General features: G+C 70.9%; 105 protein-coding genes, 3 tRNA genes and 1 pseudogene (1 of these 109 only partly in view). 58 read left to right on the top strand and 51 right to left on the bottom strand.

Features of this window, described 5'->3' with window-relative positions:
* From ACFCZF_RS12695 to ACFCZF_RS12675, 5 genes are all read left to right on the top strand, one after another.
* Nucleotides 1-1096: the 3' portion of a cytochrome ubiquinol oxidase subunit I gene (locus tag ACFCZF_RS12695; RefSeq protein ID WP_376671664.1), read on the top strand. The gene continues 410 nt to the left of window position 1, outside the view; 1096 of the gene's 1506 nt are visible here — the last part of the coding sequence; its start codon lies off the left edge, out of view; it ends in the stop codon at nucleotides 1094-1096.
* Nucleotides 1097-1116: 20 nt separating this feature from the next.
* The gene (cydB, locus tag ACFCZF_RS12690) at nucleotides 1117-2121 is read left to right on the top strand and encodes a cytochrome d ubiquinol oxidase subunit II (protein ID WP_376671663.1); all 1005 of its coding nucleotides are present in this window, start codon (nucleotides 1117-1119) and stop codon (nucleotides 2119-2121) included.
* A 72-nt stretch (nucleotides 2122-2193) separates the two neighbouring features.
* Nucleotides 2194-5694 (top strand): thiol reductant ABC exporter subunit CydD, encoded by a 3501-nt coding sequence (cydD, locus tag ACFCZF_RS12685; protein ID WP_376671662.1) that lies wholly within the window; start codon nucleotides 2194-2196, stop codon nucleotides 5692-5694.
* An 82-nt stretch (nucleotides 5695-5776) separates the two neighbouring features.
* On the top strand, nucleotides 5777-7459 hold the full coding sequence (locus ACFCZF_RS12680) for a GAF domain-containing sensor histidine kinase (RefSeq protein ID WP_376671661.1): 1683 nt from the start codon (nucleotides 5777-5779) through the stop codon (nucleotides 7457-7459).
* A 122-nt stretch (nucleotides 7460-7581) separates the two neighbouring features.
* Nucleotides 7582-8631 (top strand): peptidoglycan DD-metalloendopeptidase family protein, encoded by a 1050-nt coding sequence (locus ACFCZF_RS12675; RefSeq protein ID WP_376671660.1) that lies wholly within the window; start codon nucleotides 7582-7584, stop codon nucleotides 8629-8631.
* Between the two features lie 44 nt (nucleotides 8632-8675).
* Here the strand turns inward: ACFCZF_RS12675 and ACFCZF_RS12670 are convergent, their stop codons facing one another.
* The 6 genes from ACFCZF_RS12670 to ACFCZF_RS12645 all read right to left on the bottom strand — a co-directional run bounded on the left by ACFCZF_RS12670 (nucleotide 8676) and on the right by ACFCZF_RS12645 (nucleotide 14317).
* Nucleotides 8676-9563 carry an HAD family hydrolase gene (locus ACFCZF_RS12670; protein ID WP_376671659.1) on the bottom strand — a complete coding sequence of 296 codons (888 nt, stop codon included), beginning with the start codon at nucleotides 9561-9563 and terminating at the stop codon, nucleotides 8676-8678.
* A gap of 48 nt (nucleotides 9564-9611) precedes the next feature.
* Nucleotides 9612-10517 carry an LLM class flavin-dependent oxidoreductase gene (locus ACFCZF_RS12665; protein WP_376671658.1) on the bottom strand — a complete coding sequence of 302 codons (906 nt, stop codon included), beginning with the start codon at nucleotides 10515-10517 and terminating at the stop codon, nucleotides 9612-9614.
* A gap of 52 nt (nucleotides 10518-10569) precedes the next feature.
* Nucleotides 10570-11028 (bottom strand): hypothetical protein, encoded by a 459-nt coding sequence (locus tag ACFCZF_RS12660; RefSeq protein ID WP_376671657.1) that lies wholly within the window; start codon nucleotides 11026-11028, stop codon nucleotides 10570-10572.
* Nucleotides 11029-11034: 6 nt separating this feature from the next.
* A complete protein-coding gene (locus ACFCZF_RS12655; protein ID WP_376671673.1) occupies nucleotides 11035-11583 on the bottom strand; it encodes an RNA 2'-phosphotransferase in 549 nt (182 codons plus the stop codon).
* 125 nt (nucleotides 11584-11708) lie between these two features.
* A complete protein-coding gene (locus ACFCZF_RS12650; RefSeq protein ID WP_376671656.1) occupies nucleotides 11709-13466 on the bottom strand; it encodes an SDR family oxidoreductase in 1758 nt (585 codons plus the stop codon).
* Nucleotides 13463-14317, bottom strand: a complete 855-nt coding sequence (locus ACFCZF_RS12645) for a M24 family metallopeptidase (protein WP_376671655.1) — start codon at nucleotides 14315-14317, stop codon at nucleotides 13463-13465. Before ACFCZF_RS12645 ends, ACFCZF_RS12650 begins: the two co-directional genes overlap by 4 nt.
* Before the next feature lie 300 nt (nucleotides 14318-14617).
* Between ACFCZF_RS12645 and ACFCZF_RS12640 the strand changes: the two genes are divergently transcribed.
* The 5 genes from ACFCZF_RS12640 to ACFCZF_RS12620 all read left to right on the top strand — a co-directional run bounded on the left by ACFCZF_RS12640 (nucleotide 14618) and on the right by ACFCZF_RS12620 (nucleotide 18512).
* Nucleotides 14618-15580: an ABC transporter ATP-binding protein gene (locus tag ACFCZF_RS12640; RefSeq protein WP_310875818.1), complete on the top strand. Its 963-nt coding sequence runs from the start codon at nucleotides 14618-14620 to the stop codon at nucleotides 15578-15580.
* Nucleotides 15570-16478, top strand: a complete 909-nt coding sequence (locus ACFCZF_RS12635) for an ABC transporter permease (protein WP_310872441.1) — start codon at nucleotides 15570-15572, stop codon at nucleotides 16476-16478. The genes ACFCZF_RS12640 and ACFCZF_RS12635 overlap by 11 nt, the downstream gene beginning before the upstream one ends.
* A complete protein-coding gene (locus ACFCZF_RS12630; protein WP_375906304.1) occupies nucleotides 16475-17386 on the top strand; it encodes an ABC transporter ATP-binding protein in 912 nt (303 codons plus the stop codon). Before ACFCZF_RS12635 ends, ACFCZF_RS12630 begins: the two co-directional genes overlap by 4 nt.
* A gap of 11 nt (nucleotides 17387-17397) precedes the next feature.
* Nucleotides 17398-18117, top strand: coding sequence for an ABC transporter permease (locus tag ACFCZF_RS12625; RefSeq protein WP_310872442.1), 720 nt, complete (start codon nucleotides 17398-17400; stop codon nucleotides 18115-18117).
* 104 nt (nucleotides 18118-18221) lie between these two features.
* Nucleotides 18222-18512 carry a hypothetical protein gene (locus ACFCZF_RS12620; protein ID WP_376671654.1) on the top strand — a complete coding sequence of 97 codons (291 nt, stop codon included), beginning with the start codon at nucleotides 18222-18224 and terminating at the stop codon, nucleotides 18510-18512.
* A 241-nt stretch (nucleotides 18513-18753) separates the two neighbouring features.
* Here ACFCZF_RS12620 and ACFCZF_RS12615 read toward each other — a convergent pair whose 3' ends face one another.
* From ACFCZF_RS12615 to ACFCZF_RS12575, 9 genes are all read right to left on the bottom strand, one after another.
* Entirely contained in the window at nucleotides 18754-19596 is an 843-nt protein-coding gene (locus tag ACFCZF_RS12615; protein ID WP_376671653.1) for an HAD family hydrolase, read from the bottom strand.
* Nucleotides 19593-20870, bottom strand: coding sequence for a serine--tRNA ligase (gene serS, locus ACFCZF_RS12610; RefSeq protein ID WP_376671652.1), 1278 nt, complete (start codon nucleotides 20868-20870; stop codon nucleotides 19593-19595). The genes ACFCZF_RS12615 and serS overlap by 4 nt, the downstream gene beginning before the upstream one ends.
* Nucleotides 20871-21473: 603 nt before the next feature.
* Complete coding sequence (gene pheA, locus ACFCZF_RS12605) at nucleotides 21474-22406, bottom strand: prephenate dehydratase (RefSeq protein ID WP_375906290.1); 933 nt, start codon at nucleotides 22404-22406, stop codon at nucleotides 21474-21476.
* Nucleotides 22407-22486: 80 nt separating this feature from the next.
* The gene (gene efeB, locus ACFCZF_RS12600; protein WP_376671651.1) at nucleotides 22487-23809 is read right to left on the bottom strand and encodes an iron uptake transporter deferrochelatase/peroxidase subunit; all 1323 of its coding nucleotides are present in this window, start codon (nucleotides 23807-23809) and stop codon (nucleotides 22487-22489) included.
* Between the two features lie 8 nt (nucleotides 23810-23817).
* Nucleotides 23818-25869, bottom strand: a complete 2052-nt coding sequence (locus tag ACFCZF_RS12595; protein WP_376671650.1) for a copper resistance CopC/CopD family protein — start codon at nucleotides 25867-25869, stop codon at nucleotides 23818-23820.
* Between the two features lie 13 nt (nucleotides 25870-25882).
* Nucleotides 25883-26335, bottom strand: coding sequence for a copper chaperone PCu(A)C (locus tag ACFCZF_RS12590; RefSeq protein WP_376671672.1), 453 nt, complete (start codon nucleotides 26333-26335; stop codon nucleotides 25883-25885).
* A gap of 29 nt (nucleotides 26336-26364) precedes the next feature.
* Entirely contained in the window at nucleotides 26365-27015 is a 651-nt protein-coding gene (locus tag ACFCZF_RS12585; RefSeq protein WP_375906278.1) for an SCO family protein, read from the bottom strand.
* A 130-nt stretch (nucleotides 27016-27145) separates the two neighbouring features.
* Nucleotides 27146-27910, bottom strand: a complete 765-nt coding sequence (locus ACFCZF_RS12580) for a YcnI family protein (RefSeq protein ID WP_376671649.1) — start codon at nucleotides 27908-27910, stop codon at nucleotides 27146-27148.
* Nucleotides 27911-28056: 146 nt separating this feature from the next.
* A complete protein-coding gene (locus ACFCZF_RS12575) occupies nucleotides 28057-28914 on the bottom strand; it encodes a hypothetical protein (RefSeq protein WP_376671648.1) in 858 nt (285 codons plus the stop codon).
* A 233-nt stretch (nucleotides 28915-29147) separates the two neighbouring features.
* On the opposite strand from ACFCZF_RS12575, the gene ACFCZF_RS12570 reads away from it, so the two are divergent.
* Entirely contained in the window at nucleotides 29148-29612 is a 465-nt protein-coding gene (locus ACFCZF_RS12570) for an ATP-binding protein (RefSeq protein WP_376671647.1), read from the top strand.
* 120 nt (nucleotides 29613-29732) lie between these two features.
* Here the strand turns inward: ACFCZF_RS12570 and ACFCZF_RS12565 are convergent, their stop codons facing one another.
* The 3 genes from ACFCZF_RS12565 to ACFCZF_RS12555 form a co-directional block, all read right to left on the bottom strand.
* Nucleotides 29733-31154 carry a PLP-dependent aminotransferase family protein gene (locus tag ACFCZF_RS12565; protein ID WP_376671671.1) on the bottom strand — a complete coding sequence of 474 codons (1422 nt, stop codon included), beginning with the start codon at nucleotides 31152-31154 and terminating at the stop codon, nucleotides 29733-29735.
* Nucleotides 31155-31291: 137 nt separating this feature from the next.
* A complete protein-coding gene (locus ACFCZF_RS12560; protein WP_376671646.1) occupies nucleotides 31292-32794 on the bottom strand; it encodes an aminopeptidase P family protein in 1503 nt (500 codons plus the stop codon).
* Nucleotides 32795-33122: 328 nt separating this feature from the next.
* Nucleotides 33123-34682, bottom strand: a complete 1560-nt coding sequence (locus ACFCZF_RS12555) for a PP2C family protein-serine/threonine phosphatase (protein WP_376671645.1) — start codon at nucleotides 34680-34682, stop codon at nucleotides 33123-33125.
* A gap of 637 nt (nucleotides 34683-35319) precedes the next feature.
* Here ACFCZF_RS12555 and ACFCZF_RS12550 point away from each other — a divergent pair.
* Nucleotides 35320-35985, top strand: a complete 666-nt coding sequence (locus tag ACFCZF_RS12550) for a bifunctional DNA primase/polymerase (RefSeq protein ID WP_375911409.1) — start codon at nucleotides 35320-35322, stop codon at nucleotides 35983-35985.
* Between the two features lie 56 nt (nucleotides 35986-36041).
* On the top strand, nucleotides 36042-36872 hold the full coding sequence (locus tag ACFCZF_RS12545) for a hypothetical protein (protein ID WP_376671644.1): 831 nt from the start codon (nucleotides 36042-36044) through the stop codon (nucleotides 36870-36872).
* 244 nt (nucleotides 36873-37116) lie between these two features.
* On the opposite strand, the gene ACFCZF_RS12540 is transcribed toward ACFCZF_RS12545, so the two are convergent.
* The 3 genes from ACFCZF_RS12540 to ACFCZF_RS12530 form a co-directional block, all read right to left on the bottom strand.
* Entirely contained in the window at nucleotides 37117-38088 is a 972-nt protein-coding gene (locus tag ACFCZF_RS12540; RefSeq protein WP_376671670.1) for a DUF5926 family protein, read from the bottom strand.
* 261 nt (nucleotides 38089-38349) lie between these two features.
* Nucleotides 38350-38901 carry an ATP-binding protein gene (locus tag ACFCZF_RS12535; protein ID WP_375911412.1) on the bottom strand — a complete coding sequence of 184 codons (552 nt, stop codon included), beginning with the start codon at nucleotides 38899-38901 and terminating at the stop codon, nucleotides 38350-38352.
* Between the two features lie 214 nt (nucleotides 38902-39115).
* A complete protein-coding gene (locus ACFCZF_RS12530; protein WP_376671643.1) occupies nucleotides 39116-39943 on the bottom strand; it encodes a glycerophosphodiester phosphodiesterase in 828 nt (275 codons plus the stop codon).
* A gap of 261 nt (nucleotides 39944-40204) precedes the next feature.
* Here ACFCZF_RS12530 and ACFCZF_RS12525 point away from each other — a divergent pair, with 261 nt between their 5' ends.
* Together ACFCZF_RS12525 and ACFCZF_RS12520 are read left to right on the top strand one after the other, a co-directional pair.
* Nucleotides 40205-41710, top strand: coding sequence for a S1C family serine protease (locus tag ACFCZF_RS12525; RefSeq protein ID WP_376671642.1), 1506 nt, complete (start codon nucleotides 40205-40207; stop codon nucleotides 41708-41710).
* A gap of 62 nt (nucleotides 41711-41772) precedes the next feature.
* A tRNA-Ser gene (locus ACFCZF_RS12520) sits at nucleotides 41773-41860 on the top strand.
* Between the two features lie 134 nt (nucleotides 41861-41994).
* Here the strand turns inward: ACFCZF_RS12520 and ACFCZF_RS12515 are convergent.
* The 13 genes from ACFCZF_RS12515 to ACFCZF_RS12455 all read right to left on the bottom strand — a co-directional run bounded on the left by ACFCZF_RS12515 (nucleotide 41995) and on the right by ACFCZF_RS12455 (nucleotide 52012).
* A complete protein-coding gene (locus tag ACFCZF_RS12515) occupies nucleotides 41995-43371 on the bottom strand; it encodes a tyrosine-type recombinase/integrase (protein WP_376671641.1) in 1377 nt (458 codons plus the stop codon).
* A gap of 60 nt (nucleotides 43372-43431) precedes the next feature.
* On the bottom strand, nucleotides 43432-43617 hold the full coding sequence (locus tag ACFCZF_RS12510) for a helix-turn-helix domain-containing protein (RefSeq protein ID WP_361855279.1): 186 nt from the start codon (nucleotides 43615-43617) through the stop codon (nucleotides 43432-43434).
* Between the two features lie 436 nt (nucleotides 43618-44053).
* Nucleotides 44054-45529 (bottom strand): ATP-binding protein, encoded by a 1476-nt coding sequence (locus tag ACFCZF_RS12505; protein ID WP_376671640.1) that lies wholly within the window; start codon nucleotides 45527-45529, stop codon nucleotides 44054-44056.
* 2 nt (nucleotides 45530-45531) lie between these two features.
* Entirely contained in the window at nucleotides 45532-46383 is an 852-nt protein-coding gene (locus tag ACFCZF_RS12500) for a bifunctional DNA primase/polymerase (RefSeq protein WP_376671639.1), read from the bottom strand.
* Nucleotides 46384-46472: 89 nt separating this feature from the next.
* Entirely contained in the window at nucleotides 46473-46937 is a 465-nt protein-coding gene (locus tag ACFCZF_RS12495) for a hypothetical protein (RefSeq protein ID WP_376671638.1), read from the bottom strand.
* A 203-nt stretch (nucleotides 46938-47140) separates the two neighbouring features.
* Nucleotides 47141-49270: an FtsK/SpoIIIE domain-containing protein gene (locus ACFCZF_RS12490; RefSeq protein ID WP_376671637.1), complete on the bottom strand. Its 2130-nt coding sequence runs from the start codon at nucleotides 49268-49270 to the stop codon at nucleotides 47141-47143.
* 105 nt (nucleotides 49271-49375) lie between these two features.
* Nucleotides 49376-49561 carry a hypothetical protein gene (locus ACFCZF_RS12485; protein WP_337304292.1) on the bottom strand — a complete coding sequence of 62 codons (186 nt, stop codon included), beginning with the start codon at nucleotides 49559-49561 and terminating at the stop codon, nucleotides 49376-49378.
* 2 nt (nucleotides 49562-49563) lie between these two features.
* A complete protein-coding gene (locus ACFCZF_RS12480; protein ID WP_337304291.1) occupies nucleotides 49564-49734 on the bottom strand; it encodes a pRL2-8 in 171 nt (56 codons plus the stop codon).
* 2 nt (nucleotides 49735-49736) lie between these two features.
* The gene (locus ACFCZF_RS12475; protein ID WP_376671636.1) at nucleotides 49737-50054 is read right to left on the bottom strand and encodes a hypothetical protein; all 318 of its coding nucleotides are present in this window, start codon (nucleotides 50052-50054) and stop codon (nucleotides 49737-49739) included.
* Between the two features lie 2 nt (nucleotides 50055-50056).
* On the bottom strand, nucleotides 50057-50404 hold the full coding sequence (locus ACFCZF_RS12470) for an RRQRL motif-containing zinc-binding protein (protein ID WP_376671635.1): 348 nt from the start codon (nucleotides 50402-50404) through the stop codon (nucleotides 50057-50059).
* Nucleotides 50404-51303 carry a DUF2637 domain-containing protein gene (locus ACFCZF_RS12465; RefSeq protein ID WP_376671634.1) on the bottom strand — a complete coding sequence of 300 codons (900 nt, stop codon included), beginning with the start codon at nucleotides 51301-51303 and terminating at the stop codon, nucleotides 50404-50406. The genes ACFCZF_RS12470 and ACFCZF_RS12465 overlap by 1 nt, the downstream gene beginning before the upstream one ends.
* Entirely contained in the window at nucleotides 51300-51746 is a 447-nt protein-coding gene (locus ACFCZF_RS12460; protein WP_376671633.1) for a Pycsar system effector family protein, read from the bottom strand. The genes ACFCZF_RS12465 and ACFCZF_RS12460 overlap by 4 nt, the downstream gene beginning before the upstream one ends.
* Nucleotides 51743-52012, bottom strand: coding sequence for a DUF6284 family protein (locus ACFCZF_RS12455; RefSeq protein ID WP_376671632.1), 270 nt, complete (start codon nucleotides 52010-52012; stop codon nucleotides 51743-51745). Before ACFCZF_RS12455 ends, ACFCZF_RS12460 begins: the two co-directional genes overlap by 4 nt.
* Nucleotides 52013-52455: 443 nt before the next feature.
* Here ACFCZF_RS12455 and ACFCZF_RS12450 point away from each other — a divergent pair, with 443 nt between their 5' ends.
* Both ACFCZF_RS12450 and ACFCZF_RS12445 read left to right on the top strand, forming a co-directional pair.
* On the top strand, nucleotides 52456-53217 hold the full coding sequence (locus tag ACFCZF_RS12450) for a GntR family transcriptional regulator (RefSeq protein WP_376671631.1): 762 nt from the start codon (nucleotides 52456-52458) through the stop codon (nucleotides 53215-53217).
* A gap of 217 nt (nucleotides 53218-53434) precedes the next feature.
* Nucleotides 53435-53911, top strand: a complete 477-nt coding sequence (locus ACFCZF_RS12445) for a histone deacetylase (protein WP_376671630.1) — start codon at nucleotides 53435-53437, stop codon at nucleotides 53909-53911.
* Between the two features lie 323 nt (nucleotides 53912-54234).
* Here the strand turns inward: ACFCZF_RS12445 and ACFCZF_RS12440 are convergent, their stop codons facing one another.
* Nucleotides 54235-54993: a GntR family transcriptional regulator gene (locus tag ACFCZF_RS12440; RefSeq protein WP_355098431.1), complete on the bottom strand. Its 759-nt coding sequence runs from the start codon at nucleotides 54991-54993 to the stop codon at nucleotides 54235-54237.
* 79 nt (nucleotides 54994-55072) lie between these two features.
* On the opposite strand from ACFCZF_RS12440, the gene ACFCZF_RS12435 reads away from it, so the two are divergent.
* The 5 genes from ACFCZF_RS12435 to ACFCZF_RS12415 all read left to right on the top strand — a co-directional run bounded on the left by ACFCZF_RS12435 (nucleotide 55073) and on the right by ACFCZF_RS12415 (nucleotide 57138).
* Nucleotides 55073-55351, top strand: coding sequence for a hypothetical protein (locus ACFCZF_RS12435; RefSeq protein WP_376671629.1), 279 nt, complete (start codon nucleotides 55073-55075; stop codon nucleotides 55349-55351).
* A 159-nt stretch (nucleotides 55352-55510) separates the two neighbouring features.
* Complete coding sequence (locus ACFCZF_RS12430; RefSeq protein ID WP_376671628.1) at nucleotides 55511-55675, top strand: hypothetical protein; 165 nt, start codon at nucleotides 55511-55513, stop codon at nucleotides 55673-55675.
* Between the two features lie 199 nt (nucleotides 55676-55874).
* Nucleotides 55875-56099, top strand: coding sequence for a hypothetical protein (locus ACFCZF_RS12425; RefSeq protein ID WP_376671627.1), 225 nt, complete (start codon nucleotides 55875-55877; stop codon nucleotides 56097-56099).
* A gap of 8 nt (nucleotides 56100-56107) precedes the next feature.
* A complete protein-coding gene (locus tag ACFCZF_RS12420) occupies nucleotides 56108-56839 on the top strand; it encodes a GntR family transcriptional regulator (protein WP_376671669.1) in 732 nt (243 codons plus the stop codon).
* Nucleotides 56836-57138 (top strand): hypothetical protein, encoded by a 303-nt coding sequence (locus ACFCZF_RS12415; protein ID WP_376671626.1) that lies wholly within the window; start codon nucleotides 56836-56838, stop codon nucleotides 57136-57138. The genes ACFCZF_RS12420 and ACFCZF_RS12415 overlap by 4 nt, the downstream gene beginning before the upstream one ends.
* A gap of 1023 nt (nucleotides 57139-58161) precedes the next feature.
* On the opposite strand, the gene ACFCZF_RS12410 is transcribed toward ACFCZF_RS12415, so the two are convergent.
* Nucleotides 58162-58626, bottom strand: a complete 465-nt coding sequence (locus tag ACFCZF_RS12410; RefSeq protein WP_376671625.1) for an NUDIX hydrolase — start codon at nucleotides 58624-58626, stop codon at nucleotides 58162-58164.
* An 18-nt stretch (nucleotides 58627-58644) separates the two neighbouring features.
* Here ACFCZF_RS12410 and ACFCZF_RS12405 point away from each other — a divergent pair, with 18 nt between their 5' ends.
* The 12 genes and pseudogenes from ACFCZF_RS12405 (at nucleotide 58645) to ACFCZF_RS12350 (ending at nucleotide 67632) form a co-directional block, all read left to right on the top strand.
* Nucleotides 58645-59424, top strand: a complete 780-nt coding sequence (locus ACFCZF_RS12405) for a GntR family transcriptional regulator (RefSeq protein WP_352373856.1) — start codon at nucleotides 58645-58647, stop codon at nucleotides 59422-59424.
* A gap of 139 nt (nucleotides 59425-59563) precedes the next feature.
* A complete protein-coding gene (locus ACFCZF_RS12400) occupies nucleotides 59564-59920 on the top strand; it encodes a hypothetical protein (protein WP_376671624.1) in 357 nt (118 codons plus the stop codon).
* A gap of 3 nt (nucleotides 59921-59923) precedes the next feature.
* Nucleotides 59924-61279: an FtsK/SpoIIIE domain-containing protein gene (locus tag ACFCZF_RS12395; protein WP_376671623.1), complete on the top strand. Its 1356-nt coding sequence runs from the start codon at nucleotides 59924-59926 to the stop codon at nucleotides 61277-61279.
* Nucleotides 61280-61360: 81 nt separating this feature from the next.
* Nucleotides 61361-62014 carry a DUF2637 domain-containing protein gene (locus ACFCZF_RS12390; protein WP_376671622.1) on the top strand — a complete coding sequence of 218 codons (654 nt, stop codon included), beginning with the start codon at nucleotides 61361-61363 and terminating at the stop codon, nucleotides 62012-62014.
* 32 nt (nucleotides 62015-62046) lie between these two features.
* On the top strand, nucleotides 62047-62238 hold the full coding sequence (locus tag ACFCZF_RS12385) for a mobile element transfer protein (protein ID WP_007388789.1): 192 nt from the start codon (nucleotides 62047-62049) through the stop codon (nucleotides 62236-62238).
* An 11-nt stretch (nucleotides 62239-62249) separates the two neighbouring features.
* On the top strand, nucleotides 62250-62405 hold the full coding sequence (locus ACFCZF_RS12380) for a hypothetical protein (protein WP_234956348.1): 156 nt from the start codon (nucleotides 62250-62252) through the stop codon (nucleotides 62403-62405).
* A gap of 23 nt (nucleotides 62406-62428) precedes the next feature.
* A complete protein-coding gene (locus tag ACFCZF_RS12375) occupies nucleotides 62429-62746 on the top strand; it encodes a SpdD-like protein (protein WP_376671621.1) in 318 nt (105 codons plus the stop codon).
* Between the two features lie 121 nt (nucleotides 62747-62867).
* Entirely contained in the window at nucleotides 62868-64232 is a 1365-nt protein-coding gene (gene repSA / locus ACFCZF_RS12370) for a replication initiator protein RepSA (RefSeq protein ID WP_376671668.1), read from the top strand.
* 2 nt (nucleotides 64233-64234) lie between these two features.
* Complete coding sequence (locus tag ACFCZF_RS12365; protein ID WP_011029367.1) at nucleotides 64235-64444, top strand: helix-turn-helix domain-containing protein; 210 nt, start codon at nucleotides 64235-64237, stop codon at nucleotides 64442-64444.
* Nucleotides 64444-65550 (top strand): tyrosine-type recombinase/integrase, encoded by a 1107-nt coding sequence (locus tag ACFCZF_RS12360; protein WP_376671620.1) that lies wholly within the window; start codon nucleotides 64444-64446, stop codon nucleotides 65548-65550. The genes ACFCZF_RS12365 and ACFCZF_RS12360 overlap by 1 nt, the downstream gene beginning before the upstream one ends.
* A 476-nt stretch (nucleotides 65551-66026) precedes the next feature.
* A pseudogene (locus ACFCZF_RS12355) lies at nucleotides 66027-66433 on the top strand (hypothetical protein).
* A 431-nt stretch (nucleotides 66434-66864) separates the two neighbouring features.
* Nucleotides 66865-67632, top strand: a complete 768-nt coding sequence (locus ACFCZF_RS12350; RefSeq protein WP_376671619.1) for a DUF4232 domain-containing protein — start codon at nucleotides 66865-66867, stop codon at nucleotides 67630-67632.
* On the opposite strand, the gene ACFCZF_RS12345 is transcribed toward ACFCZF_RS12350, so the two are convergent.
* Nucleotides 67629-68087 carry a hypothetical protein gene (locus ACFCZF_RS12345; protein WP_376671618.1) on the bottom strand — a complete coding sequence of 153 codons (459 nt, stop codon included), beginning with the start codon at nucleotides 68085-68087 and terminating at the stop codon, nucleotides 67629-67631. The genes ACFCZF_RS12350 and ACFCZF_RS12345 overlap by 4 nt on opposite strands.
* A gap of 144 nt (nucleotides 68088-68231) precedes the next feature.
* On the bottom strand, nucleotides 68232-69098 hold the full coding sequence (locus ACFCZF_RS12340; protein ID WP_376671617.1) for a bifunctional DNA primase/polymerase: 867 nt from the start codon (nucleotides 69096-69098) through the stop codon (nucleotides 68232-68234).
* 407 nt (nucleotides 69099-69505) lie between these two features.
* Here ACFCZF_RS12340 and ACFCZF_RS12335 point away from each other — a divergent pair, with 407 nt between their 5' ends.
* The 3 genes from ACFCZF_RS12335 (at nucleotide 69506) to ACFCZF_RS12325 (ending at nucleotide 72732) form a co-directional block, all read left to right on the top strand.
* Complete coding sequence (locus ACFCZF_RS12335; protein ID WP_376671616.1) at nucleotides 69506-69832, top strand: hypothetical protein; 327 nt, start codon at nucleotides 69506-69508, stop codon at nucleotides 69830-69832.
* A 477-nt stretch (nucleotides 69833-70309) separates the two neighbouring features.
* Nucleotides 70310-70915 carry a SigE family RNA polymerase sigma factor gene (locus ACFCZF_RS12330; RefSeq protein ID WP_376671615.1) on the top strand — a complete coding sequence of 202 codons (606 nt, stop codon included), beginning with the start codon at nucleotides 70310-70312 and terminating at the stop codon, nucleotides 70913-70915.
* A gap of 140 nt (nucleotides 70916-71055) precedes the next feature.
* Nucleotides 71056-72732 (top strand): long-chain fatty acid--CoA ligase, encoded by a 1677-nt coding sequence (locus tag ACFCZF_RS12325; protein ID WP_376671614.1) that lies wholly within the window; start codon nucleotides 71056-71058, stop codon nucleotides 72730-72732.
* 219 nt (nucleotides 72733-72951) lie between these two features.
* On the opposite strand, the gene ACFCZF_RS12320 is transcribed toward ACFCZF_RS12325, so the two are convergent.
* On the bottom strand, nucleotides 72952-74178 hold the full coding sequence (locus ACFCZF_RS12320; protein ID WP_376671613.1) for an MFS transporter: 1227 nt from the start codon (nucleotides 74176-74178) through the stop codon (nucleotides 72952-72954).
* Nucleotides 74179-74316: 138 nt separating this feature from the next.
* On the opposite strand from ACFCZF_RS12320, the gene ACFCZF_RS12315 reads away from it, so the two are divergent.
* Nucleotides 74317-74904: a TetR family transcriptional regulator gene (locus tag ACFCZF_RS12315; protein WP_376671612.1), complete on the top strand. Its 588-nt coding sequence runs from the start codon at nucleotides 74317-74319 to the stop codon at nucleotides 74902-74904.
* 94 nt (nucleotides 74905-74998) lie between these two features.
* Here the strand turns inward: ACFCZF_RS12315 and ACFCZF_RS12310 are convergent, their stop codons facing one another.
* Together ACFCZF_RS12310 and ACFCZF_RS12305 are read right to left on the bottom strand one after the other, a co-directional pair.
* The gene (locus ACFCZF_RS12310; RefSeq protein ID WP_376671611.1) at nucleotides 74999-79708 is read right to left on the bottom strand and encodes a PAS domain-containing protein; all 4710 of its coding nucleotides are present in this window, start codon (nucleotides 79706-79708) and stop codon (nucleotides 74999-75001) included.
* Between the two features lie 285 nt (nucleotides 79709-79993).
* The gene (locus tag ACFCZF_RS12305) at nucleotides 79994-80464 is read right to left on the bottom strand and encodes an SSI family serine proteinase inhibitor (RefSeq protein ID WP_376671610.1); all 471 of its coding nucleotides are present in this window, start codon (nucleotides 80462-80464) and stop codon (nucleotides 79994-79996) included.
* Between the two features lie 168 nt (nucleotides 80465-80632).
* On the opposite strand from ACFCZF_RS12305, the gene ACFCZF_RS12300 reads away from it, so the two are divergent.
* The 3 genes from ACFCZF_RS12300 (at nucleotide 80633) to ACFCZF_RS12290 (ending at nucleotide 82126) form a co-directional block, all read left to right on the top strand.
* Nucleotides 80633-80723, top strand: a tRNA-Ser gene (locus tag ACFCZF_RS12300).
* 208 nt (nucleotides 80724-80931) lie between these two features.
* Nucleotides 80932-81004: transfer RNA gene (locus ACFCZF_RS12295), tRNA-Arg, on the top strand.
* 363 nt (nucleotides 81005-81367) lie between these two features.
* Entirely contained in the window at nucleotides 81368-82126 is a 759-nt protein-coding gene (locus tag ACFCZF_RS12290) for a PASTA domain-containing protein (RefSeq protein ID WP_376671609.1), read from the top strand.
* Nucleotides 82127-82698: 572 nt separating this feature from the next.
* Here ACFCZF_RS12290 and ACFCZF_RS12285 read toward each other — a convergent pair.
* The 3 genes from ACFCZF_RS12285 to ACFCZF_RS12275 all read right to left on the bottom strand — a co-directional run bounded on the left by ACFCZF_RS12285 (nucleotide 82699) and on the right by ACFCZF_RS12275 (nucleotide 84619).
* On the bottom strand, nucleotides 82699-83640 hold the full coding sequence (locus ACFCZF_RS12285) for a protein kinase (RefSeq protein WP_376671608.1): 942 nt from the start codon (nucleotides 83638-83640) through the stop codon (nucleotides 82699-82701).
* A gap of 73 nt (nucleotides 83641-83713) precedes the next feature.
* On the bottom strand, nucleotides 83714-84157 hold the full coding sequence (locus tag ACFCZF_RS12280; RefSeq protein ID WP_376671607.1) for a glycine-rich domain-containing protein: 444 nt from the start codon (nucleotides 84155-84157) through the stop codon (nucleotides 83714-83716).
* Nucleotides 84158-84388: 231 nt separating this feature from the next.
* Nucleotides 84389-84619, bottom strand: a complete 231-nt coding sequence (locus ACFCZF_RS12275; protein WP_376671606.1) for a hypothetical protein — start codon at nucleotides 84617-84619, stop codon at nucleotides 84389-84391.
* A 119-nt stretch (nucleotides 84620-84738) separates the two neighbouring features.
* On the opposite strand from ACFCZF_RS12275, the gene ACFCZF_RS12270 reads away from it, so the two are divergent.
* From ACFCZF_RS12270 to ACFCZF_RS12255, 4 genes are all read left to right on the top strand, one after another.
* Nucleotides 84739-85482: a helix-turn-helix domain-containing protein gene (locus ACFCZF_RS12270; protein ID WP_376671605.1), complete on the top strand. Its 744-nt coding sequence runs from the start codon at nucleotides 84739-84741 to the stop codon at nucleotides 85480-85482.
* A gap of 2 nt (nucleotides 85483-85484) precedes the next feature.
* Nucleotides 85485-85955 carry an NUDIX domain-containing protein gene (locus ACFCZF_RS12265; RefSeq protein WP_376671604.1) on the top strand — a complete coding sequence of 157 codons (471 nt, stop codon included), beginning with the start codon at nucleotides 85485-85487 and terminating at the stop codon, nucleotides 85953-85955.
* A 482-nt stretch (nucleotides 85956-86437) separates the two neighbouring features.
* A protein-coding gene (locus ACFCZF_RS12260; RefSeq protein WP_376671667.1) for an IS5 family transposase occupies nucleotides 86438-87249 on the top strand; the annotation gives its coding sequence in 2 pieces (ribosomal slippage) (nucleotides 86438-86777 and nucleotides 86777-87249; 813 coding nt in all).
* A 41-nt stretch (nucleotides 87250-87290) separates the two neighbouring features.
* Nucleotides 87291-87884 (top strand): DUF4291 domain-containing protein, encoded by a 594-nt coding sequence (locus tag ACFCZF_RS12255; RefSeq protein ID WP_376671603.1) that lies wholly within the window; start codon nucleotides 87291-87293, stop codon nucleotides 87882-87884.
* 175 nt (nucleotides 87885-88059) lie between these two features.
* Here the strand turns inward: ACFCZF_RS12255 and ACFCZF_RS12250 are convergent, their stop codons facing one another.
* Nucleotides 88060-91656: an NACHT domain-containing protein gene (locus tag ACFCZF_RS12250; RefSeq protein WP_376671602.1), complete on the bottom strand. Its 3597-nt coding sequence runs from the start codon at nucleotides 91654-91656 to the stop codon at nucleotides 88060-88062.
* Between the two features lie 124 nt (nucleotides 91657-91780).
* Here ACFCZF_RS12250 and ACFCZF_RS12245 point away from each other — a divergent pair, with 124 nt between their 5' ends.
* Entirely contained in the window at nucleotides 91781-92053 is a 273-nt protein-coding gene (locus ACFCZF_RS12245; RefSeq protein ID WP_376671601.1) for a hypothetical protein, read from the top strand.
* Between the two features lie 157 nt (nucleotides 92054-92210).
* Entirely contained in the window at nucleotides 92211-93698 is a 1488-nt protein-coding gene (locus ACFCZF_RS12240) for a peptidoglycan D,D-transpeptidase FtsI family protein (RefSeq protein WP_376671600.1), read from the top strand.
* 18 nt (nucleotides 93699-93716) lie between these two features.
* Here ACFCZF_RS12240 and ACFCZF_RS12235 read toward each other — a convergent pair whose 3' ends face one another.
* On the bottom strand, nucleotides 93717-94076 hold the full coding sequence (locus ACFCZF_RS12235; protein WP_345631279.1) for a helix-turn-helix domain-containing protein: 360 nt from the start codon (nucleotides 94074-94076) through the stop codon (nucleotides 93717-93719).
* Between the two features lie 46 nt (nucleotides 94077-94122).
* Here ACFCZF_RS12235 and ACFCZF_RS12230 point away from each other — a divergent pair, with 46 nt between their 5' ends.
* The 8 genes from ACFCZF_RS12230 to ACFCZF_RS12195 all read left to right on the top strand — a co-directional run bounded on the left by ACFCZF_RS12230 (nucleotide 94123) and on the right by ACFCZF_RS12195 (nucleotide 104493).
* Nucleotides 94123-95004 (top strand): DUF2797 domain-containing protein, encoded by an 882-nt coding sequence (locus ACFCZF_RS12230; RefSeq protein WP_375919321.1) that lies wholly within the window; start codon nucleotides 94123-94125, stop codon nucleotides 95002-95004.
* A gap of 116 nt (nucleotides 95005-95120) precedes the next feature.
* Nucleotides 95121-96011, top strand: a complete 891-nt coding sequence (locus tag ACFCZF_RS12225) for an amidohydrolase family protein (RefSeq protein WP_376671599.1) — start codon at nucleotides 95121-95123, stop codon at nucleotides 96009-96011.
* A gap of 101 nt (nucleotides 96012-96112) precedes the next feature.
* Entirely contained in the window at nucleotides 96113-96850 is a 738-nt protein-coding gene (locus ACFCZF_RS12220; RefSeq protein ID WP_376671598.1) for a response regulator transcription factor, read from the top strand.
* Entirely contained in the window at nucleotides 96847-98418 is a 1572-nt protein-coding gene (locus ACFCZF_RS12215; protein WP_376671597.1) for an ATP-binding protein, read from the top strand. The genes ACFCZF_RS12220 and ACFCZF_RS12215 overlap by 4 nt, the downstream gene beginning before the upstream one ends.
* A gap of 14 nt (nucleotides 98419-98432) precedes the next feature.
* A complete protein-coding gene (locus tag ACFCZF_RS12210) occupies nucleotides 98433-99815 on the top strand; it encodes a glycosyltransferase (protein WP_376671596.1) in 1383 nt (460 codons plus the stop codon).
* A complete protein-coding gene (locus ACFCZF_RS12205) occupies nucleotides 99812-102037 on the top strand; it encodes a glycosyltransferase family 39 protein (protein ID WP_376671595.1) in 2226 nt (741 codons plus the stop codon). Before ACFCZF_RS12210 ends, ACFCZF_RS12205 begins: the two co-directional genes overlap by 4 nt.
* Nucleotides 102038-102102: 65 nt before the next feature.
* Entirely contained in the window at nucleotides 102103-103593 is a 1491-nt protein-coding gene (locus tag ACFCZF_RS12200) for an MFS transporter (RefSeq protein ID WP_376671594.1), read from the top strand.
* A 144-nt stretch (nucleotides 103594-103737) separates the two neighbouring features.
* Nucleotides 103738-104493, top strand: a complete 756-nt coding sequence (locus ACFCZF_RS12195) for a TetR/AcrR family transcriptional regulator (RefSeq protein ID WP_376671593.1) — start codon at nucleotides 103738-103740, stop codon at nucleotides 104491-104493.
* An 86-nt stretch (nucleotides 104494-104579) separates the two neighbouring features.
* Here the strand turns inward: ACFCZF_RS12195 and ACFCZF_RS12190 are convergent, their stop codons facing one another.
* Complete coding sequence (locus ACFCZF_RS12190) at nucleotides 104580-105050, bottom strand: PPOX class F420-dependent oxidoreductase (protein ID WP_376671592.1); 471 nt, start codon at nucleotides 105048-105050, stop codon at nucleotides 104580-104582.
* A gap of 9 nt (nucleotides 105051-105059) precedes the next feature.
* Complete coding sequence (locus ACFCZF_RS12185) at nucleotides 105060-105476, bottom strand: STAS domain-containing protein (RefSeq protein WP_376671591.1); 417 nt, start codon at nucleotides 105474-105476, stop codon at nucleotides 105060-105062.
* A 217-nt stretch (nucleotides 105477-105693) separates the two neighbouring features.
* On the opposite strand from ACFCZF_RS12185, the gene ACFCZF_RS12180 reads away from it, so the two are divergent.
* Both ACFCZF_RS12180 and ACFCZF_RS12175 read left to right on the top strand, forming a co-directional pair.
* A complete protein-coding gene (locus ACFCZF_RS12180) occupies nucleotides 105694-106443 on the top strand; it encodes an ANTAR domain-containing protein (protein ID WP_376671590.1) in 750 nt (249 codons plus the stop codon).
* Nucleotides 106444-106461: 18 nt separating this feature from the next.
* Nucleotides 106462-107184 carry a GAF and ANTAR domain-containing protein gene (locus ACFCZF_RS12175; RefSeq protein ID WP_376671589.1) on the top strand — a complete coding sequence of 241 codons (723 nt, stop codon included), beginning with the start codon at nucleotides 106462-106464 and terminating at the stop codon, nucleotides 107182-107184.
* 1 nt (nucleotide 107185) lies between these two features.
* Here ACFCZF_RS12175 and ACFCZF_RS12170 read toward each other — a convergent pair whose 3' ends face one another.
* The 3 genes from ACFCZF_RS12170 to ACFCZF_RS12160 all read right to left on the bottom strand — a co-directional run bounded on the left by ACFCZF_RS12170 (nucleotide 107186) and on the right by ACFCZF_RS12160 (nucleotide 111277).
* Nucleotides 107186-108007: a YceI family protein gene (locus ACFCZF_RS12170; RefSeq protein WP_375919289.1), complete on the bottom strand. Its 822-nt coding sequence runs from the start codon at nucleotides 108005-108007 to the stop codon at nucleotides 107186-107188.
* A 143-nt stretch (nucleotides 108008-108150) separates the two neighbouring features.
* The gene (locus ACFCZF_RS12165) at nucleotides 108151-110763 is read right to left on the bottom strand and encodes an MFS transporter (protein ID WP_376671588.1); all 2613 of its coding nucleotides are present in this window, start codon (nucleotides 110761-110763) and stop codon (nucleotides 108151-108153) included.
* 13 nt (nucleotides 110764-110776) lie between these two features.
* Nucleotides 110777-111277, bottom strand: coding sequence for a MarR family winged helix-turn-helix transcriptional regulator (locus tag ACFCZF_RS12160; RefSeq protein ID WP_375919283.1), 501 nt, complete (start codon nucleotides 111275-111277; stop codon nucleotides 110777-110779).
* A gap of 207 nt (nucleotides 111278-111484) precedes the next feature.
* On the opposite strand from ACFCZF_RS12160, the gene ACFCZF_RS12155 reads away from it, so the two are divergent.
* Nucleotides 111485-111682 carry a hypothetical protein gene (locus ACFCZF_RS12155; protein WP_310872499.1) on the top strand — a complete coding sequence of 66 codons (198 nt, stop codon included), beginning with the start codon at nucleotides 111485-111487 and terminating at the stop codon, nucleotides 111680-111682.
* Nucleotides 111683-111848 lie beyond the last annotated feature (166 nt).

The raw sequence follows: 111848 nt of genomic DNA, 5'->3' as shown, positions 1-111848 counted from the left end.
GATCGGCACCCTGCTGTCGGCGTACTTCATCCTGGCCGCCAACTCCTGGATGCAGCACCCCGTCGGCTACCGCATCAACGAGGAGAAGGGCCGCGCCGAGCTCACCGACTTCTGGGCCGTCCTGACCCAGAACACCACGCTCAACCAGGTCTTCCACAGCTTCTCGGCGGCCTTCCTGACGGGCGGCGCCTTCATGGTCGGCATCGCTGCCTTCCACCTGATGCGCAAGAAGCACATCCCGGTGATGCGGACGTCGCTCCGGCTCGGCCTGGTCACCCTCGCGGTCGGCGGCGTGCTCACCGCGGTCAGTGGCGACACCCTCGGCAAGGTCATGTACGAGCAGCAGCCGATGAAGATGGCCGCCGCCGAGGCCCTGTGGGACGGCGAGGAACCGGCACCCTTCTCCGTCTTCGCCTACGGAGACGTCGACAAGGGCCACAACACGGTCGCCCTGGAGATTCCCGGACTGCTGTCCTTCCTCGCCCACAGCGACTTCGACTCGTACGTGCCCGGTATCAACGACACCAACAAGGCGCTGCAGGAGAAGTTCGGCCCCGGTGACTACAAGCCCATCGTCCCCGTCGCCTACTGGGGCTTCCGGTGGATGATCGGTTTCGGCATGGCGTCCTTCTCCCTCGGCCTGCTGGGCCTGTGGCTGACGCGGAAGAAGTTCCTGCTGCCGGCCGCGGTGCGGACCGGGGAGGACGAGGTGCCGCACCTGGTGCTGCTGCGCAAGCCGCTGGGCAGCAGACTCACCCGCCTGTACTGGCTCCTCGCCCTCTGGACGATGGCGTTCCCGCTGATCGCCAACTCCTGGGGCTGGATCTTCACGGAGATGGGCCGGCAGCCCTGGGTCGTCTACGGCGTGATGCAGACCCGCGACGCGGTCTCCCCCGGTGTCTCCCAGGCGGAGGTCATCATCTCGATGGTCGTCTTCACCACGCTCTACGCCATCCTCGCCGTCATCGAGGTCAGGCTGCTCGCCAAGTACGTCAAGGCGGGCCCGCCCGAGCTCACCGAGGCCGACCTCAACCCGCCCACGAAGATCGGCGGCGACCTCCGTGACGCCGACAAGCCGATGGCCTTCTCGTACTAGGCCGAGGGAGCTGCACAGTCATGGAACTGCACGACGTCTGGTTCGTTCTCATCGCCGTCCTGTGGACGGGCTACTTCTTCCTGGAGGGCTTCGACTTCGGGGTCGGCGTGCTCACCAAGCTGCTCGCCCGGAACCGGGCCGAGAAGCGGGTTCTGATCAACACCATCGGGCCCGTGTGGGACGGCAACGAGGTATGGCTGCTCACGGCCGGCGGTGCGACCTTCGCCGCCTTTCCCGAGTGGTACGCCACTCTCTTCTCCGGCTTCTACCTGCCTCTGCTCGTCATCCTGGTCTGCCTGATCGTCCGGGGTGTCGCCTTCGAGTACCGGGTGAAGCGGCCGGAGGAGCGCTGGCAGCGCAACTGGGAGACCGCGATCTTCTGGACCTCGCTGATCCCGGCGTTCCTGTGGGGCGTGGCCTTCGGCAACATCGTCCACGGCGTGAAGATCGACCGGGACCTGGAGTACGTCGGCTCCGTCTGGGACCTGCTCAATCCGTACGCGCTCCTCGGCGGCCTGGTCACGCTGGCGCTGTTCACCTTCCACGGGACGGTGTTCACGGCGCTCAAGACCGTCGGTGAGATCCGCGAAAGGGCACGGACCCTGGCGACGCGCGTCGGCCTCGTCACGGCCGTGCTGGCTCTGGCCTTCCTGGTCTGGACGCAGGTCGACAGCGGGGACGGCAAGAGCCTGGTCGCCCTCGTGGTGGCCGTCGCCGCCCTGGTCGTCGCCCTGATGGCCAACCAGGCCGGTCGCGAGGGCTGGTCGTTCGCACTGTCCGGCGTCACCATCGTGGCCGCCGTGGCGATGCTCTTCCTGACGCTCTTCCCGAACGTCATGCCGTCCACGCTCAACGCGGACTGGAGCCTCACCGTCACCAACGCTTCGTCCAGCCCCTACACCCTGAAGATCATGACCTGGTTGGCCGCGGTCGCCACGCCGGTCGTCCTGCTCTACCAGGGCTGGACGTACTGGGTGTTCCGCAAGCGGATCGGCACCCAGCACATCGCCGAACCCGCGCACTGAGTCCGGCAGGGTGTGTTTCACGCGGCTCGTTTCACGTGAAACACACCCTCTGGACGGGAGGGTACGTTTCACGTGAAACCCATCGATCCACGTCTTCTGCGGTACGCCCGCGCCACCCGGTTCTTTCTGACGGCGGTCGTCGTCCTGGGCGCCGTCGGGGCTGGGTTGCTCGTCGCGCAGGCGATGCTCATCGCCGAGGTGGTGGTGGGCGCCTTCCAGCACGGCATGGCAACCAGTGAACTCCGTACCCCCCTCCTGCTGTTGGTGGCTGTCGCCTGCGGCCGTGCGCTGGTCGGCTGGCTCACCGAGCTGGCCGCGCACCGGGCGAGCGCGGCAGTGAAGTCGGAGCTGCGGGGCCGGCTGCTGGAACGGGCCACCGCGCTCGGTCCCGGCTGGCTGGGCGGGCAGCGGACCGGGTCGCTGGTAGCGCTGGCCACCCGTGGAGTCGACGCCCTCGACGACTATTTCTCGCGCTATCTGCCCCAGTTGGGCCTCGCGGTGGTCGTACCCGTGGCGGTGCTGGCCCGCATCGTCACCGAGGACTGGGTCTCGGCGGTCATCATCGTCGGCACCCTGCCCCTCATCCCGATCTTCATGGTGCTGATCGGCTGGGCCACACAGTCCCGGATGGACCGCCAGTGGCGGCTCCTGTCCCGGCTGTCCGGGCACTTCCTGGACGTGGTCGCCGGGCTGCCGACGCTGAAGGTCTTCGGGCGGGCCAAGGCGCAGGCCGAATCGATCAAACGCATCACCGGCGAATACCGGCAGGCGACCATGCGGACGCTGCGGATCGCCTTCCTGTCGTCCTTCGCGCTGGAACTGCTCGCCACGCTCTCCGTGGCGCTCGTCGCCGTCACCATCGGCATGCGGCTCGTCCACGGCGACATGGCCCTGTACGACGGCCTGGTGGTACTCGTGCTGGCGCCCGAGGCCTATCTGCCGCTGCGGCAGGTGGGGGCGCAGTACCACGCTGCGGCGGAAGGGCTTGCCGCCGCCGAGGAGATTTTCGAGGTGCTGGAGCGGCCCGTACCGGCCTCGGGGACCGGTCCCCTGCCGGCGGGCGGTGCCCTGTCCTTCGAGGGCGTGACCGTCCGCTACCCCGGACGCGCCGCGGCCGCCGTGACGGACGTGAGCTTCACCGTCGAGTCCGGCGAGACGGTCGCGCTCGTCGGTCCGAGCGGTGCGGGCAAGTCGACGCTCATCAACGCCCTCCTCGGATTCGTGCCCCCGGCCGGCGGACGAGTCCGCATCGGGGGAGCCGATCTCGCCTCCCTCGACCTGGCGCAGTGGCACGCCCGCGTCGCCTGGGTGCCGCAGCACCCGCACCTGTACGCCGGCACCATCGCCGAGAACGTACGGCTGGCCCGGCCCGACGCCGACGACACCGCCGTACGGCAGGCGCTGCGGGACGCGGGCGCGCTGGAGTTCGTGGACGCGCTGCCCGAGGGGACGGGGACCGTGCTCGGGGAGGACGGTGCTGGGCTGTCCGCCGGGCAGCGGCAACGGCTGGCGCTGGCCCGGGCATTCCTCGCGGACCGGCCGGTACTGCTGCTCGACGAGCCGACGGCCGCCCTGGACGGGGCCACCGAGGCCGAGGTCGTGGCCGCCGTGCGAAGGCTGGCGGAGGGGCGGACGGTATTGCTGGTGGTGCACCGCCCGGCGCTGCTGGAGGTGGCCGACCGGGTGGTGCGACTGGAGGAGCCGGCGCCCGTCGCCGCGGCCGACGGTACATCCGTGGCGCCCGCTGCCCGCCCCCTCGACGAGTCCGTTGGAGCCGTTGCTCCGGTTACCCCCGAGGGTCCGGCTCCCTCGACGGAGGCCGCGGGCGGCGTCCTCGCCAGGGTGCGGGCGATGTCCGGCGCCCGGCGTGGACGGCTCGTCCTCGCGCTGCTGCTCGGCAGCCTGGCGCTCGGCAGCGCCGTCGGTCTGATGGCCACGTCCGGGTACCTCATCTCGCGGGCCTCCGAGCAGCCGCCGGTGCTGTATCTGATGATGGCCGTGACGGCGACGCGCGCCTTCGGGATCGGGCGGGCCGTGTTCCGCTACGCCGAGCGGCTCGTGTCGCACGACGCCGTGCTGCGGATGCTGGCCGACACCCGGGTCGCCGTGTACCGGCGCCTCGAGCGGCTGTCACCCTCTGGGCTTCGCCACAGCCGCCGGGGCGACCTGCTGTCCAGGCTCGTCGCCGACGTCGACGCCCTGCAGGACTACTGGCTGCGGTGGCTACTGCCCGCCGCGTCCGCGGTCGTGGTCTCGGCCGCGTCGGTCGGCTTCACGGCCTGGCTGCTGCCGGAGGCCGGCCTCGTGCTCGCGGTCGGTCTGCTGGCGGCCGGAGTCGGGGTCCCGCTGGTCACCGGCGCCGTGGCACGGCGGGCCGAGCGCAGGCTCGCCCCCGCCCGCGGCGTGCTCGCCACCAGGGTGACCGATCTGTTCACCGGCACCGCCGAGCTGACCGTCGCCGGCGCTCTGCCCGCGCGGGCCGCCGAGGCGCGCCGGGCCGACGGCACGCTCACCCGGATCGCCTCGCGGGCCGCCACCGCCACCGCGCTGGGCGACGGACTCACCGCGCTGATCTCCGGCCTGACCGTAGCCGGGGCCGCCCTCGTCGGGATCCAGGCGGTCGCCGACGGCCGGCTCGCCGGCGTGGCCATGGCCGTCGTCGTGCTCACCCCGCTGGCCGCCTTCGAGGCCGTACTCGGACTGCCGCTGGCCGTGCAGTACCGGCAGCGCGTGCACAGGAGCGCCGAGCGGGTGTACGAGGTACTCGACGCCCCCGAGCCCGTACGCGAGCCGGAGACGCCCCGACAGGCGCCGGCATCGCCCTTCCCCGTCGTTCTCAAGGGGCTGGCCGCGCGCCACGCCGGGCAGGACCGGGACGCCCTGGCGGGGCTGGACCTGACTCTGGCGGAGGGTCGCCGTATCGCCGTGGTCGGGCCCTCCGGGTCGGGCAAGACGACGCTGGCCCAGGTGCTGCTGCGGTTCCTGGACGCGGACGCGGGCTCCTACACGCTGGCCGGCGTGGACGCCTACGCGCTGGCCGGAGACGACGTACGGCGCCTCGTCGGGCTGTGCGCCCAGGACGCGCACCTCTTCGACAGCTCGGTGCGCGAGAACCTGCTCCTGGCCAGGAAGGACGCCACCGAGAACGAGCTGCGCGACGCGCTGGCCCGGGCCCGGCTGCTGGACTGGGCCGACAGCCTGCCCGACGGCCTGGACACGTTGGTCGGTGAGCACGGGGCACGGTTGTCGGGCGGACAGCGGCAGCGGCTCGCACTCGCCCGGGCGCTGCTCGCCGACTTCCCCGTCCTCGTGCTCGACGAGCCCGCGGAGCACCTCGACCTGCCGACCGCCGACGCGCTCACCGGCGATCTGCTGGCCGCCACCGAGGGCCGTACCACCCTGTTGATCACGCACAGGCTGGCGGGCCTGGCGGCCGTGGACGAGGTGATCGTCCTGGGCGAGGGCCGGGTCGCGCAGCGGGGGACGTACGCGGAGCTGGTCGCGGTGCCGGGGCCGCTGCGGGCGATGGCGGAGCGGGAGGCCGCGTCGGAACTGCTGGTGGGAGCCCGGTGACCGGCGGAACCGGGCCGAGGTCCTGCAAGATTCTCAGCGAATCCGACTTTCCTGAACAAAAGGGTCTCATTAGGCTCGGGTCATGCCCCCAGCACCGCTTCCCGGCCCCCCGTCGCACCGCGAGGGGGCCTCGGCCGAGCTTCTGGCACGGGTACCGAAACTGCTGGACGCGATGCGGTCCGTCGGCAGTGGACTGGAGCTGCACTCCACGCTGAACCGGATCTGCGAGACGGCGGCCGACCTGGCGAACGCCCGGTACGCGGCCATCGGCGTCGTGGGCGAGGACGGCGAGGGGCTCGCCGACTTCGTGCACCACGGCGTCGACGAGGCGACCGTCCGACGCATCTGCCACCTGCCCGACGGCCGCAAAGGCGTGCTGGGTGCCCTCATCCGCGACCCGGAGCCGGTCCGGCTCACGGACCTGAGCGAGGACCCGCGCTCGTGCGGTTTCCCCGAGCACCACCCGCCGATGCGCAGCTTCCTCGGTGTCCCCATCCGCGTCCAGGGCGAGATCTTCGGCAACCTCTACCTGACGGACAAACACGCGGTCGAGCCGTTCAACGACTACGACCTCGCCATGGTCCGCGTCCTGGCCACGGAGGCCGGTATCGCCATCGGCAACGCGCGTCTGTACGAGGCCGCCCGGCAGCGGGAGCGCTGGATCGACGGGTCGGTCGCCGTGACCACCGCGCTGCTGTCCGGCGGCGACATCGACGACGCCCTCCAGGTCGTCGCCGATCAGGCCCGTCGGCTCTCCGGAGCGGCCGCCGGAATCGTGCTGCTGCCGGCCGACGGGGGTGGCCTGGAGATCGCGGCCGTGGCAGCGGAGCATCCCACGAACGAGCTGGGCAGGGTCATCCCGCCGGAGAACGGCATCGTCGCCGAACTGCTCGCAGGACGGTCCGTGTTCGTGGACGACGCCGCCACCGACCCGCGTCTGGAGGCCGGACCGGTGCGCGCGTACGGACCGATCATGCTGCTGCCCCTGTGCCGGGACGGGCGGGTCCTGGGGAGCCTCGTCATGCCCCGTGCCAGGGGGGATCGCCCGTTCACCCGGACGGAACGCGCACTCGGCGACCGGTTCGCCTCGCAGGCCGCGCTGGCGCTGATGATGGCCGACGCCCAGCGGGACCGGGAGCGGCTCGCGGTGTACGAGGACCGCGATCGCATCGCCCGGGACCTGCACGACCTCGTCATCCAGCGGCTGTTCGCCACGGGGATGATGCTGGAGAGCGCACAGCGCAGGTCGGCCGTCCCCGAGGTGCGCGACGGGGTGGGCGGGGCCGTCGACGAACTGGACGTCACCATCCAGGAGATCCGCTCGGCGATCTTCGCGCTGCGGCAGCCGGCCGAGGCCCCTGCGGCGCTGCGCACCCGTGTGCTGCGTGAGATCACCATGGCCGCGGTCCCGCTCGGGTTCACGCCCTCGCACCGCTTCGTCGGCCCGGTGGACGTTGCCGTCGGTGAGCTGACCGGCAAGAACCTGATCGCCGCGCTGCGCGAGTCCCTGTCCAACGCCTTCCGGCACGCCCACGCCACCCGGATCGACGTGGTCGTCGACGCGACGGCGACTCTGGCGGACGGCCGACGGGGCGTGCGGCTGACCGTCGCGGACGACGGCGTCGGCATCCCCGAGGGCGGTCGGCGCAGCGGCCTGCACAACCTCGAGCGCCGAGCCGAGACCGTCGGCGGCGCCAGTCGGCTCACGCCGGGCATCGGGGCGGACGGCGCCGGCACGACGGTGCTGTGGGAGGCACCGTACTGAGGGCTGCCGACGCCGTGTTGCCCCATGTGCAGCAGCCGCACTGAGCCGAGTGCAGCAATCGGTCCCCCGCTCGTACGACCTGGACAAGACCGTGTGCCCCCGTTCGGTCCACGATCGCTGACATGCGCTCACCTCGCCGCCATCCGCTGCTCGTACCGGTGTTGCTGTGCGCGCTCGCCGTGCTCGCGGCCCGCCCCACCGACGCCATGGACGAGGACGGCGGCTCCGGCTCCGCTCTCGGCGCTCAGGTGACGCGGCTGTACGAGGAGGCGGGCAAGGCCACCCAGCAGTACGAGGACGGGCGGCGCGAGGCCGAGGCGCAGCGGTCGAAGGCGCTCGAGTACGAGAAGCGGCTCGACCGGCAGCGGCAGAAGATCGACGGCATGCACGAAGACCTGGGCCGGATCGCCCGCGCCCAGTACCGCAGCGGCGGCGGGCTCCCGCTCACCGCTCGGATGATCCTCGCGGAGGACCCCGACGAACTGATGCGAGGTCAGCGAGCGCTGTCACGCGCGGACCTGGCCGTCAACAACGCCATCGGGAAGAGCCTGCGGGCCGAGGCCCGCCTCGCCGCCGACGAGGCCAGGGCACAGGCGGCCTGGCAGGCGTTGGAGGAGCGCAACGCCGGTCTGGCGGAGCTGAAGAGGAAGATCGAGGGCAAGCTGGAGGCGGCGCGGTCGCGGCTGGAGGGGCAGGCGGACGCCTCTGTCGCAGCCGGTTCGTGTCCCGGCGCGGTCCGCCTCGACCAGCCGGGCGGACGCTCGAGCCGGTCCTGGGTGGCCCCGGTGGAGACGTACGAGCTGTCGGCGTCCTTCGGCAGCGGCGGGACGCGGTGGGCGAACCGGCACACCGGCCAGGACTTCGCGGTGCCGGTCGGGACACCGGTGCGGTCGGTCGGCACGGGCCGGGTGGTGAAGGTGTCGTGCGGCGGCGCCTTCGGCATCCAGGTCGTGGTCCAGCACGCGGGCGGCTACTACACGCAGTACGCCCATCTCGCCGCTGTCGCCGTGGACCAGGGCGACCGGGTCCGTCCCGGCCAGTGGGTCGGGCAGTCGGGCAGCACCGGCAACTCCACCGGACCGCATCTGCACTTCGAGGTGCGGGTCACCCCGGAGATGGGATCGGGGCTGGACCCGGTGCCGTGGCTGTCACAACGTGGTGTGCCGCTCTGACGGGACCTGACGTGCTGCCGGGCCGGGGGCCGCGGGACCGGCCGCTAGGGAAGGTCCGTCAGCATCCGCTCGATCACGACCGCCACCCCGTCGTCGTTGTTGGCGACCGTCCGCCCCGACGCGGCGGCGATCACGTCCGGGTGCGCGTTGCCCATGGCGTACGACTGTCCTGCCCAGGTGAGCATCTCCACGTCGTTCGGCATGTCACCGAAGGCGACGACCTCCTCGTGCGAGATGCCGCGCTCGGCGCAGCACAGGGCGAGCGTGCTGGCCTTGGAGACCTCCGGCCCGCTGATCTCCAGCAGGGCGCTGGGGCTGGACCGGGTGACGTTGGCGCGGTCGCCGATGGCGAGGCGGGCCAGCGTGAGGAAGCCGTCGGGGTCCAGCTCGGGATGGAAGGCAAGGATCTTGAGGACCGGCTCGGCGGCGGCGCGACCACCCGGCGCCAGGATCTCCTCGGCGGGCAGGAGGTCGTCGGGGACCTCCACGTGCATCTTCGGATACGCCGGCTCCTGGTGGAAGCCGTACGTCTGCTCGACCGCGTACACCGTGCCGGGCGCCGCCTCACGCAGCAGCCGTACGGCGTCCAGCGCGTTGTCCCGGGCCAGCTCCCGGACCTTCACGAACCGGTGGGCGCCGGGGCCGCCGTGCAGGTCGACCACGGCGGCGCCGTTGCCGCAGATGGCGAGGCCGTGACCGTGGACGTGGGCACTGACGACGTCCATCCAGCGGGCGGGGCGGCCGGTGACGAAGAAGACCTCGATGCCCGCCTGCTCGGCGGCGGCCAGCGCGGCGACCGTGCGCGGTGAAACCGACTTGTCGTCGCGCAGCAGTGTGCCGTCGAGGTCGGTGGCGATGAGCCGCGGGCGGGTGGCGGCGGCCGGGGGCTCGGGCTGTCGGGTCGCTGAGGTCACCGGGTCATTGTCACGCATATGCCTGCACGATCGTGCGCGAGTCCGCACATCTGTGAGCTACGGCTCTCATTCCTTCAGCTGTGCCAGTGCCTCCATGGCGATCCGCTCGAAGATCTTCTCGTCCGCCGTGAAGTCCGAGTGGGGGATCGGCCAGTGGACGACGAGCTCGGTGAAGCCCAGATCGCGGTGCCGGCCCGCGAAGTCCACGAACGCGTTCACGGACTCCAGCGGCCGACTGCGGTCGGGTGTGAAGCCGGTGAGCAGGACCCTGTCCAGCTCACTCACCTCGCGGCCGATCGCGGCGCAGGCGTCGGCCAGCTTGTCGCTCTGCTCCCGCAGTGCCCGGTCGGACTGTTCGGGGGTGCCGTTCTCGTACAGCTTCGGGTCGCCGGTGGTCACCCATGCCTGCCCGTACCGCGCGGCGAGCCGCAGCCCGCGCGGACCGGTCGCGGCGACCGCGAACGGCAGCCGGGGGCGCTGCACACATCCCGGGATGTTGCGCGCCTCGTGCGCCGAGTAGAAGTCGCCCTCGTACGACACGGCGTCCTCGGTCAGCAGCCGGTCGAGCAGCGGGAGGAACTCGGCGAGCCGGTCGGCCCGCTCCCGGGGAGTCCACGGTTCCTGGCCGAGCGCGGTGGCGTCGAAGCCGGTGCCGCCCGCTCCTATGCCGAGCGTGACCCGGCCGCCGGAGATGTCGTCGAGGGAGATCAGCTCCTTGGCGAGCGTCACCGGGTGCCGGAAGTTCGGCGAGGTCACCAGGGTGCCCAGGCGAAGCCGCTCGGTGACGGCCGCGGCAGCGGTGAGCGTCGGCACGGCACCGAACCACGGGCCGTCCCGGAAGCTCCGCCAGGACAGGTGGTCGTAGGTGTACGCGGTGTGGAAACCGAGCTGCTCGGCACGCGTCCAGGTCGAACGGCCGCCCTCGTGCCAGCGGCGGTACGGGAGGATCACGGTACTCAGACGCAGACTCATGCCTCCGAGCCTATGCGGCCGACCCCGGTTTCACGTGAAACAGCCACCGGCATCACCGTACGCGACTGCTCAGCCACGGGGTGAGGAGGATCATCGTCACGAACTCCTTGTGCGTGCGGTCGCCCGGCAGCGGCACGATCAGGCGGTAGCCGGGCGGAAAGCGGCGCCCCTTGACGAAGGCGAGACCGCCGAAGACGGAGCGCAGGAAGGCGGGGACGTCGTCGCGCGGGATGTCCGTGCACTCCACGTTCTCGACGGTGATCAGGGCGTCGCCCTCGGGAAAGAGCCGGACGCTCACCCGGGGCACTCCGCCGAACTCGACGAATGCCTCGTGGGGGAGGGAGCCGTCGGCGTCGGTGGTCACTCCCACGCCCGCGGCGCTGCGGCGGGAGGTCTGGTCGGCGCCGATGTCGTCGGTGACGTCGATGTCCAGCGCGTAATCCGCTGCGATGGCCCGGAGGGCGGTGACTGCGGCTTGAGTGGTGGGCAACTGCTCCATGCCACCGATCATGTGGGATCAGTGCCGAGCGGGAAAGCGCACATACCGCGGTGGCACGTTCTTCGTCAGCCAGACCCCGTTGGCGCTGACGTGGAAGACATGGCCGTCGCGGTGCATGGCGGCGGCGTCCACCGACAGCACGACCGGCCGGCCGCGGCGGGCACCGACTCGGGTCGCGGTCTCGCGGTCCGGCGAGAGGTGCACGTCGTGCCGGTTCATCGGCCTCAGCCCCTCGGCACGGATCGCGTCCAGGTGCCGGGCCACGGTCCCGTGGTAGAGGTACGGCGGCGGGGTCGCCGCGGGCAGGGCGAGGTCCACGTCGATGGTGTGGCCCTGGCTGGCGCGGATACGGGTGCCCTCGATCGCGAACCGCCGCTTGTCGTTGGTGGCGACCACGTGGTCGAGTTCCTGGCGGGTGAAGCGGAAACCGTGCGCCACGGCGGCGGCGATCAGCGTGTCGATCTCGACCCAGCCGGCCTCGTCGAGCGCGAGCCCGATTCTCTCCGGCTGGTGGCGCAGATGCTTCGACAGATACTTGGACACCTTCACGGTGCGTCTGTCGTCCATGTGTTCCTGTTTCATGGAATCAGCGTGCCGAGAGAGACACGCGTCACGCGATCGATTTAGCGGCCGATGTTTGATCCACAGCCAAGTGCGGTTATCCACAGGCTGGTTGGAACAGTCTGTGGAAACTACAGTGGCGGCTTCACACGCGCGAGACGCCTCAACGCTCCTGGAACGAACCGGGACATGAGATGGACGCCACGCGCCTCCGGCGTCACCGGGACCACGGCCCTGTTGCGCACGACCGCCTCCAGGACGGCGTCGGCCACCTTCTCCGGCGGGTAGTTGCGCAGCCCGTACAACCGCGCCGTGCGCCGCTGCCGCCGCTTCTCCTCGTCGGCGTCGACGCCCGCGAAGTGCGCCGTGGAGGTGATGTCGGTGTTGACGAGGCCGGGGCAGACCGCCGTGACGCCGATCCCCTGTCCGGCCAGTTCGGCGCGCAGGCACTCGCTCAACATCAGCACGGCCGCCTTGGAGGTGCTGTAGGCGGGCAGCGCCCTGGAGGGCTGGAAGGCCGCCGCCGACGTGGTGTTGACGATGTGGCCGCCCTGCCCGCGTTCGGCCATCTGCCTGCCGAAGAGGCGGCAGCCGTGGATCACGCCCCACAGATTGACGTCGAGGACCTTCTTCCAGTCCTCAGGCGTGGTGTCGAAGAAGGAGCCCGACATGCCGATCCCGGCGTTGTTCACCAGGACGTCCACCACGCCGTACTCGGCGGCGACCTTCTCCGCGAGCTTCTCCATGGCCTGCTCGTCGGAGACGTCGACGGTCTCCGCCCAGGCCGCCCGCGCACCGATCAGCCGGGACAGCTCCGCGGTGCGGGCGGCGGCCTCGGCGTCCCGGTCGACGGCCACGACGCGTGCGCCGGCCTCGGCGAAGGCGAACGCCGTGGCCCGCCCGATGCCGTTGCCCGCGCCGGTGACCAGCACCAGCTGCCCGCCGAAGCGGTCGGCGTGCTTCCCGCTCGCCGCGACCTCGGGCCGACCGCCGTCGACGGCGGTGACGAACTCCGTGATCCAGTCCGCCAGCCGGTCCGGACGGGTCCGCGGCACCCAGTGCTTGGCGGGCAGCGTGCGGCGGGTCAGCCGCGGCGCCCACAGCTCCAGTTCGTCGTAGAGACGCTCCGACAGGAACGCGTCGCCGAGGGGCGTGATGAGCTGCACGGGCGCGTGCGCGTAGGCGTCGTCGCGCGGGCGGCGCAGCCGGGGCCGGACGTTGTCCCGGTACAGCCACGCCCCGTGCGCCGCGTCCGACGGCAGGGACGGGGTCGGGTAGTCGCCGCCGGGCACCTTCTCGACGCGTCGCAGGATGCCCGGCCAGCGCTTGCCGAGGGGGCCGCGCCAGGCCAGTTCGGGCAGTACGGGCGTGTGCAGCAGGTAGACGTACCAGGACTTGGCGCCCTGGCCGAGGAGCTGTCCGATCCGGCGCGGGGTAGGGCGCTTGAGACGTTTGTTGATCCAGTGCCCGAAGTGGTCGAGGGACGGTCCGGACATCGAGGTGAAGGAGGCGATGCGGCCCTCGGTGCGCCTGACCGTCACGAACTCCCAGGACTGCACCGAGCCCCAGTCGTGGCCCACCAGGTGCACGGGCCGGCCGGGACTGACGGCGTCCGCCACGGCCAGGAAGTCGTCCGTCAGCTTCTCCAGCGTGAACCCGCCGCGCAGCGGGCTCGGGGCGGTGGACCGGCCGTGGCCCCGGACGTCGTAGAGGACCACGTGGAAGCGGTCGGCGAGGCGGGCGGCGACCTCGGACCAGACCTCCTTGCTGTCCGGGTACCCGTGCACCAGGACGACCGTGGGCTGGTGCGGGTCGCCCAGTTCGGCCACGCACAGCTCGACCCCGCCCGTGCGCACCCAGCGCTCCCGCGCACCGTCCAGCACTGTCATCGCTCCTCCGCCCAGCGCCGCACGTGCGGCAGATCGTCGTCCAGCCAGAAGGCGCTCTGCTCGGGATCCGCGGAGTCGGTGACGATCAGGATCTCCTCGAACTTCGCGCCCGTGCCCCGGAAACCGAGGTGGGGTTCGACCGCCCACAGCCCCGGCCGGGGCGGGTGGTCGGAGAAGCGGTACGGCGACCACAACGGGGACCAGCCCTCGCGGTGGCCGTGCAGCGCGTCGCTCGCCAGGCCCTTGAGCGACTGCGTGCCGAAGCCGAACAGGCGCGGGGACAGGCGCCGTTCCCGTACCCGGTCCACCTTGTGGGCGATCACGCCGAAGGGGTAGGCGCGGTGCCGGTTGGCATAGCCCTGGCGGACCATGAGCCGGTCCACGTCCTCGTAGATCTCCCGCAACGGGCGGCGTTCGCGCACCTCGCGCAGGATCAGCGCGCGGTGCGCCTCCAGGTCGGCCATCAGCCGCTGCTGCACGGGATTGGGGCCGAGCGAGCCGGAGTAGCCGATGTCGGCGGTGAAACCCCCGTACACCGGGGCCATGTCCAGGATGAAGGGCATGCCCGGCTCCAGCCGGCGCCCAGTCGGGAAGAACTGCAGCGGAACGCGGAAGTCCGTGAACGCCGTGCGGTCGCCGAACCAGGCGAAGGGCAGGTGGAACCAGTCCCGCACGCCCCGCTCCCGCAGCCTCTCGCGCTGCATGCGGGCCGCCTCCCGCTCGGTCACCCCCGGCTCCAGCCGGGCCGCCACGGCCTCGGCGCACTCGTAGGCGAGGCGCTGCACCTGCCGGAATCCGCGCAGCTCCGTGCGGAACTCCGTGCCCGGTCCTGATGTCACTGCCGTCGTCATGCCACCCCGTCCCACCCGTCGGCCCGTCGGCCCGTCGGCCCGTCCACCCGCCCCACGCGCCGGGCGCGGTCCGTGCCGACCGAGCTACTCGCGCGTAACGTGACGTCGCCGAATCTCCCAGCTGTTAGACCTCGCGTCAATAGCGCGGGACGAAGGGCGGACACACGGCCCCGGAAGACCGCTCCGTAGCTCTCAGGCACGGCATCCCCTACGGGCCCGTACTACTCGAGTCTGACTCCAAGACGGCTCTCCGGTCTGACGACCTCAGTGGCGCGCGTCACTACTGTCGTGGATGTGACTGTGATCGCGACCGAAAGCCTGAGCAAGCGGTACCCACGGGTGACCGCGCTCGACCGGCTCTCCGTGGACGTCGGACCCGGTGTGACCGGACTCGTCGGTGCCAACGGCGCCGGTAAGTCCACCCTGATCAAGATCCTGCTGGGTCTGTCTCCCGCCACCGAGGGCCGGGCCGAAGTGCTCGGACTCGATGTCGCGACCAAGGGCGCCGACATCCGCGAGCGAGTCGGCTACATGCCGGAACACGACTGCCTGCCGCCCGACGTCTCGGCCACCGAGTTCGTCGTCCACATGGCACGCATGTCCGGCCTGCCCCCCACCGCCGCCCGCGAACGCACGGCCGACACCCTGCGCCACGTCGGCCTGTACGAGGAGCGCTACCGGCCCATAGGCGGCTACTCGACCGGCATGAAGCAGCGCGTGAAGCTCGCGCAGGCCCTCGTCCACGACCCCCAGCTGGTCTTCCTCGACGAGCCCACCAACGGCCTCGACCCGGTCGGCCGCGACGAGATGCTCGGCCTCATCCGCCGCATCCACACCGACTTCGGCATCTCCGTCCTGGTCACCTCGCACCTGCTGGGCGAACTGGAACGCACCTGCGACCACGTCGTCGTCGTGGACGGCGGCAAGCTGCTGCGCTCCAGCTCCACCACGGACTTCACCCAGACCACGACGACACTCGCGATCGAGGTCACCGACACCGACGAGCACCCCGACGGCACCCGCGCGGTGCGCGACGCGCTCGACGCGCGCGGGGTGACCGTCCAGGACGGCAGCGGCCTGCCCGGCGCCGGCCACGTCCTGCTGCTCACCGCGGCGGGCGAGGAGACCTACGACCTGGTCAGAGACGTCATCGCCGACCTCGGCCTGGGCCTGGTGCGCATGGAGCAGCGCCGGCACCACATCTCGGAGGTCTTCCAGGACAGCGACGCAGAACGGAAGGAGGCGGTCGGCCATGGCAGCTGAACAGCCCACAGCCACGGTGCCGGGTGACCAGACCCGCATCCACAACATCGGCTACCGCAGCTACGACGGCCCCCGCCTCGGCCGCGCCTACGCCCGCCGTTCGCTGTACTCGCAGTCCCTGCGCGGCGCCTACGGCCTCGGCCGCTCGGCCAAGTCCAAGGTGCTGCCCATGCTGCTCTTCGTGGTGATGTGCCTGCCCGCCGCCATCATGGTCGCCGTCGCCGTCGCCACCAAGGCCAACGACCTGCCCCTGGACTACACGCGCTACGCGATCGTCCTCCAGGCCGTCATCAGCCTCTACGTCGCCTCGCAGGCCCCCCAGTCCGTCTCGCGCGACCTGCGCTTCAAGACCGTGCCGCTGTACTTCTCGCGGCCGATCGAGACCGCCGACTACGTCCGGGCCAAGTACGCGTCGCTGGCCTCGGCCCTGTTCATCCTCACCGCCGCCCCCCTGCTCGTGCTCTATGTGGGCGCGCTGCTCGCCAAACTCGACTTCGCGGACCAGACCAAGGGGTTCGCACAGGGACTCGTCTCCGTGGCACTGCTCTCGCTGCTCTTCGCCGGCCTCGGCCTGGTGGTCGCGTCGGTCACCCCGCGCCGCGGCTTCGGTATCGCGGCCGTCATCGCCGTCCTGACCATCACCTACGGCGCGGTCTCCACGCTCCAGGCCATCGCGGACGTCCAGGGCAGCTCCGGGTCCGTCGCCTGGATCGGCCTGTTCTCGCCGATCACCCTCATCGACGGTGTGCAGTCCGCCTTCCTGGGCGCCACCTCGGCCTTCCCCGGCGGGGTCGGCCCGAGCAACGGCGAGGGCGCGGTCTACGTCCTCGTCACCCTGGGCCTGATCGCCGGCGCCTACGGCCTGCTGATGCGCCGCTACCAGAAGGTGGGACTGTGACCACGCTGAACATCGACCACGTCTCCCGCTGGTTCGGCAACGTGGTCGCCGTCAACGACATCACCATGACGATCGGCCCCGGCGTCACCGGCCTGCTCGGCCCCAACGGCGCGGGAAAGTCCACCCTCATCAACATGATGGGCGGCTTCCTCGCCCCCTCCACCGGCACCGTCACCCTCGACGGACAGCCGACCTGGCGCAACGAGGCCATCTACCAGCACATCGGCATCGTCCCCGAGCGTGAGGCGATGTACGACTTCCTCACCGGCCGCGAGTTCGTCCTCGCCAACGCCGAACTGCACGGCCTCGGCGCCAAGGCGGCCCACGAAGCGCTCGCCACGGTACAGATGGAGTACGCGCAGGACCGGAAGATCGCCACGTACTCCAAGGGCATGCGGCAGCGCGTGAAGATGGCGAGCGCCCTCGTCCACAACCCCTCGCTGCTCCTGCTGGACGAGCCCTTCAACGGCATGGACCCGCGCCAGCGCATGCAACTGATGGACCTGCTGCGCCGCATGGGCGACGAGGGCCGCACGGTGCTGTTCTCCTCGCACATCCTCGAAGAGGTCGAACAACTCGCCTGGCACATCGAGGTCATCGTCGCCGGACGGCACGCGGCCAGCGGCGACTTCCGCAAGATCCGCCGCCTGATGACCGACCGGCCGCACCGCTACCTGGTGCGTTCCAGCGACGACCGGGCCCTCGCGGCGGCGCTGATCGCCGACCCGTCGACGTCCGGCATCGAGGTCGACCTCGCCGAGGGCGCGCTGCGCGTCCAGGCCGTCGACTTCGGCCGGTTCACGGCCCTGCTGCCCAAGGTCGCCCGCGACCACGGCATCCGGCTGCTCACGGTCTCGCCGTCCGACGAGTCCCTCGAGTCCGTCTTCTCGTATCTCGTCGCGGCGTAGGAGGCCGAAGAATGTACGACCCCACAGTCGCCAGGCTCACCTACCGAGCCCTGCTCGGCCGCCGCCGGGCCCTCATCCTGGGTGTACTGCCCCTGCTGCTGCTCGTCATCGCCGTGGCGGTGCGCGCGCTCGCCGGAGCCGACGACCAGACCGCGGCCGACGTGCTGGGCGGATTCGCCCTCGCCACCATGGTGCCGATCATCGGTGTCATCGCCGGTACCGGAGCCATCGGCCCCGAGATCGACGACGGCTCGGTGGTGTACCTGCTGTCCAAGCCGATCAAGCGACCGACGATCATCTTCACCAAGCTGATCGTCGCCATCGCCGTGACGATGGTCTTCTCCGCCGTGCCGACCCTGCTCGCCGGCCTGATCCTCAACGGCAACGGCCAGCAGGTCGCCGTTGCCTACACCATCGCCGCGCTGGTCGCCTCCATCGCCTACGCCGCGCTGTTCCTGCTGCTGGGCACGGTGTCCCGGCACGCGGTCGTCTTCGGGCTCGTCTACGCCCTCGTCTGGGAGGCCCTGTTCGGCTCCCTGGTGCCCGGCGCCCGGACCCTGAGCGTCCAGCAGTGGTCACTGGCGGTGGCCCAGAAGGTCGCCGACGGGAACCTGGTGACGTCCGACGTCGGCCTGCCGACCGCGACGGTGCTGCTGGCCGGGGTCACCGTGCTCGCGACCTGGTACGCGGGCCAGAAGCTGCGGACGCTGAAGCTCGCCGGGGAGGAGTGACCGGGCGGCCCCGGTCCTGACGGGGCCTTCACCCCGGCCTGGGCACACTGGGCCGAGGAACGTACGGAGGAGACACGGGGGACGCAGGGCTGGGAGGAACCGGGATGGCGGGCCAGACACCTCAGCAGGGCGGCCGCGGACAGCCGGAGGACGGTGCCGGTAGCGCCTCCGGGCGCGGCATCACGGACGGCACCGGTGACGACACCTGGGACGGCCTCGTCCTGGACGAGGAGTTCGTACGCGACGCCGGTACCTCCGAGCCGTCGGCCCGCGCCCGGATGCTCGCCGCCCGTTGGCGCCGCGAGAAACCGGAGCCGCAGCCGTGGCGCTCCGACGAGCCGCCCGCCGGATGGTTCTTCAGCAAGGCCCGCCGTCGCAGGTGGCGCCGACGATAATGCGGTGTACGTCCGCTTTTATTCGGTGGCGCCCGGCTTTCCGTACCGGCACAGTGATGAATGCACGAGGCCGGACGGCGCCGGCGAATCGGGCGGCCGCTTCGAGCACGCGAGACGCCTCGCGTGGGCCGACCGACGGGGACGCCGGCGCCGTCCGGACCGTGCGGCCGGGAGCCCCTGGTCTCAGAGACCCGGGGTGTTGGGGCCCGGGGTGTTGAGGGCCGGGGTGTTGAGGGCCGGGTCAGGCCGCCAGCCGCTCCAGTACCACCGCGATACCGTCCTCGTCGTTCGAGGACGTCACCTCGTCGGCCACCGCTTTCAGCTCCTCGTGGGCGTTGGCCATCGCCACACCCCGGGCGGCCCAGCCGAACATCGGGACGTCGTTGGGCATGTCGCCGAACGCGATCGTGTCCGCGGCCTTCAGACCCAGTCGGCGGGCCGCCAGCGACAGCCCGGTGGCCTTGGACAGGCCTAGGGGGAGCAGCTCGACGACGCCCGCGCCCGCCATGGTCACCGTGACGAAGCCGCCCGCGGTGCGCCGGGCAGCCTCGGCCAGCTCGTCGTCCGACAGGGTCGGATGCTGGATGTAGATCTTGTTCAGCGGCGCCGACCACAGATCCGAGGCGTCGGTGAACGGCACTGCGGGCAGGTCGCCCCCGACCGCGTAACCCGGGCCGACCAGGACGTCGCCGTCCAGGCCGTCACGGCTCGCGGCCAGGTACAGCGGGCCGGTCTCCGCCTCGATCTTGGCCAGCGCCACCCCGGCCAGCTGACGGTCCAGCGTGACCGAGGTCAGCAGCCGGTGCTCCCCGGCGTGGTAGACCTGCGCGCCCTGGCCGCAGACGGCCAGCCCGTCGTACCCGAGGTCGTCGAGGATGTGCCGGGTCCACGGGACCGCGCGGCCGGTGACCACGATGTGGGCCGCGCCCGCCGCGGTGGCCGCGGCGAGCGCGTCACGGGTGCGCTGCGAGATCGTGTCGTCGCCGCGCAGCAGCGTGCCGTCGAGGTCGGTCGCGACCAGCCGGTACGGGAAGCTCGCGCCGGGGCCGGCGTCGGGGACCGTGGCGGAGGCGGTGTCAGTCACTTGGCCACCGGCTCCAGGACCTCCCGGCCGCCCAGGTACGGGCGCAGCACCTCGGGCACGCGCACCGAACCGTCGGCCTGCTGATGGTTCTCCAGGATCGCCACGATCGTGCGCGGTACGGCGCAGAGCGTGCCGTTGAGCGTGGCCAGCGGGCGCACCTTCTTGTCCTCGCGGACCCGGATCGACAGCCGGCGCGACTGGTACTCGGTGCAGTCCGAGGTCGAGGTCAGCTCGCGGTACTTGCCCTGGGTCGGGATCCACGCCTCGCAGTCGTACTTGCGCGCGGCCGAGGAACCCAGGTCGGCCGAGGCGACGTCGATGACCCGGAACGGCAGCTCCAGCGACGTCAGCCACTGCTTCTCCCACTCCAGCAGGCGCTGGTGCTCGGCCTGCGAGTCCTCGGGGAGGACGTAGGAGAACATCTCGACCTTGTCGAACTGGTGCACCCGGAAGATGCCCCGGGTGTCCTTGCCGTGCGAGCCCGCCTCGCGGCGGAAGCAGGGCGAGAAGCCGGCGTAGCGCAGCGGCAGGCGGTCGGCGTCGAGGATCTCGTCCATGTGGTACGCGGCGAGCGGCACCTCGGACGTGCCGACCAGGTACAGGTCGTCCTTGTCGAGGTGGTAGACGTCCTGGGCGGCCTGGCCGAGGAAGCCGGTGCCCGCCATGGACTGCGGGCGCACCAGCGCCGGGGTCAGCATCGGCGTGAAGCCGGCCGCCGTGGCCTGCGCGATCGCCGCGTTGACCAGGGCGAGCTCCAGGAGGGCGCCGACGCCGGTCAGGAAGTAGAAACGCGAGCCGGAGACCTTGGCGCCGCGCTCGACGTCGATGGCGCCGAGCAGCTGGCCCAGCTGCAGATGGTCCCTGGGCTCGAAGCCCTCGGCCGCGAAGTCGCGGTGGGTGCCGTGCGTCTCCAGCGTGACGAAGTCCTCTTCGCCGCCGACGGGCACGTCGGGGTGGACGAGGTTGCTGAGCCGCTGGAGCAGCTCCTGGGTCTCGGCGTCGGCGGTGTCGCGCTCGGCGTCGGCGGCCTTGACGTCGGTCTTCAGCTGCTCGGCGCGCTTGAGCAGCTCGGCCTTCTCGTCTCCGGAGGCCTTGCCGATGAGCTTGCCGAGGCCCTTCTGCTCGGCGCGCAGCTCGTCGAAGCGGACGCCGGACGACCTGCGCCGTTCGTCGGCGGACAGGAGGGAGTCGACGAGCGCGACATCCTCTCCACGGGCGCGCTGCGAGGCGCGCACACGGTCGGGGTCCTCACGGAGCAGGCGAAGGTCAATCACGCGGTCAAGGCTACCGGTGTGCGGTCACGGGTCTCGACTCACTATTGCCGAACGCGGGACTCGCGTTCCGTTATGCGGGAATTGCGGCATATGTGGTTCTTGTTCGTACGTGCTTCTCGCGTGCTTCTCGCGTGCTTCGCGGGCGTCAATGAAAGGCGCCGCATTCCCCGGAACGAGGCGGCCGACGAGTGGCGGGTTGACCGGATTTTCTTGTGGAGAACGGGACTTGAGGCCGCCCGTGGGCTCGTCTGTCCACAGGAATCCCCAGTCGGGAAAAGTTATCCACAGGCTGTGCGAAAGATCTGTGGACTCTCGGAGGTGATCATTCCCAATTCTCGTGGTGAGCCACCCAAACCCGCCACGCCCCCACTTTCGAGTGGAAACAGGGCACTCGGTGTCGCTCCGGAGGATGGCGGGCGAGAAGCGGGTGGACGAAGGGTGACCTGGGCGCCTGTGGACGAAGTGGGGGCTGTAGGGGGATTTGTCGACTGAGTCCCACTTCGTTGTCGACTTGTCCCCAGGTCGAGAAGCGGACCTGTGGATAACTCGAAGTGCTCCTGTGGACAACGAAAATCAGCAGGTAGGACTGGCCGGTTCCGGCCGTCAGAAACGGCCGTCCTGGCAGCGCGCCACCCAGTCCGCCGCTGCCACGAAGTCCTCGTCGGAGGTGCCCCGCCGCAGCGCGTCCACGTCCGCCGGCTCGACCTCCGCCCGCGGGTACGACCCGAGGTAGCGCACCTGGAGACAGGTCCGCTTCAGGCCCATCAGGGCATCGGCCACCCGGCGGTCGGAGATGTGCCCCTCGGCGTCGATGCAGAAGCAGTAGTTGCCGATGCCGGCACCGGTGGGCCGGGACTGCAGCAGCATCAGGTTGACGCCCCGGGTGGCGAACTCGCCCAGCAGGTCGCGCAGCCCGCCGGGGTGGTCGTCGCGCTGCCAGAGCACGACGGACGTCTTGTCCGCGCCGGTCGGTGCCGCGGGCCTGGCGGGCCGGCCGACCAGCACGAAGCGCGTCTGGGCGTTCTCCGCGTCGTGGATGTCGGCCTCCAGGACCTCCAGGCCGTAGCGGGCCGCGGCGAACTCGCCGGCGAACGCCGCGTCGTAACGGCCCTCCTGCACCAGGCGGGCGCCGTCGGCGTTGGAGGCGGCCGACTCCCAGGCGACGTCCGGGAGGTGCGACTTGATCCAGTTGCGTACCTGGGGCTGGGCCGCCGGGTGGGCGCTGACCGTCTTGATGTCCGACAGCTTGGTGCCGGGGCGGACCAGCAGCGCGAAGGTGATGGACAGCAGCACCTCGCGGTAGATCATCAGCGGCTGGCCGGCGACCAGTTCGTCGAGGGTGGTGGTGATGCCGCCTTCCACGGAGTTCTCGATCGGCACGAACGCGGCCTCGGCCTCGCCGGTGCGGACCGCGTCGAGCGCGGACTGGACGGAGACGTAGGGGACCAGCTCCCGGGTCGCCGTCTCCGGAAGTGTGCGCAGAGCGACTTCGGTGAAGGTGCCTTCGGGGCCGAGATACGCGTAACTGGCTGGCATGTCCTCACCCTAATAGGCCCCGGGAGACCGGGCTGACGCGTCTCGGGCAAGCCGCTCGTCGGGGTGGCTCCCGGCCGGTTTCACCCCTCCAGCAGCCGCTGTCCCACGTACTCTCCCTCCGCCGCCCCGCCCGGCACCGCGAACAGACCGCTCGCCTCGTGCCGGACGAACCGCGAGAGCGCGTCACCCCGGTCCAGCTTGCGCTGCACCGGCACGAAGCCGCGCAGCGGATCGGCCTGCCAGCAGACGAAGAGCAGTCCGGCGTCGGGGACGCCGTCCGCGTCGAAACCGTCGTGGTACGAGAAGGGCCGACGGACCATGGCCGCGCCGCCGTTCTGGTCGGGGCGGGTGATGCGGGCGTGGGCGTTGATCGGGACGATCAGGTTCCCGGCCTTGTCCGTCTTCTCCAGGTCCATCTCGGTCGTCTCGCTGCCCCCGGACAGCGGGGCCCCGTCGGACTTGCGGCGCCCGATGACGTCCTCCTGGGCCTTGACCGAGAGCTTCTCCCAGTCGTCGAGGATCATGCGGATGCGGCGTACGACGGCGTAGGAGCCGTTCGCCATCCATGCCTGCTCGCTCTTCCCGGGCTTCTCCGGGACGAAGATCCGCTGGTCGAAGTCGGCGTCGGCGGGCTTCGGGTTGCGGGTGCCGTCGACCTGGCCCATGAGGTTGCGGGCGGTCATGGGGTGGGCGGTGGCGCCCGGCGAGCGGTTGAAGCCGTTCATCTGCCAGCGGACGCGGGCGGCCGATCCGGCGTCCTGCTGGATCGCGCGCAGGGCGTGGAAGGCGACCAGGGCGTCGTCGGCGCCGATCTGCACCCACAGGTCGCCGTTGCTGCGGTTCTTGTCGAGGTGATCGGAGGAGAAGTCGGGCAGCGGGTCGAGGGCTACCGGGCGCTGCTTGTCCAGGCCGGTCCGGCCGAAGAAGCTGTGCCCGAATCCGAAGGTGACGGTCAGCGAGGAGGGACCCGCGTCCCGGGCCACGCTCGTGTCACGGGCCCCGGCAGGCTCCCCCGCCATCAGCCGCCGTGCGGTGTCGGACCAGCGGCGCAGCAGCGCGGCGGCCTCCCTGCGGCCGGCGCCCGCCGCCAGGTCGAACGCGACGAGGTGCCCGCAGGCCTGCATCGGGGTGGTGATGCCGGGCTGATGTTTCCCGTGAAACATCACCTGCTCGTCACCCAGCGAGGTGAGCGGCGTGGCCGCGGAGGAGGGCGCGGCGGCGTAGCCCGCGGCGCCACCGGCCGCGCCGAGTACGAGCCCGGTGGCGCCGGCGGTGCCGAGCAGCCGTCGCCGCGAGACGCCCTGGCGCGTGGTGGTGTTCTCGGAGTCGAGCGGCCCGGGTCCGCCGGGCGCCCCGCGGGTCGCCTCGGGGGTGCGGGCCTCCGGGATGGACTGGTCAGCCATGGTGCGGTTCAGCCGATCTGCGCGTTCTTGGAGACGGTCACCTGGTCGATGTCGGAGGTCCGTACGGTCACGGCGACCTCCCAGTCGCCGGCCATCGGGATCTGCACCCCGCTCGCCGACCAGTGCCCGGTGGTGATGTGGTCGGGGACGACGGGGAGCGGCCCGATGTCCTTGGCCTCCTGGGTGAAGGCGACCTTCACCTCGGGGATGTCGAAGGCCTCGCCGTTCGGGCGCTCGACGTAGAGGTGCATGTCGTTGGCGCCCACTCGCGCGGGGTCGAGCTCGACCCGTACGACTCCCTTGCCGTTCTGGCCGCCGGTGTCGAAGGGCATGTCCAGGGTGACCGCACCGGAGGAGGGGCCGGTCGCGGCGGCGGAGGACGGGTTGGCGGCCTTGGCCTCCTCCTCGGTCCGGCCGGGCTCGGTCTGGGTCAGGACGGTGGTGACGGCGAGCAGGACGACGGCGATGCCCGCCTCGGCGAGCACGGAGCGGCGCAGTCCGAAGCGGTGGGGGTCGGCGTCGCGTTGCCGTTTCTGCCGGGCGGCGTCCACGGCCGCGCGCTGCCGGGCGAGCTGGGCGGCGCGCTGAGTGGCGCCGGAACCCTTCGACGCACCGGAGGAGCCCTGCCCGGAAGTCTTCGCTGCCCCGGCTCCCTTCGCTGCCCCGGCCCCCTTCGCCGCCCCGGACACCTTCTCGGCGGCCTTCGCCTTCTCGGTGGAGCGCGCCTTCGCGGTGGCCTTCGCCTTCTCGGCGGAGCTCGCCGTCTCGGTCTTACGGCCGTCGGACGCCCCGACCTGTTCCTTGTCCCGCTGACGGGCGATGGCCGGCACCGCCTCCGCCAGCTGTGCCGTCCACCGGCGCGAGAGGTAGGCGATGCCCACCAGCACCGCCACGAGCCCGATCTTGACGAGGAGCAGCTGCCCGTACCGGGTGTCGGTGAAGGCCGTCCAGGAGCCGAGCTGGCGCCAGGACTGGTAGGTGCCGGTCACCACCAGCGCGACCACGCTGCCGAAGGCGAGCCGCGAGAACCGCCGTACGGCGGAGGCGGCGACGGGCGTGTCCGCGGGCGCCCGGTACAGGGCGACGAGCAGGGCGGTCAGCCCACCGAGCCAGGCGGCGACGGCGAGCAGATGAACGATGTCGACGGGCATGGCGAGACCGGCCTGGATGCCGACCGAGGCGTGCTCGGACATCGCCCAGGTCGCCGCGAGCCCGGCCGCCACCACGGCTCCACCGACCGCGAGCCCGAAGGTGAGGTCCCGTTTCTCCTCGTCCTCCCGCTTGTCGTAGGCGCCGAAGAGTACGGCGACGAAGAGCGCGGCCGCCGCGAGCAGCAGCAGCCGGGAGACCAGCGCGGCGCCGGTCTTGGTCTGCAGTGCCTCGCCGAGCAGGTTCAGGTCGAAGACGTCGCCGAGCTTCCCGGAGCCGGTGTAGGAGCCGCGCAACAGGAGCAGCCCGAGAGTGGCGGCGGTCAGCGCGAGCCACCCGGAGACGACGAGCCGCTGCACGGCCCGGACGCCGGAGCCGCGCGACCAGCAGGCGAGGACGAAGACGGCGCCGCCCACCAGCACGGTGAACCCGGCGTACGACACGTACCGTCCGAGGCCGTACAGCCAGCCGACGACCCCGCCGCCCGCCTCCGCGTCGTAGACGGAGACGGAGGTCTCGGACGGGGCGCCGATGGAGAAGGTGTAGGCGCCGGCGACGGGATGGCTGTCGGCGGAGACGACCTGGTAGGTCACCGTGTACGTGCCGTCGGGCAGCCCCGCGTGCAGTTTCACGGCGTACTTCGTGCCGCTCGTGCCGGACGGCCTGCCGTCGTCGACGCGCTCGCCCTTGGGGTCGAGGACGCGCAGCGAGTCGTCGTCCACGGAGACCGACTCGGAGAAGGTGAGCGACACCTGGGCCGGAGCCTTGTCGACCACCGTCCCCTGCCGGGGGTCGCTGCCGGTCAGCGCGGCGTGCGCGGAGGCCGGCCCGGCGCCGGCGAGCAGCGCGCAGGCCGCGGCCAGGAGCAGCAGCACCAGGGTCCGGACGCGCGGGGCGATGGTCTGCGTCAAGGTGGTCCCTCCCTCAGTGTCCGGAGTGTCCGGTGGTGGGCTGGTAGGTGGCGGCCTTCACGGGCAGCTTGACCGTGACGGGGCCGGAGTGGGCGAAGTGCAGTTCGACGGAGACCGTCTGTCCCTGCTTGGGCTGCTGCTTCAGCTTCTCGAACATCAGGTGGTTGCCGCCGCTCTTGAACACGAGTTGACCGTGGGCGGGGATCGGGAGGCGGTCGACCTCCTTCATCGTCCCGTCGACGGTTTCGTGCACGGTGACGTCACCGGCCTCGCTGGTGACGGAGGTCAGTTCGTCCTCGGCGTCGCCCTTGTTGGTGATGGTGAGGAAGCCCGCCGCCATCGAGTCGGAGACCGGCTGCGGTATGTAGGCGGCGCCGACGGAGAGTTCGGCACGGGCGGGCGAGGAGCCGGAGTCGGAGCCGGAGTCCGAGTCGCCGCAGCCCGCGAGGACCAGGGCGCCGATCATCGTCACGGCGGCGAGAACGGGACGGCCTCTCACGGGTTCTCCCCCTTGACGAGCTTGGGGAGGTCCTTGGTGTAGTCCTCGACGGTGGCGTCCTCGCCGTAGAGGACGTAACCCGCGTCGGACTTCGGGGAGAAGGCGACGACCTGGGTGCCGTGCGTCGAGACGATCTTGCCGTTCTTGTCCTTGGTCGGCGGGTCGATGGAGATGCCGAGGGTGCGGGCGCCGGCCTGGACGGTGTCGAAGTCGCCGGTCAGTCCGACGATCTGCGGGTCGATGCCCTTGAGCCACTTGCCGAGCGCGGCCGGGGTGTCGCGCTCCGGGTCGGTGGTGACGAACACGATCCGGAGCTTGTCCTGCTCGGCCTGGGACAGCTGCTTCTTGGCCACGGCGATGTTGTTCATGGTCAGGGGGCAGACGTCGGGGCAGTGGGTGTAGCCGAAGTAGATCAGGGTGGGTTTGCCGGCGGTCCGCTCGCGGAGGTCGTACTTCTTGCCCTGGGTGTCGGTGAGGACCAGGTCGGGCTTCTCGAACGGCTTGTCGAGCACGGTGGCGGCCTGCTGGCCGGTGTCCTCGGAGACCACGGTGACGGGCTTGTCGCTGTCGGCGCCGCTGCCGCAGGCGGACAGGGTCAGGGAGGCGGCGGCGAGCAGTGCGGCCGCGGCGAACGTCTTCTTGCGCATAGAAAAATGTCCCAGATGTGAGGTGCTCCGGTGCGCGCCGGGGTCCGTCGGACCGACGGAGGGTGCCCGGCGCGCACCGGACGAGAGGATGCGGCGGCGTCGTTACGCCGACGCACCGGCGCGGGCGTGGTTACGCCGACGCACCGGAGTCGCGCCGACGTCCGGCCAGCACGCCGTAGGCGACGCCCGCGGCGCCGACGACGATGCCGACGATGCCGAGGACGCGGGCCGTGGTGTCGCTGCTGTCACCGGAGCCGGAGCCGGAGTCGGAGGAGGCGGAGGTGTCCGCGGCGGTGTTCCGCGCCGCCGCCTCGGTGTCGTCCTCGGCCTTCGCACCCGACGACCCGTGGGCGTCGTCCTCGGCGGCGGCCAGCTTCAGCACGGGTGCCGGGCTCTCGGGCTCCTCCTGGCCCTCCTGCGGCACCTCGATCCAGCGCACGACCTCCTTGTTGTCGTAGGTCTGGATCGCCTTGAACACCAGCTCGTCGGCGTCCTCGGGCAGAGCGCCGAGGGAGACCGGGAACTTCTGGAAGTAGCCGGGCTCGATCCCCTTGCCGTCGGCGGTCCAGGTCACCTTGCTGACGACCTCGGTGATCTTCTTCCCGTGCGACTCCAGCGGCTTGGCCGGCTTGGACTTGGTGACCACTGCCTTCCAGCCGGGGACCGGCTGCGGCATCACGGACGCCAGTGGGTGGTCGGTGGGGAAGTTGACCTCCAGCTTGGTGGTGGAGGCGTTGTCGCGTTCGTTGGGGACCTTGAAGCCGACGACCGCGTAGCCGCCCTTGGCGGCCGTGCCCTCCGGCTGCACGCTGACGTGCGCGAAGGCGGGCGCGGACAGGGCGAGGACGGCGATGCCGGAGACGGCGCCGACGGCGGCGATACGAGAAATGTTCATGGACGGAGCACTCCGCTTCGAGTGGGCCACCGGTACTGAGCCGGTGACGGGTGACGGGAGGGATGCGCGCACGCGCGCGTGCCGCACGACGGCGGCCCCTCCGCACGGCGGCCGATGGGCCGGAGCGGGGTGGTGGTCGCGTCGTGTCAGGCGGCGAGGGCGAACGCGTCGCTCGGCGGGCCGCGCCTGATCACCGTGTGCTGGAGTGCGGTGGTGCGGGGCCGCGGCGGCGCCAACCGAGCGGTGTGCGGCAGACGCGGGCCCGTTCCGGGAACGCCGGCGAGCCCGGCGTGCAGGGCGTGGACCAGGGAGAGCGCCGCGCGCAGGGCGCGTACGAACGCGGCCTCGGCCACCGACTGGGCCGAGTGTGCCGAGAGTTCGACGAGCCGGGCCAGGGCCAGATCGCCGCGCCGCAGCAGCCAGCCGGCGGCCAAAGCCGCGAGGACGTGGCCGAGCAGCATCGGCAGGGACGGCAGCAGCGAGGCCGAGGAACCGCCGGTGGACAGGGCGTCGGCCGGGTGGTGCGCCGTGCCGGCCCCGACGTCCGGGGCGATCCGCGCGTCGGTGAGGATCCGCTGGGCCTGGGCCGGGCTGATCGCCGCCGCGGTGGTCCCGCACACCAGCCGTGCCGCCTGCTGGACCAGTGACGCGTCGGACAGCGCGCCCGCCCCGCCGGTGGACGCGGCGGTCGTACCGGACGCCGTGACCGCCGTGACCGCCGTGGCACCGTGCTGGCCGAGTCCGAACAGGGTGTGCAGCGCGGTCTGCCCGACGGTGAGCAGCACCGCTATGCCGGGCAGCGAGCGTTCGCGTCCGGCGAGGGGCGCGGCGACCACGACCGCCCCGAGGAATCCCGCGCCCAGCGACCACAGCGGAACACCGGCGCAGGAGGCGAGGGTGTGCCCCGCCGCGGCCAGCACGACGCAGACCGCGGCGAACACCGCGGCCCGCAGGATCCGGAGATCGTTCCCGGAGCGCGCCGTAGGCGGGTGGGGGGCAGTCATGGCGGCCTCATCATCGCACTGGCGCCCCCCACGCCGTACGGCAGGTCCACAAGATGACGTACGACCGGAAGAGCACCGGAAGATCACTCTCTGGTGCGAGCCGCCCCACATACACCGATCGGCGGCATGGACACATCCGCCATATGGGCGGTCTCACGCGGAGTCCGCGCTTACGCACGGCCACGGGGGGCAATACGTAACGGTATGTCGAGCCGCGGCCGGGAGGCTGGAGCATGAGCATCTGGTGGTCACTCCATTTGCGGCGCGAGGCCGCGAGCGTGCCCCTGGCCCGCCGCCTGCTGATCGGCACCATGGAGACCGCGGGCGTCGACCCCGACGTCTCCTTCGACCTCTCCGTCGCGCTGAGCGAGGCCTGCGCCAACGCCGTGGAGCACGGTGGGGACGACGCACCCGACGGCTCCTCGGAGGCGTACCGCGTCACGGCCTACCTCGACGGCGAGTTGTGCCGCATCGAGGTCGCCGACACGGGTCCGGGATTTCCCGCGTCCGCTCCGGGCCGGCCGGGGGGAGCGGCCCGCCCGGTGCCCGACGACGCCGAGGACGGCCGCGGGCTGTGTCTCATCCGGGAACTCGCCGACCACGTCCACATCGGCAGTACGCCGGGCCGGTCCGGGGCCGTGGTGAGCTTCGACAAGATCCTCAAGTGGCGTGAGGGCACTCCGCTGCTGGCGGTCTGACGGCACCTCGGTGGGCTCCGTCGCCCTCGGCTCCGTCGCCCTCGGCTCCGTCGCCCTCGGCTCCGGTGTCCCCGTAGGCTCCCGCTCACCCTTGGGTCCACGACCGCCCGTCGGCCCGCCTCACGGCGCCGCGTCCAGCACCCTCCCCAGCACCTCCAGCGCCTCGGGGTACGCCCGTTCCCGGGGCGTCCCGTACCCCACGACCAGCCCCTGCGGCCGATCGGACCCGCCCGGGGACGATGACGATGACGGGGCCGGGGACGATGACGGGGCCGGGGACGGGAACTGCCAGTGGTCACCGAGTCGGCCGACCGCGAGGCCCTCCGTCTCCGCCCGCGCCAGGACCTCGGCCTCGTCGTCGACCTCCACCAGCGCGTGCAGCCCGGCCGCGATCCCGTGCACCCGCCGGCGTCTGCCGAGCCGGTCCACGAGTTGGTCGCGCCGGCGCCGGTAACGCAGCCGGGACGCGCGTACGTGCCGGTCGTAGGCGTGCGTGCCGATCAGTTCGGCGAGTGCGAGCTGGCCGAGGGACTCGGTGTGGTGGTCGCTGTGCAGCTTGGCGTCGGCGACCGCGTCGACCAGGTGGGGCGGCAGCACCATCCAGCCCAGCCGCAGCGCGGGCCCGAGCGTCTTGGACACGGTGCCCAGATAGGCGACGTGACCCGGCGCCATGCCCTGGAGCGCGCCGACGGGCTGCCGGTCGTAGCGGAACTCCCCGTCGTAGTCGTCCTCGACGATCAGGCCACCACGCGCGCGTGCCCAGTCGGTGAGCGCCCGCCGCCGCTCCGGATGCAGTGTCACGCCCGTCGGGTACTGGTGCGCGGGCGTGACGACCACGGCAGCGGCGTCCCCCAGGTCGTCGGCACGAACTCCCCGCTCGTCGACCCGCACTGGCAGCACGCTCCCGCCGGCCCGCCGTACGACCTCACGGTGGAAGGGCAGCCCGGGGTCCTCCATGGCCACCTCGGTGCCGTCCAGTACGCGGGTGAGGAGCGCGAGGCCCTGCACATAGCCCGAGGTGATCACGATGCGCTCCGGCGGCGCGATCACCCCGCGTGCCCGGCCCAGGTAGCCCGACAGCGCCGTACGCAGCTCGACGCGCCCGCGTGGGTCCCCGTAGTCGTACGCCGGCAGCGGCGCCGTGGCTACCGCGCGGCGCAGTGCCCGCAGCCAGGCCGCCGCGGGGAACGCGCCGACGTCCGGGCTGCCGGGCCGCAGGTCGAAACGTGGCGCACGCGCGCGTGCCGCTCCCCCGGGCGGCTCCGTGTCGACGGAGGGCAGCTGCGCCACGCGGGTGCCCGAGCCCTGCCGCGCTGTCAGATAGCCCTCGGCGACCAACTGGTCGTACGCCGCCTTCGCCGTGCCCCGCGAGACGCCTAGCTGGTCGGCCAGCCGTCGGGTCGCCGGCAGCTGCGACCCCGGAGCCAGCCTGCCGTCCCGTACGGCGTCCCGCAGCGCCCGTTCGAGCCCGGAACGGCGCCCCTGCCCGGCGTCCGGCTCCAGATGCAGGTCCACACCGATGCCGGACCAGAAGTCGTCCACGTCCACGAAAATGCCTCCCCCTGGGCGCCTGGGCGCGTCGAAAAACCCAGGGAGCCTTCCCGCGGACCCTTTCCGCGAACCCCTGGGCACGTCGATGGCCGGGTACCCCGTGCGGTACCCGGCCATCGAACCGTGGATCAGCCCTTCAGCGCCGCCATCCACTCCTCGACCTCGTCCGACCGGCGCGGCAGCCCGGCGGACAGGTTCCGGTTGCCGTCCGCGGTGACGAGGATGTCGTCCTCGATGCGGACGCCGATGCCCCGGTACTCCTCGGGCACGGTCAGGTCGTCGGCCTGGAAGTACAGGCCCGGCTCGACGGTGAGCACCATGCCGGGCTCCAGCGTGCCGTCGACGTACGACTCCACGCGCGCGGCGGCGCAGTCGTGGACGTCCATGCCGAGCATGTGGCCGGTGCCGTGCAGCGTCCAGCGGCGCTGCAGGCCCAGCTCCAGCACCCGCTCGACAGGGCCCTCGACCAGGCCCCACTCGACGAGCCGCTCGGCCAGCACGCGCTGGGACGCGTCGTGGAAGTCGCGGTACTTGGCGCCCGGCTTCACCGCCGCGATCCCGGCCTCCTGGGCGTCGTACACGGCGTCGTAGATCTTCTTCTGCAGCTCGCTGTAGCGGCCGTTGATCGGCAGCGTGCGCGTCACGTCCGCGGTGTAGTACGTGTGCGTCTCCACGCCCGCGTCGAGCAGCAGCAGGTCGCCGGAGCGGACCGGGCCGTCGTTGCGTACCCAGTGCAGGGTGCAGGCGTGCGGTCCTGCGGCGCAGATGGAGCCGTAGCCGACGTCGTTGCCCTCCACGCGCGCGCGGAGGAAGAAGGTGCCCTCGATGTAGCGCTCACTCGTCGCCTCGGCCTTGTCGAGGACCTTCACGACGTCCTCGAAGCCGCGCACGGTGGAGTCGACGGCCTTCTGCAGCTCACCGATCTCGAACTCGTCCTTGACCAGGCGGGCCTCGGAGAGGAAGACACGCAGTTCCTCGTCGCGCTCGGCGGTGACCTTGTCGGTCAGGGCCGTCTCGATGCCGGCGTCGAAGCCGCGCACGACGCGCACCGGGCCGGTGGCCTCGCGCAGGCTGTCGGCCAGCTCGCGCACGTCGGAGGCGGGGATGCCGTAGCGCTTCTCGGCCTCGGTGAGGGAGTGGCGGCGGCCGACCCACAGCTCGCCCTGGCCGTCGAGCCAGAACTCGCCGTTCTCACGGTCGGAGCGCGGCAGGAGGTAGATCGTCGCGGTGTGGCCGTCGCCCTTGGGCTCCAGGACCAGGACGCCGTCCTCCGTCTGGTTGCCGGTGAGGTAGGCGTACTCGACCGAGGCGCGGAAGGAGTACTCCGTGTCGTTCGAGCGGGTCTTCAGGTTGCCCGCGGGGATCACCAGGCGCTCGCCCGGGAAGCGGGCGGACAGCGCGGCGCGGCGGGCGGCGGTCTCGGCGGCCTGGGCGACGGGCTCCAGGTCGCGCAGCTCCGTGTCGGCCCAGCCGGACTTCATGTTCTCGGCAAGCTCGTCGGACACGCCCGGGTACAGGCCGTTCTTGCGCTGCTTGATCGGCTCTTCGGACTCTTCCGGGTTCTCCGGGTTCTCCGGGTTCTCCGAGATCTCCGGGTTCTCCGGGTTCTCCGAGGTGAGCTCCTCCGCCACGGTCATCCTCCTTGATACGGCACTGGACCACCCCCCATCGTACGGTCGTACGGAAGGGGGCCCAGGGTCGAAGGGCCTGTTACACGGAGGCGCTACCGTCCGTTATGCGGGACGTGCGGGGTGTCAGTGCCCGATATTCGGATCGGCCCGATATCGGATCGGGGGCGGGTGGGGCGGGTGGGGCGGGTTTCGGAGCAGCCGGGACCGTTGTTCTGGCCGGGCTCTCGGGCTGGGTCCGTCATTCGGGCTGGGCCCGTCATTCGGGTTGGGTCCGTCATTCGGTCCGGGCTCGTCATTAGGGCTGGGCCCGTCATTCGGTCCGGGCTCGTTATTCGAACCGGACGGCCAGCAGGACTACGTCCTCCTCGGAGTCGGCCTCGGCCTTCCCGTCGGGCAGCACCGTGCGCAGGACGTGCTGGACGACGGCGTCCGGGTCGTGGCGCTCGGCCCGGGGTACGCCGGCCGCCGCCGCGTGCAGCCGGGCGAAGGCCCGGTCGGCCGGGTCGCCGGTTCGGTGCAACAGTCCGTCGGTGTACAGCAGAACCGTCTCTCCGGGTTCGGCCTGGAGCTCCACGCTCGGCGCCTCCCAGCAGGCGAGCATGCCGAGCGGCGCGGAGACGGAGGTCTCGACGAACTCCGTGCGCCGCTCCCCGATCAGCAGCGGCGGGCTGTGCCCGGCGCCGGCCAGCGTGATCCTGCGCAGCGCGGGCTCGCAGTAGCCGAAGAGGGCGGTGGCCGAGCGGGCGGGCTCGGTGAGGCGCAGCAGCAGCTCCAGGTCGGACAGGACGGCTACGGGGTCCTCGCCCTCCATCACGGCGTACGCCCGCAGGGAGGCGCGCAGCCGGCCCATCGCGGCGACCGCGCTGGGTCCGGACCCGGTGACGGACCCGACGGCGAGACCGAGCGCGGCGTCGGGCAGCGGCAGGGCGTCGTACCAATCGCCGCCCCCGCGCGGACCGGTGCGGTGCCGGGCGGCGATCTGCACGCCGGGCACCCGCGGCAGGCGGGAGGGCAGCAGTTCCTCGGCCATCGTCGCCATGCACGCGCGCGTGCGCTCGACTTCCAGCAGGCGGGCCAGGTGCTGGGCGGCGTACCGGGCGTAGCGGCCGGCGAGATGGCGTTGCCGCTCGTCCGGTTCGGCGGGCTCGTCGTAGAGCCATACGGCGGCGCCCAGGCGGCCGGTGGCCGCGGCGGGCGTGTTGGCCACGGTGGCCCCAGTGGACCTGTTGGTCCCGGTGGCCCCGGTGGCCCCGTTGGACCTGTTGATCCCGGTGGTCACGGCGTCCCCGGCGTCCCCGGCATCTCCGGTGTCCTCGGCGGACAGGGGGAGCGCGTAGCTGGCGGCGTAGCCGAGGCGGGCGGCGACCTCGCGGTGGCGGGGGTCGAGATTCTTCTCGGCGAACAGGTCGGGCTCGGCGACCCCGTCCGTACTGACCGGCAGTCCGTCCAGAATCCGCCCGTAGGACAGGGCACTTCGGGGGACGGTCTCCATATGGCCGAGGTCGGCGCGGGTCAGCCCGAGGCCGACGGCGGTGTCCGGGCCGAGTCCGTCGGCCGGTTCCAGGACGACGAGACCGCGCCGGGCGCCCACCAGGGCGGCTCCGGCGCGCAGTACTTCCTGGAGGCCTTCGGAGAGGGAGTCCGTACGGACCAGGCGCTCGGTCAGCTCGTGCAGGGTCGTCAGGTCCGACACCCAGCCGGCCAGCCGGTCCTGGAGCAGGGCGCCGGGGGCGCAGGGGGCTCCCGACGCGGCCGTGACGTCCGCGGCGTCCGTGGCGTTCGGGGCGGTGGCCGGGGAGACGCCCGGGGCGGCGGACGCGACAGTGTGTGCGGGGGACGGAACCGTTGAATCGATTCCGGCCACTTTCGCAGGGTGCGGGGCGTTCATGGCGTCCGGCCTTCCGACCGGCGCTTACTGCTCAAAAGCATCGCAAACCCCCATGTCATTCTGCGCCGCCAGCAGTGTCTCCACATGTACACGCACTCGTAAGGAGATGTCCAGCATTGTCCTGCTGGGATTCCTGGTGTCCGTGAGGTGCGAGTGACCTCCTTCCCGACCTCTTGCGGAAATGCGAAATTGGCTTGAAACTGCCCCAGGGGACGCCTTGTTGCGGTCGACTGGGGGTGCTTTACGGAGCGTCACAGCGGTCGTGATGGGTACGTACTCGGAGAAGGCCAGGGGTGGTTGGGGGCCACCTGGAACCTGGCGGCGGACCCGGGCGTCCTATCCACCGACGACCGTGCCCCATCCTCCCGTGGCGGAGGCGGAGAGAAATACGCGGGACGGTAAACGCCAGACTTCGCCACCCCTGCGCCACGCCCATGCTTTTGATAGACGCAGTGTGGACGGAACCGCCGCGGACGCAGTCAGTGCTCGACCCACAGGGGTTTCCCTTGCCCTTGGCAGTGATGTCCTTCTCGGCAGGGGTGTGATGCGCCACCAGCTACGCACAGCGAAGAGATCGACACATGGTGTGATGTGACCACGGTGTTGCCAGGCGTGCAACGGAAAGGAACGAGCGCTCATGCGCGAGATCCTCGGAAGGCGACGCAGGCTCTTGTCCCAGCACGACGACGGACGGCCTGAGCTGATCGGCGCGGCCCTGACCTACGCGACGCAATGGCAGTGGCCCGTACTCCCGGGCGTGGCGGCGGACCCGCGGGCGCGATCGCGCTGCGGCTGCCCCGACCCGGAGTGCACGGTGCCCGGCGCGCACCCCTTCGACCCCGGCCTCCTCGCCGCCACCACCGACGGGCGCATGGTGCGCTGGTGGTGGACCAACCGCCCCACCGCGCCGATCGTCCTGGCCACCGGGGGCATCGCCCCGTGCGCTGTCTCCCTGCCCGCCCTGCCGGCCGCCCACGCCCTTGCCGCGCTCGACCGCGCGGGTCTGCGGCTCGGCCCGGTCGTCGCCTCGCCCACCCGCTGGTCGCTGCTGGTCAAGCCGTACTCGATGGAGCAGCTGGGCGAGCTGCTCTACGCCAAGGACTTCGTCCCCGGCTCACTGCGCTTCCACGGCGAGGGCGGCTATCTCGCGCTGCCCCCGTCCGAGACCGGTGGAGGCACCGTCCGCTGGGAGCGGGCGCCGCTGCCCGGCTCCGCCTCACCCTGGGTGCCCGACGTGGAGGCCGTGGTGGACGCCGTGGTCGACGCCCTCACTCGTACGGGTGTGAGCGCGCCCGAGTTGTAGGGGTGTCCGGCGTGCGCGGAAGTCCTCGCACGCCTGTGGTCGTTATCGTCCGCCCCATGCCGCTTCATGCTGGGGAGCACCGCGCCGCCGGGCCGCACCGTGCCGCCGGGCCGGACCGTGCCGCCAGGGCGCACCGCGCCGCCGGGCCGGACCGTGCAGGGCCGCGCCGCGGCGGGCCGGACCGCCGACGAGTCCGTCTGTACGGGCTCGTCGGTGTCGTGGTGTGCGCGGTCGTGCTGCCGTTCGCCGTGGCGTTCGCGGGGCCCCCGGGTGACGGGGCGGAGAAGAAGCCTCCGGCCGTCCGTCTCCTCTCGCAGGGCGGGGACAGAAAGGCGCCCGCAGGAGCCGATCGTGCCCCGGCCGCGGCCGCCCGTTCGCCGCTGCCTCCCGGCCCGGCCACCGCCGTGCGCTGTGGCCCAGAACTCACCTCGCCCGAGGGGGTCGAGGCGCAGACCTGTGTCGTGACGCAGGGGACGGAGACCTGGGCGCGGACCTACTACCGCAACGCGACCGGTGACCCGCTCGAATCCGTGCTGAGCTTCATGGGGCCCGACGGGCGCAGCGTGCGGACGCGCTGCGCGGTGGGCGCCGAGGACGCACCGGGCACCTGCGAGACGCCCAGGGAACGCGTCCGGGGCGGGCCGACGGCGTACACCGCGGTCGCGGAGTTCGCGGCGCGGGCCGGGTACGGGCCGCTGCTGCTGCGTACCGGTAGCAACCGCAGCGACGGGGGCGACGGGGGCGACGAGCGTGACTGGGGCGACGGGCTCGACGGGAGCGGCGGGAGCGGCGGGAGCAGTGGCGGCAACGGAGGCGCCGGGAGCGGTGGGGAGGCTGGGCGCGGCGGAGTCGGCGCGGGCAACTCACCTGCGGAAACGGCGAGTTGACGAACGACTGCGGTGCGTGTGCGACCGGGCGCATGGAAAGACCCGGTTGCTGGCGACGGGGGATGCACCAGCAACCGGGCTACTCGAACGGTAACAAGAGATCGGCGGTTAGCAAATTCGATCTCTTGTTTTCCGGTCACCGACTGGCCCGTCTACGCCGGGAGTTGTGACCGGAGTCACGCGTTCCCGGAGCGGAGCCCCGGCTGACCGGTCGGTCAGCCGGGCCGGTCCCCGCGGCTGTGCGTCAGCTGAGGGTTACCTGTCGGTTGGTCAGGCCGCCGCGTGCCCGGCGCTCGTCGGGGGCGAGCGGGGCGTCGGTGGCCAGGGCCTCGGCGAGGCGCTCGGCGAACTCGGCCGCCGGCTTCTCGATGTCCTGCGCGGTGACCTCGCTCGGCAGGTCCCACACCGGGACGGTGAGCCCGTGCGCGCGGAAGGAGCCGACCAGGCGGGTGCCCTCGCCGAGAGACGACCGGCCCGCGGCGTGCAGCCGGGCGAGAGCGTCCAGAAGCCGCTCCTCCTCGTGCGGCATGACCCAGCGCAGGTGGTTCTTGTCCGGCGTCTCGCACCAGTAGGCGGCGTCCACGCCCTGGAGCCGGACGGTCGGGATGGCCGCGGCGTTGGCACGCTCCAGGGAGGCGGACACCTCCGGCGTGGCGTTCTCCGGGTCCGGGACCCAGAACTCGAAGCCTTCGTGCACGGCCGGCTCGAACGCCCCCTCGGGCGCGAGCAGGTCCTGCAGCCGGGGGCCGTCGGCCGGCGCGCGGCGGCCCTGCACCGGAGTACCCGGTTCGGCGGTCAGCGCACGCTGGAGGGTGTCGGCGAGGTCGCGGCTGATGTCGCCCGACGCCGTGTCGTTCTGCAGGCCGAGCAGGACCGAGCCGTCGTCGCGGCGCAGGGCCGGCCAGGCCATCGGCAGCACCGTGGCCAGGGTGACGGAGGGAACGCCGTCGGGCAGGCCGTCCTTCAGGGTCAGCCCGACCGTGGCCGCCGGCACCAGCTCGCGCAGGGCCACCCAGTCGCACTCGCCGGGCAGCCCCTCGAACGGGCGCTGCACGAGCTCGGTCGTGGCCTGCGCGGCGGCCCGGCCGTGGCAGGCCTTGTAGCGGCGGCCGCTGCCGCAGGGGCAGGGCTCGCGGGCGCCGACGACCGGGAAGTTCCCGTCAGCGCCGGTGGGCTGCGGGCGCTTGGCCTTCGTCTGGGGTCGCTTCTTGGCCATCGTGGGTGTCTCCCGGTTGCGGCTCATCTCGTACGGCGCGAGCCTAGCCGTTCACAACCTGGCCGACGGGACCCTGTGGACAACCGGCCTCCCGTGGACGACTCGCCCCGGGGTCTCCCCTCGGTTTCCCTTCGCTGCCCCTGGGCTTCCCCGCGCGCCGGCCCGCCTGGTCGGCTTGCCAGGGTCCGCCGGGGGAGCGTGCGCGGGTCCGCCCCGTCAGAGTGCGCGAGCCCGCCCGGTCAGCCCAGGTCCTGGAAACGGTCAGCCCAGGTCCTCGAAGGCGTCCGCGAAGTCCAGTCCGGGGATCTCCGACACCGCCGGTGCCGTGATCCGGGTGGCGAAGTCGTCGCGCCGGTGCCCGGCGTCCGGGTCGTGCACGTCGTCGTGGACGACGACCCACACCGTGACCTCACCGCGCGCGTCGTCCCGTACGCCCCAGTCGTCGGCGAGCGCGGTGATGATGTTCAGCCCGCGGCCGCCGTGCGCGGTGACCGAAGGGGTCGCCGGGGCCGGGCGGGTCGGTCCGCCGCCGTCCGTGACCTCCACGACGAGCCGGCCGCCCGGGTCCACCTGCCACGCGGCGCGCACGTCGCCGTCACCGGCCAGGGCGTCGCCCAGTGGACGGCCGTGTTTGCACGCGTTGCTCAAGAGTTCGGAAAGGACCAGTACGGCGTCGTCGATGACCGATTCCGCGACACCGCCGCTGCGCAACTGCTCCCGCATCCGGTGCCTTGCTTTCCCCACGCCCGCAGGGCCATGGGGAACGGCCATGCTCGACGACGTGGGCACCTCCTGTGCCACCACCAACGCCACCCCCGAGACCTCCTTCGCCCCACGCCACGGTGTGGATGCCCTTCTGGCCTGAACCGGAAACCGGCCGGTCCCCGCCCAGTGACGCATTCGACACGGTCGAACACGTACCGAACGCGCCGGAGCACTCCCCGTAACCGCGTGGCTGGATTTCGTCGGTGTGGCCGAGACCGGAGAATGCGGGAGAAGGGCCGCCAGGTCAAGGTTTACGGACGGATCAGTGACCGAGGTGGTCACGTACCGCGCGTGGCCGGTTGGTGATGATGGCGTCGACGCCCAGGTCGGCGCAGAGATCCACGTCCGCGGTCTCGTTCACGGTCCACACGTGCACTTGGTGACCGGCCCGCTTCAGGCGTTCGATGTAGGCGGGATGGTTCCGCACGATCCGGATCGAGGGGCCCGCGATCCGGACACCCGCGGGCAGCCGCCCGTCCCGCAGTCGGGGCGAGACGAACTGCATCAGGTAGACGGTCGGCAGGGTCGGCGACGCGGCCCGCACCCGGTGCAGCGAGCGGGCCGAGAAACTCATCACACGCACCGGGGACTCGGCGGCCGAGGCCGGGGCGTCGAGTCCGAACCGCTTCAGGAGTATCAGCAGCCGCTCCTCCACCTGCCCCGCCCAGCGCGTGGGGTGCTTGGTCTCGATGGCCAGCTCCACCCGCCGCCCCGCGTCGGACACCAGCTGGAGCAGCCGCTCCAGGGTCAGGACGGAGGTCTCCTCCCGGTCCTCGGGCCGGTGTTCCCAGTCGGGCTGCTCGTCGCGCGTCCGCCAGAACTCCCGGGTCCTGCGGGTGCCGAAGTCCAGCGCGGCCAGATCGGCCAGCTCCAGCGCCGACACCGCGCCGCGACCGTTGGACGTACGGTTGACGCGCCAGTCGTGAACGCAGACGAGATGACCGTCGGCGGTCAGGCGCACATCGCACTCGAGGGCGTCCGCCCCGTCCTCGATCGCCTTCCGGTACGCGGCCAGCGTGTGCTCGGGCGCCTCCTCGGAGGCTCCCCGGTGGGCGACGACCTGGATCCGGTGCTGTCGTGCGTGGGTCACCGCGTCATGGTGCCACCGTGGGCGGGTAGACGTGCCATCGGAGCCATCGGCCGAACGTCCATTTAGTCTGAGATGACCCATATAAAGGTCGATCGTGGACCCACAGCAACCGCTTATGGTGCTCTGACGGCCCGTGGGAAAAGCTGTTGGCATACGAAAACACCGCACATCTGCGTCGCGCCGGACCGTGGAGCAGCGCGTGAGCGTGGCTGAGCGCGACCAGTGCGACCGACAAACAGCCGTGGAACGAGGAGAGAAGCTGTGAGCACCGAGAACGAGGGCACCGCGGTACCCCCGGCCCCGTCCGCGCCTCCCGTGCCGATGGAATCTCCCGCAGCCTCCGCCCCGCCGGCCGAGCCACGCCCGGACCAGCCGCCCTCCCAGACGCCCACGGGACCGCAACCGCACGACGGCTTCGGCCAGGCCGCCGCTCCCACCGGCGCCCCGCACCAAGCCGCTCCGCAGGACCCGGCCGCCTCCCACGGTTCACATGCCGCCCACGGCCCGGCCGCGCCCCAGGGGCACTCCGCCCCCGACGCCTCCTGGCCGCCGCCCCCGCCGCCGGGCACCCCGTCGTACGGCGGCGGAGGCGGTGACGGCTCCGGCGGCGGCTGGGGCTCCTCGTACCAGCCGCCCGCGCCGAAGTCGGGCCGCGGCCGTGGCGGCGTGGTCGCCGCGCTCCTGATCGCCGCGCTGGTCGCGGGCGGTCTGGGCGGCGGCCTCGGCTACACCCTGGCCAAGAACAACGACGAGTCCGGCTCCACGACGGTCTCCGCCTCCGACACCGGCGGCTCCGTCAAGCGTGAGGCGGGCACGGTCGCCGGCGTGGCCGCCAAGGCGCTGCCCAGCACGGTCACTATCCAGGCGGAGGGCAGCAACGGCGAGGGCGGCACCGGCACCGGGTTCGTCTTCGACAAGCAGGGCCACATCGTCACCAACAACCACGTGGTGGCGGAGGCGGTCGACGGCGGCAAGCTCAGCGCGACCTTCCCCAGCGGCAAGAAGTACGCCGCCGAGGTGGTCGGCCACGCCCAGGGCTACGACGTGGCGGTCATCAAGCTGGAGAACGCCCCCTCGGACCTGAAGCCGCTGCCCCTCGGCGACTCCGACAAGGTCGCCGTCGGCGACTCCACGATCGCCATCGGCGCCCCCTTCGGGCTGTCCGACACGGTGACCACGGGCATCATCAGCGCCAAGAACCGCCCCGTGGCCTCCAGCGACGGCAGTGGCAGCAGCAAGGCGTCCTACATGAGCGCCCTGCAGACCGACGCGTCGATCAACCCGGGCAACTCCGGCGGCCCCCTCCTCGACGCACAGGGCAACGTCATCGGCATCAACTCGGCCATCCAGTCCACGAGCAACGGCGGCTTCGGCACCGGCCAGGCCGGCTCGATCGGCCTGGGCTTCGCCATCCCCGTGAACCAGGCCGAGTTCGTCGCCAAGCAGCTGATCAAGACCGGCAAGCCGGTGTACGCGAAGATCGGCGCCTCCGTCTCCCTCGAGGAGACGACGAACGGCGCCAAGCTCACCGAGCAGGGCGTGGGCGGTTCCGAGCCGGTCGAGCCGGGCGGCCCCGCCGACGACGCGGGCCTCAAGCCCGGCGACGTCATCACCAAGCTCGACGACCGCGTGATCGACAGCGGCCCGACCCTGATCGGCGAGATCTGGACCCACAAGCCCGGCGACAAGGTCACGGTCACCTACGAGCGCGGCGGCAACGAGCGCACCACCGAACTCACCCTGGGCTCCAAGATCGGCGACGACTGACCCACCCACCCTCGCGCCGACCCGCTACCCTGGTCCCGCGCCGCCGATCACGACCGGCGCGGGGTGGGTTGCCCGAGCGGCCTAAGGGAACGGTCTTGAAAACCGTCGTGGCGCAAGTCACCGTGGGTTCAAATCCCACACCCACCGCCAGCAGGTCAGAGACCTAGCAGGTCAGAAGGGGTGCAGCTCTCCGGAGCTGCACCCCTTCTGCTTGACCTTGTCTCACCCTGACTCGCCGGTTTCCCACTTCTGACCAGCGCGTGCGGCCAACCTGCGGCCAGGAATCAGGACCCCTCGGCCCCGTCCTCGTGCTCCGCCAACCCCTGCTCGATCAGGGCGTTCATCTTGGCTTCCTCCCCGTCCAGCACCTTGGCGTAGTAGCGCTGGAGTACGGCGACGCTCTGTCCGGCACGTCGGGCGGTCTCGGCAAGGCTCACCCCGGAGCGAAGCCAGAACGACACGCACGCGTGCCGCAGGTCGTACGGGATGGCGGCCAGTGGAGAGGCCACCTGCGCGGCTGTGAGCGCCTTTCTGCGAGCTTCCTTCCACACCGCGCCGTACTCCTGCGATCGGATCGGCCCACCGCGTACGGCGCTGAACAGTCGGCCCTCGTCCGTGGTGCCGAACGCGTCGAGGTGAGCGCGCAAGATCGCGACCAGTACCGGAGGAATGGGCACCGGCCGGACCGCGCGGCGAGCCCGGTGCTTCAACTGACGCTCCTCGTAGGGCTTGCCATCGTCCGTCCACGCGGAGCCCACCTGCGGGCGGGCACCGGAGAGCAGGAGTCGCCCCCACCCCTCGGTTGGGAGATCGCACTGGTCGGCGCTCAGCATGGACACTTCCTCGGGTCGCATGGCGGCGTAGTAGATACATGCGAAGAACGCGACCAGGTGGGCACCTCGGGGACCCTGAGCACGGACCGCATCCAGCAGGGCCCGTGCCTGAGCGGGCGTGGCGACACTGCGCACGTCCAGTTCCTCAACTGCCTTGGGCGTCTCCCAGTGAACGCGGTGCAGGGGGTTGCCGGGCAACAGCTCGTGTTCGACGGCCAGGCGCAGGCAGTTGCTCAGCACCGCGCGGCGACGCCGGAACGTGTTCGCGGCGGCCGGCTTCCCGTCCTGACGCTTGGCCAGGTGCTCCAGCACCGTACGCACCCGCTTTGCACTGTCCAGGTCGACCACGGCCGGTGCGTTGCGCTCCACCCACGCCAGCGCCTTGGCCTCAACCTCCGGGGGCTCCTGGTCGTGCCGTCCGGCGTTGAAGGCCCACTGATAGAGCGCGCGGCGCAACACGTCGTCCGCAGGGCGCCCCTTTCCTGCCGGGCACAGCGCCATGGTGGCGACAGTCAGGCTCTCCGCGATGCTCGCCCGGTGCTTCGCCGCCGCAGTCGGCCACTTCCGCGCGGCGTGCGCACGGGCGTGGACGTACCAGCTCGTGCGGTTGCGCTCGCGCACCTCCGAGACAGGGAGACCGGTCTCCATGTCGAACGGCTCGCCCTTACGGGTCGCGGTCAGCAGCTCCGCACGGCGGGCATCCGCAAGGGTCTTGGTCGCAAACTTCTCATGAAACTCGCTGCCGGCGACCAGCCAACGGAGCTGGAAGGGGGCGGCCTTGCTTGAGCGCTTGCGGATGTTCCAAATGCGCACGTCGTAGCTGTGCATTGTGCTCCCTTATGGAGATGGGGCCCCGCCGCAGCGGGACCCCATCGGCGCGGTCATGGATCAGGCTGCGATCTCGTGCGTGGCCCACCAGGCGTCCAGGTCGCTGCGTCGACAGCGGAGCTGTCCGTTGGGGAGCTTGATGAGCTTGGGGGCCTTGCCGCGGGCGCGCATGCGGTAGAACGCGGCGCGGCTCATCTCGATCTCTTCGAGGACTTCGGGGAGCTTGAGCATCTTGGGGCGGGCCATGGTTGCTACTCCTCGCTGGTCTTGGGTCCGGGCGCGTGTGTCCTAAGTTCGGATTTCTGCGTCATTGCGTCATCAGCGTCATGCGCACTTCTGACCTGCGTCTTGGCATGACGCAGGGGTTTAGGGGTGCGTCATAGGTGCGTCATGGGCTGCGCCATTCCATGACGCAGATGACGCAGGATGACGCAGGTGCGGCCGTCTGCGTCATGGCTGTCGCCGCAGGTCGGGGGCCGTTTTTCCGCCTGCATGACGCAGATGACGCAGCGTTTCCCCTCTTAGGAAAAAGGGGGAGCGTCTGTGGTGCTGTTGTGCGGTTCAGCGCGTCAAGAAGGAGCCGCTTCGCGGCGCGACCATCGCAGGGCGGCGCCGCCGCCGAACAACAAGAGGAGCACGCCTGCCCGGTGGTGCTCCTCTTGCTTGTCCGGGTCCGGGGCGGTCAGAACATCCGCTTTGCTTCGTGAGACGGCGGCGCTTGAAGGCGGGTCATTTCGAGGTAGCGGCCCTCCATGGTGCGGCCCGAGTCGATGACGACGCCACGGGCGGCGAGGGTGGGCTGAAGACGCTTGAGGCGGTCGGAGAGCACCTTGCCGGTGGTCGGCCACCCCTTGGGCAGGGGACGGAAGTCATCGCCGGTGTAGAGCTGACTGAGGCAGTGCAGCCACTCCGTGGAGGTCATCCGCTGGTCTGCGCCCGGCTCAAGGGTGTCGGCGTGCCGGAGGACTGTCTGTGCCAACAGGTCGCCCTCGATCACGTCGTCGTTCAGGTCGTCCAGGCTGGCCCGGTAAGCGGTCAGTGCTCCGAATCCGGTTGCCGCGTCGAGCTGTGCGCACAGGTGCGCGAAGTCCGCCATGCGCAGGTCGGTCGGTGTCTCCGCCTCAGCAGCGCGAACCTTGACCGTGAGATCCAGGAGCGACCCGAGGACCACGGGCAGCACCTCCGCGTACTCCCCCCACAGCTCCGCCTCGGTACGCCGGACCTTCGGCCTTTCCAGACGGAGCGGCAGGAGCCGTTCGGCGAGGTCGGGCCGAATGACGCCCACGTCGATCCCGGTCAGGAGCAGGGGCCGGCGGTAGCGGGCGCGGAACACGTCCCCGTCGGTGAACAGAGCGCGCTTGACGCTCTCCGCGCCGGTGACGATGCAGCACATCGCATCGGACAGGTCCGGGGTCATGTGGGAGAGGTTGTCCAGCGCGGTGACCCAACCGGCGGCCACGGCCGCGATCAGGTTCTCCTCATCCTTGGGGGCCCGGCGCAGGTCCCCGGTCATGCCCTCGATGATCCGCACGAGCATCCGCCCGCCGGTGGACTTGCCGGCGCCCTGCGGACCGGTGAGGAACGGGGCAGGCACGGGCACGGACGGCCCGAGACAGCCGATCAGCCACGCGATGGCCAGGCACTCGGTCTCGGCGGTGGCGAAGTTGCACAGCCTGAGTAAGAGATCGATGCCCTTGCCGTCGGTGTCCTTGGCCGGCAAGGGCAGTTCCCCCGTGAGCTGAGTACGCCGCCAGCACACCTCACGCGGGTCGGGGATGGCGATGTCCCACCCGGTGGGGTGGATGCGAACGGACTGCCCGTCGGCGCGTCCCAGGTCGAGCCACGTTGCCCCGTCGTAGCCGGGGGCGACGCGGATGTGGACCGGCTGTACGTCCTCGGTCAGGGCAAGGGCCTCGATGAGGTCCAGCGACTCTTTGAGGGCGGTGCCGTTGAAGACGCCGTGCCCGTCGCGGAAGAGGCCGACCATGAGTTCCTGCCGGTGGCTCCCGGTGGTGCCCTGGGAGCGGATAGGCCGCGCCACGGGGTGGCCGTTGCGCTGAGCGTACACGGTGCCGTCGGCGGTGCGGAAGTACCGGAAGTGCGCTTGCGCGTAGTCGGTGATGATCTCGCGGGCGGGGTTCTTCTCGTCGTCGGACATGGTCACAGTCCCAACGTGGTGCGGGCGTTGGTCCACGCGTCCGTGCAGTGCCGGGCCGTCTCGCCCTTGCTCTGCGCGGCGGTGAACAGCCGCGCGACGTGGGTGTCGGTGAGGCAGCCGCACCGGCCATGCCGGGACAGCACCGCGAGGAACGTCCGGTACACGGTCGCGTGCACCGCGCCGGCCGCCTCCGTGATGCGCTGTTCCGCCATGGCGACGCCCCGTTCCAGGAACGCGGGGGTGCGGTGCGGGCACTCCCCCTGACCGCCCGACAGCAGCCCTGAGAGCGTCCGTGGCGCCCTTTGGGGCCGGGACGGCTCCTTTACTGCCAGGGCGCGCACAGCGTCCGGGAGAGCGGCCATGGTGCCGGTGCCGTGTCCAAGCCAACGGGCGTATGCCATGGTCGACTTGATGTCGACCCCGGGACGGACCGCGTTGACGGAGCGCATGGCGCCCCGGTAGATCCAATGTTCGCCGCGCGTCGTCGGCACGGTACGCGTGGCGGGCAGGGCGGTGCGGGCCCACGTGATGGCGTCCGCGTCGTCCAGATCGAGGACGGTCAGTCCGGCGCCGCCGGGGTGGTAGGCGACACACACCGCCTGCCGCCATGCCGCCGTCCACGCCGGGGAGACGATGACTGCCGGGTCGGTGGTGGCAGCGGCCCACCCGTGGCAGGGGGCCGGGCAGCGGCACGGGCCCGGGGTTTTCATGTTCGGCCGGCCGCCGCACGCGTTGTCCGCGCACGTGGGGCAGTTGCCGAAGGGGACCTTGCCCCGGCGCAGGGGCAGTACGGGCACGCCGGACGCTGCGAGACTCAGCGCCGTGTGCTGCGGGTAGAGCGTGGGTTGCGTCATGCTGGGGTATCTCCAGTTCCTTGATGGGTTCTGGCTGGCAAGGGCGGCCTCGGATCTTTGGCGAGATGAGGGGGCCGCCCTTGGCGTAGCTAGCTGTAGAACTTGTTCCGCTTGATCACGGCCTTGCGGATGTTCACGGTGGTGCCGCCCTGGTGGCCGCTCGCGCTGAAGATCTGTACGGCGATCCATCCGCCGAAGATCACGGCGGCCAGGGTGATCAGTTGGGTGATGAACGCGGTGAGTGCGGCGATGAACGAGGTGAGCAGGATCAGCCCGCCGCACACCGCGAGGAACCCGACGCCCCCGAGGGCGACGTTCACGGCAGTGCGGGACACGGCCGGCTTGGCGGCGATCGGTTCCGGGCGTGAGGGCTCGATGGCGTAGCCGGTGACGACGCGGCCGTCCGGGAGGACGATGCTCGCGACCGCCGGAACGGTGTTCGGCTGTACCGGCACGACCGGTGCCGGCACGGCCAGGGCGGGCGGGTATGGGGTGGGCTGGTGGATCTCTACGGCCCGTTGGGCGGGCGCGTGTGGGGTGTGGTCGGGGTACATGCGGAATCCCTTCCGGTGCTTGGTGGGGGAGGCAGGGGCACACCCTTCGGGGTGCCGTGTAGAGGGGGTTTCGGGGGTCTGAGCAGGCAGGCTCCCCGCCTCCCCGAAACGGTGTTTTCGCTGATCAACGCGGGGGAGGTGGCCCGGGGAGGGGGTTGGGGAGTTCTCCCCGCCTCCCCGGGCCGGACGGTCGTTCCTCCCCGCTATTCGGAGGCGGAAGCGGAACCGTTCTCGAAGCGGTTGGAGAGCGCCCGCAGGACGTGATCGCGGTGGACGACCATGACGCCGTGCGACTTCTTCGGCTCCTCGCCGTACTCCTCCAGCAGGCTCTTGAGCCGGTCGTTGGTCCACTGGTCGCCGTAGACCTTCGGGGCCAGGGAATGCAGCCGCTTGAGCACCTCGTTGGTCCGCAGCCGGGCCGCGTCACCGATCACGGATGCGACGTCGGCGAGCGCGTCACGCTCCTCGGTCTGGTCGACCACGCGCAGGGTGGTGACACCGTCGCGCAGAGCCTTGGCCCGGGCGGCGACCTCCTTGGCCGGGTCCTCATCGATGAAGTGGGTTCGCACGGTGATGGAGGACTGGCCCGACGGCATCTCGATGCCGTCGGACGCGACGACGAGCGTGCCCTTGTCCTTGCCCTGCCGGAGCAGGTGCGGTGCGGCACCGTCGTCCACGGCCTTGTCCCCCAGCGCCATCCGGGACTGGGTCTCGGTGCCCAGGACCAGGGAGGCGCGGGTGTGGGCGCCCTCGCGCACGAGCTTGGGAAGGTTCTGGTCGGTGGGGTCCTGCGTGCCCTGCCACATCAGCACGTCGACCGCGCGGCCCTGGTTGTGAATCTTGCGGACGGCCATGAAGTAGCGGGAGGTGGCCTTGGCGCCGCCGTAGGGGCGTCCGTCCTCGCCCTTGACGGGGCACATGAACGCCACCTGCGCTTCGTCCACGTTGACGATGAGCGGGGGGAACGTCGCGGTCGGGTCGGTACGGCGTTCCTCGATCCGCCGGTTCATCTCCTCGACCGCGTCCTCGACCATCTCGGTCGCCTGGATCACGTGGTCGTCGGACGGGCCCTCGATCAGGACCTCCGCGATGCCGTCGAACATGGACCAGTCGCCCACGCCCTTGAGGTCGGCGATCCAGAACTGCACGGAGCGGTCCAGCGACAGCCACAGGGCGAGCGCCCGCAGCGCGGCGGTCTTGCCCTGGTTGGAGCGGCCGGTGATGAGCAGGTGACGCTGATACACACTCAGCTCCGCAGCATCCCCGCGCAGGTTCCGGCCCCACGGGGCCTTCCCCTTCTTGTAGTCGGCGGTCATCGTCTCGTCCGTGACCAGCGGAGACGGGCCGATCGGCTCGTCCAGCGCCCCCGAGTCGGCGATCCACAGCCGCACCGTCCGCGCCGCCTCCGGAATCATGATGAACACCTCGTGCTCATGCCGGGTCAGGTTCTCCGCGAGCTTCTTGCGCCGGTTCTGCACCTCATCGGTCGACACCCCGGAGGGAAGGGTCACGTCGACCTCAACACCGCATCCGGCGATAGTGATCGGCGACAGCATGGACGCGCCGGCGTCGCCCATCTCCTTGATGGCGTTGCGCAGCGTCGTGACACCGAGGTCGCGCAGGGCCTTGACCACGATGGACGGGGTGATCGGCTCCCCCTCACCCGACCGGGCGTTGGCGGGCAGGGCCCACACGGGGGCGGCTTGCTGCTTGCGGCCCACGGACCACAGGGCGAGCAGGGCCAGGAACGGGCCGATCGTGAGCGCCGGACCCCAGACGATCTGCACGATCCGGATCAGCAGGGCGATGAAGTCGACCGTCGCCGACAGGGGGGTGATGACGTCCCCGACCTGGCCGGTGTTGATGGCCATCACGACGCCGAGGGCGACCAGGGCACCGATGCTCATTCCGGCGCCGACGGCCACACCCTTCGCGGCGTCGACCGGGGAGTGCAGGAGGTCCATGCGGCGGTGGTGGCGGGCGGCGCGGAAGCGCTGCAACCGCTCCTCCCACTCCTCGGCCGCTTCCAGGTTCCCCGCGGCTTCCGCTGCCCGGATCATCCGCTCGTACCGGGAGCCGGTACGGCCGTCCCACGCCCGGCGGGCCACGATCCGGCCGCCGTTGAGGGTGTAGAGGCTGTGCCGGGCCGCCGCGCGGACCGTGGCCCGCGTCGTCTCGTGGGTGACGCCGGTCTTGATGGCGCGGCCGGAGCGGACCCACAGCGGCACCGGTCGGGCGGGCGGCCCGTCCGGGACGACGGTGAGGACGGTGGGGGCGGTGTCGTCGGTCGGGGGGTCGGTGGGCTTGTGGAGGTGAACGACGTTCTCAGACATGCTGGGAGTGCTCCTGACTGCCCCCAGCGGGGGCGGGAGTGAGGGAAGCCGGGGTGGCCGGGTCCGTGGAAAGAGCGGCCACCCCGGGACAGCAGAGCGTGCGGGTCAGCGGCGGTGGCTGGCCTGGTGAGCGCGCCGCGCGGCCTTGCAGGCCGGGCACCTGCGCTCGGGCCCGTTGCCGGTGACCGGGGCGGGGATGATCTGACCGCAGATGGCCCGGGTCGTGCCGAACACCAGCGGTCCGCAGTCCGGGCAGTGAAAGTGCGAGATCAGGACGGGGGTGCGCGGCATGGTCACCACCAGCCCTTCGACTTCTTGGGCACGAGGTAGGGGCAGCCGTTGACCATGTGGTCAACGCACTGCGGGCAGTCCTCGCGCGGCTTCAGGTGGCGGTGTGCGCGCCGGTCGTGGGCGTGCTGCCAGCACTGCGGGCACTCGCCCGGAGGCGTCTCCCGAGCGGCCATGGTCACCACCATCCCGACGACTTCTTGGCCGCCTTGGTGCGGGCGGCCTCGGTCGTGAGGCGCTGCCGTTCGGCGTGGAGGGCGGTCAGTTCCGCGTTCAGCCGCGTCTCGGCGCTGTTGCCGGTGACGTCCATCCGGCGTTCCTCACGGCCGGCGCTGCGGCCCCGGGCGACCTTGTAGCCGCCGACGGCCAGGGCCCGGGCCATCGCCCGGCGCTCACTGCCGGTCAGCGGCCACCACTCACCACGGCGGACAGCTTCCAACTTCTTCTCCGTCGACTGGATCGCGCGATCCAGACGACGGATGTCGGCGTTGCGCATGGTCAGACGCTCCTCGGAGAGTCGCAGGGATCGGGGTAGGCACAGGGCACGCACGTCCCGAGCGACGCGGGGATGATGTACCCGGCGTCCCGCCGGCAGGCAGGGCAGATGCGGCGGGCAGCGTTCGCCTTGTCCAGAGCCGCCCACCGGCCCGGAGTCATGGGCCGTACGGGCTTGGCCAGGTCTACGCGGTAGAGGTAGGCGACCAGCGGTTCCCGGCGGCGGCGCGGCCGTTCGACCGTCGCGGCCACGCACTGACCGCCGGGCCGCAGACCGCGCGCCCTGAGTTGGCGGCGGGTGGCGTAGCCGTCCGGGGCCAGGCGCCACCGGAACACCGGCAGCGCCGCCATTACGCGGCCTCAGCCGCCGTAGCGGCGCGTTCGGCGAGCAGGGTGTCCCGCAGGGAGCGGGCGTTGACCGGCGACGTGCGCACCGTCCGGCGGATGCCCTCGGCGGTCACCTTCGCGTCCGGCCAATCGGCCGTCGCCGTGCGCGCCTCGGCGAGCAACTCTTCCGGCGTGCGCTTGGGCCGGGTCGACTTCGCCACCGCCGGGACACGGCCCGTGGCACGGCGCGGGCGGGTCGACTCAGCGGCCACCGCGCGCGACTCGATCGGCGCGGCGGGGGCCGGTGCGATCGAGGGGAGCGGCTTGGCCGGGAGCGTCGACTTCAGGAAGCCGACGGCCACCGGCCGGGGCAGCACGGTCACGTTCGGGGTGATCGGCGCGGGGGTCGATACCGTGAGGTCAGCCGTAGACCGTTTCGTATCGGTCTCGGCCGATTCCTCCGCATTCGTGCTCACGGTCGTGATCGGGGCGGGGCGGTGGTGCAGCACCTTGGCCACGAGGTCGGAACCGAAGTAGATCGAGCCGACCGGCAGGGACGTGGCGAGCAGGACCAGGGCCCAGTTCGCCGGGTCCCAGTCGGCCAGTCGACCCCAGTCGACCGTGTGGTCGTGCAGCTCCGGGACCAGTCCGTGCACGTAGTTGAGGACCAGGGAAGCGATCGTGTAGGCGCCCAGGACCCGCAGGGCGAACCGTCGGGCGTCGTCGGCGAGGACGAGGGTGGCGATCAGGGCGAGCGCCATGAGGCCGTCGACCACGAACGGGTACAGCGTCGCCGCCGTGTCGTCCGCGCCGACGGCGCCGGCGATGTCCCGCAGCGCGTTCCACGAGACACGGAACGCCATGCCGACCACGGCGACCAGGGCGAGCACCAGGGCGGCGCGTCCCTTGCGGTGAAGGTTCATGCCGCACTCCCTGCCGTGAGCAGGGCCGCGAGGATGAGCAGGGCGCCGCCGGTCATGGTGAGGTCGACCGCGCGGCGCAGGCAGGTGAACTTGGCGACCGCGAGCCGGGACAGTCCGGCGATGTCGGCGGCCAGGTTCCCGGTGACGACTCCGGTGATCTGACCGGGGGTGAGGGTGGCCCACAGCGGGAAGCCGTGCCGGCCGCTCAGGTTCGGGCGCACCGAGCGCAACAGCAGACCGGCCGCAGCGACCAACAGCGCCAGACCGATACCGCCCGCGATCCGGGCGGGCCAGTTCAGCGGCAGGTCCCGTGCGACCGTCCAGGTACCGGCGAGCACCGCGCCGACGAACGCCAGCAGCAGTGCCGTCTTGGTGTCCGTCCGCGCGATCTCGGCCTTCACCTCGGCGTGCGCGGCGGTCAGGTTCTTCTCGGTGGTGCTCACGCGGCACCCCCGGAAAGGCTCGTGTCAGCCTCACGGTTGACCAGCGCGACGCGGGCGGCCAGTGCGCGGCGGCGGGCCCGGCGGATGCGGCGGTCGTCCAGCTCGGTCGGTGTGCGGTCGAGGGTGGCAATGTGCGCGTCGAGCAGGTCGACGTCCGCCAGGATGACGGGCATCTCCTGCTCGATCGCGTCCAGCTCCGCCTTCGTCGGCTCCATGAAGTCGGCGAACGCGGTAACAGCGTCCTGAACAGTGACGATGTGGTTCATGGGTCGTGGTCTCCCTAGCAGGTGAAACGGCCCGAACAGCGCCCCCGGAGTTGCACCTCCGGGGGCGCGCGCCGTTGAAGTCGGGGAATCCGGCTCCCCTCGGCGTTGCACGTGCGAGACGTGCAACGGAGGCAACCGGCCGCAGCGGGGGCTGCGGAGAAGTCGAATCGCGCTGTACCTCACACGGAGATCCCGTGTGGCCGCCTACTTGGCCGAGGAGAGGCGGCGTGATCCCCATTCAGTTGTCAATGAACGACCAGTTCAGAGCCTTACGGCGCCCTACAGCGCGCCGCAGCTACCCTGCCCGGCATAAAGACTGACTCAACGGTGTTGGTGGTGTTGTACCAACAACCGATGCCCTGAGCTTGCCCCGAGTCGTTGGGCTCGTCAAGGCAAAGGGCGTATGTTGTTGGCACAAGTCAGCCAACTAGCAGGGAGGCACCGTGCGGGAGCAGCGCCCGAGGTACCACCGAATTGCGGATGACCTGCGGGGACAGATCGAGCGGGGGGAGCTTGAGGCCGGTGAGCAGCTCCCGACGGAGTTTGAGCTGGTGGAGCGATACGAGGCGAGTCGCAACACCGTCCGGTTGGCTCTGCGGCGCCTGACCGAAGAAGGGCTCATCATCGCTGGTCAGGGGCGGGGTAGCTTCGTTCGTCGTAGTTTGACGCCAGCGGTCTGGGACTGGTCGGTGCTGGAGTCGCGAGCCCGACACAAGTCAGATGACAACGGCGACCAGTGGGCCAGCATTGTGGCTGAAAGTGGTCGCCAGCCCCGCCAGGAAGTCCGTGTGTCCATCCGGCGCCCGCCGGCTGAAGTCGCGGAACGTCTCCAACTCGACGCCGAGACCGCGCTGACCGTTGTCAGGGAGCGAGTCCGCATAGTCGACCAAGACCCGTACGCCCTGGCTGACTCTTACTTCCCTGAAGAACTGGTTCGGGGCACGCCGCTCATGTTGCCGGAGGACGTGTCGGCGCCCGGCGGCGTGCTGGCCAGCGTTGGCCTTGTTCAGGCTCGCTATCGCGACGAGATCACCGTGCGGATGCCGACGCGCGGGGAGATCGAGAAGCTGTCTCTGCCCTCTGCCACTCCCGTGGCCGTGCACATGCGTACGGGCTACGACGAGAACGACCGGCCCCTACGAGTAATGATCACGATCCTTCCGGGAGACCGTCATGTCATCAGGTACGACGTTTCGGCAGAGTGAGCGCGTCCCACAGGAGCAAGCAAGAGTGAAGGCCCTGCGAAGTATCGACTCGACGCTTCCGCCTAACCGCCGCCCTGCGCGGGTCTGGTACACGTCCTACGGCTCGAACATGCACCTGGACCGGCTCGCCACCTACATTCAGGGTGGTCGGCCTCCAGGGGCAGCGAAGGAGTACCCGGGGTGCCGCAATCCGGCAATGCCGACTCGGTCCATCCCCGTGGAACTCACCGGCGCGATGTACTTCGCGACCGAGTCGCCTGTGTGGGGTGGTGGCAGGGCCTTCTACGATCCGCACGCGACCGGGCGCGTGCTTGCCAGGGCGCACCTAGTGACTGTCCAGCAGTTCGCCGACATCGCGGCTCAGGAGATGTACCGGGAGCCAGGCGCAGATATTGACCTGGTCGACGCGCTGACGCAGGGGCGTGCCGTGTTGGGTGAGGGCCGCTACGAAACGCTCGTGTGCGCTGGACAGGTTGACGACATGCCCGTTCTGACCTTCACGGCCCCATGGAGCATGGATGACGTGCAGTGGGTGCCCCCGTCTCCCGCCTACGTGCGCTTCCTGGCATCAGGGCTGTTGTCCGCCGGCGCGTGGGACGTGGAAGCGGTCGCTTCCTACGTCGCGGCCTGCCCTGGCGCGGAAGGCCACTGGTCGGAGCGGGGCATCGCCGATCTTCTGAGCGAGAGTGTGTGAGGGCCCCCGGCGTGCGGCCGTTTGGCCATCCTCCGGCCAAGAGCGTGCCCAGGAGCCGGGCAAGTCAGGGGAAGTAGCAGGTCACAGACGGTTTGGCCGTTGCTCGTGCGGCGGCCTTGAAAACCGTCGTGGCGCGAGTCACCGTGGGTTCAAATCCCACACCCACCGCAGTGATTGACGGCCCCTGACCAGGCGTTACGGTCGGGGGTCGTCGCCGTGCGCGCTACCCGCCGAATACCGCAGTTCCCCGCGACTTCCCGGCCGATCGGGCACGGAAGGGGCACGGCTGGGGCATGCCCTGAGGGGCCTTGCCGCCTGGTCGCCTACGCCCGGCTGATCGGAATCTCGTACACGATCTCGCAGTGCGCGGCGGGCACCACGATGTCCGCCGTCTCGACGGGCCGTCCCTGGTCGCTGTAGTACGTCCGTCGGATGTGCGTGACGAGTGCGGCCTTCTGGATGCCGAGTAGCGACGCCTCCTCGGCGGTCGCCTGCCTGGGCTCGGGCTGCTCCACGGCATGGCTGACAGTGATCCCGATGGCGGCCATCCGATTCACAACGCCTGCACCGGCGTGCGGTCCTCCTTCGGGGAGGACGACGAGAGTGCCGGCGGTGAGGTCGTACGGCTCCCAACTGGTCGAGAGCTGCACGGGCCTGCCGTCGGCCAGGAACTCGTATGCGGTCCGGACGCACAGCTCGCCCTCGGCGATCCCGAGTCGGGCGGCGATCTCCGCCGGGGCCGGCACCTTGGCGTCGGTCCTGCTCTCCCAGTCGCCCTGCCTGCCGACGGCCTTCATGTCCGCCCGGAACGGAGACCCTTCGGGCTGCTCGCGCGCCGACGACCGCACGACGCGCACGCGTTGCCGGGGCTCGGCGACGTAGGTGCCCGAGCCGGCTCGGCCCTCCAACACGCCTTGCGAGATCAGCAGCTCTTGAGCCCTGCGGACGACGTTCTCGCCTACGCCGCACTCCTGGCCGATCTGCGCGCGGGAGGGGAGCCGGTCCCCCGGCTCCCACACGTGCTCCGCGATCCGCTGCCGTAGCTCGTCGGCGATGCGGAGATAAGGCGGCTGCTCAGGCATATGGAAAATCTAGTCCACTAGCTCTAATCTGGTTAACTAGCTTCACTCAAAGTGATCGCCGAGTGACGGAGGCTCCCCTGTGCCCGCTTCGCGAGTGAGCGCGGATGCCATCGCCGCCCGGTTATCGGCGGTCGGGCTCACCACACGCGTGGAAGAGCGCGACCGGTGCATGTCGGTCGAGGCGGAGGTGCCCGAATCGCTCTCCGCCGAGTCATGGCGGGAGGTCCTGGAAGTCCTGGCGGAGGCCGATCGATTCGGGCTTCACGCCACCAGCTTGAACGGCCGCACTCTCTGGGCGGTCGTACGCAAAGCGGCCCCCACGACGGGCGATGTCGGGGGACCGAGCTATCAGCGATAGGAGCTGAGCAGCGTGCTCAACCGTATCCGCCGTGCCGTCTCGCTCGCCAGAGCGCGGTACTTTCCCAAGGGCAGGCACCGCCGAGCCTTAACGCCGTCCCGGACGGCTGCGGCGACGCCTCCAGCGCTCGCCGTAGAACCGCCGGCTGTCCCGGAATGGATGCCGGACACCGCTGACCGCCTTCACCTGCTCCTGGGCGAGGACAACGTGCTCGTCCGTCCGTACGTGCTGGCCTGGGAGCGGCAGCGTGTACGCCAGCGCTCGGTGGTCGTGGCGCCGCGACTGTCGGCTGAGGCGTTCTCGGCTCTGGCAGGTGTTCGCTGATGCCTCCTCGTCAACGCCTCCAAGTTTCGGAAACCGCGGCTGCTGCCTACCGGTCGACCGCATGCCGGGTCGGCACTCACACAGCCTGTGCGGAAGCGTCGCCGTCCCTTGCGCCGGTTGACCTGCCGGTGATCTACGAGACGTGCGTCTGCCCCTGCCACCCCGGGCCGGGCCACTCCACGCGACCGGCGGTGAAGCGGTGAGCAACTGGGCGCCCGGGGGCCCGCTGGTATCCAACGTCGAGATCACGGCCGCCACAGTTCTGCGCGGCGACATCATCCAAGTCGGCGGTCGAGCATGCCGGGTAAGCGACCTCTTCCAGTTGCCCCAGGGTGCGAAGCAACTCCTGTTCGAGTCGGGAGAGCTGCTGACCATCAACGGGCGGACCCGGCTCGTCGCCGTGCGGATGACGAGAAGGCGGTGACGCAGTCCATGACGTCTCGCCGCCTCGTCGTCGCCGACGACCTCAGACGACAGATCACAACCGGCCGCATCGGGCCCGGTGACCGGCTCCCGTCTGAGTCCGCCCTGGCCGACCGGTACAAGGTCAGCACGGCGACACTGCGAAGCGCTCTCTCCGTGCTCCAGGGAGAAGGGCTTGTCGAGAAGATCCACGGCAAGGGCAACTTCGTCCGCCACCCTCTGCGCAAGATCACGTACGTCGGTGGGTGGGGCACGCTGGACCCTCGGACTGCCGCAGACGTGGACCTGCGCGTGACAGTCCGCACTACGGCACTGCCCGCGCAGGGGCACCTGACAGCGCTTCTGAAGGTGGATGACGGAAGCCCACTGACCGAATTCCTCCGACTCAGCTACGAGGGAGAGTCCCCACACAGCCTGGCCCGCGTCTACGTACCGCGAGACTTGACACCGACCACGGCGCTCGGCGGCCGTTCCTCAGGAGCGCGGGTGGAGGCTGGCTTCTCTGTGCCGGACCCTCCGCCGGCCGAGGTGCACGAGACGGTGTCCGCTCGGCTCCCCACACCGGATGAGGCGTCGACCCTGCGGATCAACACAGCCTTGGCCGTCCTCGCGATCACTCGCGTAGCGGCAGACAACGCCGGACGAGTCATTGAGGCGGCACTACTGGTGTTCCCTGGGGATCGTGTCGACGCCGTCTTCAGCACCCACCACGTGATCGAAGAAAGGCAGGCACACAGATGACACCGCAGAACGAACTGCGACTCCTCCCGTGGTCGGGCCCGGACGGCAAGCCCTGCTACCTGAGCACCGATGAGAGCGGCGGCTATATGTCCCGCCTGGCGGACAACATCGAAGCGGTACAGCTCGGGACGGCAACCGACCTTCTGGACCGGACCTCGGAAGTCCTGGACAACCAGAATGCCGGCCCCGATGAGCTGCGGCTCATGCTGACCGAAGTGATCCGAGCGCTGCGAGACGTGGTCCGTGTGGCAACCAGTCGCGGTCACCTCCTGGCGGCGGTGAGCGAGCACTCGAAGTAGTCGCCACAGCAAGGCTCTTGACGTGCCATCGGCAGCGGCCTACCTTAGGGCAGGTCGCTGCTAGATTGTTCCTGGCGGGCTTTTCCTTGCTGTGAACATCTCGCACCAGATGGGGCGTATGTCCCATTGGTTACTCTTCGCGCTGCGTGGAGTGTGTCCTACGGGGTGAACTTCAGTGTGAGCCCACGAGGGTTTTGCTCTCGTGTCAGGACTTCCCGTCCTGGGGTGCACGCTCGAAGATCTCTTTATGTTGGCGCGGTGGACGACTGTGAGGATTGCTCGACCGCCAGTCGAGTTTCTCCTTAAGTAAAACAACTTTATAAGACGCATTTTTGAGGTCTGATTTCTTTTGCGGTGAATTTTCACCAGCAATGTGAAGTCGGGCCTTTTTGCTGTCTGGGGCAGTAAAGGGTAGAGGCGTTCGTTCATGAAAAGTGAAATCGGAGGATGAAATGTTCAAGATGATTGAAGGGTTTTGGCGGACGATCCGGTACGCCATCGATGACGAGGGCCGGACCGCCCGCCTCAAGTCCCTGCTTGTAACGACTGCCATCGTTACAGCTGGGTGCTACGTCCTGATTGCCGGTCGCTCGATCTAGCTAGGCAACGGGATACGGAACAAGTTCAGGGTACGGCGGGGCCTGGTCTGATAGCCAGGCCCCGCCGTATCTGGAGTGCATGACGGGCGCGGTTGCCCACGCGGTCGGTGGAGCGGCTTTGGGCTGGAGCTGCTTTGGGGCGAGTGATCTTGGCCCCGTAAGCTGATGGCGAGTCGGGCAGTTTGTGGACCTGCCCGTTAAAGCACGACGTTGGGGCCAAGATCTTAGAGGCTCGCCCCAAAGTGGCTGCCTAAAGCCGTGGAGTCGACCGCCCCAGCCACAGAGGGGTTCTCCCCACTTCATGCCCGCAGCCGCCGAGCGCGCCGCCGGGCGCGGCCAGCCGGGGCGAAGACAGGAGGCGGGCCGCGCCGTAGAGGCGGCGCGCGCCCGCGCCGTGCGCGGGCTTGATGAAGTAGGGAAAGTCTTATCCCGCTGGGATGAGGTGCTTACCGTCGTGGCTTCGTACGTGGGGGCCAGCCCCGTCTAGGGCGTCCAGGAGTCTGATCGCGTAGACCTCGGCCATGCGGTCGCTGACCTCGGCGGGTGTGAGCCAGGAGACGGCTGTTGACTCGCTTGAGGTGCGTTCGGTGCCGCCGGAGGGCTTGCAGCGGAAGACCAGGGCGACGATGCCTCGGGTGGTGTTCTTGTAGACGCCGGTGAGTTCGTCGACCTCGACGTGGATGCCGGTCTCTTCCCAGACTTCGCGGGCGACGCCGGCCTCTGGGGTTTCGTTGAGTTCGAGTACGCCGCCGGGGAGTTCCCAGGTGCCGTTGTCGGCTCGGCGGATTGCCAGGAGGCGGCCGTCTTCGCGCACGACGACTCCGGCTACGGATACGGAGTGCAGGGGCGTTGACGTTGCTTCCTGTGGTTGACTCATGTACAGGAGCATAGGAGGCAGAGAAGGACTATGGGAACTGCGGTAGAGGGGGGCAGGTCCGGGCCTCGGTACGTGCAGATCGCGGACGAGATCGTGCAGCAGATCCGGGCGGGTGTGCTCAAGCCCGGTGACATGGTGCCCAGTGAATCGGAGCTGGTGGACCGCTACGGCGTGTCCGGCGGCACGATCCGCAAGGCCATGGTCGAGGTGCGGGCAAGCGGGCTCGTCGAGACCCGGCACGGCAAGGGATCGATCGTGAAGGACCGGCCGCCGGTGCGGCACCGTTCCTCCGATCGCTTCCGGCGCTCGCTCCGTCAGGGTGGCAAGGCCGCGTACCTCGCGGAGTCCGCGCAGTCCGGCGCCACGGCCAAGGTGAGCGTCCTCTACATCGGCCCGATGGAGGCTCCCGCGGATGCCGCTCAGCGGCTCGGTGTCCCCGCCGGCACTCAGGTGCTTGCCCGGCGGCGTCTCTATTTCCGCAACGGCACGCCGGTTGAGACCGCGTCCTCCTACCTCCCGTGGGACGTCGTCAAGGACATCCCGGAGCTGTTCGCTGAGAACCCCGGCGGCGGTGGCATCTACGCCCGACTTGAAGACCACGGGCATGAGTTCGCGGAGTTCGTCGAGACGCTGCAAGCGCGGCCGGCCTCGAAGGTGGAAGCGTCCGAGCTGGCGTTGAGTCCGGGTGCGCCGGTGGTTCATCTGATCCGGGAGGCGCGTACGACGGCCGGGGTCGTGGTGGAGGTCTGCGACACGCTCATGGCTGCTGACCAGTTCGTTTTCGAGTACCGGATCCCTGCCGCCGACTGACGCTCGCTCAACTTCCCGCAACCCGTCGTGACTTCGATGTCGCGGCGGGTTGACTCATGTACAGGAGTGGTGCACTCTTCTTCATGGCACTCATGTACATGAGTGACGGAGTTCAGCATCTGTAGAGGAGCGTTCTGCTGTGCGTCAGATCCCCGTCGACACCTCCGCCGCGACCGTGATGGTTGCCAAGACCCCGCAGCCCAAGGTGTGTGACCGCCGTACCGGCGAGATCGCCACCGACGCCGAGACCGGCGCGAAGCTGATGACCGTGGACGTGATGTTCGCGGCCAACGACGAAGTCGAGATCCTGTCCGTCACCGTCCCGGAGACCGGAATCTCCGGTGACCTGACCATGGGCACCCCGGCCGCGCTCACGGGGCTGGTCGCCCGGCCGTGGGAGAACGAGTTCAACGGCCAGAAGCGGCACGGCATCGCCTTCCGCGCGGTCGCCGTCACCTCGCTGGCCACCACGGGTACGGGCTCGAAGGCGGCCTGAGCCATGACGTGGCCGACGGTCTTACTGCTGGTGGTCGTCGCCGCTGCGGGTCTCCTGCGGTGGCGGCGTCCCGCCTGGTACTGGATGACCTTCGGGGTCACCTTCGCTGTCGTACGCCTCCTGGTCCGCTACGCCTCCGTCATGGAGGCCTGCGGGCTCACCGTCCCGCCCTCGCGCTGGCGCCTCATGCTGGCCCGGATGACCAACCGCCCGGCACCGGAATCCCGCGCGCCGCGCATCCTGCGGCTGCGGCCCACCCACACCGGCCTGGTCCTCCGGCTCAAACTACGCCCGGGACAGGACGCCTTCGACGTCGCCGCCGCCTCGGACCGGCTGCGCCACTCCTTCGGGATGTACGGCGTCACCTCCCGTGAGCTGCGTTCCGGCGTGGTCGAGATCCGGATGACCGGCTACGACGTGCTCAAGCGGGTGCAGATGCCGGCCAAGACCGACACCCGGCCGATGTGCGTTCCGGTCGCGCTGCGGGAGGACGGCTCGGTGCACTACCGCGACTACCGCGCCGTCCCGCACGGCCTGACCCTCGGCGCTACGGAGTCCGGCAAGTCCGTCTATCAACGCAACCTCGTCGCCGGGCTCGCCCCGCACCACGTCGCGCTGGTCGGCATCGACTGCAAGCAAGGGGTCGAGCTGTTCCCGCTGGCCCGCCGGTTCTCCGCCCTCGCCGACAACCCGGACACCGCGCTGGAGCTGCTGGAGGCGCTGGTGTCCCACATGCAGGACGTCTACCAGCTCATCCGCGCCGAACAGCGGATCAGCGTCGCCGTGCCGGACGCGGAGATCGCCGCCGACATCTGGGACCTGCCCGAGGACCTGCGGCCGGTGCCGGTCGTCGTCCTGGTCGACGAGGTCGCCGAACTCGCGCTCTTCGCAAGCAAGGAGGAAGAGAAGCGCCGGGACCGGATCATCACCGCCTTGGTCCGCCTCGCCCAGCTCGGCCGCGCGGCCGGCGTCTACCTGGAGATCTGCGGGCAGCGCTTCGGCTCCGAACTCGGCAAGGGCATCACCATGCTCCGCGCCCAGCTCACCGGCCGCACCGCCCACCGCGTCAACGACGAGACGTCCGCGAACATGGTCTTCGGCGACATCGCCCCGGACGCCGTCCTCGCCGCCATCCAGATTCCCGCCGAGACACGCGGCATCGCCATCGCTGCGGACTCCACCGGCGGCTGGCACCGCATCCGCGCCCCGCACACCACGCTGCGCCAGGCCGTGAACGTCTGCAACAAGCACGCCGACCGCACGCCCGAGTTGCCCGGCCTCGCGCCCTTCCGGCCCGCGGTCTCTCCGCTGCCTTCGGCTCGCGTGCCGTTGTCCAAGACGGCCCCCGCCACTGCCTGACCCCCCTCCCCGCTGTCGGCGTGACCGTCCTTCGCGCCAGGTCCCTACCCCCGCCATGCCTGATCACAGGAAGGAGCCGTGATGGCCCGCCCCGCTCTCCGTATCGACGCCGTACTCGTTCAGGCCGTCATCGCCGGGGCGCTGTCCTTCGCCCACCTGCATGACCTCGCCGCCGCTGCCGGACAGACCGGATGGAAAGCCTGGGCCTACCCCGTCTCGGTCGACCTGCTCCTGGTCGCCGCCTGGCGAAGGCTGCGTGCCGACGGACCGTCCCGGCTGGCCTGGTGCTGGTTCCTCATCGCCCTCGTCGCCTCCCTCGGCGCCAACGTCGCCACCGCCGGGCTCCTCGACCTCGGCGACGTCCCGCCTTGGCTGCGCATCCTCGTCGCGGCCTGGCCCGCACTGGCCTTCATGGGCGGCACCCTCCTCGCCCACTCACCCGCAGAACCTTCCCCGGCTCCGCCGGCACCCTCAGACCCGGCTCCGGACCTCGCGCCCGAAACGCCTGCCGCTGAGCCGGGCCTGGCGCCTGAACCCCCCGTCGCCCCGCAGATCGAGGAAGCCCCTGCCCTGCCCACGGCCGTGCCGGTCCCGGCCGCGCTCGTGGAACACGCTCGCAAGGTCGCCGACGACCACCACGTCCGTACCGGTGCCCCGATCGACACCGACACCCTCCGCGCCCGCCTCGGCGTCCCGCCTCACCTCGCCGACGCCATCGCCGCCCAACTCACCTGACCCGACCGCACCCCGACAGGAGACCGGCTGACATGCCTGCCCGCGACTTCTTCCACTCCGTCATGCGGATCGGCCCAGTGCAGATCGGCACCCACCGCGATCGCAGGGGCCAGACCAAACACGCCGCCGTGTGCACCAACGACCGCTGCGGATGGTCCGCCGACTACTCCAGCCAGTCCGCCGCACAGCTCGCCGCCCGCACCCACCGCTGCCGCGTCAGCTAGGAGGCCACCCGATGGACGTCCCGCTCTGGCTCGCGCTCCTCGCCGTCGGCTACCTCGGCGTCAAGCTCATCCGCCCGCCCTGGTGGCTCATCGCCGTACTCCTCCTCGGCGGCTTCCTCATCGCCGACAGCGTGCTGGCCTCCGTCGTCAACGGCTTCGTCAAGTAGCACGACCTGAAGGGAGAACACCGATGCTCCGCCCGAAGATCCCGACCAACCCCACGCCCGCCGGCCACCTCACGCCGCCCGTGGTCGTGGAGCCGACCGCCGTGGTGCCGAGCGTGCAGGTTCCGCCTCCTGCTCCGGTCGCTCCGGCGCCGTCCCGGCCCACGGTGCAGCTCACCCCCGGCACCGCCCTCGCTCTCGTCGGCGGCGGAACGGCCGTCGTCCTGGTCGTCGGCGCCGTACTCGTCTCGATGCTTCTGGCCGTCGCCATCACCGGCGCCTCGATCGCCGTCTGCGCCCTGGTGATCCGCTCCCTCGTCCACACCGACGCCAAACGACGCTGACCGGCACCCGGGCGGCCTCGATACCGCCAAGCATCCGCCGCCCGGGCGCCATCCCCAACCGATCTCACAACCGGAAGGAAGCACCCAGCATGGCGCACCCCGCCCCGACCGCGCATGCCCGCTGCTCGACCCGATCACCCTTGGCGACCTCCTCCGCGTCGCCTCGGCCCCCGACTACACCCGGTGGGAAGACCAGATTCGCCGCACAGGCGGCTGCTCCGACCCCATCCACCTCACCGGCTGGACCCTCCACAAAGACAAGACCACCGGCGCGACCCTGCACCACTACACCACCGCCGTTGAGCCCGGCGGACGCCTCCGCCTCGCCTGCGGCAACCGCCGTGCCTCCCGCTGCCCCTCCTGCGCCTGGACCTATGCGGGCGACACCTACCACCTCATCCGCGCGGGCCTGGCCGGAGACGACCGCCGAGACGTCCCCACCACCGTCCGGGATCACCCGCGCGTGTTCGCCACGCTCACCGCTCCCTCCTTCGGGCCGGTCCACAACCGGCCCGATCACGGCGCCTGCCGCTGCGGCGCCCAACACGCCCCGGACGCTCGGGAACTGGGCACTGCCCTCGACCCGGCAACGTACGACTACGCGGGCGCCGTCCTATTCAACAACCACGCCGGACAGCTCTGGCAGCGCTTCACTACCCGCCTGCGCCGCGAACTCGCCGCCCGCGCCGGCCTCACCCGCCGAGAACTCGCCGACCGACTCCGCGTCTCCTACGGCAAGGTCGCCGAATTCCAGAAGCGCGGTGCCCTGCACTTCCACGCGGTGATCCGGCTCGACGGACCGGACGGACCAGGAACACCGCCGCCCGCCTGGGCAACGGTCAATCTCCTCGCCGACGCCATCCACGCCGCTGCGGCGCACTCCTACACGTCCGTCTCCGTCCCGGCCGCCGGGGACCAACCGGCCCGGTCCTTCCGCTGGGGCACACAGCTCGACGTCCGCCCGGTGAAGGCCTTCGGCGACGGCTCCGACATCACCGAACAGGCCGTCGCCTCCTACGTCGCCAAGTACTCCACCAAAGCCGCCGAGAACACCGGCACGCTCGACCGCCGCATCGGCGAACTCGCCGAACTCGACCGCCACCAGGTCCCCGACCACACCCGCCGACTCATCACCGCATGCCGCGACCTGGACCGCCTCTACCCGGACCGGCGCCTCTGGGCCTGGGCTCACATGCTCGGCTTCCGCGGCCACTTCTCCTCCAAGTCCCGCCGCTACTCCACCACCCTCGGCGCCCTGCGCCAGACACGCGCCGACTACCGCGCAGCCCAGGAAAACGCTGCCCTCGCCCTGGACGATCGCGAGCCGGACACCGTCCTCGTCCTCACCGATTGGCAGTACGCCGGACACGGCCACAGCCCTGGTGAATCCGTCCTCGCCGACACCATCGCGCGCGGGCTCCAGACCAATCGTGAAACTACCCGCGACGCGTTGGCCGGACTGACGGCAGACGAGGGGGAGCGGTGACTGTGGACCGGCTTCTCACCGTGGACCAGGTCGCCGAACGCCTTGGCACGGGGGTCCGCTTTCCTCGACGCCTCATCGAGGAGCGCCGCATCACCTTCGTGAAGGTCGGCCGGCACGTCCGTATCCCTGAAACCGCCGTAGAAGCGTACGTGAGCGCCAACACCGTGGAACCGATCCTCCTGCGGCCCACAGGACTCAGGAGGGCTGCCTGATGGCTGGCAAGCGCAAGTCCCGCCGGGGCTTCGGCCGTGTCCGCAAGCTGCCGTCCGGCCGGTTCCAAGCTCGCTATCCGGGGCCTGATGGTGTGCTGCGCCCTGCGGACCGGACGTTCGCCACGACTACGGACGCTGACCGCTGGCTCATGCGGAAGCGCATCGAGATCGAAGAGGGGCGCTGGCTCGACCCGGCCGAGGGGCAGACGACCGTTCGCGACTGGGCGGCTCGCTGGCTCGCAGCCGTGTCGCCTCAGCTCAAGCACAAGACTCAGGCGTCGTACCGGTCTCTGATCAACTCGCTGATCAATCCGGCACTTGGTGATCGTGAACTCTCCAGCCTTCGGCCCATCACGGTCACCGAGTGGGTGGGGGCGATGCGGACCAAGGGGCTCAGCGCCTCGCGCATCCGGCAGGCGTACCGGGTGCTGTCGCAGATCATGCGCTCTGCCGTCGACAACGACATGATCCCGCAGACACCGTGTAGGGGCGTGAGGCTGCCTCGGATGCCGCAGACGGAACCGCACATCCTCACGCCGCTGGAAGCGTCGCGGATCGTCAAGGGCGCGACCAAGCCGCATGACCTGCTGATCGCGCTCCTCGCATACGCAGGTCTGCGGGTGGGCGAAGCGTTCGCCCTGCGGCGCGTGGACATCGACGTGTCCGGCGGCTTCGTCCTGGTCGACGAGAACCTGGCCGAGGCGAACGGCACGCTGGTCTTCGACACTCCCAAGTCGCATCAGAAGCGACTGCTCCGCGTGGGCCCGGCCCTCGCCAAGAGGCTCGGCCGGCACTTGGAGACTCTGCCCGGTGGTGATGGCGCGCTCCTCTTCACGACTCCCGGCGGCAAGCCCCTGCGCTACAACCAGTGGCGCAAGGCGTACTTCGATCCCGCCGTATCGGCTGCTGGCCTGACCGATGTCACCCCGCATGATCTGCGTGCCTCGCATGGCACCTGGGTCGCCGACCGGTACGGCGTGATGACCGCTGCCCATCGGCTCGGCCACTCGAACGCGAGCGTCACAACCCGGCACTATGCCCGTCCGGTTTCCGGTCGTGATGACCAGGTGGCCGCCGCTGCCGACGAGTGGTTGGGCGAGTCCTGAGGGCCGTGAAATCGGTGCCGAGGGCTGGCCGTTTCGGGCTACGCTGTTTTTGCCTCGGGTGCTGACAAGTTCGGGGACATGGACCGGCGATCTCGTGTGTCCGCCCTTGCTTTTGGTGAGGCCGCCGCAGTGCGGGGGATCACCGGTTCCCACGTTCCCACGGTGTTCTCTACTGGGGCACGCAGCGGGCACGGTGATGCTTACGACTGGCCTGCCAACGTGTTGGCAGTTGTTTTACCTGCGGCGTAGACCTCACCCTTGGTGATCACCGAAAGGTCTTGAAAACCGTCGTGGCAGCGATGTCACCGTGGGTTCAAATCCCACACCCACCGCAGTGATGAACGGCCCCTGACCAGGCGTTACGGTCGGGGGCCGTCGCTGTGCGCGCTACCTGCCGAGCACCGTCTCGCGTACTCGGGTTGATCTGAGTACTTGCGCTCTGGTCGGCCGGGCGGGCGGGCCTGAACGTTTGGGGCATGGAACAACGACGACCGAAGCCCGTCCCCCAGCTGGTGTGGGGCCTCGTACTGGCCGGCGTGACGTCGGCGTTGTGGGCCGCCTGGCTGGGGTGGGACCAGCAGCGTGATGTGCACGCCGACGGTTCGACGACTGGGCCCTACGAGGCATGGCAGGTGATCGGGCTCGTGCTGACTCTGCTGGCGCCGGTGTGCTGGGCGGCGTCCCGGCGCTATGTCGCAGGCGCCGTGGTCGGCTCACCGTCGGGCTGACCGCTTCCGCCTACTACGACTGGTCGGACGACTCCAGTGGCCTCTTCGTGGTGGGTGTGGGGATGGTCATGGTGGGGAGCCTCGCTGTGACCTCCGCACTCGGCGCCGTGATCGCCTCCGTGAAGCGAGGAGGTGAGGCTGTGACAGGGCTGTGACCGGAAGTGTGGCTTCCGCCACGGTCGTAACGGGGTCGGGCTGGTGGGGTGGGGCGATGCGAATCCCCCAGCTCCGCGCGCCGCTTGTGGTCTCCGGTGTTCTCGTCGCCGGTCTTCTGCTCGGTGCCTGTGGTACTCAGAACGACGCGTCGGATGCGGGGGGAGTCGGGGGAGCGGGTGCGCCGGAGGATCGGTGCGGGGCGGGGGCGTCCGGTGGCGTAAGTGCCAGTGCCAGTGCCGGTGCCGGTGCCGGTGCCGGTGCCGGTGGCGGTGGCGGTGGCGGTGGCGGGGAAGGTGGCGGTGGCGGGGAAGGTGCCGGTGGTGCGGGGCAGGCGCGGGACGGGGTGCGGATCGTCGGGATGGTCGAGAGGGCCGGTGGCGGGGTGAGTGCCTCTCCCGGTGCTCGGGGGAGCGGGCGACCCGGTGTGTCCGTGACGGCGGACAGCCTTCCGGGGCTGCCGGACGAGTCCCGGGGCGGGGACTCGTCGTGTGTGGTCGCGTACTCCGTGACCAATCAGGAGGCCGAGCCCTTCACGTACACCATTACCTTCTCCCTGGTGGACGACCAGGGCAGGGCGATGTCGGACGCCGAGGAGACGGTGGCGTCCGTGGGGGCGGGGCGTACCGTGCGGCGCACGCTTGAGGACGTCGGGTATCAGGGCGGTCGCAGCCTGGGCGCGGAGCACGTGCGGATCATGGATGTGAAGCGGGTGCCCGCGGACGAGGCGCCGGCGCCCGCGGGTTCCTGCCCGCCGTCCGGGCTGCGTCTCACCGACGACAAGGGGGACGCGGCCATGGGGCTGCGTGTCGTGGGGCTGCATCTGGAGAACTGCGGCAGTCGCCCGTACTCCCTGGAGGGTTACCCGGTACTGCAGTTGCTCGACGAGGACCTCGAACCGGTCGACGGGATCGACATCCTGCGGGGCACCCATGGCATTCACATGGCCGGAGAGGGGGGTGGGGTGCCTCGGCCGGTGACGCTGGAGCCGGGTGAGTCCGCCGTCTCGGGACTGGCGTGGCGCAACACCACACAGCTCGGTGAGGCGGTGACCGTGCCGTACGTCAGGGTCAGGGCCGAGGCCGGCTCCGACCCCGTGATGGTCACGCCGAACCTCGACCTCGGCACCACGGGCAAGCTGGGTGTCCGGGCTTGGCAGAAGGGCGAGACGGCGGGCGGGGGCGCGCGGCCGCGGGCCTAGAGTTCGTAGTCCCGGGCCAAGGTTGCCCAGTCGACGTCCCGCAGCGCGGGTTCCGTGTCGCAGGAGCCCGGCACGTGCGGGGTGGGCTGGAACCAGATGACGGTCAGTCCGGAGCGGTGGAGGACCGGGTCGTTGGCCGGGTCGAGGACCGTGGAGGCGAAGAGGCCCACGCAGGCCACGCGCGGCAGCAACTCGACGGGGCCGAAGGCGCCCGCGTACTGGTGCGGGTACTCGCGGGGCGGCGGCACGAGGTGCACCGGTGTGGTGGGGGACATCCGCTCGGCGGTGCGCTGGAGCGCCTTGATGCGCAGGTCGTTGACGGGGCGGCAGGGGTAGCCCTCCAGCAGGCCGCCGTACGTCGGCGTGAGCCGCAGTTCGGCGAGGTCGACGCCGCGGCCGGAGGACAGGACGACCCGGGTCAGCGACATGGTCGGCACTTTGGAGCGGTCGTGCATGGGGGACTTTCAGTTCTTTGGGGGTTCTGGGGACTTTGGGGGCTTTGGGGTTTTGGGTTCTGGGGTTTTGGGGTTTCGGGATTCGTGCGGAGGAGGGGCGGCCGGTGTCTTCGGACCGGCTGGGGGTGTGTTCCCGTCGGCGTGTCAGGGGTGGTGGCCCGTCATGCGGGCCGCTGACGCGATCGTCGCGCGGGCCTCGCGTTCGCCCAGGCCGGTGTTGAGGGCCGCCTCGATCAAGGGGTCCACGAGGGCGGGGCCGACGCCGTCCTCGTAGGCGCGGCAGGCGGCCCAGAACAGGCGGGTGTTGCGCTGGCCCTCGTGGGCGGCGAGGACGAACTGGACGAGTCCCTGACCGTGCGCCTCCGTCGTGGAGAGGGCCTGCTGGTGTGCGCGTGGCGGCGGGAGCAGGAGGCGCAGGAGCGCGGGCGGGCAGGCCGCGGGGGCGAGGTGGGCCGTGCCGGGTGCGGTGGCGTACGCGCCGTGCCGGGTGCGGGAGCCGGGGCCGACCAGGTAGCCGCCGGCGCCGCGGATGTCGATGCCGGGGGCGAGGCGGCCGGCCGAGTTGGGGACGACGCGGTCGGGCGGGCCGCTCAGCCAGAGGTGGCGTCCTCCGCTCGGGGTCAGTACGACGACGGTGGGCGGGATCGTGAACAGGTGGCGCAGGGCGAGTTCGCGCAGGGCGGCCGAGGAGTCCGTCTCCGACTTCGTGTCCAGGTCGACGCCGATCAGGTGGTGCGGCGGCAGGCCGCAGGCGATGCCGTAGCCCGTCGCCCAGGGCGCGGCGGCGAACAGTTCGCGGATGCGGGCGGGGTCGGTGGACGCGTCGTAGACCCCGTGGCCGAAGCGGCCGCACTCGCCGTGGCAGGGGGCCGGTGCCGGGTCGTCGCGGTGGGGGGAGCGCAGGGCCGGGAGCTTCGTCCGGGACAGGGGGATGACGGCCAGTCCGCGCTCGGCGGCTGACAGGGCGTGTGCGAGGGCCAGCGTCGTGGCCTGCCGGTCGGTGGTGGCCATGGGTCTATGTTCGTACGTACGTTCGAAAAAGGGAAGGGTGATTGCGCGCGACGCGCCGGGGAGGGGTGGCGGGCGGAAAAAGTGCCGGAACGCTTCACCTCTTGCGGCGCTTGGGGTGGAGCTGTCCGCACTGCCCCGAGCTGGGACGGAAGGGAAGCAAAGGGGTTTATCGACTTGTCATCACGCTTGAGGGCGAATCAGGGCTTCCGGGGTGGTTCGCCGGGGATTCGGTGGGCAATTCTGATCACGCGACGTCGTGCACAGCGTCGAGGCGGTCGGCCAACTGCCTTGGCACAAGCCCTACTTCAGCTCTACTCGGCTCCACTTCAGCTCTACTGCCGCTCTACTTCACGTACTTCTCGCGCTGTCGGCCGCAAGCCGGTGCGCACTTGTTCTGGAGGAACAACATGGCAAGCATCCGTACCGCCCGCGTCGTCGCCGCTGTCGCCGCCCTTCCGCTCGCCGCCGCCCTCTTCAGCGGCATGGCGACGGCGGACAACGGAGCCATCGCGGACGACGGATCGAACGCGACCGCTTCGGAGGCCTTCGCGGGCATCCTCGGCAGCGGCGTCGGCGGGGACAACAACGGCAACTCGTCCACCACGCAGCAGCAGGCGGTCGGCTCGGGGGCCTCGAACCAGAGCAACACCGCGCAGGTCGACGGCTCCGCGTTCACGGCGATCAACCAGGGCAACGAGAACGTGGCCGTCAGCTTCTCCCCGCTGTGGTGGTGAGCTGAGGGACCGGTGCGGGTGCGCTCCCGCGCCGGTCCCTCAGTCTCTGTGCGGGTGTGCTTCATGGGGTCGCAAGGCGCCTGGGTGGCGGTACTCCGGTAACTCCGGTATCGCCGCCCAGGCGTTTTCGCGCGCGCAAGGCGACGCGAGGCGTGTGCGAGGCGTCCGCAAGGCGTGCGCGAGGCGTGTGCGAGGCGTCCGCAAGGCGACGCGAGGCGTGTGCGAGGCGCCCGCACGACGCGCCAACGACGCGCCAACGACGCGCTTACGACCGCGCGTACGACGTGCGTGCGACGTGCGTGCGTCTTGAGGTGCGCCGCCTCCTAGGGAGCCCCCAGGGGTGAACCCGCAGTACCCCTCCTCCCCTCGTCCACCTACAGGAGGTGCAGCCGGCACCACCCCTACAACCTGAGGCGGACTCTCCTTCGGGACCTGCGGCCGATCCGCCGGACACCCCCTCGCTCATAGCGTTGAGCCATGACCACACCCGTCTGCACCAGCGCTTCGAACGCCGCCACGGCCGCGGCCCCGACCAAGGCCCCGGTCAAGGCCACAGCCATGGCCGCGGCCAAGCCGCAGACCTTCCCGTACCCGTCGTTCTCGTCGTACGTGAGGGCCCGCCAGCCGGTGCTGCTGCGCACCGCCCGGTCGCTGACCGCGAACCCGAGCGACGCGGAGGACCTGCTGCAGACCGCGCTCACCAAGACGTACGTGGCCTGGGAGCGTATCGAGGACCATCGCGCGCTGGACGGATACGTGCGCCGGGCGCTGCTGAACACCCGGACGTCGCAGTGGCGCAAGCGCAAGGTCGACGAGTTCGCCTGCGACGAGCTGCCGGAGCCGGAGCCCGTCCCCGCCGGCGACGATCCGGCGGAGCGCCAGGCCCTGCACGACGCGATGTGGCGGGCGATCATGAAGCTGCCCGCCCGGCAGCGGGCGATGGTCGTCCTCAGGTACTACGAGGACCTCAGCGAGGCCCAGACGGCCGAAGTGCTCGGAGTTTCCGTGGGCACGGTGAAGTCGGCGGTGTCGCGGGCGCTCGGTAAGCTCCGGGAAGACCCTGAGCTGGGGATTGTTCGGTGACGAACCGCTCTGCGGACCGTCGGCGAGTGCCCTGGTCGGACACCTTGCCGGGCAACGCCCACTGATCGATCACCCGGGAGTAGTGACATACCGCGCGGTATGTGCGCAGAATCAGCGCAACCCTTACCGCCGCGTAGGCAATGTCGCCCCGGGAGGACACCGTGCTGAGCACGATGCAGGACGTACCGCTGCTGATATCGAGGATCCTGACCCACGGGTCGACGATCCACGGCAGCTCCCAGGTGACCACCTGGACCGGTGAGGACGAGCCGCACCGCCGCTCCTTCGCCGAGATCGGCGCCCGCGCCGCACAACTGGCGCACGCCCTGCGCGAGGACCTGGAGGTCCAGGGCGACGAGCGAGTCGCGACGCTCGCCTGGAACAACGCCGAGCACGTCGAGGCCTACTTCGCGATCCCCTCCATGGGCGCGATCCTCCACACCCTCAATCTCCGGCTCCCGCCCGAGCAGCTGGCCTGGATCGTGAACCACGCGGCCGACCGCGTCGTGATCGCCAACGGCTCCCTGCTCCCCCTGCTCGCCCCGCTGCTGCCGCACCTGAAGACGGTCGAGCACGTCGTCGTCACCGGCCCCGGCGACCGCTCCCTGCTGGACGGGGCGTCGGTCCAGGTGCACGAGTACGAGGACCTGATCGGCGGGAAGCCGACGGCGTACGACTGGCCCGAGCTGGACGAGCGTGCCGCCGCCGCCATGTGCTACACCTCCGGGACCACCGGCGACCCCAAGGGCGTGGTCTACAGCCACCGCTCCATCTACCTGCACTCCATGCAGGTCAACATGGCCCAGTCGATGGGCCTGACCGACGAGGACACCTCGCTTGTCGTGGTTCCGCAGTTCCACGTCAACGCCTGGGGCCTGCCGCACGCCACCTTCATGACCGGCGTCAACATGCTGATGCCGGACCGCTTCCTGCAGCCCGCGCCGCTCGCCGAGATGATCGAGAGCGAGAAGCCGACGCACGCCGCCGCCGTCCCCACCATCTGGCAGGGCCTGCTCGCCGAGCTGACCGCGAAGCCCAGGGACGTCTCGTCCCTCACCCAGGTCACCATCGGCGGCTCCGCCTGTCCGCCCTCCCTGATGGAGGCGTTCGACGCGCTCGGCATGCGGGTCTGCCACGCCTGGGGCATGACGGAGACCTCCCCGCTCGGCACGGTCGCCCGCCCGCCGGCCCACGCGGTCGGGACGCCGGAGGAGTTCGCGTACCGCCTCACCCAGGGCCGCTTCCCGGCCGGTGTCGAGGCCCGGCTCACCGGGCCCGGCGGCGAGCGTCTCCCCTGGGACGGCGAGTCCGCCGGCGAGCTGGAGGTCCGCGGCAACTGGATCGCCGGTGCCTACTACAACGGCCCGGGCGCCGAGCCGCTGCGTCCCGCCGACAAGTTCAGCGAGGACGGCTGGCTGAAGACCGGCGACGTCGGCACCATCTCGCCCGACGGCTTCCTCACCCTCACCGACCGCGCCAAGGACGTCATCAAGTCCGGCGGCGAGTGGATCTCCTCCGTCGAGCTGGAGAACGCCCTGATGTCCCACCCGGACGTCGCCGAGGCCGCCGTGGTCGCCGTCCCCGACGACAAGTGGGGCGAGCGCCCGCTGGCCACCGTCGTCCTCAGGGAGGGCGCGAGCGTCGGTTTCGAGGCCCTGCGCGCCTTCCTCGCCGAGGACGGCAAGATCGCCAAGTGGCAGCTCCCGGAGCGCTGGACGATCATCGAGGCGGTGCCGAAGACGAGCGTCGGCAAGTTCGACAAGAAGGTGCTGCGCAGGCAGTACGCCGACGGCGGGCTGGACGTCACCCGGCTCTGAGCGACGGGGTCGACGCGGCTGGCGCGGCCGACGCGACTGACGCGACTGACGCTCGTGCGCCGGGTGGGGAGCCTCCCCCCGGCGTACGAGCGCCCGGCGTACGAGCCCGGGCATCCGTGCCCACCGCTTCGCTCGCCCCGTCCGCCCCGTCCGCCCCGTCCGTCCCGTCCGTCCCGTCCGTCCCGTCCGTCCCGTCCGCTGCGTCCGCCCCGTCCGCGCTCACCGCGTCCGTACGGCCGTCGCCGCCCACCCCAGCACCAGCCACGCCCCCGCCACCGCGCAGACCCCGCCCCAGCCCCAGTGGCCGTACGCGGGCCCCGCGAGGGCCGAGGCCAGGGCGCCGCCCGCGAAGCCGGACACGACGTACGCCGTGTTGGCGGTGGCAGGAGCGGAGGTGGTGGTCAGGGCGAGGGTCTGGTTGGCGACGTGGGAGGCGACCAGGGCGGCGTGCACCAGGACCGCCGCCGCGCACAGGGCCGCCATCGCCTGCCCGCCCAGCCAGAACAGCGGCACCGACACGGCGGCGAGCAGATACGCGGACCGTACGACCTTCGCGGCGCCGAACCGGTCGACCAGGCCGCCCGCGAGCGGTGCGACGACACTCGCCGCGAGCCCGAACAGGCCGAACAGCCCGGCCGCGGCGGTGGTCATGCCGTAGCCCTCGCCCCCGGCCAGGAGCAGCGCCAGCGAGGTCCACAGGGCGCTCCAGGCGCCGTACATCCCCGCCTGGCGCACGCAGGCGCGCCACAGGTCCGGCGAGTGGCGCACCACGCCGGGCAGCGCGGCGAGCCCGGCGAACAGCGAGCCCTCACGCCGACGCCGCTGCGCGGGCAGTATGTACGCGGTCGCCAGGCCCAGCACGGCGGTCAGTACGGCCGCGCCCACGAACACCACGCGCCAGCCGAAGGCCTGCCCGACCAGCCCGCCGAGCACGCGGGCCGCGACGACGCCGGCGAACAGGCCGGCGATGACGGCCGCGACATGACGGGCCCGGCGGTCGGCGGGCGCGCGCTCGGCGACCAGCGGGACCAGGAGCTGCGGTACGACGGTCGCGGCCGAGGCGACCAGGACGGCGCCCGCGAGTGCGCCGGTCCCGGCCGACGCGGCGCCGACCACCAGGGCCGCCGCGGCGACCAGCGCCAGGACGGCGACCAGGCGGCGCCGGTTCACGCTGTCCCCGAGCGGTGCGAAGAAGAGCAGGCCGGCCGCGTAACCGAACTGCGCGACCGAGGCGAGCCAGGCCACCGCCGAGGGCGTGGAGCCGAAGTCGTGGGCGATGAGGGGGAGCAGCGGCGCCGCGAGGTAGATGTTGGCTGCCGTGACGGCGGTGCAGACGGCGATCAGGGGGAGGAAGAGGCGGGAGGAGGCGGACGGCCTCTTCCGGAGCGCGTCGCGGACCTCGCCCTCCGGCGTGGTCCGGGTGGTGGCTGCTGACGGTGAGGACATGAGCGGAGCGACTCCTTCGAGCGCACATTAACAACTAACTGGTTGGTTGGAATCGACTCCCGGAGTTTGTTCCGCGCCCCCCCCCCGCCCTGTCAACCAAATAGTTGGTTACCGCGCCCGCCCCGCTACCCTGTCCCCATGGGAGCAAGGGACCCCGAGGCCACCAAGGCCCGGATCTTCGAGGCCGCGGTCGCCGAATTCGCCCGCTACGGCATCGCCGGCGCCCGCATCGACCGCATCGCGGCCGAGGCCAAGGCCAACAAGCAGCTGATCTACGCCTACTACGGCAACAAGAGCGAGCTGTTCGCCTCCGTCCTCGAGAAGAAGATGCTCGACCTCGCGATCTCCGTCCCCGTCGACCCGGACGACATCGAGGGCTGGGTCGACCGCCTCATGGACTACCACGCCGCCCACCCCGAGCTGCTCCGCCTGCTCTTCTGGGAGGGCATGGAGTACGGCACGGCCGAGCTGCCCCACGAGGCCGAGCGCAAGGACCACTACGCCCGCAAGGTCGCCGCCGTACGGGACGCCCAGGCGCGCGGCGTGGTCACCGACGCGATTCCGGCGCCCGACCTGCTCTTCCTGCTGGTCGCGATGACCAACTGGGCGACCGTCGTGCCGCAGATGAAGCGCATCCTGGTCGGTGGCGAGGACACGGACGCCGACCGGCTGCGCGCCTCGATCAAGGAGGCGGCGCGCAGGATCGTCTCCGGCCAGGTCAGCTGAGCCGGACCGGCGTCAGTTGGTCCCGGTCCGCGGGAGCAGCGCTCGGGCCGGCGTCAGTTGGTCCCGGTCCGCGGGAGCAGCGCTCGGGCCGGCGTCAGTTGGTCCCGATCCGTGAGAGCAGCTCGACGATCCGGGACTGCACCTCGCCGCTCGTGGAGCGCTCCGCCAGGAACAGCACCGTCTCGCCCGAGGCCAGCCGCGGCAGGTCGGCCTGGTCGACGGCGGCGGTGTAGACGACGAGCGGAGTGCGGTTTAGCTGCCCGTTCGCGCGCAGCCAGTCGATGATCCCGGCGTACCCGGCCTGCCCCCGCTGCACCCGCATCAGGTCCATCACGACCAGGTTCGGCCGGAACTGCCCCGCCAGCGTCACCGCGTCGGCGTCGCTCGCCGCCCGCGCCACCTGCATCCCACGCCGCTCCAGCGTCGCCGTCAGCGCCAGCGCGATCTCCGCGTGCTCCTCGATCAGCAGCACGCGAGGCGGGTGCTGCTCGCTGTCCCGGGGCGCGAGCGCCTTCAGCAGTACGGCCGGGTCGGCGCCGTATGCGGCATCGCGCGAGGCCTGTCCGAGCCCGGCCGTGACCAGCACCGGCACCTCGGCCGCCACGGCGGCCTGCCGCAGCGACTGGAGCGCCGTACGGGTGATCGGCCCGGTCAGCGGGTCCACGAACAGCGCGGCGGGGAACGCCGCGATCTGCGCGTCGACCTCCTCGCGCGAGTGCACGATCACCGGCCGGTAGCCGCGGTCGCTGAGCGCCTGCTGCGTGGAGACGTCCGGCGCGGGCCACACCAGCAGCCGGCGCGGGTTGTCCAGCGGCTCCGGCGGCAGCTCGTCGTCCATCGGCTGCGGACGCGGCGGGTCCGCCACCTCCACGGCCCCGCCGGGCCCGTCCAGCGGCTCGGGCCCCTCGGCGGCGTTCTTGTCCGGCGCCCCTATGGCGTACGACCGACCGGCGCCCTCGGTGACCGGCGCGCGCCGGGGCTGACCGCCGGCCAGGGACGGCTGCTCCTGCCCCTGCGACCGGCCCGGGGGCTGGGACTGGGACTGGGGCTGGGTCTTCGGCTGCGCGGCGGCGGGCGGCTGTTCGGTCGGCGGATGCGGGCGGGCCGACGGTTCAGGCCGCGCGGCGGCCGGGTCGGGCGGCGTACCCAGCTTGCGGCGCCGGCCCGAGCCGCCCGGCTGATGCGGGGCGGGTGTGGCCGACGGCTGCTGCACCTGGACCGCCTGCCGGTTGAACGGCACGCCCTGGCCCAGCGTCCGCACGCTGATCGACCGTCCCTGCGTCGAGTTCGGGTCGACGGGCGCGGACGCCTCGGCGGGCAGGGGCTGCGCCGCGCGCGGAGCGGGGGCGTTCTCCGGCGGCAGCGGGGTCCCCTGGCTCGGCGTGGGGGCGGGGACGCCCTGCGGGGGCGTCGAGGCCGGGGGCGCGGCAGGGGCGGGCCCGGTGGCGCCCCCCGGCGGTACGCGGGTGCCGGTGCCGGTGCCGGTGCCGGTGCTGGTGCCGGTGCCGGTGCCTGTGGCGTCGGCGGCGGCGGGCCACGGCTGCGCGGCCGGCTGACCGGCGGCAGCGGGCTGCGCGGTGTCGGCGGCGGCCTCGACGGGGTGGGGTGACTCTGGGTGGGGCGGCTCGAGGTGGGCGGCAGGTGCGGGCGCGGGCCCGGGCGCCGGTGCGGACTGGGCGAGTACGCCCTGACCGGCCGTGTTCTGCGCGGCCGTGTTCCGCGCGGCGGTGTTCTGTGCGGCGGTGTTTTGCGTGGCGGTGTTCCGATGGGCCGTGTTCTGCGGAGGAACGGGGGCTCCATGCACGGTGGCTCCCTGCATGGGTGCCCCCTGCACGGTGGCTCCCTGCATGGGTGCTCCCTGCACGGTGGCTCCCTGCACGGGTGCCCCCTGCACGGATGCCCCCTGCGCGGGGGTGCCCTGGGCCGGGCGACCACCCTGCGCCGACGCCGACGCCGGCGCCGCTTCGTCGGACTGCTGGGCGGCGGCACCGGCCCGGCGACGCCGTCCCGTCGGTGCCTCGGCCGGGTGCGGCTGCGGCGGGGTGTGATCGTCGGACTGGTCGTGCGGTACGGCGTCGTGTCGGCCGTCGTCGAGCAGGGCGTCCCCGGAAGCGGCCGGGCCGGGCACCTGGACCTGCCCCGTGGGCGCCGCCACGGGCGCTGCGGTGCCGGCCGTCCCGTGCGGCTCCGCCGTCCCGTCGGACGGCCGGTCGGCGTCGGCGGGCGGCAGGGCGAACACCTGACGCGGCGCCGCCTCCTGCGCGGCGGCACGCTCGTTCGCGGAGGCCAGGGCGCGGCGCCGGCGCCCGGTCGGCTGGGACCCGTCGTCCGGGCCCGACTCGCCGGCCTGCGCGGGCAGGGCCGGCGGCAGCGCCTGCTGCTCACCACCGTCCCGCCGGGCGCGCCGACCACCGGGCGCGGGCACACCCTGCGGCGGTACGGTCCCGCCGAGACCGGTGTTGGAGGCCGCGGACGCTCCGCCGTGCTCGCCGGCCATGACGACGGCGCCCTCGGACACTCCGGCGGGCAGGCCTTGAGGCATGCCTTGGGGCAGCCCCTCGACGGAGGCACCGACGGCCTCCGCGGACCGCCCGCGCCGACGCCCGGTACCGCCGGACCCCTCGCCCGGCGCCGCCTGAGCGGGAACCGGAAGCGGTACGGCCACCTGACCCTGCTCCTGCGACCCCGGGCCTTGCTCTCGCGCCCCCGGGCCCTGCTCCCGCGCCCCCGGGCCCTGCTCCCGCGCCCCCGGGCCCTGCTCCCGCGACCCCGGGCCCTGCTCCCGCGACCCCTCTCCCTGCTCCCGCGACCCCTCTCCCTGCTCATGAGCCTGATCCTGAGCCTGAACCGCACGCCGCCTGCGCCGCCCGGTCGGTGCGGTACCCGAGCCCCCGGGACCGGCGGCGGCCCCGTCGTCGCCCTCGCCCGCCGCGCCCGCGACCTCGCTCTCCAGGAACGCGTCGACGGACGCCCGCCGAGCTCGTCGCCGCCCGCCACCGGGGGCCGGCTCCTGAACGGCCAGGGCGCTGCCCGTACCCGGGGCACCCGCCGCACCCTCGACCTCGGCGGCCCCTGCCTGCGTCGGTGCCGGCGCCGCCTGTCCTGGGGCCGGGCCCGGAGCATGGGCCTCAACGGCCCCCGCCCCACCACCGATCGGCACCTCCAGCACGTACGCGTTGCCGCTCATGCCCGGCACCTCGTGCGTCTGCAGCACGCCACCGTGCGCCCGCACGATGCCCCGCACGATCGGCTCGTGCACCGGGTCTCCCCCGGTGTACGGACCGCGCACCTCGATGCGTACGACCTCGCCGCGCTGCGCCGCCGCGACCACGACGGTGTTGTCCAGGTAGCCGCCCGTCGCCGACACGGGCGAGTTGCCGGTGGCGTCGACGCCCGCCACGTCCGCGACGAGATGCGCGAGCGCGGTGGCCAGCAGCCGGACGTCGACCTCGGCCTCGATGGGCGGCGCGTGCACGGCGAACTGCACCCGTCCCGGCCCGATCAGTTCCACGGCACCGTCGACACCGGCGGCGACGACGGCGTCGAGCATCACCTTCGTACGGGAGACGTTCTCGTTGCCGACGTCGAGGCGCTGATAGCCGAGGACGTTGTCGATGAGGGTGGTGATGCGCGAATAACCGGCCGAGAGGTGGTGCAGCACCTGGTTGGCCTCGGGCCACAGCTGCCCGGCGTCGTCCGCGGCCAGCGCGGCGAGTTCCTGCCGCAGTTCGTCCAGGGGCCCGCGCAGGGAGCCCCCGAGGAGGGTGAGCAACTGCTCGTGCCGGGCGGCGATCGCCTCGTAGCGGTCCTTCTCCCGCTCACCGAGCGCGGCGTAGCGGTCGGCGTCCGCGGCGACCTCCTCCGCGTGCTTCTCCCGCAGCTCCTCCAGCTCACTCACGTGCTGTTGGCGCAGCGCGGTCAGCTCGGAGGCGTGCTCCTCGGCGAGCCGCTCCAGTTCCTCGGCGTGCCGCTGCTCCGCGTCCTCGTGCTCCTTGACGAGCGCGTCGTAGGGGCGCCGGTCGGTGAAGGTCATCACGGCGCCGACGAGCTGGTCGCCGTCGCGCACGGGCGCGGTCGTCAGGTCGACCGGCAGCTGGTCGCCGCTCTTGGCGAACACCACCTGCCCGCGCACCCGGTGCTTGCGGCCCGAGCGGAGGGTGTCGGCGAGCGGGGACTCGTCGTACGGGAAGGGCGAGCCGTCGGCCCGCGAGTGCAGGACGAGGGTGTGCAGCTCGCGGCCGCCGAGGTCGCTGGCCCGGTAGCCCAGTATCTGGGCGGCGGCCGGGTTGACGAGGACGATCCGTCCGTCGGTGTCGGTCCCGACGACGCCCTCGGACGCGGCCCGCAGGATCATCTCGGTCTGCCGCTGCGAACGGGCCAGCTCGGCCTCGGTGTCGACGGTGCCGGAGAGGTCGCGGACGACGAGCATCAGCAGTTCGTCGCCGGTGTAGCCGTAGTTGTCGTAGGCCTGCTGGCCGGTCTCCAGGTTGGCGCTCGTGACCTCGACCGGGAACTCGGTCCCGTCGGTGCGCCGGGCGACCATCCGCGTGGGCTTGGTACGCGCCCGCGGATCGATATGGTCCGGCCGCCGCATCGACCCGGGGATCAGCCGCGAGTCGAACTGCGGGAGCAGATCCAGCAGCCCGCGCCCGACCAGCGCGGTGCCCGGAGTCTCGAAGGCCTCCAGCGCGATGGTGTTGGCGTTGACGACGGTGCCGTTGGCGTTGACCAGTACCAACGCATCCGGCAGGGCGTCCAGTATGGCTGCGAGGCGAGCAGTGCCTCGGGATGGCCTGCTGCTCACGAGACGCTTCCCTCCTGTTACCGCACTTGCCGACCGCCCGGGCCATCTTGCCAATCGGCCCGCAGCGTGTCACGCGAGGGAGTCTAAGGGTTGGGGCCGGGCGGGCGGCGTGGGATGGCAGGGAGGTCGCACGAGGAAGTGACGTAGAACGTGTGCCCGAGCGCCGCGCACCCCCCTCCCGACGCCGTACCGGACCCCCCCTCCTGGTGCCTGACGGAGCGCTTCCCGGTGCCGTACCGGACGTCTCCCGGTGCCGTACCGAAGCTCCTACGACCGCCCCGGCGCCTACGACCGCCCCGGCGCCTGCGACCCCACCTCGGGCAGCAGCGGCACCATGCGGTCCCAGCGGGAGATCTCGCAACCGTCGCGGCGGTCGTACGTCACGTCGACGGGGCGTCCGGCCCAGGTGCCCGTGACGTGCGCGGTGGCGGGGCCGCCGTACTGCATGGTGCAGACGCTGCCCTCCGGGACGGGGGCGAAGGTGTCCTCCCCCCACCGCGTGTCGCGCTCGACGACGGCACAGGCGCCGTCCGGGTCGGGGTGGCTGCCGCCGTGGGGGTGGCAGTACAGCTCGTACGTGCCGTCCGCACCCGCGCCGGCGTCCCGGACGGTGACCGTCAGGTGATCAACGCTCGGCGCCTCGGTGCCGGCAGCGGCGGCCGGGTGCGCGGCGGACAGGGAGGCGAGGAAGGCGACGGACAGGGCAGCGGCGCCGAGGAGACGGGCGGCGGCGGGGAGGCGGGTGACCTGGAACATGACCTGACTAACGCGCCGACCTGCCGGACGTTGCGCGACCGGGCGGTAAGGGCTTTGCCCTGCGGCCTGCCCGCCTAGTACCGTGGGGGTCGATTGGTGACAGCGCGCTCAACTGTGTCATCATCGGCACGCGCCACTCGCGCTCGCACGCGAGAGGTGATGTTGTCTGGAGGCGTCGCCTAGTCCGGTCTATGGCGCCGCACTGCTAATGCGGTTTGGGTCTTAAAGCCCATCGAGGGTTCAAATCCCTCCGCCTCCGCACGGATCATCGAAGCCCCGGCCCACTCGGCCGGGGCTTCGATGCTGTCCGGGCCCGTCCGGCCGTGATGGCTCGTTTCCTCGTTTTCGCAGGTCACAAGCGGCGCGGCCAATGGATTTCACATGACGGCGGCAGTCATGTAATGTTCTTCCTGTCGCCGCGAGCGGGCCGAAAGGGCCGGGAGTGGCGGTAAAACTGAACAAGACAAGCACTCGTAGCTTAACGGATAGAGCATCTGACTACGGATCAGAAGGTTGCAGGTTCGAATCCTGCCGAGTGCACAGCAGACCAGAGGCCCTGTGGAGAGATCCGCAGGGCCTCTGGCTTTTGCGTTGACGGCGGTCTTTGACGGCAACCGTGGATCGTGTGCCGGCAGGGCGCATGCTCAGGCCCTCGCCTTTCGTCCCAACTGTTGCCGTCACCTCTGTCATTCCGATAGAACCCGATATACGTGGATCATCACGCCCTGGCCGCTGCTGAAGGTGGCGTGCGCACGCCGTCCTTCTGGCGGATGCCTGGCTGGCCGACAATCCCGCACCCGGGTGGAGCTCCCGGGGCTTGATCATGTGAACCATGGGGGTGTCACCGCATTGGCAATGACTAGGGGTGAAAAAGGATGGTTCAGCGGTATAAGTGCTCTGGCCGTGGTGCTGCTTCTCCTACTACTCAGCTCCTGTGGCGACGACTGTGAGGACGTGGCGGCGGCGCCGGGTGCGACGGTCACTGTCACGGCCACGGCCACTCCGGGCCCAGCTGGGAGCCAGGTCGGGAAGAGCGTCGACAGAGCCTCGAAGCGAGCAAGGCAGAGCGGGTTGAGCGTTGCGGTGCACGACGCCAGCAACCAGGACGAGGCTCCAGGAGGTGACTGGACGGTGTGCTTCGAGAAAGCAACCCTGAGCAAGGTCGACTTCGCTGCCGTGCCAGACGGGGCGCCGTGCCCCAAAAAGGATGGTCGACCCCTTCCCTGGCCCAAGATGCCGAACGTGAAGGGCACCACGTATGCCAAGGCCGTGGAGAAGCTGCGAGATGCCGTCGGTGACATAGACATCAAGGCCGCCTACGAGGACAAGACGGCCTACGACACGGACAACGAAGGTGGTGACTACGCGAGCTGGAAGGTGTGCTTCCAGAGCGTCAAGGCTGGGACCGCCCTGCCGTATGAACCAGATGTCACCCTGCACGCCGTGGAGAAGGGCGAGGCGTGTCCGTCATCGAAGGGGCTCTACAAGGACCCCACGAACGATCCGGACTACGTCGAACCCGATTACGTCGACCCCGACGACGGATGGTCTGGGGATGACAGCAGCAGCGGGGGCAGCGAGGACGACTACTACCCCGGTGACAAGGGTGGGTGCCCGCCTGGCGGCTGCTACAACCCGTGTCCGCCCGGAGGCTGCCGGTAGAACGCAAGGCCCGCGCCGATGTTGCTCTGGCGCGGGCCCTCGTAGGCGGGGTGAGCTGTCCGAATCACCTCATGGATCAAGGCGGCCCACCTACGGCGGTCCGCGCGCGCTGGCGGCCAGGGGCCGCCGCCGCTCCATGCCTCCGCCACCGCTGCAGCGGCCCTCACCCACTCAGCGCGCAGCACAGCCGGGGCGGAGAGCCCGACCACGAAGGAGCCCGACCAGACCGACCAACAGGACTAGGCCGACCCCGACCACACCAGGCCAGGCCACCCAACCGACCCATGCTTTGCAGCCGACGGAAGCCACAGGCGCATGAACGCCGAAAGTGCCGGCGTCCACGTCGATCACGGTCGAGCCAGCGTGGAGCTGAAGGCCGTGACGAAGAGAAGTAGCGTGGTCGGGGTCGGTCCGGGGTTGCTGGAAACACACGTGGCGGGTGCTCGTTCGGCGAGTCCGCCGCCGTGGCTTACTTTCGGTGGTGAACGTCAGAACTGGGATGCAGCGAGGTTGAAGTCGCACCCGCATTCGAGCGCGCCGACCACCCCGGTACATCGGCACCGGGGTCCTGATCAGGGCGTGCGTGACCGGACCACCCGGTTTGCTGTCCAGGCTGAGGGGTGGTCCGGTCTCTTGTTGTCGCCCGCACTGGGGCGTCCGTTGTCCAGGTTTCGTGATCGGCTCAGAGCCTTGCCCACTTCGTAGATGGTGGGGCGATCCCCGGGAGCATGGCTGAGCATCGCGTCGATCAGCTCGCCGAGTTGACCGGACACCTTTACGGAGCGGCGATTCCCCCTTGCCACTGCCTCCCGCTGAACAGGACGGGGAGCATCGTCCGGGTACTCGACCACTCGCCAGCCAGTAGCGGACATGAGGAGAGAGGCACCCAGTGCGTAAACGTCGGCTTCCTCGGACGGTTCGGCGGTCCCCGTAGCGAGAACACTCTGAGCGATCTCCGGAGCCTCGTAGTGGACAAGGCAGCCGCGGAACGGGAAGTTGTACCCACTGGGCACTTGACCGCCGTGGGCAAGAGCGAGGTCGATGAGGTGCGTTCGTTCGGGCCCGACGATGAAGTGAGCAGGCTGCACATCACCGTGTGCCCAGCCCGCCGCGTGGAGTTCGGCCAGGGCCTCGACGCAACTCAGTGCCACGCTGACGTGCGGTTTGATGGTCGAGTCTTCGCTACGAGAGGGCTCCCACAACCGGTAAAGATCAGGCCCTTCACGCCACGGCTGGAAGTTCCACGTGCCCTGCTCCCACTCGCCGTAGGCCACCTCTTCGCAGCCCAGGCGATGCAAGATGGCGCCCTCGCGTGCCGGCGCGAGCGCGGTCCAGGGTTGGGCGGGCCAGTCGGCCGTAGCCTCGATCGGGTACCCGAGTTTCACGGCGTACCGGCCTCGATGGCTGTCGACCTCCCAGACGGTTGAGCCGCGACGGTTGAGGACCATGCGTTGAGTCGTGGGCATGAGCGCATGAAGCACCACGATCGGCAGCTCGGAAGTTGTGCCGAACAACGTCTCTTCTCCTTCCTGGCGCGAACGCGGCCGACAACGAAGAGAGGCCGGCCGCGTTGCGGTTGGCCGAGTGTTACGCCTGGCCGTACGGTCGGCCGCAGTCGGAGTCGCACTGCGCGAGATTCTCGCCGTTCACGGTCCAGAGGTCATCGAAGACCATGAACCCGGCGGCCTTCATGGCGCGGACCGAGGCTGCAACCATTTCCGGGTCGCGGGCGCCCCCACCCGGCTTCGGGTTGTGGTGCAGGAAGCGGCCCGCGTACTTCTGGCACAGCTCGGCGTACTCCTTCGTGTGCAGGATGAACGCGTGCAGGCCGAGGTCCACGTCGTCCGACGGAACCATGGGCACCGTGGCGGTGGCAGCAGTGACGAGGAACGCCACCGCCTGGTCCGCGATCCGCTCGGCACGCTCGGGCGACTGGCCGTTGTGCACGACCACGAAGTGGCCGAGGCTCTCGAACAGCTCCTCACCAGCCACCGTGCGACCGGTCTTCTGGTCGTTTGCCGTTGCGGTCATGTGCGTCTCCTTGAAATAAGGCGGTGCATGGCAGATGTCTCCCGTCCCAGCCGCGAGTTCAAATCACTGACGATCCGGGAGGGTGTAGGCCGGCCCGAGCGGGGCGGGGAGCCGGGGATGGCACCCGATCGGACCGGCCGGTCTACTTGCCGATGGCGAGAGTCATACCGATCACCAGCCCGCGTGATCCGATGATGAACAGGACTCCGGCGTACCGGCCGACGACGCGCATCACAGCCCGCCCCGACTGTTGCCGTTCCGCACGGCCAGGCGAACGCTCAGTTCCTCTCGTGCACTGAGCGCTACGACCTGGTCCGGCATGGCATCCCACTCGGCGCCGCCACGGACCGGCCGCATCTGCACACGGCCACCAATCTGGTCCATGACCACGCCGATACGTCGCCTGGCGTTGTCCCTGGCCAGGTCACCGGGGGCTGGTCTGGTCTGCTGGTTGCTCGCCATGCCAACGAGCTTCCTGCCGACCGCCAGGACGCCGGAACTACGGACAAACCCCATTTCGGGACGTCCCGCGTCGAGTAGAACGTCCCTAGTGCCGTCCCCGGTTGTTAGGAGAGATTGAAATGGCAAACGAGAGATTACGTGCGGCCATGGCGGCAGGCGGCTGGACGTACAACGCCCTCGCGGACAAGGTCGAAGTGGATCCCAAGACCATCGAACGATGGGTCAACCTGGGGCGTACGCCGCGCCGCGCCACGGCCATGTTGGCTGCAGAAACGCTAGGAGAAGACGTGCACGCTCTATGGCCATCGCTCAGGCAGGCACGCCCCGCTCGTGCGGTCAGCCCGGAACTTGTGGCCCTCTACGACCAGCGGGCGGACATCCCCGTCTCCACCTTCGTCGACATGCTGACCCAGGCGCGCGAGCAGATCGCCGTGTTGGTGTACGCCGCTGTGTTCCTGCATGAGGCGTACCCGCGGCTCAACGAACTATTGAGGGAGCGGGCGGCCGAGGGCTGCGCAGTCCGCATCGCCGTCGGCGACGCGGACAGCTCCAACGTTCAACAGCGGGGCGACGAGGAGAAGTTTGGCCACGGAATCCAGTCTCGGTGCCGTCTCGCGCTGATGCACTACCGCCCCCTCATCGGGGTACCGGGCATCGAGGTCCGGACTCACGCCACGACCCTCTACAACTCGATCTACCGGGCCGATGATCAGACACTGGTCAACGCTCATGTCTGGGGCGTGAACGCCTACAGCGCCCCTGTCTGGCACGTGCGCCGAAACGGGAAGGGCGGCATGTTCGACACCTACGCAGACAGCTTCGACGCGGTGTGGGCAACCGCGACGCCAGTACGAGGGAAGTGATCATGGCACGCACCGAGTACTACGACGACCCAGACGCCCCCGAGCCCAATAGCCTGGTCGTCGCCGCGTCCGCGGTGGTCACCGATGGCGAGGGACGCATCCTCCTCCAGCGCCGGCGGGACAACGATCTCTGGGCGCTGCCCGGCGGCGGCATGGAAATGACCGACTCCCTGCCGGGAACCGCCGTCCGCGAGGTGAAAGAGGAAACGGGCCTGGACGTCGAGATCACTGGACTCGTGGGCACTTACACCGACCCTCTCCACGTCATTGCTTACTCGGACGGTGAAGTGCGCAGACAGTTCAACGTCTGCTTCACCGCCCATGTGCTCGGCGGCCGACTAACGATCTCGGACGAGTCCACGCAGTTGCGATTTGTCCAGTCAGAGGAGATCGATCGACTGTCGATGCACCACACGCAGCGACTCAGGATCCGTCACTTCTTGGAGCACCGTGAGCAGCCATACCTCGGCTGACCGCGTTAGAGGCTCAAGAGAAGCAGCCCCTCTAGATCAATACTCATCCAGAACCGATCGAGAGGCGGAGCAGTTTGGGAGGCTACGCCTGACACTGGCGAGAGGCCTCGGCGGGGGCGAAGAGGATAGTACCTTTAGCGGTGTTCGTGTCCGCCTATACCGCGCGCAGATTCACAATCCCCGGCTGACCAAGCAGTTCGGCGAGTTCGTTTACCTTGCGCTGAAGTTACTGGCAACGGATTTGCAACAAGCGCAAATTGACTGGCGCTCAGCACTAGAAGGCCTGCGATCAGGGTCTGATGGTCCCTCCGTGCCCAGGCGCTGTAGCCGTCGATGCTGGGCCGCGTGACGGCAGCCCTGACGGCAACGACGGCCCACGGACACACATGATCCCCAACCCGAGCACGCAGAGTCGAGGGCGCTCGACGCTCTTAGAGGCCATCTCATTTGGCGATCTCGGTAGGCTGTCGGTCGTGGTGGGGATTGTTGAGCGGCTGGTGCCGGATGAGTTGTGGGAGCTGTTCCAGCGGGTGGTGCCGGAGGCGCCGTCGCGGCCTCAGGGGGGCGGCCGGCGTCGGCATGGTGACCGGGAGGTGCTGGCTGCGATCGTGTGCGTGGCCACGTCGGGTTGCACGTGGCAGCAGTTGCCCGCGGCGTCGTTCGGACCGTCGGGTCCGACCGCTCACCGGCGCTTCTCCGAGTGGTCGAGGGCCAGGGTGTGGGCCGAGCTCCACCGCGTGGTCCTCGACGAGCTAGGCTCCCGCGGCGAGTTGGACTGGTCCCGCTGCGCGATCGACTCGGTGAACATGCGAGCCCTGAAAAGGGGGACCTGACAGGTCCGAATCCTGTCGACCGGGGCAAGTACGGCTCGAAGATCCACTTGATCACCGAGCGGACCGGTCTGCCCCTGTCCGTCGGCATCTCCGGGGCGAATCTGCACGACAGTCAGGCTCTGATCCCCCTGGTGCAGGGCATACCGCCGATCCGCTCCCGACGAGGCCGCCGACGGCGCAGGCCGGACAAGCTCCACTCCGACAAGGGCTACGACTACTCTCACCTGCGGCGATGGTTACGCGGGCGCGGCATCACCCCCCGCATCGCCCGCAAGGGCATCGAGACTTCACAACGACTGGGCCGCCACCGCTGGACGATCGAAGGCACCATGGCCTGGCTCGCCGGCTGCCGACGTCTCCACCGACGCTACGAACGCAAAGCAGAACACTTCCTCGCCTTCACCAGCATCGCCTGTACCCTCATCTGCTACCGCAGGCCCGACAGTCAAGTGCGCCGCTAATTCGATGGCGCGCATCGAACTGTGCCCCCACGCTGGTCACCGTGGCAGAACCGAAGCACCAGATCCGCGCCCTGTACACCGCGTCCACGGTCACCGTCTATCAGGCGTACGGGCGGGAGATCGGCCTTCCCGCGGCCCGGGACGGCCGCTTCCCGGCGGCTTGGCAGCGGGATCGGATGACGTGGATCAAGCCCTCCTTCCTCTGGATGATGTACCGCTGCGGATGGGGCTCCAAGGACGGCCAGGAAACTGTCCTCGCCATCGAGATCACCCGTGAAGGCTTCGAGTGGGCACTGGAACATGCCTGCCTGGCCCACTATGAGCACGGGCTGCATCCTGACCGCGCAACCTGGAAAGGCCAGTTGAAGCGGTCTCCGGCTCGGGTCCAGTGGGACCCGGAACGAGACCTGCACCTGCAGCCGCTTCCTCACCGCTCGCTGCAGCTCGGTCTCACAGGAGAAGCCGCACACCGCTACGCGGACGAGTGGACGGTCTCCATCACCGACGTCTCCACACTTGCGCACACGATTCACGACCACGTACGGGGCGGGGACCTGGCTGCAGCACGGGGCCTCCTACCCGCAGAGCATTCCTACCCAGTGCCCGAAGGAGGCTTGGACCACTTGCACCGGTGAGCAGAGCCACCAATTGAGATGACTTCTTAGCGGGGCGCTGCCCGATCCTACGGATCAGAAGGTTGCAGGTTCGAATCCTGCCGAGTGCACAGCAGACAAGAGGCCCTGTGGAGAGATCCACAGGGCCTCTGGCTTTTGCTGGGTGGAGTGTGGAGACGGCCGCGTTGTCCGGAAGTCATGCGTGGGTGGGGGCGACGGGCTCCGCCGTGTGCTCGGCGCAGGCGGGGTCCGCCGCGGCGAGCCAGGCGAGCATCTGGCGGAGCCTGAGCCGGCGTGGGGGGTAGGTATCCGGATCGGCGATCAGTTCGCGCATCCAGCTCGCGGCCTCCTTCGCCACCTCGGCCGACTGGACGGCTGTCAGTAGGAGAAGGTCCGTGTGCTGAGGCGGAAAGGGAAGGCTGATCGCATGCCGCCACAGCTCCAGCGCGGCCGCTTGCTCCCCGAGCGCCGCCAGCCCCTGGGCGATGTGACACAGGTCGGGCCAGTTGAGTTCGAACCGTGCCTTGGCCTTCGCCGTCTCCACGACGTACGGGACGGTGCCCCGGCCCTCGAGCTCCGTGATGGTCTCCAGCGCGAGGAGGACGTCACCGCTGTCCGCGGCGCCGAGGTCGAGGAGCTCTCGTGCGAAGCGGCAGGCCACGGCGTCCAGGAGCGGCGCGTCCGCTTCGTGTTCGGAGAAGGCGACCAGGACACCGTGCAGCCATGCACTGTTCATGTCGATGCCGACGGGTTCTCGCCAGATGCCTTCCAGCTTCTCGGCCGCCCGGTCGGCCTCCACCTTCAGCAGCACGCCGGCTGACTGCTTGTACCGCGTCTTGGAGAGATTAGGGGTGCGCAGCGCGCACTCGGCGAGCTCCACGGCCTCTCGGCGAGCCCCCGCGTCGAGCATCGCCTCCGCGGCCTCGGCCCTCGCGTAGCCCTCGAGCAGATGTCCCCGCCCTGTCCTTTCCATCACCTCCCCGGCTGCCGCCAGGCCGCCGACCGCCAGCCAGGCGGACACCACGCTGCCACCCTCGTAGGTGCCCCAACGGTGCTCGCCGAGGACCTCCTGGGCCCAGGCGGCGATCTCCGCCTCCTCCGAGAAGGCAGCCACGGACAAGAGGAGAGCCGAAGGGGTGTCCAGGTCGTGCCCCAGGTCCGCACTGCTGTTCTCGAACGCCTCCATCACCGCGGGGACGCCCGCCGCGCCCCGCACCTTGATCCAGGTGCGAGCGGCTGACTCGAGTGCCTCCGAGTCGGGCGTGCCCGAGCCGAGCACCCCACCGGCCACCCGCGCCGCCGCCTCCGGCTCACCGGCCTCCTCCAGCACCTTGGCGACGGCTGCCCTCCCCTGTTGGTCCGCCGCTGGACGGTCCATCGTCAACCGGACGACGGTTTCCGCCTCGGCGGGAAGCGCCTTGATCCAAGCCTCCGCGGCCTCCTTGATCTGGGCCGCCTCGGCCTTGCCGTCCGCCAGCACTCTGCGGGCCGCCTTCGCCACTTCCTGCGGGAGTCCCAGCCGTTCGAGAGCCATGGCGATCCGTGCCAGCAGGAGGGGGTTCGCACGCGGTCCCTCCGCGACGGCCCAGGCCCGTCGACGCACCGCCTCGCGCGCGCCCTGACCGATCGAGCAAGCCACCTCGGCGGCTCTGGGAAAGGCCCCGTAGATCCAGCCCAGCACCGAGCCCAGCAGTTGCTCGGCCACCTCCTCGTCGCCCGCGCGGCTGAACGCCTCGACCGCGTACAGCCGCAGCATGGGATCCAGAATCTCCGAGGAGGCCAAGCGCTTCAGCCGCGGTAGGACGCTCGGCCGCCCACCGAGAGCCCCGAGCACCTCCAGCGCCCTCTCGCAGTCATCGACGGCGGCGTTGCGTGCCACGGCTTCCAGACGGTCGAGGATCAGTGTCAGGTTCCCCCCGCCGGGGACTCCCTCGGCCAGCAGCATGCCGGCCAGCATCACGCGTTCGTGGCCACCCCGCGTCCCGCGCAGCAACTGCTCCGTGATGCGGTCCGCCGTACAGTCCGCCCGCTCGGACCACATGCAGAAGAGGAACATCACCAACGTGCGCTCATCGCCTGCGGAGGCCCGCCGGATCCAGCGTTCCACATCCGGGAAATCCGGTGGAATCTCCAGCACGTACGACTGGGCGGCCATGAACTCCGCGAAGGAGTGGTGGAGGAACCTGTAGTCGTCCTCCGCGGGTACCAGCAGCCCGCTGCCCCGCAGGAACTCGTGCACGTCCGTCTGCCAGCCGGCCGACAGACGTCGTTCGGCGGCGTGCTCCTGAACCCACCTCAAGGCCGCTTCGGACAGGGATCTCTCGCCCTCCACGCGGCACCTGCCCAGCGCGCCCAGCACCTCCTGCTTGTGGTCGTCCAGCCAGAGGTGGAACGAGCGCCGCTCGGGATCGTCGTGAAAGCGCCGGTTCAGCTCCGAGCGGAAAGCCGCGGTGCTCACGCCGCGCGTCAGTAGATGCTCACAGAAGCGCTGGTAGAGGCTCAGCCGACTGGTGGGCAGGGGACGGGACCGGTCGACCGTGGCGTTCACCGCCGCGATCGTTGCGAGCAGCGGATTACGCACGAGTTCACGCAGGCGGCCGTCCTGGATCTCTTTCAGGAATCGGTCGGTCGCGGCCCTGGCCCGCTCCTTGTCGTCCTGGTATTGGGTCGTGAACCATTTACCTGCGAAGTCGCGCAGTTCGGCCAAGCGGAAAGGTTCGATGCGGTACGCGCCGATGAGGGGGCCACGCAGCGGGGCGAGTTCGGACTCGGGCAGGGGGCGGCTGGTCACCACGAACCGGTAGTCGCTGCCGGCTCGGGCGTGCTGTGCGATCGTGCGAATGACACCCGTGCGCGCGTCGTGATCGGCGATCTCGTCCAGCCCGTCCACCAGCACCAGCCAACGTGCTCCCTGTACCCGGCCGGCGAACAGGTTCGGCTCGGGGTCCGTGACGAGGCTGCGGCCCAGGCTGCGGCCGGCCGCCCGGCACAGCACCGAGCTCCACGAGCCGCTCCGGTCGACGAGGGTGCGGGCGGCCACGCGCAGCGGAATGACGGGCTCCGTGACCGGGGCATCCAGGCTGCTCTCCTGGCGAAGCCAGATCCGGGCCAGGGTCCACGCCACGTGGCTGGAGAGCGTCGACTTGCCCGCGCCCGGTTCCCCCGTGATCAGGAGGTGGTCGTGCCGGGCCAGTGCGTCGGGTACGGGCAGCGCCGCATCGAGGACCTGCGCGCTTTCGCCGCGTCCGGGAGCCGCCATGCGCTGCGCACCGTCGCCGTCCGGCCGTGCGCCCCCTCGGGCGTGGCCCTCGCCGGTACGGCCCGAGGTGCGTATCCGGGGCCGCACGTACACCGCGGACAGGGGTGGCTCCTCCACGCCGAGCTTGTTGTAGGGCAGCCGTTCCACGGCTCTGCTCTGCGCCTCCACCAGGTTGCGCAAGGCGAGTTCCGGCAGCGGGAGCTGGGACCAGGCGGTGAGGTGGGGCGTCTCGGCGGCCAGGCGGGCGGCCGCCGCGCGGTCCACTGCTTCCTTCGCCCTGGTCCACAGCGGTTCGACTTCGGCGGGGTTCCTCCCCAAGCCGACGGCCAGAGCCCGGACGACGTCCAGCTTGAGGAACCGCGAGGCGCCGTGGATGCCGTACACGACGTTCTTGTGGGCGATCTCGGCACGTACGACGGCGTTCGGGCTGTCGTACCCGGCGTCAGCCATCGACTGCCTGAACCAGGAGGCCAGTTCCTCCAGTTCCGGGTAGCGCGTCGGTCCGCCATCCTTCGGCGGGCGTCCTCCGGCCATGGCACCCCCTCTGACTCGGCGCCCCGGTTTCCCGGAGTTTCCCCAGCCTAGAGGGAAACCCAGGCTCACTCGGAGAGTTGGGGCAACGCCGACGGGCCACCGCCCCACACTTCGGGAGACCGCCATGGGACTGCTGGATGCCGCACACCCCGCCCTGATCATCGCGCTCGCCGTGTTCACCGGAGTCTCGGCATTGCTGCGCTGCTGGATCCGGCACCGCACCGTCGTACGAGTGGAGGAGGAGCACACCCGGCGGGTGCAGCTCGCCGTGGAGGGTTCGGCCGGGAGCCGGCGGCCGGAGGTCGTGTCCGCGTGCGCGGAGCTGGAGGCCGCGTCCCGGTCACAAGTGCCTGGCTCCGTGCCGCGAACGCGTTCCCGTGCGGTCCGCAGCCCCTGACCGACGGAGCGGCTTCGCCGGGTGTGCGGAGCGTCGTCTTCGCCCCCGCTGGGGTGAATGCCGTTCGCGACTGTGTCTAGGGTGTGCCCATGTTGCGAGGACGCGTCTTCATATCAACCCGGATATCCATCCGGCCGAGCCTCGACGGAGGACGCCGGTGAACAAGCCGCTGAGGGCCGTGGCGATCTTCTGCGGGCTGCTGGTGCTCGGCCTGCTGATCCGCGCGAACTGGCTGCAGTACGTCCGGGCCCCGGAGCTCGCCTCCGACACGAAGAACCGGCGGGTGCAGATCGAGCAGTTCGCCACCCCGCGCGGGGACATCATCGTCGGTGGCCGGGCGATCACGGGCTCCACCGAGACCGAGGGCACCGACCTCAAGTACAAGCGCACCTACGTCGACGGGCCGATGTACGCGCCCGTGACGGGATACGCGTCGCAGGCCCAGGGCATGACGCTGCTGGAGAAGACCTACGACGGCATTCTCACCGGCAAGGACGACCGGCTGGCCTTCCAGCGGTTCGCCGACGTGGTCAGCGGTGAGGGGCGGCGGGCCGGGTCGGTGGTCACCACCATCGACCCGAAGGCGCAGAAGGCCGCCTGGGACGGACTGACCGATCTGAAGGGCGCACGGGGAGCCGTGGTCGCGCTGGATCCGGCGACGGGGAAGGTGCTGGCCATGGTGTCGGCGCCCTCCTACGACCCGTCGGTGTTCGCGGGCAGCACCTTCAAGGAGTCCGACCGCTTCGTGGCGCTCGGCAAGAAGAAGAACAAGCCGCTGGCCAACCGCGCGCTGCGGGAGACCTACCCGCCGGGCTCCACCTTCAAGATCCTCACCGCGGCCGCCGCGCTGGAGCACGGGGCGGTCACCGACATCGACGCCCGCACCGACGCCGTCTCCCCGTACCCGCTGCCGCAGTCCAGCAACAAGATCGGCAGCGAGGCCGGCGACGCGGTCTGCAACAAGGCCTCGATGAAGACCGCGATGCAGTACTCGTGCAACAACGTCTTCCTCGACGCCGCGGCCGAGCTGGGCCAGGACAAGATGCGGGAGACGGCCGAGAAGTTCGGCTTCAACGAGAACGTCTACTCCGAGGACTTCGGCGACCTGCTCGCCACGAAGAGCCTCTACCCGGAGAAGCTCGACCTGCCCGGCACCGCCCTCACCGGCATGGGACAGGGCAGCCTCACCAGTACGCCCATGCAGATGGCCATGGTCACCGCCGGGCTGGCCAACGACGGCAAGGTGATGCAGCCGTACATCGTCGACGAGATCAAGGGCCCCGATCTCGGCACCCTGGAGAAGACCGAGCCCGCGGTGATGAGTGAGGCGGTCTCCGCCGAGACCGCGCAGAAGGTCCAGCAGATGATGGAGTTCACCGCCAAGGAGGGCAGCGCCCGCCGCGCCCAGATCGAGGGCATCACGGTCGGCGGCAAGACCGGCACCGCGCAGCGCGGTGTCAACGTGGACGACAAGGTGCCGTACGGCTGGTTCGTCTCCTACGGCAAGAAGGACGACGGGTCGTCCGTCGCCGTGGCCGTCTTCATCGACCCGACCGACATGGACATCTCCCGTGAGGACATCTCCGGTGGCGGTCTGGGTGCGCCCATCGCCAAGAGCGTGATGAAGGCGGTTCTGCAGCAGTGACGCCGGAGGCGGTGGCGGTCAGGCTCCCGCGGCGTCGTACGCCTCGCGGGCCCGCTCTACCGCCGCCATCCGCCGCTCCGTCCACAGCGCCAGGTCCCTGACCTGCTCGGCGGCCTCGCGGCCGAGGCCGGTCAGGGAGTAGTCGACGCGGGGCGGGATCACCGGCTTCGCGTCCCGGTGGACCAGGCCGTCGCGCTCCAGGGTGCGCAGGGTCTGGGCCAGCATCTTCTCGCTGACCCTGCCGATCTCACGGCGCAGCTCGCTGAAGCGGTACGGGCGCTCCAGCAGCGCGATCAGGGCCAGGGTGCCCCAGCGGCTGGTGACGTGCTCCATGACCAGCCGCTCGGGGCACATCGGCTCACTCTCTGCCATGCCCATACGGTACTTCCGCCGTTGTCAGTGGCTGCCTCTACTCTCGACGGCGATGGCACAGGCATGGAAGTGCGCGGGGCTTCGCTGGACGGGCGAAGGTCCCGTGCTGACGTGGGTCGGGGGCCGCGGCAGTGCGCTGTCCCGGGGGCAGCGGGTGGCCTTCGGGGTCGCCGAGGGGGGTGTGCGGACATGCGTGGGAGCGCGGGGGCACGCGTGTCCGGTGCGGGCCGGTGTGCCGGGGCGGAGTACGGGCGCGCGGTGCGAGGAGTGTGCGCGCCTGGACCGGGCGCACTCCGTGGCCGCCGACACGATCGCGGACGATCCGCGGCCGTACCGCGTCTATCTGGCGTGGTTCGGGCCGGGCCTCGTCAAGGTGGGGATCACCGCCTACGAGCGGGGAGCCGCCCGGCTGCTGGAGCAGGGGGCCGTCTGCTTCAGCTGGCTGGGCCGCGGGCCCCTGATGTCCGCGCGCCGGACCGAGGAGCTGCTGCGGGCCGCGCTGGGCGTGCCCGACCGGATTCCGTACGCCCACAAGCGGGCGGTGCGGGCCGGGTTGCCGGAGACGGAGGCCGAGCGGGTGGCCGAGATCGCGGAGTTGCACGCGCGGGCGGTGGCGCTGGGCGGCTGGCCGGAGTCGCTGACGCCGGAGCCGTTCCGGGGCGTGGACCACGCGGGCGTCTTCGGGATCGAGGGGGCCGGCCGTGGACCGGCCGCCGTGGGGGAGGTGGCCGAGCTGGTGGCGGGCGGGGCGATCGGTGGTGAGCTGGTGGCGGCCGCCGGGCCGGATCTGCATCTGGCCACGGAGCGCGGGGTCGTCGTGCTGGACACGCGGCTGATGACGGGGTGGGAGCTGGTGGCCGCCGAGGGCGAGCCGTGCGCCGTGCCCGTACGAGAGCTCAAACGAGCGGCCGGAGTACAGGACGGGCTGTTCTGACCTCGTCCCAGCACCTTCCCCTCCCCCGGGGAGCCCTCCCTTCGGCTCCTCGTCCTCTCGGTCCCTTGGCCCCTCGCCCCCTTGTCCGCCGGCGCGCGGGGCGCCATCGTGGCCCCATGAGTGATCAAGAGGCCGGGCAGGTCCGCCGGTTCTGGGAGGAGCTCGGGCTGCCCGGACTGGTCGACGTGCACACGCACTTCATGCCCGAGCGGGTGCTGCGCAAGGTCTGGGGCTACTTCGACGCCCTCGGGCCGCTGACCGGCGGAGTGGAGTGGCCCATCACCTATCGGCAGGAGGAGGGCGAACGCGCGGCGCTGCTGAGGAAGTTCGGAGTGCGCGCCTTCACCGCCATGCTGTATCCGCACAAGGCGGGCATGGCGCAGTGGCTGAACGGCTGGGCGGTGGACTTCGCCCGCCGGACCCCCGACTGCCTGCACACCTCCACCCTCTTCCCGGAGCCGGGCGTCGAGACGTACGTCCGCGAGGCCGTCGAGGCGGGGGCGCGGGTCTTCAAGGCGCATGTGCAGGTGGGGGCGTACGACCCGGCCGACGAGCTGCTCGACGCGGCCTGGGGCGTGCTCGCCGAGGCGGGGGCGCCGGTCGTCATCCACTGCGGGTCCGGGCCCGCACCCGGCAAGCACACCGGGCCCGAGCCCATCGCACGGGTGCTGGCGCGCCACCCCCGGCTGCGGCTGGTCGTCGCGCACCTCGGGATGCCCGAGTACGAGGACTTCCTGGACCTCGCCGAGCGGTACGGCGAGGTACGGCTGGACACGACGATGGCGTTCACCGACTTCAGCGAGCGTCTCGCCCCCTTCCCCCGACGGGCACTGCCCCGGCTGGCCGGTCTCGGCGACCGCGTCCTGCTCGGGTCGGACTTCCCCAACATCCCGTATCCCTACCTGCACCAGCTGCGCGCGCTGGAGCGGCTGGAGCTGGGGGACGAGTGGCTGCGGGGCGTGTGCCACGACAACGCGGCCCGGCTGTTCGGGCTGCCGGGGTACTGAGGAACCCGGCGGGCAGTACCTGAGAGGCCCCTGTGGGTTTCTCAGAGAAATCACAGCTTGGGGAAAGGGTGCTCTCAGAGCGCCCCGACATCGTGTCCGGTATGACCACGACCTCGCCCCAGGGGCGCACCGAACTGCTGAGGCCGGACGGGAGCCCCGTCCGGGTGCTTGTAGTGGACGACGAGCTGTCCATCACCGAGCTGCTGTCCATGGCCCTGCGCTACGAGGGCTGGCAGATCCGCAGCGCCGGGGACGGACACGGTGCCGTCCAGGCCGCGCGTGAGTTCCGGCCCGACGCCGTCGTGCTGGACATGATGCTGCCCGACATGGACGGGCTGAGCGTGCTGGGGCGGCTGCGCCGCGACCTGCCGGACGTGCCGGTGCTGTTCCTGACCGCCAAGGACGCGGTCGAGGACCGCATCGCCGGGCTGACCGCCGGCGGGGACGACTACGTCACCAAGCCGTTCAGCCTGGAGGAGGTCGTCGCCCGGCTGCGTGGGCTGATCCGGCGTACCGGTGCCGCCGACCGGCGCTCCGAGTCCGTCCTCGTCGTCGGTGACCTCACCCTCGACGAGGACAGCCACGAGGTCACCCGGGGCGGCGACGGCATCCACCTCACCGCGACCGAGTTCGAGCTGCTGCGGTTCCTGATGCGCAATCCGCGGCGCGTGCTGAGCAAGGCGCAGATCCTCGACCGCGTGTGGTCGTACGACTTCGGCGGGCAGGCCAACGTCGTCGAGCTGTACATCTCCTACCTGCGCCGGAAGATCGACGCCGGTCGCGAGCCGATGATCCACACCCGGCGCGGCGCCGGCTACCTGATCAAGCCCGCGGTGTGAGCGGACGGCGACGACCGCGGCCGCGGACCCTGCGGACGCGGCTCGTCGTCGCGTCGGTGGCGCTGATCGCGGTGGTGTGCGCGGTGATCGGGACGGTGACGACGGTGGCGTTGCGGTCGCATCTGTACGAGCAGTTGGACGGGCAGTTGCGGGAGGTCGCCGCCCGCGCCTCGAGGCAGTTCGGGCCACCCGGCGCGGGCAAGGACGACGCGGTTCCGCCGCAGCAGCAGCGGGCCAGGGACATCGACCTCACCGAGTTCGTCACCAAGGGCCCGCAGCCGGTCGGCACCCTCGCCGCGAAGGTCGAGGACGGCACCATCACGGAGGCCATGGTCGGGGACAAGTCCGACGAGGACTTCCTGGTGGACGCCAAGTCACTCACCGACGCGCAGGTGGCGGCGCTGGAGGCCGCCCCCCGGGACGGTCACCGGCACACCGTGGACCTGCTCGGCCTGGGCGAGTACCGCGTCCAGTACGCGTCCGGTGACGACGGCGACTACTACGTGGCCGTACCGACCGCGGACGTGGACAACACCCTCAACACGCTGATCCTCATCGAAGTCAGCGTCACCGCCGCCGGTCTCATCGCCGCCTCCCTCGCCGGGACCGTCATCGTCGGCGTCGCCACCCGCCCCCTGCGCAAGGTCGCCGCCACCGCCACGCGGGTCTCCGAACTTCCCCTGCACGCGGGCGAGGTGAACCTCGACGAACGTGTTCCGGAGTCGGAGTGCGACCCGCACTCCGAGGTCGGCCGGGTCGGTGCCGCTCTCAACCGGATGCTGAACCACGTGCACGGCGCGCTGCACGCACGGCAGGCGAGCGAGACGCGGGTCCGGCAGTTCGTCGCGGACGCCAGCCATGAGCTGCGTACGCCACTCGCCTCCATCCGCGGGTACGCCGAACTCACCCGCAGGGGACGGGAGCAGGTCGGCCCCGACACCCGGCACGCGCTGGGCCGGATCGAGTCCGAGGCCGGGCGCATGACCCTGCTGGTGGAGGATCTGCTGCTGCTCGCCCGCCTGGACGCCGGGCGGCCGTTGCGGTTCGAGCGGACCGACCTCGTGCCGCTCGTCGTGGACACCGTCAGCGACGCCCGCGCGGCCGGGCTCGACCACAACTGGCGGCTCGACCTGCCCGAGGAACCGGCACCGGTGTCGGCGGACGCCGCCCGGCTCCAGCAGGTGCTGGTCAACCTGCTGGGCAACGCCCGCAACCACACCCCGCCCGGTACGACCGTTACCGCGCGCGTGCGGAACAGCGGTGCCTGGCTGTGCGTGGACGTCGAGGACGACGGGCCGGGCATCCCGGCCGAGTTGCTGCCGCGCGTCTTCGAACGATTCGCGCGCGGCGACTCCGCGCGGTCCCGCGCCACCGGCTCGACGGGCCTCGGGCTCGCCATCGTGCAGGCCGTGGCGTCCGCGCACGGCGGTGCCGTGACGGTCGACAGCGTGCCGGGGCGGACGGTCTTCACCGTGCACCTGCCGGTGCTGTCGGCCGGCGAAACCCGGTGGCGGTCGCACTCACAGGCACGGCACAGCGTCACCACACGGGCACGACAGGGGACTTGAGAAAAGTCGGTCCCATGCGAACCGACTCTTCTCCCGGATCCCTGCCGGCGCGGGAGCATCTCCCGGCCGCAGGAGCCGGTACGGCTGTCCTGGACGTAGTGGTCCCCGTCCACAACGAGGAGAAGGACCTCCGGCCGTGTGTCCTGAGACTGCACGAGCACCTGTCGCGGACGTTCCCGTACGCCTTCCGCATCACGGTCGCGGACAACGCGTCCACGGACGCCACCCCGCACGTCGCGGCGCGGCTGGCGGCGGAGCTCGCCGAGGTCACGACCTTCCGGCTGGAGCAGAAGGGGCGCGGCCGGGCCCTGCGGACCGTCTGGTCGGCCTCCGACGCCCCGGTCCTCGCCTACATGGACGTCGACCTGTCCACCGACCTGAACGCGCTGCTGCCGCTGGTGGCCCCGCTGATATCCGGTCACTCGGACCTCGCGATCGGCTCCCGGCTCGCCCGCAGCTCCCGGGTGGTGCGCGGCGCCAAGCGGGAGTTCATCTCCCGCTCCTACAACCTCATCCTGCGCGGCTCCCTCCAGGCCCGCTTCTCCGACGCCCAGTGCGGCTTCAAGGCGATCCGCCGGGACGTGGCCCGGGTGCTGCTGCCGCTGGTGGAGGACACCGGCTGGTTCTTCGACACCGAGATGCTGGTGCTCGCCGAACGCGCCGGGTGCCGGATCCACGAGGTGCCGGTCGACTGGGTCGACGACCCGGACTCCACCGTGCACATCGTGCGGACGGCGACCGAGGACCTCAAGGGCGTGTGGCGGGTCGGCAAGGCCCTGGCCACCGGTTCGCTGCCGCTGGACCGGCTGGCGCGGCCCTTCGGTGACGACCCGCGCGACCGCGACCTGACGGACGTACCGCAGGGGCTGACCCGGCAGCTCGTCGGCTTCTGCGTCGTAGGCGTCCTGTCCACCCTCTTCTACCTGCTGCTCTACAGCGGCTTCCGCCACTTCGGCGGCTCGCAGCTCGCCAACGCGCTCGCCCTGCTGGTCTCGGCGGTCGCCAACACCGCCGCCAACCGGCAGCTGACCTTCGGGGTGCGGGGCCGCGGCGGCGCCGTACGGCACCAGGCGCAGGGGCTGGTCGTCTTCGGTATCGGTCTCGCCCTGACCGCCGGTTCGCTCGCCGCCCTGAACGCGGCGACGGCCGACCCGGACCACTCCACCGAGCTGGCGGTGCTGATCGCCGCCAACCTCGCGGCCACCGTGCTGCGCTTCCTGCTCTTCCGCGCCTGGGTGTTCCCGGACGCGCCGTCCACCGTGGACGCTCCGCCGACCGCGGACCCGCCGGACGGGCGGCTTCCGGAGCCATACCGCACATACCGCACCTGGAGCGACGCCACCGTGCGCCTGCAGCCGGTGCCCCCCGCCGACACCGACCCGAGGGACGGACGATGACGACGCACTACGACCGGACGACGTACGCGGGGGACGCGCAACCCCCCGGACGGCCAGGTTGCGAACCCCCGCCGCCGGTGTCGCCCGCGCAGCCACGGAAGTCACAGGAGCCACGTCGGCCCCGCCTCCGCAGACTGTGGCGGGGCCGACCCGAGGATCCCCGCTGGGTGCGCCCGGCCTTCCTCGGCCTGCTGCTGGCCACCGCCCTGCTCTACCTCTGCAACCTGAGCGCCTCGGGCTACGCCAACTCCTTCTACTCGGCCGCCGTGCAGGCGGGCAGCCAGTCCTGGAAGGCGTTCTTCTTCGGCTCGCTCGACGCCGCGAACGCCATCACCGTCGACAAGCCCCCGGCCGCGCTGTGGCCGATGGCGCTGGCGGTGCGGATCTTCGGGCTGAGCTCGTGGTCGATCCTGGTCCCCGAGGTGCTGATGGGCGTCGCGACGGTCGCCGTCGTGTACGCGGCGGTGCGCCGCCGGTTCAGCCCCGCGGCCGGGCTGATCGCCGGTGCCGTGCTGGCGCTGACGCCCGTCGCGGCGCTGATGTTCCGGTTCAACAACCCGGACGCGCTGCTGGCGCTGCTGATGTCCGTCGCCTGCTACCTCGTCGTCCGCGCGCTGGAGGACGGCCGGACCAAGTGGCTGGTGTGGGCCGGTGTCGCGATCGGCCTCGCGTTTCTCGCGAAGACCCTCCAGGCCTTCCTGATCCTGCCCGCGCTCGCCCTCGTCCACGGCGTCTGCGCGCCGGTGCGGCTGAAGAAGCGGCTGGGGCAGCTGGCCCTGGCGACGGTCGCGATCGTCGTCTCCGGGGGCTGGTGGGTCGCGATCGTCGAGCTGTGGCCCGCCTCGTCGCGCCCGTACATCGGCGGCTCGCAGAACAACAGCTTCCTGGAGCTGACCTTCGGCTACAACGGCCTCGGCCGACTGAACGGCGAGGAGACCGGCAGCGTCGGCGGCGGTGGCGGCATGGGCGGCGCCGGCGGCGGGCGGTGGGGCGAGACCGGCTGGGACCGGATGTTCAACTCCGAGATCGGCGGCCAGATCTCCTGGCTGCTCCCGGCCGCCCTCGTCCTGCTCGTCGCGGGCCTGATCGCCACGCGGCGCGGCGGCCGTACCGACACGGCTCGCGCGTCCTTCCTGGTCTGGGGCGGCTCGCTGCTGATGACGATGGCCGTCTTCAGCTACATGGCCGGCATCTTCCACCAGTACTACACGGTGGCCCTCGCGCCCTACCTGGCGGCCGTGGTCGGCATGGGCGCGGCGGCGCTGTGGGAGCGGCGCGAGCGGGGCTGGGCGTCGCTCGCCCTCGCCGCGGCCGTCACGGCGACCGCGGCCTGGGGGTACGTCCTGCTCAACCGCACGTCCGACTACCTGCCCTGGCTGAAGTGGCTGGTCCTCGTGGGCGGTCTGGTCGCCGCGCTCGGCCTGGTCTTCGCCGGGCGGCTGGGGCGACGGCTCGCGCCGGCGGTGGCGGGACTGGGCGTCGTGGCGTCGTTGGCGGCACCCACCGCGTACACGCTGAGCACCGTGCAGGAGGGGCACAGCGGCTCCATCGTCACGGCCGGTCCGGCCGGCGCGAGCATGATGGGTGGCCCGGGTGGTGGAGGCGGTGGCCGGGGCGGTGCCGCCGGGGGCGGCGGCTTCCCCGGCGGCGGGAACGCGCCCGGCGGCCAAGGGCAGGGGCAGGGGCAGGGACAAGGCCAGGGTCAGGGGCAGGGCGCTCCCGGCAACGGCGGCTTCCCAGGTGGCACACCGGGCGGCACACCGAGCCAGGACGGCCAGACGGCCCCGAACGGCCAGGCCGCCCCGAACGGCCAGACCGGCGAGCGCGGCGACATGGCCGGAGGCGGCGGCATGGGCGGCCTGCTCAACGGCGCCCAGGTCGACTCCGAGGCCAAGAAGCTGCTGGAGGCCGACGCCGACCGGTACACCTGGGTCGCCGCCGCGATCGGCTCCCAGAACGCCGCGAGCTATCAGCTCAGCACCGGCGACCCGGTGATGGCGATCGGCGGCTTCAACGGCACGGACCCGTCGCCGACTCCGGCCCAGTTCAAGAAGTACGTGGCGGACGGAAAGATCCACTACTTCATCGGAGGCGGCGGCGCGGGCGGCATGGGCGGCGACTCCGGCACCTTGTCGCAGATCACGTCGTGGGTCGAGGCCAACTTCAAGGAGGTCGCGGTCGGTTCGGCCACCTTCTACGACCTCACGCAGCCGACGAACTGATCACAGCTGATCACGGAAAGAGACTCTGCTGTACAGCGTATAAGAGCCCCTATACGCTGTACAGCATGACGACGTCCTCCCAGGAACAGGAAACCGCGCCCACGGTCCAGGGCCACCCGCAGCGCTGGCTGATCCTCGGTGTCATCAGCCTCGCCCAGCTGACCGTGGTGCTGGACAACACCGTGCTGAACGTGGCCATCCCCTCGCTCACCGACGAGCTCGGCGCGGCCACCTCGGACATCCAGTGGATGATCAACGCCTACTCGCTGGTCCAGTCCGGCCTGCTGCTCACCGCGGGCAGCGCGGCCGACCGCTACGGCCGCAAGAAGATGCTGGCCACGGGCCTCGCCCTGTTCGGCCTCGGCTCGCTGGCGGCGGGACTCGCGGACACCACCGGCCAGTTGATCGCGGCTCGGGCCGGTATGGGGGTCGGCGGCGCACTGCTGCTGACCACCACGCTCGCCGTCGTCATGCAGATCTTCGCGCCCGAGGAGCACGCGAAGGCGATCGGCATCTGGAGCGCGGTCAGCGCCCTCGGCTTCGCGTGCGGGCCGCTGATCGGCGGTTTCATGCTGGACCACTTCTGGTGGGGCGCGATCTTCCTGATCAACCTGCCGGTCGTGGCGCTCGGCCTGGTCGCGGTCGTGACCCTGGTACCGGAGTCGAAGAACCGGCAGGGCGACCGCCCCGACCTGCTCGGCGCCGTACTCTCCACGATCGGCATGGGCGCACTGGTCTACGCGATCATCTCCGGCCCCGAACACGGCTGGACGTCGGGTCGGGTGCTCGCCACGGCGGCCGTCGCGGTGGGCGTGCTCGCACTCTTCGCGTACTGGGAGAGCCGCATCCCGTACCCCATGCTCGACCTGGCCTTCTTCCGCAACCAGCGGTTCACGGGCGCGGTGGCCGGGCTGGTGCTGATCACCTTCGGCATGGGCGGCGCGCTCTTCCTGCTCACCCAGCACCTGCAGTTCGTGCTCGGGTACGGCCCGCTGGAGGCGGGGCTGGCGACCGCGCCGCTGGCGCTGACCGTGGTGCTGCTGAACTTCTCCGGCGTGGCGGCGAAATGGCTGGCCAAGCTGGGCACGCCGGTGGCGGTGCTGCTCAGCATGGTGCTGATGTCGGCGGGCCTGGTGGCCATCGCCACCCTCACCGGCGAGGGCTACGCCGGTACGCTGCTGGGTCTGCTGCTGATCGGCGTGGGCTGTGCGCTCGGCAACCCGGCCATGGCGTACGCGATCATGAGCTCGATTCCGCCGGCCAAGGCGGGGGTCGGCGCAGGCATCAACGGTACGTTGGCGGAGTTCGGCAACGGGCTGGGCGTGGCGGTGCTGGGCGCGGTGCTGAACTCGCGGTTCGCGGCGCTGGTGCCGGTGGCGGCGGCCTCGTTGCCGGCGGCGTTGGCCTCGGCGGAGGGGGAGGCGGAGCGGGAGCGGGTGATCGACGCGTTCTCCTCCGGGCTGGAGAGCAGTCAGTTGGTGGGGGCGGTGGCTGTGTTGCTCGGTGGGGTGGTGGCGTCGGTGTTGTTGCGCAGGGCGGACAAGGCGGGCGCCTGAGCACCCGGGCGGTGGGGGTATCCGCGCGGCCGCGGGCTCGTTGTGGCTGGTCGCGCCCGCACGGCGGAGCCGTACATTGACACTGACCCGCGCCCCTGAAGGGGCGCCCAGCATGACCGGCATCGGTGAGCGAGGTGGGTGCGCATGGCGAAGGCAGGCCAGGGGCCGCGGGCCAGTGTCTGGCTGGCGGGTGAGGGCCGTCGGAGTGGGCGGCGCGGGGGGCAGCCGTCCGGGCTGGACCGGGGGCGGATCACGGAGGTCACCGTCCGGCTGCTGGACGCCGAGGGCCTGGCCAAGTTCTCCATGCGACGCCTGGCCGCCGAGCTGGACGTCACCGCGATGTCCGTCTACTGGTACGTCGACACCAAGGACGAGCTGCTCGAACTCGCCCTCGACGCCGTCTACGGCGAGCTGCGCCACCCCGGCCCGGAGGCCGGCGAGGGCTGGCGCGGGCAGCTGCGCACGCTGGCCCGGGAGAACCGCAGGCTGCTGGTGCGCCACCCCTGGATGTCCCAGCTGACCGGCACCTACCTCAACATCGGGCCCCACTCGCTGGCCTTCTCCCGTCAGGTGCAGGGCGTCGTGCGTCGCACCGGTCTGCCCACGCACCGGTTGACCGGCGCCATCTCCGCCGTCTTCCAGTTCGTCTACGGCTACGGCACCATCGAGGGCCATCTCCTCGCCCGGGCGGCGGACACCGGGATGAGCCTGGACGACTACTTCCAGGACTCCATGAACGCGGCGGCCGAGTCGCCGGAGAACGCGGACGTCATCGCGGAGTCCCGGGAGATCATGTCGGCCCGTGGCGGAGACACGGTCGCCGAGATGCTGGACCGGGACTTCGAGTTCGGGCTGGATCTGCTCGTGGCGGGCATCGAGGCGATGGTCGAGCGAGGGTGACCGTCGCGCCCCGCGCCCCGCGCCCCGCGCCCCGCGCCCCGCGCCCCGCGCCCCGCGCCCCGCGCCCCGCGCCCCGCGTCCCGCGGTCAGTCGTCCGTCGCGAGCCGCGCCGGGAAGCCCCCCGTCGCCACCGGCCCCCACGTCTCCGGTGTCACCCGAATGATCGACTTTCCCTGCTCCACCATGGCCCGCCGGTACTCGTCCCAGTCGGGGTGCTCGCCCGCGATGTTGCGGTAGTACTCCACGAGCGGCTCCACGGAGTCGGGCGTGTCGATGACCTCCGCCGTGCCGTCGATCTGGACCCAGGGACCGTTCCACTCGTCGCTGAGCACGATGAGGCTGACCCGCGGGTCGCGGTGCGCGTTGCGGGTCTTGGCCCGCTCCGGGTAGGTGGAGACCACGATCCGGCCGGAATCGTCGACCCCGCAGGTCAGCGGCGATCCCTGCGGGCTGCCGTCGGCCCGCCGGGTCAGCAGGACCGCCCGGTGCCGGGGGCGTACGAAGTCCAGCAGCTCGGCCAGGGAGACACGGGTGTTCGTCGCGATGTTCGGTGCCATGCCGCCAGCCTAGGCCGCGGCCCCGCCGCCCGACTCGCTGTCCGGCCCGCTGTCCGGCCCGCCCTCCGGGCGCAGCGCCTCCGCGAGGTTGTCGTACACCGGCACGTCACGGCGCAGTCCGGACAGTTCCATGACGCGGCTCGGTACGCCCTTCGGGGCGGCCACCACCCGCAGCCGGGTGTGCCGGTGGGTGCGGAGGCGTACCTCGTCGAGCAGGCGGACGCCCTGGGAGTCCATGAAGCGGGTCGCGGTCAGGTCCAGGACGAGGACGCGCAGGCCGTCGGAGTGGTGGTCCACCGCGGTCATGATCAGGGGCAGCAGCCCCTCGGCGTTGCAGAAGTCGATCTCGGGGGGCAGCGGGAGTACGGCGTAACCGGGCGGGTCGCACGGCTCGCACGGCTCGCACGGTTGTGGGAGGAAGGTCACGTCACTCACCTGACAGACGTCAGCCGGCTTCCGGTCGTGGCCGCTTCCTGACCCGGCCCCCATTCCATCACGCCGCCGACGGGGTGGGGAAGGTGCCCGCCGCTCCTTCGGCCGGGCGTCACCGGCAGGCAACCAAGCAGCTAAAGTGCTGTTCGTCCTGTGCTCGCAGTCGGGAATGTGCTGCGGAGCTCTCCTGCGCACGGCCGTTTGGCCGCGCATGCCGAAGAGGTTCGTGGTGGCTGCGTCCGAATTTTCTGATTTGCCGCGTTTTCCGGTGGGCTTCGAGCTGGCCGAGACCCTGACAGCGGCGGCTAGGCAACTGCACGCGACGGGCGCCCCGGACGACACCCTGAACGCCGCGGTCGAGCTGGCGGTGCGCCTGCTGCCCGGCGCGGAGCGCGCGGGCATCTCGGAGATCCAGCGCGGCAGCCGACTGCGCACCCTCGCCTGGACCGACGAGTCCGTACGGTTCGCGGCCGAGCCCCGGCACGGCGGCCGTGAGCCGCATCCGGACTGGGAACGGCTGTGGACCACGCCCGTGGTCCGGACGGACGACAGCGAGGCCGACGGCGGCGGCAACGCCCTCTCCGGCCTGGGCCTGCGTTCCGCGCTGTCCCTGCGGCTGCGCGCCGACCGGCGCCGCCTGACCGTGCTGACGGCGTACGCCCGCAAGCCGCAGGCCTTCGACGAGGACGCCACCCGCATCGGCCGGCTGTTCACCGCGCACGTCTCCCTCGCCCTGGACTCGGCGACCGTGCGCGAGCAGCTCACCGAGGCCATGCGCACCCGGGACCTGATCGGCCAGGCCACCGGCATCCTCATGGAGCGGATGGACATCGACGCGGCCGGCGCCTTCGACTCCCTGGTGAAGGCCTCGCAGCGGGAGAACGTGAAACTGCGCGACCTCGCCCGCCGCATCGTCGACGCGAACACGGGTGCGGGGGGACGAGGCGTGGGCGAGCGGTGACGGGATATCCGTACGGGCATGACCTCGGAGATCCCCGACACGCTGGACCACGCGATAGCGCGCAGCCAGGGTCTCGACACCCTGCTGCGTGACCTGAGCGACCGCGCGGTCGTGCAGGTGCCCGGTGCCGTCGCCTGCTCGGTGACGGTGCGCCGGGCCGACCGGCTGATGACCCTGGCGGGCAGCTCCGGTCTGCCCAGCGGCCTGGACCTGCGGCAGTACGAGAACGACTCGGGCCCCTGTGTGGACGCCGCCGAGACGGAGAGCCCCCGGTACGCCCCCGATCTGGCCACGGAGACCCGCTGGCCCGCGTACACGGAGTACGCGCTGGCCACCGGCGTGCGCTGCGTACTGGCGCTGCCGCTGGTCGTCGAGGGCGAGACGGGCGCCGCACTCAACCTCTACGGCGTGGAACCAGACTCGCTGGCCGAGGGACGCGAAGCGGCCCGCACCTTCGCGGAGCGGGCCGCGGACGCCGTGAACGAGGCCCTGCGCCTGGAGCGGCAGCAGGCGTCGGCCGCCGATGTGCGCACCGCCCTGCTGTCCCGCAGCGTCATCGACCAGGCGGTCGGCATGCTCATGGCCCGGGAGCGGATCGACGCCCACCGGGCCCTGGAGCGGCTGCGCCGGGCCTCGCAGCACCGGAATGTCAAGCTCCGGGACCTGTGCGGCGAGCTGGTGGCCCGGGCGTCCGGCGGCGCCGCACGCGGCCGGCGCGGTGACTCGGGCGACCGGCGGTGACTCAGGCGGCCGGCAGTGACTCGCCCTGGACCGCCTGGATGTCCAGCTCGACCCTGAGTGTCGTACCGATGGCGGCGATGCCGGCCTGGAGGACCTGGTTGTAGTTCATGGCGAAGTCCTCGCGGCGCAGTTCCGTCGTCGCGCGGAACGCCGCCCGGGTGCCGCCCCACGGGTCGGCGCCGGTGCCGAGGTAGGCCAGGTCCAGGTCGACCTGGCGGACGACGCCGTGCAGGCCCAGTTCGCCGCGGACGGTCCAGCGGTCGGGGCCGGCCTGGGACACCCCGGTGGAGCGGTAGGTGATCTCCGGGTACCGCTCGACGTCCAGGAAGTCGGCGGAGCGCAGGTGGGTGTCGCGCATGCCGTTGCCGGTGTCGATGGAGGCCGCCCGGATCACCGCCTCGACGCGGGACTTGGTGACGTCGTCCGGCGCGATCTCGACGGTGCCGGCGAACTCCGTGAACCGGCCGTGCACGCTGGAGATGCCCAGGTGCTGGGCGACGGCGGCCACGCTGGAGTGCGCCGGGTCGACGGTCCACGGCCCCGGCGGCGGCAGCTCGGTGCCGCCCTGGCGGGCCAGCGTCACGGTGCCGACCTCGGCCCGGCCGCTCGCGGTGACGATCGCGCTGGACGCGGCGGGCGCGTAGCCGACGGCGGTGACGATCACGGTGTACGCGCCCGGTGTCAGCGGGGTGGTGTCCCGCACGGCGCCCTCGGCGTCCGCCTCGGCGCGCAGCACCTGCGTGCCGGTCATGTCGGTCACCGTGACGACCGCGTGCGACACGGCCCATCCGTCCCGCGTTCGGATCCTCGCGGTCAGTCCCATCCCGTTTCTCCCTGCGAAAGCTCAGAAAGTGGTCGTAAAGAAGGTCGTACAGAAGTGGTGAAAAAGGTCGTGAAGAAACCGGCCCGTGGTGGGCGGGCGCACCTCCGCTCAGAGCGCGCTCGCCACCACGGGCCGGGGTCTCGCTACTCGCCGGGGTGGGCGAGCTCGATGTCGTGGCCGTCGGCACCCGGGCCGGCGACCGTCAGGGCCGTCGCCACCGGCGGGTAGCCGGTCGCGATGACGGTGTACTCACCGGCGTCCAGGTCGGTGAAGGCGTACGCCCCGTCCGCACCGGTGGTGGCCGTGCCGACCACGTTGCCCGCCGCGTCGACGAGCGTGACGCGGGCGTCGGCCAGCGGACCGTGCGGCGCCCGCACGACGCCCTGGACCCGCGCCCCGGCCTGGAGGTCGACCTCGACCCGGGTGACCCCGGTGCCGCCGACCTCCAGCGGCAGGGCGCGCGGCCGGTAGCCGGCGGCGTTGACCGCGACGGTCACCGTGCCCGGCACCAGCTCGGTGAAGGAGAACTCGCCCGCCTCACCGGTGGCGGCGGAGGCCAGCAGGTCCCCGCGCACATCGGTCACGATCACCATCGCGTCCTTGACCGGCAGCCCGCTCTCCACGGCCCGGACCAGGCCGGTCAGCCCGCTGGTGCCGCTGAGCAGGATGTCGTAGGCGACCGGCTCGTCGTTCACGACGATCGTCGACGCCTGCGGCTGGAAGCCGTCCGCGGAGGCGATCAGGACGTACGACCCCGCGCTCGGCGCGTCGAGGACGTAGGAGCCGTCGGCCCGGGCGACCGAGCGGCCCAGCTGCCGGCCGCCCAGCGAGATCAGCGTGACCGCGGCCTGCGGGACCGGGGCGGACTCGGCGCCGCGGACGAAGCCGCGGACCGCGATGCCACCGGAGACGGGCGCCCCCGGCTCACCGGAGCCGGTCGCCGTCGCGACGGCGGCGAGCCGCTGCGTGGCCTCGGGCCGGGGACCCGGCTCGGCGACCGAGGTGGCCGACGTGGCTGAAGTGGCCGACGTGGCCGAGGTGGCCGACGTGGCCGAGGGAGCCGCCGACGCGGCGGCCGTCGCACCGGCCGGAACCGGCTCGGGGGCGACCCGGGTGACCTCGGCCGGGACCGGGGCCGCCGGGGAGGCGGTCTCGGCGGAAGCCTCCGCCGCCTGGGCCAGGGCGCCCGAGGTGCGCAGCGGGACCTCCTTGATGAACAGCGTCACCAGGAAGCCGAGCAGCGCGATCGGCGCGACGTACAGGAAGATGTCGGCGATGCCGTGCCCGTAGGCGCTCTCCAGCCATTCGCGGATGCCGGGGGGCAGCATGCTCATGTCGGGGATGGCGCCGCCGCCGGAGGCCTTGGCGGCCGCGGCCTGCTCCTGCGGGCTGAGCTGCCCGATGGTGTCCGAGGCGTAGTGGCTGATCCGGGTCGACATCACGGAGCCGAGCACCGAGACGCCCACCGCGCCGCCGAGGGACCGGAAGAAGGTCACGACGGAGGAGGCCGCGCCCAGGTCGCTCGGGGCCACCTGGTTCTGCGTGCACAGGACCAGGTTCTGCATCATCATGCCGACGCCGAGGCCCATCAGCGCCATGAAGATCGCGATGTGCCAGTACGCGGTGTCGTACCGCATGGTGCTGAGCAGGCCCAGGCCCGCCGTGAGCAGCGCGCCGCCGGCCAGCAGCCAGCCCTTCCACCTGCCGGTCTTGGTGATGATCTGACCGGAGACCGTGGACGAGACGAACAGGCCGCCGATCATCGGGATGGTCATGACGCCCGACATGGTCGGGGACTCACCGCGGGCCAGCTGGAAGTACTGGCTGAAGTAGACGGTGCCCGCGAACATCGCGATACCGACGAACAGCGAGGCCAGCGAGGCCAGCGTGATGGTGCGGTTCTTGAACAGGCGCAGCGGGATGATCGGCTCGCTGGCCTTCGACTCGACGAGGAGGAAGATCAGCGTCAGCACGATCGCGCCGCCGACCATGGCCCCGGTCTGCCAGGACATCCAGGAGTACTTGTCGTCGGCGAAGGTGACCCAGACGAGCAGCAGGCAGACGGCCGCGGTGACGAAGAAGGCGCCGGCCCAGTCGACCTTGACCTTCCGCTTGACCACGGGCAGGTGCAGCGTCTTCTGCAGCACGATCAGCGCGATGATCGCGAAGGGCACGCCGACGTAGAGGCACCAGCGCCAGCCGAGCCAGCTGGTGTCGGTGATGACACCGCCGAGCAGCGGACCGCCGACGGTCGCGACGGCGAAGGTCGCGCCCAGGTAGCCGGAGTAACGCCCGCGCTCACGCGGGGAGATCATCGCGGCCATGATGATCTGCGCCAGGGCGGACAGACCACCGGCGCCCAGGCCCTGGATGCCTCGCGCGGTGATCAGCATCCCGGGGTTCTGCGCCAGACCGGCCACGACGGAGCCGATGACGAAGACGACCAGGGCTATCTGGACCAGGGCCTTCTTGCTGACCAGGTCCGCGAGCTTGCCCCACAGGGGGGTGGAGGCGGTCATCGTCAGCAGCGAGGCGGTGACGACCCAGGTGTAGGCGCTCTGGCCGCCGCCGAGGTCACCGATGATCTCGGGCAGGGCGTTGGTGACGATGGTCGAGGACAGGATGGCGCAGAACATGCCGAGCAGCAGCCCGGACAGCGCTTCCATGATCTGCCGGTGCGTCATCGGAGCGTCTCCGTTGGAGCCTCCCCCGTGCTTGGCATGAGCCCGCACACCGGCTGGTGTGGTCGTTGCCATGGACTTCCTTTACTTACGTGGTGATCGCGGGTGTACGGGTGGACTGTTCGTCCCCGGACGGTGCGGGTGGCCGGGGAGCGGGCGCCCGGCAGTCGTCGAAGCTGGCCCTGAGACGGGCCATGAGCCGGGTGAGCTGGCCGACCTCGTCGTCGGACCAGTCGCTCAGCCGGTGGGCGAGCATCTGGCTGGTCCGGTCGGCGATCTCGTCGAGCCGGCCCTGTCCCGCGGGCGTCAGGCGCAGGATGCGCGAGCGCTTGTCCGCGGGGTCGGGGAACCGTTCGATCCAGCCCCGCTCGGCGACGTGGGCGACGTGGCGGCTGGTCACCGACATGTCCACGGCGAGCAGCTCCGCGAGCTTGCTCATGCGCATGTCCCCGTGGCGGCCGAGCAGTGTCAGTACGGCGACGGATCCGCTCGGGCAGTCGGACGGCAGCAGCCGTCCCATCTCCCGCTTCACGGCGCCGAAGGCGCTGAACTGGCGGATCAGCTCCTCGTACTGCGCCTTCTCGGCCATGCGCACCTCCCGTTTTTGTTGCTTAGGGCAACCATAGGATCGGTTGGTTGCTACAGGCAAATAAAAACGGGTCATCCGGGTATAAAAAGTTGGCAAAGGCAAGTATTGCGAAAGTAAACGTGCAGGTGGCGTGCAGTGGGCGGGGGCAAGAGGGCTGGGGAGCCCCGCACTTGGGCCGCATCCACGGATTCGCTAGTGTCTCGGCCCATGGCTAACAACCAGGGCCCCCAGGGCAACAACGACCCCGCAGGCAGCACGCAGATGTTCCGCGCGTTCGTCGACGAAGGCCCCCAGTCCCGGCAGGCGGCCCCCGCCGCCTCCTCCGGGCCCCGCATCGGCCTGATCGTCGGCATCGTGGCCGCCGTGGTGATCGTCGCGGCCGTGGCCTGGCTGGCGCTGAAGTAGGACCGGCGCCGGAGCGGAACCGGCACCGCGCAGACGCATGACGGCGACCGCCGCGGCACCCCCGAGGTGCCGCGGCGGTCGCCAGGCTGTCTTGGACAGGCCCTTAGGGCCCGTGTTCTGCACTCGGTGTATTGCCCCACAGGGTTGTTGTCGGTTTTCCAGGGCC

Source organism: Streptomyces sp. NPDC056296 (genome assembly GCF_042268605.1).
Classification (GTDB): Bacteria; Actinomycetota; Actinomycetes; order Streptomycetales; family Streptomycetaceae; genus Streptomyces.
The sequence above is the reverse complement of the archived record's forward strand: the minus strand, read 5'-3'. Positions and strand labels throughout refer to the sequence as shown.

Excerpts from the sequence above, each read along its gene's own strand:
- ACFCZF_RS12265 (WP_376671604.1), top strand. The coding sequence starts at position 85,485 with ATGGCACGCACCGAGTACTACGACGACCCAGACGCCCCCGAGCCCAAT.
- ACFCZF_RS12625 (WP_310872442.1), top strand. The coding sequence starts at position 17,398 with ATGTACGACCCCACAGTCGCCAGGCTCACCTACCGAGCCCTGCTCGGC.
- ACFCZF_RS12405 (WP_352373856.1), top strand. The coding sequence starts at position 58,645 with ATGGGAACTGCGGTAGAGGGGGGCAGGTCCGGGCCTCGGTACGTGCAG.
- ACFCZF_RS12155 (WP_310872499.1), top strand. The coding sequence starts at position 111,485 with ATGGCTAACAACCAGGGCCCCCAGGGCAACAACGACCCCGCAGGCAGC.
- ACFCZF_RS12330 (WP_376671615.1), top strand. The coding sequence starts at position 70,310 with ATGACCACACCCGTCTGCACCAGCGCTTCGAACGCCGCCACGGCCGCG.
- ACFCZF_RS12190 (WP_376671592.1), bottom strand. The coding sequence starts at position 105,050 with ATGGCACCGAACATCGCGACGAACACCCGTGTCTCCCTGGCCGAGCTG.
- ACFCZF_RS12670 (WP_376671659.1), bottom strand. The coding sequence starts at position 9,563 with ATGCGTGACAATGACCCGGTGACCTCAGCGACCCGACAGCCCGAGCCC.
- ACFCZF_RS12360 (WP_376671620.1), top strand. The coding sequence starts at position 64,444 with ATGGCTGGCAAGCGCAAGTCCCGCCGGGGCTTCGGCCGTGTCCGCAAG.
- ACFCZF_RS12390 (WP_376671622.1), top strand. The coding sequence starts at position 61,361 with ATGGCCCGCCCCGCTCTCCGTATCGACGCCGTACTCGTTCAGGCCGTC.
- ACFCZF_RS12650 (WP_376671656.1), bottom strand. The coding sequence starts at position 13,466 with ATGACAGTGCTGGACGGTGCGCGGGAGCGCTGGGTGCGCACGGGCGGG.
- ACFCZF_RS12415 (WP_376671626.1), top strand. The coding sequence starts at position 56,836 with ATGACACCGCAGAACGAACTGCGACTCCTCCCGTGGTCGGGCCCGGAC.
- pheA (WP_375906290.1), bottom strand. The coding sequence starts at position 22,406 with ATGCCAGCCAGTTACGCGTATCTCGGCCCCGAAGGCACCTTCACCGAA.
- ACFCZF_RS12175 (WP_376671589.1), top strand. The coding sequence starts at position 106,462 with ATGACCTCGGAGATCCCCGACACGCTGGACCACGCGATAGCGCGCAGC.
- ACFCZF_RS12580 (WP_376671649.1), bottom strand. The coding sequence starts at position 27,910 with ATGAACATTTCTCGTATCGCCGCCGTCGGCGCCGTCTCCGGCATCGCC.
- ACFCZF_RS12380 (WP_234956348.1), top strand. The coding sequence starts at position 62,250 with ATGGACGTCCCGCTCTGGCTCGCGCTCCTCGCCGTCGGCTACCTCGGC.
- ACFCZF_RS12680 (WP_376671661.1), top strand. The coding sequence starts at position 5,777 with ATGCCCCCAGCACCGCTTCCCGGCCCCCCGTCGCACCGCGAGGGGGCC.
- ACFCZF_RS12375 (WP_376671621.1), top strand. The coding sequence starts at position 62,429 with ATGCTCCGCCCGAAGATCCCGACCAACCCCACGCCCGCCGGCCACCTC.
- ACFCZF_RS12320 (WP_376671613.1), bottom strand. The coding sequence starts at position 74,178 with ATGTCCTCACCGTCAGCAGCCACCACCCGGACCACGCCGGAGGGCGAG.
- ACFCZF_RS12635 (WP_310872441.1), top strand. The coding sequence starts at position 15,570 with ATGGCAGCTGAACAGCCCACAGCCACGGTGCCGGGTGACCAGACCCGC.
- ACFCZF_RS12480 (WP_337304291.1), bottom strand. The coding sequence starts at position 49,734 with ATGGCCGCTCGGGAGACGCCTCCGGGCGAGTGCCCGCAGTGCTGGCAG.
- ACFCZF_RS12505 (WP_376671640.1), bottom strand. The coding sequence starts at position 45,529 with ATGTCCGACGACGAGAAGAACCCCGCCCGCGAGATCATCACCGACTAC.
- ACFCZF_RS12230 (WP_375919321.1), top strand. The coding sequence starts at position 94,123 with ATGGCACAGGCATGGAAGTGCGCGGGGCTTCGCTGGACGGGCGAAGGT.
- ACFCZF_RS12275 (WP_376671606.1), bottom strand. The coding sequence starts at position 84,619 with ATGGCGAGCAACCAGCAGACCAGACCAGCCCCCGGTGACCTGGCCAGG.
- ACFCZF_RS12550 (WP_375911409.1), top strand. The coding sequence starts at position 35,320 with ATGCGCGAGATCCTCGGAAGGCGACGCAGGCTCTTGTCCCAGCACGAC.
- ACFCZF_RS12510 (WP_361855279.1), bottom strand. The coding sequence starts at position 43,617 with ATGGCCCGCCCCAAGATGCTCAAGCTCCCCGAAGTCCTCGAAGAGATC.
- ACFCZF_RS12325 (WP_376671614.1), top strand. The coding sequence starts at position 71,056 with ATGTCGCCCCGGGAGGACACCGTGCTGAGCACGATGCAGGACGTACCG.
- ACFCZF_RS12575 (WP_376671648.1), bottom strand. The coding sequence starts at position 28,914 with ATGACTGCCCCCCACCCGCCTACGGCGCGCTCCGGGAACGATCTCCGG.
- ACFCZF_RS12655 (WP_376671673.1), bottom strand. The coding sequence starts at position 11,583 with ATGGACGACAGACGCACCGTGAAGGTGTCCAAGTATCTGTCGAAGCAT.
- ACFCZF_RS12280 (WP_376671607.1), bottom strand. The coding sequence starts at position 84,157 with ATGACCGCAACGGCAAACGACCAGAAGACCGGTCGCACGGTGGCTGGT.
- ACFCZF_RS12245 (WP_376671601.1), top strand. The coding sequence starts at position 91,781 with ATGGGACTGCTGGATGCCGCACACCCCGCCCTGATCATCGCGCTCGCC.
- ACFCZF_RS12485 (WP_337304292.1), bottom strand. The coding sequence starts at position 49,561 with ATGCCGCGCACCCCCGTCCTGATCTCGCACTTTCACTGCCCGGACTGC.
- ACFCZF_RS12470 (WP_376671635.1), bottom strand. The coding sequence starts at position 50,404 with ATGGCGGCGCTGCCGGTGTTCCGGTGGCGCCTGGCCCCGGACGGCTAC.
- ACFCZF_RS12270 (WP_376671605.1), top strand. The coding sequence starts at position 84,739 with ATGGCAAACGAGAGATTACGTGCGGCCATGGCGGCAGGCGGCTGGACG.
- ACFCZF_RS12455 (WP_376671632.1), bottom strand. The coding sequence starts at position 52,012 with ATGAACCACATCGTCACTGTTCAGGACGCTGTTACCGCGTTCGCCGAC.
- ACFCZF_RS12465 (WP_376671634.1), bottom strand. The coding sequence starts at position 51,303 with ATGAACCTTCACCGCAAGGGACGCGCCGCCCTGGTGCTCGCCCTGGTC.
- ACFCZF_RS12475 (WP_376671636.1), bottom strand. The coding sequence starts at position 50,054 with ATGCGCAACGCCGACATCCGTCGTCTGGATCGCGCGATCCAGTCGACG.
- ACFCZF_RS12540 (WP_376671670.1), bottom strand. The coding sequence starts at position 38,088 with ATGGCCAAGAAGCGACCCCAGACGAAGGCCAAGCGCCCGCAGCCCACC.
- ACFCZF_RS12545 (WP_376671644.1), top strand. The coding sequence starts at position 36,042 with ATGCCGCTTCATGCTGGGGAGCACCGCGCCGCCGGGCCGCACCGTGCC.
- ACFCZF_RS12165 (WP_376671588.1), bottom strand. The coding sequence starts at position 110,763 with ATGGCAACGACCACACCAGCCGGTGTGCGGGCTCATGCCAAGCACGGG.
- ACFCZF_RS12250 (WP_376671602.1), bottom strand. The coding sequence starts at position 91,656 with ATGGCCGGAGGACGCCCGCCGAAGGATGGCGGACCGACGCGCTACCCG.
- ACFCZF_RS12385 (WP_007388789.1), top strand. The coding sequence starts at position 62,047 with ATGCCTGCCCGCGACTTCTTCCACTCCGTCATGCGGATCGGCCCAGTG.
- ACFCZF_RS12515 (WP_376671641.1), bottom strand. The coding sequence starts at position 43,371 with ATGCACAGCTACGACGTGCGCATTTGGAACATCCGCAAGCGCTCAAGC.
- ACFCZF_RS12305 (WP_376671610.1), bottom strand. The coding sequence starts at position 80,464 with ATGTTCCAGGTCACCCGCCTCCCCGCCGCCGCCCGTCTCCTCGGCGCC.
- ACFCZF_RS12490 (WP_376671637.1), bottom strand. The coding sequence starts at position 49,270 with ATGTCTGAGAACGTCGTTCACCTCCACAAGCCCACCGACCCCCCGACC.
- ACFCZF_RS12590 (WP_376671672.1), bottom strand. The coding sequence starts at position 26,335 with ATGATCGGCGCCCTGGTCCTCGCGGGCTGCGGCGACTCGGACTCCGGC.
- ACFCZF_RS12160 (WP_375919283.1), bottom strand. The coding sequence starts at position 111,277 with ATGGCCGAGAAGGCGCAGTACGAGGAGCTGATCCGCCAGTTCAGCGCC.
- ACFCZF_RS12585 (WP_375906278.1), bottom strand. The coding sequence starts at position 27,015 with ATGCGCAAGAAGACGTTCGCCGCGGCCGCACTGCTCGCCGCCGCCTCC.
- ACFCZF_RS12205 (WP_376671595.1), top strand. The coding sequence starts at position 99,812 with ATGACGACGCACTACGACCGGACGACGTACGCGGGGGACGCGCAACCC.
- ACFCZF_RS12620 (WP_376671654.1), top strand. The coding sequence starts at position 18,222 with ATGGCGGGCCAGACACCTCAGCAGGGCGGCCGCGGACAGCCGGAGGAC.
- ACFCZF_RS12195 (WP_376671593.1), top strand. The coding sequence starts at position 103,738 with ATGGCGAAGGCAGGCCAGGGGCCGCGGGCCAGTGTCTGGCTGGCGGGT.
- ACFCZF_RS12200 (WP_376671594.1), top strand. The coding sequence starts at position 102,103 with ATGACGACGTCCTCCCAGGAACAGGAAACCGCGCCCACGGTCCAGGGC.
- ACFCZF_RS12555 (WP_376671645.1), bottom strand. The coding sequence starts at position 34,682 with ATGAACGCCCCGCACCCTGCGAAAGTGGCCGGAATCGATTCAACGGTT.
- ACFCZF_RS12410 (WP_376671625.1), bottom strand. The coding sequence starts at position 58,626 with ATGCTCCTGTACATGAGTCAACCACAGGAAGCAACGTCAACGCCCCTG.
- ACFCZF_RS12395 (WP_376671623.1), top strand. The coding sequence starts at position 59,924 with ATGACGTGGCCGACGGTCTTACTGCTGGTGGTCGTCGCCGCTGCGGGT.
- efeB (WP_376671651.1), bottom strand. The coding sequence starts at position 23,809 with ATGGCTGACCAGTCCATCCCGGAGGCCCGCACCCCCGAGGCGACCCGC.
- ACFCZF_RS12660 (WP_376671657.1), bottom strand. The coding sequence starts at position 11,028 with ATGATCGGTGGCATGGAGCAGTTGCCCACCACTCAAGCCGCAGTCACC.
- ACFCZF_RS12570 (WP_376671647.1), top strand. The coding sequence starts at position 29,148 with ATGAGCATCTGGTGGTCACTCCATTTGCGGCGCGAGGCCGCGAGCGTG.
- ACFCZF_RS12170 (WP_375919289.1), bottom strand. The coding sequence starts at position 108,007 with ATGGGACTGACCGCGAGGATCCGAACGCGGGACGGATGGGCCGTGTCG.
- ACFCZF_RS12220 (WP_376671598.1), top strand. The coding sequence starts at position 96,113 with ATGACCACGACCTCGCCCCAGGGGCGCACCGAACTGCTGAGGCCGGAC.
- ACFCZF_RS12180 (WP_376671590.1), top strand. The coding sequence starts at position 105,694 with ATGCCGAAGAGGTTCGTGGTGGCTGCGTCCGAATTTTCTGATTTGCCG.
- ACFCZF_RS12210 (WP_376671596.1), top strand. The coding sequence starts at position 98,433 with ATGCGAACCGACTCTTCTCCCGGATCCCTGCCGGCGCGGGAGCATCTC.
- ACFCZF_RS12420 (WP_376671669.1), top strand. The coding sequence starts at position 56,108 with ATGACGTCTCGCCGCCTCGTCGTCGCCGACGACCTCAGACGACAGATC.
- ACFCZF_RS12495 (WP_376671638.1), bottom strand. The coding sequence starts at position 46,937 with ATGTACCCCGACCACACCCCACACGCGCCCGCCCAACGGGCCGTAGAG.
- cydB (WP_376671663.1), top strand. The coding sequence starts at position 1,117 with ATGGAACTGCACGACGTCTGGTTCGTTCTCATCGCCGTCCTGTGGACG.
- ACFCZF_RS12235 (WP_345631279.1), bottom strand. The coding sequence starts at position 94,076 with ATGGGCATGGCAGAGAGTGAGCCGATGTGCCCCGAGCGGCTGGTCATG.
- ACFCZF_RS12335 (WP_376671616.1), top strand. The coding sequence starts at position 69,506 with ATGGCAAGCATCCGTACCGCCCGCGTCGTCGCCGCTGTCGCCGCCCTT.
- ACFCZF_RS12225 (WP_376671599.1), top strand. The coding sequence starts at position 95,121 with ATGAGTGATCAAGAGGCCGGGCAGGTCCGCCGGTTCTGGGAGGAGCTC.
- ACFCZF_RS12345 (WP_376671618.1), bottom strand. The coding sequence starts at position 68,087 with ATGCACGACCGCTCCAAAGTGCCGACCATGTCGCTGACCCGGGTCGTC.
- ACFCZF_RS12675 (WP_376671660.1), top strand. The coding sequence starts at position 7,582 with ATGCGCTCACCTCGCCGCCATCCGCTGCTCGTACCGGTGTTGCTGTGC.
- ACFCZF_RS12440 (WP_355098431.1), bottom strand. The coding sequence starts at position 54,993 with ATGCCTGAGCAGCCGCCTTATCTCCGCATCGCCGACGAGCTACGGCAG.
- ACFCZF_RS12665 (WP_376671658.1), bottom strand. The coding sequence starts at position 10,517 with ATGAGTCTGCGTCTGAGTACCGTGATCCTCCCGTACCGCCGCTGGCAC.
- ACFCZF_RS12430 (WP_376671628.1), top strand. The coding sequence starts at position 55,511 with ATGCCGGACACCGCTGACCGCCTTCACCTGCTCCTGGGCGAGGACAAC.
- ACFCZF_RS12500 (WP_376671639.1), bottom strand. The coding sequence starts at position 46,383 with ATGACGCAACCCACGCTCTACCCGCAGCACACGGCGCTGAGTCTCGCA.
- ACFCZF_RS12340 (WP_376671617.1), bottom strand. The coding sequence starts at position 69,098 with ATGGCCACCACCGACCGGCAGGCCACGACGCTGGCCCTCGCACACGCC.
- ACFCZF_RS12645 (WP_376671655.1), bottom strand. The coding sequence starts at position 14,317 with ATGACGACGGCAGTGACATCAGGACCGGGCACGGAGTTCCGCACGGAG.
- ACFCZF_RS12315 (WP_376671612.1), top strand. The coding sequence starts at position 74,317 with ATGGGAGCAAGGGACCCCGAGGCCACCAAGGCCCGGATCTTCGAGGCC.